Origin of the sequence: Streptomyces sp. NPDC058092 (genome assembly GCF_042884935.1) — a bacterium.
Lineage (GTDB): Bacteria > Actinomycetota > Actinomycetes > Streptomycetales > Streptomycetaceae > Streptomyces.
Window position 1 is genome coordinate 1 of record NZ_JBHVSY010000003.1, and the last position, 113,883, is coordinate 113,883.

100 protein-coding genes, 1 tRNA gene, 3 pseudogenes and 1 riboswitch are annotated in these 113,883 nt (G+C 70.2%); of the genes and pseudogenes, 36 read left to right on the plus strand and 68 right to left on the minus strand.

Translation table 11 applies throughout. The features are described 5' to 3' along the window. Positions 1-456 precede the first annotated feature (456 nt). A complete protein-coding gene (locus ACFVV1_RS06090; protein WP_389985195.1) occupies positions 457-1,464 on the minus strand; it encodes a stage II sporulation protein M in 1,008 nt (335 codons plus the stop codon). Between the two features lie 120 nt (positions 1,465-1,584). Here ACFVV1_RS06090 and ACFVV1_RS06095 point away from each other — a divergent pair, with 120 nt between their 5' ends. Continuing rightward, positions 1,585-2,523, plus strand: coding sequence for an RDD family protein (locus ACFVV1_RS06095; RefSeq protein ID WP_389985198.1), 939 nt, complete (start codon positions 1,585-1,587; stop codon positions 2,521-2,523). Here the strand turns inward: ACFVV1_RS06095 and ACFVV1_RS06100 are convergent. From ACFVV1_RS06100 to ACFVV1_RS06140, 9 genes and pseudogenes are all read right to left on the minus strand, one after another. After that, positions 2,520-3,131, minus strand: a complete 612-nt coding sequence (locus ACFVV1_RS06100) for a hypothetical protein (RefSeq protein WP_389985201.1) — start codon at positions 3,129-3,131, stop codon at positions 2,520-2,522. The genes ACFVV1_RS06095 and ACFVV1_RS06100 overlap by 4 nt on opposite strands. A gap of 201 nt (positions 3,132-3,332) precedes the next feature. Continuing rightward, positions 3,333-4,790, minus strand: a complete 1,458-nt coding sequence (ahcY, locus tag ACFVV1_RS06105; protein ID WP_389985204.1) for an adenosylhomocysteinase — start codon at positions 4,788-4,790, stop codon at positions 3,333-3,335. 345 nt (positions 4,791-5,135) lie between these two features. Next, entirely contained in the window at positions 5,136-6,122 is a 987-nt protein-coding gene (locus ACFVV1_RS06110; protein WP_389985206.1) for a cation diffusion facilitator family transporter, read from the minus strand. Between the two features lie 88 nt (positions 6,123-6,210). Further along, a complete protein-coding gene (gene manA, locus ACFVV1_RS06115) occupies positions 6,211-7,392 on the minus strand; it encodes a mannose-6-phosphate isomerase, class I (RefSeq protein WP_389985209.1) in 1,182 nt (393 codons plus the stop codon). 55 nt (positions 7,393-7,447) lie between these two features. After that, positions 7,448-8,584 carry an SIS domain-containing protein gene (locus tag ACFVV1_RS06120; protein WP_389985212.1) on the minus strand — a complete coding sequence of 379 codons (1,137 nt, stop codon included), beginning with the start codon at positions 8,582-8,584 and terminating at the stop codon, positions 7,448-7,450. A 51-nt stretch (positions 8,585-8,635) separates the two neighbouring features. Then, positions 8,636-8,818, minus strand: coding sequence for a Trm112 family protein (locus ACFVV1_RS06125; protein WP_018552946.1), 183 nt, complete (start codon positions 8,816-8,818; stop codon positions 8,636-8,638). Between the two features lie 208 nt (positions 8,819-9,026). After that, positions 9,027-10,394: a phosphomannomutase/phosphoglucomutase gene (locus tag ACFVV1_RS06130; RefSeq protein WP_389985215.1), complete on the minus strand. Its 1,368-nt coding sequence runs from the start codon at positions 10,392-10,394 to the stop codon at positions 9,027-9,029. A gap of 113 nt (positions 10,395-10,507) precedes the next feature. Beyond that, positions 10,508-11,532 (minus strand): annotated as a pseudogene (locus tag ACFVV1_RS06135) (L-lactate permease); the annotation flags it as partial. A 124-nt stretch (positions 11,533-11,656) separates the two neighbouring features. After that, the gene (locus ACFVV1_RS06140; protein ID WP_384451128.1) at positions 11,657-12,037 is read right to left on the minus strand and encodes a DUF3499 domain-containing protein; all 381 of its coding nucleotides are present in this window, start codon (positions 12,035-12,037) and stop codon (positions 11,657-11,659) included. 322 nt (positions 12,038-12,359) lie between these two features. Here ACFVV1_RS06140 and ACFVV1_RS06145 point away from each other — a divergent pair, with 322 nt between their 5' ends. Beyond that, a complete protein-coding gene (locus tag ACFVV1_RS06145) occupies positions 12,360-12,788 on the plus strand; it encodes a metallopeptidase family protein (protein WP_389986320.1) in 429 nt (142 codons plus the stop codon). A gap of 42 nt (positions 12,789-12,830) precedes the next feature. Here ACFVV1_RS06145 and ACFVV1_RS06150 read toward each other — a convergent pair whose 3' ends face one another. The 3 genes from ACFVV1_RS06150 to ACFVV1_RS06160 form a co-directional block, all read right to left on the minus strand. Next, positions 12,831-14,357 (minus strand): DUF5719 family protein, encoded by a 1,527-nt coding sequence (locus tag ACFVV1_RS06150; protein ID WP_389985218.1) that lies wholly within the window; start codon positions 14,355-14,357, stop codon positions 12,831-12,833. Beyond that, positions 14,354-18,190, minus strand: coding sequence for a glycosyltransferase (locus ACFVV1_RS06155; protein ID WP_389985222.1), 3,837 nt, complete (start codon positions 18,188-18,190; stop codon positions 14,354-14,356). Before ACFVV1_RS06155 ends, ACFVV1_RS06150 begins: the two co-directional genes overlap by 4 nt. Positions 18,191-18,559: 369 nt before the next feature. Next, positions 18,560-18,823 (minus strand): WhiB family transcriptional regulator, encoded by a 264-nt coding sequence (locus ACFVV1_RS06160; RefSeq protein WP_030927001.1) that lies wholly within the window; start codon positions 18,821-18,823, stop codon positions 18,560-18,562. Between the two features lie 719 nt (positions 18,824-19,542). Between ACFVV1_RS06160 and ACFVV1_RS06165 the strand changes: the two genes are divergently transcribed. The 3 genes from ACFVV1_RS06165 to ACFVV1_RS06175 are packed head-to-tail and all read left to right on the plus strand — an operon-like array spanning position 19,543 to position 22,371. Next, entirely contained in the window at positions 19,543-20,082 is a 540-nt protein-coding gene (locus tag ACFVV1_RS06165) for a cupin domain-containing protein (protein ID WP_389985225.1), read from the plus strand. 13 nt (positions 20,083-20,095) lie between these two features. Next, positions 20,096-21,052: a 2-phospho-L-lactate transferase gene (gene cofD, locus ACFVV1_RS06170; RefSeq protein WP_389985228.1), complete on the plus strand. Its 957-nt coding sequence runs from the start codon at positions 20,096-20,098 to the stop codon at positions 21,050-21,052. Beyond that, a complete protein-coding gene (locus ACFVV1_RS06175) occupies positions 21,049-22,371 on the plus strand; it encodes a coenzyme F420-0:L-glutamate ligase (protein ID WP_389985235.1) in 1,323 nt (440 codons plus the stop codon). The genes cofD and ACFVV1_RS06175 overlap by 4 nt, the downstream gene beginning before the upstream one ends. 24 nt (positions 22,372-22,395) lie before the next feature. Here the strand turns inward: ACFVV1_RS06175 and ACFVV1_RS06180 are convergent, their stop codons facing one another. The 3 genes from ACFVV1_RS06180 to ACFVV1_RS06190 all read right to left on the minus strand — a co-directional run bounded on the left by ACFVV1_RS06180 (position 22,396) and on the right by ACFVV1_RS06190 (position 26,168). Further along, complete coding sequence (locus ACFVV1_RS06180) at positions 22,396-23,394, minus strand: DNA-3-methyladenine glycosylase family protein (RefSeq protein WP_389985238.1); 999 nt, start codon at positions 23,392-23,394, stop codon at positions 22,396-22,398. Between the two features lie 142 nt (positions 23,395-23,536). Continuing rightward, on the minus strand, positions 23,537-24,628 hold the full coding sequence (locus tag ACFVV1_RS06185; protein ID WP_389985241.1) for a sugar phosphate nucleotidyltransferase: 1,092 nt from the start codon (positions 24,626-24,628) through the stop codon (positions 23,537-23,539). 79 nt (positions 24,629-24,707) lie between these two features. Continuing rightward, positions 24,708-26,168, minus strand: coding sequence for an N-acetylmuramoyl-L-alanine amidase (locus tag ACFVV1_RS06190; protein ID WP_389985244.1), 1,461 nt, complete (start codon positions 26,166-26,168; stop codon positions 24,708-24,710). Positions 26,169-26,306: 138 nt separating this feature from the next. Between ACFVV1_RS06190 and ACFVV1_RS06195 the strand changes: the two genes are divergently transcribed. From ACFVV1_RS06195 to ACFVV1_RS06210, 4 genes are all read left to right on the plus strand, one after another. After that, positions 26,307-27,059 carry a TIGR03089 family protein gene (locus ACFVV1_RS06195; protein ID WP_389985247.1) on the plus strand — a complete coding sequence of 251 codons (753 nt, stop codon included), beginning with the start codon at positions 26,307-26,309 and terminating at the stop codon, positions 27,057-27,059. A gap of 181 nt (positions 27,060-27,240) precedes the next feature. After that, positions 27,241-28,500, plus strand: a complete 1,260-nt coding sequence (locus ACFVV1_RS06200; protein ID WP_389985250.1) for an LCP family protein — start codon at positions 27,241-27,243, stop codon at positions 28,498-28,500. Positions 28,501-28,723: 223 nt separating this feature from the next. Next, positions 28,724-30,535, plus strand: coding sequence for an LCP family protein (locus ACFVV1_RS06205; RefSeq protein ID WP_389985253.1), 1,812 nt, complete (start codon positions 28,724-28,726; stop codon positions 30,533-30,535). 49 nt (positions 30,536-30,584) lie between these two features. After that, on the plus strand, positions 30,585-32,264 hold the full coding sequence (locus tag ACFVV1_RS06210) for an LCP family protein (RefSeq protein ID WP_389985256.1): 1,680 nt from the start codon (positions 30,585-30,587) through the stop codon (positions 32,262-32,264). 70 nt (positions 32,265-32,334) lie between these two features. Here the strand turns inward: ACFVV1_RS06210 and ACFVV1_RS06215 are convergent, their stop codons facing one another. Beyond that, complete coding sequence (locus ACFVV1_RS06215; RefSeq protein WP_389985259.1) at positions 32,335-33,348, minus strand: glycosyltransferase family 2 protein; 1,014 nt, start codon at positions 33,346-33,348, stop codon at positions 32,335-32,337. Positions 33,349-33,625: 277 nt separating this feature from the next. Here ACFVV1_RS06215 and ACFVV1_RS06220 point away from each other — a divergent pair, with 277 nt between their 5' ends. Continuing rightward, positions 33,626-34,990, plus strand: a complete 1,365-nt coding sequence (locus ACFVV1_RS06220) for an LCP family protein (RefSeq protein WP_389985262.1) — start codon at positions 33,626-33,628, stop codon at positions 34,988-34,990. Between the two features lie 121 nt (positions 34,991-35,111). Here ACFVV1_RS06220 and ACFVV1_RS06225 read toward each other — a convergent pair whose 3' ends face one another. Beyond that, on the minus strand, positions 35,112-35,660 hold the full coding sequence (locus tag ACFVV1_RS06225) for an acyl-CoA thioesterase (RefSeq protein ID WP_389985265.1): 549 nt from the start codon (positions 35,658-35,660) through the stop codon (positions 35,112-35,114). Positions 35,661-35,779: 119 nt separating this feature from the next. On the opposite strand from ACFVV1_RS06225, the gene ACFVV1_RS06230 reads away from it, so the two are divergent. After that, a complete protein-coding gene (locus tag ACFVV1_RS06230) occupies positions 35,780-37,081 on the plus strand; it encodes an LCP family protein (RefSeq protein ID WP_389985268.1) in 1,302 nt (433 codons plus the stop codon). A 297-nt stretch (positions 37,082-37,378) separates the two neighbouring features. On the opposite strand, the gene ACFVV1_RS06235 is transcribed toward ACFVV1_RS06230, so the two are convergent. Further along, positions 37,379-40,384: a carboxypeptidase regulatory-like domain-containing protein gene (locus ACFVV1_RS06235; protein ID WP_389985271.1), complete on the minus strand. Its 3,006-nt coding sequence runs from the start codon at positions 40,382-40,384 to the stop codon at positions 37,379-37,381. Positions 40,385-40,830: 446 nt separating this feature from the next. Between ACFVV1_RS06235 and ACFVV1_RS06240 the strand changes: the two are divergent. Beyond that, positions 40,831-41,031 (plus strand): annotated as a pseudogene (locus ACFVV1_RS06240) (sigma factor); the annotation flags it as partial. 118 nt (positions 41,032-41,149) lie between these two features. Here the strand turns inward: ACFVV1_RS06240 and ACFVV1_RS06245 are convergent. From ACFVV1_RS06245 to ACFVV1_RS06255, 3 genes are all read right to left on the minus strand, one after another. Then, entirely contained in the window at positions 41,150-41,611 is a 462-nt protein-coding gene (locus ACFVV1_RS06245) for a hypothetical protein (protein WP_389985274.1), read from the minus strand. 234 nt (positions 41,612-41,845) lie between these two features. Beyond that, complete coding sequence (locus tag ACFVV1_RS06250; protein ID WP_389985276.1) at positions 41,846-42,211, minus strand: DUF4440 domain-containing protein; 366 nt, start codon at positions 42,209-42,211, stop codon at positions 41,846-41,848. Between the two features lie 452 nt (positions 42,212-42,663). After that, a complete protein-coding gene (locus ACFVV1_RS06255) occupies positions 42,664-43,230 on the minus strand; it encodes a TetR/AcrR family transcriptional regulator (protein WP_389985279.1) in 567 nt (188 codons plus the stop codon). Positions 43,231-43,314: 84 nt separating this feature from the next. Between ACFVV1_RS06255 and ACFVV1_RS06260 the strand changes: the two genes are divergently transcribed. Further along, positions 43,315-43,740: a nuclear transport factor 2 family protein gene (locus ACFVV1_RS06260; protein ID WP_389985282.1), complete on the plus strand. Its 426-nt coding sequence runs from the start codon at positions 43,315-43,317 to the stop codon at positions 43,738-43,740. A 337-nt stretch (positions 43,741-44,077) separates the two neighbouring features. Then, positions 44,078-44,629: a hypothetical protein gene (locus ACFVV1_RS06265; RefSeq protein ID WP_389985285.1), complete on the plus strand. Its 552-nt coding sequence runs from the start codon at positions 44,078-44,080 to the stop codon at positions 44,627-44,629. Between the two features lie 190 nt (positions 44,630-44,819). Here ACFVV1_RS06265 and ACFVV1_RS06270 read toward each other — a convergent pair whose 3' ends face one another. After that, positions 44,820-45,029 carry a DUF397 domain-containing protein gene (locus tag ACFVV1_RS06270; RefSeq protein ID WP_389985287.1) on the minus strand — a complete coding sequence of 70 codons (210 nt, stop codon included), beginning with the start codon at positions 45,027-45,029 and terminating at the stop codon, positions 44,820-44,822. Further along, positions 45,026-45,904, minus strand: a complete 879-nt coding sequence (locus ACFVV1_RS06275) for a helix-turn-helix domain-containing protein (RefSeq protein ID WP_389985290.1) — start codon at positions 45,902-45,904, stop codon at positions 45,026-45,028. Before ACFVV1_RS06275 ends, ACFVV1_RS06270 begins: the two co-directional genes overlap by 4 nt. Before the next feature lie 163 nt (positions 45,905-46,067). Between ACFVV1_RS06275 and ACFVV1_RS06280 the strand changes: the two genes are divergently transcribed. From ACFVV1_RS06280 to ACFVV1_RS06290, 3 genes are all read left to right on the plus strand, one after another. Next, positions 46,068-46,505 carry an ATP-binding protein gene (locus ACFVV1_RS06280; RefSeq protein ID WP_389985293.1) on the plus strand — a complete coding sequence of 146 codons (438 nt, stop codon included), beginning with the start codon at positions 46,068-46,070 and terminating at the stop codon, positions 46,503-46,505. 280 nt (positions 46,506-46,785) lie between these two features. Beyond that, entirely contained in the window at positions 46,786-47,778 is a 993-nt protein-coding gene (locus ACFVV1_RS06285) for a helix-turn-helix domain-containing protein (RefSeq protein ID WP_389985296.1), read from the plus strand. 64 nt (positions 47,779-47,842) lie between these two features. Then, positions 47,843-48,070: a hypothetical protein gene (locus tag ACFVV1_RS06290; protein ID WP_389985299.1), complete on the plus strand. Its 228-nt coding sequence runs from the start codon at positions 47,843-47,845 to the stop codon at positions 48,068-48,070. Positions 48,071-48,164: 94 nt separating this feature from the next. On the opposite strand, the gene ACFVV1_RS06295 is transcribed toward ACFVV1_RS06290, so the two are convergent. Then, entirely contained in the window at positions 48,165-49,322 is a 1,158-nt protein-coding gene (locus ACFVV1_RS06295) for an acyl-CoA dehydrogenase (protein ID WP_389986323.1), read from the minus strand. Between the two features lie 198 nt (positions 49,323-49,520). Here ACFVV1_RS06295 and ACFVV1_RS06300 point away from each other — a divergent pair, with 198 nt between their 5' ends. Next, positions 49,521-50,864: a UDP-glucose dehydrogenase family protein gene (locus ACFVV1_RS06300; RefSeq protein WP_389985302.1), complete on the plus strand. Its 1,344-nt coding sequence runs from the start codon at positions 49,521-49,523 to the stop codon at positions 50,862-50,864. A 24-nt stretch (positions 50,865-50,888) separates the two neighbouring features. Here ACFVV1_RS06300 and ACFVV1_RS06305 read toward each other — a convergent pair whose 3' ends face one another. Continuing rightward, positions 50,889-51,401, minus strand: coding sequence for a CGNR zinc finger domain-containing protein (locus ACFVV1_RS06305; RefSeq protein ID WP_389985305.1), 513 nt, complete (start codon positions 51,399-51,401; stop codon positions 50,889-50,891). A 94-nt stretch (positions 51,402-51,495) separates the two neighbouring features. Here ACFVV1_RS06305 and ACFVV1_RS06310 point away from each other — a divergent pair, with 94 nt between their 5' ends. Next, a complete protein-coding gene (locus ACFVV1_RS06310; protein ID WP_389985308.1) occupies positions 51,496-51,855 on the plus strand; it encodes a VOC family protein in 360 nt (119 codons plus the stop codon). Positions 51,856-51,957: 102 nt separating this feature from the next. Here ACFVV1_RS06310 and ACFVV1_RS06315 read toward each other — a convergent pair whose 3' ends face one another. The 3 genes from ACFVV1_RS06315 to ACFVV1_RS06325 are packed head-to-tail and all read right to left on the minus strand — an operon-like array spanning position 51,958 to position 54,842. Beyond that, complete coding sequence (locus ACFVV1_RS06315; RefSeq protein ID WP_389985311.1) at positions 51,958-53,160, minus strand: dipeptidase; 1,203 nt, start codon at positions 53,158-53,160, stop codon at positions 51,958-51,960. A 6-nt stretch (positions 53,161-53,166) separates the two neighbouring features. After that, positions 53,167-53,706: a 5-(carboxyamino)imidazole ribonucleotide mutase gene (gene purE, locus ACFVV1_RS06320; protein ID WP_389985314.1), complete on the minus strand. Its 540-nt coding sequence runs from the start codon at positions 53,704-53,706 to the stop codon at positions 53,167-53,169. Then, positions 53,703-54,842, minus strand: a complete 1,140-nt coding sequence (locus ACFVV1_RS06325; RefSeq protein ID WP_389985317.1) for a 5-(carboxyamino)imidazole ribonucleotide synthase — start codon at positions 54,840-54,842, stop codon at positions 53,703-53,705. The genes purE and ACFVV1_RS06325 overlap by 4 nt, the downstream gene beginning before the upstream one ends. 175 nt (positions 54,843-55,017) lie before the next feature. Here ACFVV1_RS06325 and ACFVV1_RS06330 point away from each other — a divergent pair, with 175 nt between their 5' ends. Further along, positions 55,018-55,542 (plus strand): GtrA family protein, encoded by a 525-nt coding sequence (locus ACFVV1_RS06330; RefSeq protein WP_389985320.1) that lies wholly within the window; start codon positions 55,018-55,020, stop codon positions 55,540-55,542. A 24-nt stretch (positions 55,543-55,566) separates the two neighbouring features. Here ACFVV1_RS06330 and ACFVV1_RS06335 read toward each other — a convergent pair whose 3' ends face one another. Both ACFVV1_RS06335 and ACFVV1_RS06340 read right to left on the minus strand, forming a co-directional pair. Further along, a complete protein-coding gene (locus ACFVV1_RS06335; RefSeq protein WP_389985323.1) occupies positions 55,567-56,832 on the minus strand; it encodes an ATP-binding protein in 1,266 nt (421 codons plus the stop codon). A gap of 15 nt (positions 56,833-56,847) precedes the next feature. After that, positions 56,848-57,525, minus strand: coding sequence for a response regulator transcription factor (locus ACFVV1_RS06340; protein WP_389985326.1), 678 nt, complete (start codon positions 57,523-57,525; stop codon positions 56,848-56,850). A gap of 489 nt (positions 57,526-58,014) precedes the next feature. Here ACFVV1_RS06340 and ACFVV1_RS06345 point away from each other — a divergent pair, with 489 nt between their 5' ends. Beyond that, entirely contained in the window at positions 58,015-59,505 is a 1,491-nt protein-coding gene (locus ACFVV1_RS06345) for an oligopeptide:H+ symporter (protein ID WP_389985329.1), read from the plus strand. A 142-nt stretch (positions 59,506-59,647) separates the two neighbouring features. On the opposite strand, the gene ACFVV1_RS06350 is transcribed toward ACFVV1_RS06345, so the two are convergent. From ACFVV1_RS06350 to ACFVV1_RS06375, 6 genes are all read right to left on the minus strand, one after another. Continuing rightward, the gene (locus ACFVV1_RS06350; RefSeq protein ID WP_389986326.1) at positions 59,648-60,973 is read right to left on the minus strand and encodes a hypothetical protein; all 1,326 of its coding nucleotides are present in this window, start codon (positions 60,971-60,973) and stop codon (positions 59,648-59,650) included. Between the two features lie 35 nt (positions 60,974-61,008). After that, entirely contained in the window at positions 61,009-62,160 is a 1,152-nt protein-coding gene (locus ACFVV1_RS06355) for a hypothetical protein (RefSeq protein WP_389985332.1), read from the minus strand. After that, positions 62,157-63,182, minus strand: coding sequence for a hypothetical protein (locus tag ACFVV1_RS06360; RefSeq protein ID WP_389985334.1), 1,026 nt, complete (start codon positions 63,180-63,182; stop codon positions 62,157-62,159). The genes ACFVV1_RS06355 and ACFVV1_RS06360 overlap by 4 nt, the downstream gene beginning before the upstream one ends. Positions 63,183-63,270: 88 nt before the next feature. Next, the gene (locus ACFVV1_RS06365) at positions 63,271-63,939 is read right to left on the minus strand and encodes a peptidase (RefSeq protein ID WP_389985336.1); all 669 of its coding nucleotides are present in this window, start codon (positions 63,937-63,939) and stop codon (positions 63,271-63,273) included. Positions 63,940-64,163: 224 nt separating this feature from the next. Next, positions 64,164-64,679 carry an ATP-binding protein gene (locus tag ACFVV1_RS06370; protein WP_389985338.1) on the minus strand — a complete coding sequence of 172 codons (516 nt, stop codon included), beginning with the start codon at positions 64,677-64,679 and terminating at the stop codon, positions 64,164-64,166. A gap of 204 nt (positions 64,680-64,883) precedes the next feature. Next, a complete protein-coding gene (locus ACFVV1_RS06375; RefSeq protein WP_389985341.1) occupies positions 64,884-65,252 on the minus strand; it encodes an STAS domain-containing protein in 369 nt (122 codons plus the stop codon). Between the two features lie 292 nt (positions 65,253-65,544). Between ACFVV1_RS06375 and ACFVV1_RS06380 the strand changes: the two genes are divergently transcribed. Further along, the gene (locus ACFVV1_RS06380; RefSeq protein ID WP_389986329.1) at positions 65,545-66,549 is read left to right on the plus strand and encodes an RNA polymerase sigma factor SigF; all 1,005 of its coding nucleotides are present in this window, start codon (positions 65,545-65,547) and stop codon (positions 66,547-66,549) included. 155 nt (positions 66,550-66,704) lie between these two features. Here ACFVV1_RS06380 and hutI read toward each other — a convergent pair whose 3' ends face one another. The 4 genes from hutI to hutU form a co-directional block, all read right to left on the minus strand. Next, positions 66,705-67,877: an imidazolonepropionase gene (hutI, locus tag ACFVV1_RS06385; RefSeq protein ID WP_389985344.1), complete on the minus strand. Its 1,173-nt coding sequence runs from the start codon at positions 67,875-67,877 to the stop codon at positions 66,705-66,707. Positions 67,878-67,981: 104 nt separating this feature from the next. Further along, complete coding sequence (locus tag ACFVV1_RS06390) at positions 67,982-69,367, minus strand: formimidoylglutamate deiminase (RefSeq protein WP_389985347.1); 1,386 nt, start codon at positions 69,365-69,367, stop codon at positions 67,982-67,984. Next, positions 69,358-70,566, minus strand: coding sequence for an allantoate amidohydrolase (locus tag ACFVV1_RS06395; protein WP_389986332.1), 1,209 nt, complete (start codon positions 70,564-70,566; stop codon positions 69,358-69,360). Before ACFVV1_RS06395 ends, ACFVV1_RS06390 begins: the two co-directional genes overlap by 10 nt. A 209-nt stretch (positions 70,567-70,775) precedes the next feature. After that, positions 70,776-72,434, minus strand: a complete 1,659-nt coding sequence (hutU, locus tag ACFVV1_RS06400; protein WP_389985350.1) for a urocanate hydratase — start codon at positions 72,432-72,434, stop codon at positions 70,776-70,778. Positions 72,435-72,695: 261 nt separating this feature from the next. Here hutU and ACFVV1_RS06405 point away from each other — a divergent pair, with 261 nt between their 5' ends. From ACFVV1_RS06405 to ACFVV1_RS06420, 4 genes are all read left to right on the plus strand, one after another. After that, positions 72,696-73,118: a hypothetical protein gene (locus ACFVV1_RS06405; protein WP_389985353.1), complete on the plus strand. Its 423-nt coding sequence runs from the start codon at positions 72,696-72,698 to the stop codon at positions 73,116-73,118. After that, entirely contained in the window at positions 73,115-73,891 is a 777-nt protein-coding gene (locus ACFVV1_RS06410; protein ID WP_389985355.1) for a transcriptional regulator, read from the plus strand. Before ACFVV1_RS06405 ends, ACFVV1_RS06410 begins: the two co-directional genes overlap by 4 nt. A 38-nt stretch (positions 73,892-73,929) precedes the next feature. Continuing rightward, positions 73,930-74,394, plus strand: a complete 465-nt coding sequence (locus ACFVV1_RS06415) for a roadblock/LC7 domain-containing protein (RefSeq protein ID WP_389985358.1) — start codon at positions 73,930-73,932, stop codon at positions 74,392-74,394. 69 nt (positions 74,395-74,463) lie between these two features. Further along, on the plus strand, positions 74,464-74,838 hold the full coding sequence (locus tag ACFVV1_RS06420; protein WP_389985361.1) for a hypothetical protein: 375 nt from the start codon (positions 74,464-74,466) through the stop codon (positions 74,836-74,838). Positions 74,839-74,848: 10 nt separating this feature from the next. On the opposite strand, the gene ACFVV1_RS06425 is transcribed toward ACFVV1_RS06420, so the two are convergent. The 3 genes from ACFVV1_RS06425 to ACFVV1_RS06435 all read right to left on the minus strand — a co-directional run bounded on the left by ACFVV1_RS06425 (position 74,849) and on the right by ACFVV1_RS06435 (position 76,589). Next, on the minus strand, positions 74,849-75,385 hold the full coding sequence (locus ACFVV1_RS06425; RefSeq protein WP_389986335.1) for a hypothetical protein: 537 nt from the start codon (positions 75,383-75,385) through the stop codon (positions 74,849-74,851). A gap of 170 nt (positions 75,386-75,555) precedes the next feature. Further along, positions 75,556-76,407: a MurR/RpiR family transcriptional regulator gene (locus tag ACFVV1_RS06430; protein ID WP_389985364.1), complete on the minus strand. Its 852-nt coding sequence runs from the start codon at positions 76,405-76,407 to the stop codon at positions 75,556-75,558. Then, the gene (locus tag ACFVV1_RS06435; protein ID WP_389985367.1) at positions 76,404-76,589 is read right to left on the minus strand and encodes a hypothetical protein; all 186 of its coding nucleotides are present in this window, start codon (positions 76,587-76,589) and stop codon (positions 76,404-76,406) included. The genes ACFVV1_RS06430 and ACFVV1_RS06435 overlap by 4 nt, the downstream gene beginning before the upstream one ends. A gap of 230 nt (positions 76,590-76,819) precedes the next feature. On the opposite strand from ACFVV1_RS06435, the gene ACFVV1_RS06440 reads away from it, so the two are divergent. After that, entirely contained in the window at positions 76,820-78,265 is a 1,446-nt protein-coding gene (locus ACFVV1_RS06440; RefSeq protein WP_389985369.1) for a purine-cytosine permease family protein, read from the plus strand. A 62-nt stretch (positions 78,266-78,327) separates the two neighbouring features. After that, positions 78,328-78,747, plus strand: a complete 420-nt coding sequence (locus ACFVV1_RS06445) for a hypothetical protein (RefSeq protein WP_389985372.1) — start codon at positions 78,328-78,330, stop codon at positions 78,745-78,747. Between the two features lie 32 nt (positions 78,748-78,779). Here ACFVV1_RS06445 and ACFVV1_RS06450 read toward each other — a convergent pair. Both ACFVV1_RS06450 and ACFVV1_RS06455 read right to left on the minus strand, forming a co-directional pair. Beyond that, positions 78,780-79,072, minus strand: a pseudogene (locus ACFVV1_RS06450) (SDR family oxidoreductase); the annotation flags it as partial. 394 nt (positions 79,073-79,466) lie between these two features. After that, on the minus strand, positions 79,467-80,873 hold the full coding sequence (locus ACFVV1_RS06455) for a cystathionine beta-synthase (protein ID WP_389985375.1): 1,407 nt from the start codon (positions 80,871-80,873) through the stop codon (positions 79,467-79,469). A gap of 163 nt (positions 80,874-81,036) precedes the next feature. Here ACFVV1_RS06455 and ACFVV1_RS06460 point away from each other — a divergent pair, with 163 nt between their 5' ends. The 3 genes from ACFVV1_RS06460 to ACFVV1_RS06470 all read left to right on the plus strand — a co-directional run bounded on the left by ACFVV1_RS06460 (position 81,037) and on the right by ACFVV1_RS06470 (position 84,702). Beyond that, positions 81,037-82,131, plus strand: a complete 1,095-nt coding sequence (locus ACFVV1_RS06460) for a GDSL-type esterase/lipase family protein (RefSeq protein ID WP_389986338.1) — start codon at positions 81,037-81,039, stop codon at positions 82,129-82,131. Positions 82,132-82,261: 130 nt separating this feature from the next. Next, entirely contained in the window at positions 82,262-83,482 is a 1,221-nt protein-coding gene (locus ACFVV1_RS06465; RefSeq protein WP_389985378.1) for an acetyl-CoA C-acetyltransferase, read from the plus strand. Between the two features lie 389 nt (positions 83,483-83,871). Beyond that, positions 83,872-84,702, plus strand: coding sequence for a hypothetical protein (locus ACFVV1_RS06470; RefSeq protein ID WP_389986341.1), 831 nt, complete (start codon positions 83,872-83,874; stop codon positions 84,700-84,702). Between the two features lie 57 nt (positions 84,703-84,759). On the opposite strand, the gene ACFVV1_RS06475 is transcribed toward ACFVV1_RS06470, so the two are convergent. Continuing rightward, the gene (locus ACFVV1_RS06475) at positions 84,760-85,077 is read right to left on the minus strand and encodes a hypothetical protein (RefSeq protein ID WP_389985381.1); all 318 of its coding nucleotides are present in this window, start codon (positions 85,075-85,077) and stop codon (positions 84,760-84,762) included. A 100-nt stretch (positions 85,078-85,177) separates the two neighbouring features. Between ACFVV1_RS06475 and ACFVV1_RS06480 the strand changes: the two genes are divergently transcribed. Next, a complete protein-coding gene (locus ACFVV1_RS06480) occupies positions 85,178-85,405 on the plus strand; it encodes a DUF4287 domain-containing protein (protein WP_266361054.1) in 228 nt (75 codons plus the stop codon). Between the two features lie 96 nt (positions 85,406-85,501). Here ACFVV1_RS06480 and ACFVV1_RS06485 read toward each other — a convergent pair whose 3' ends face one another. From ACFVV1_RS06485 to ACFVV1_RS06500, 4 genes are all read right to left on the minus strand, one after another. After that, positions 85,502-86,389 carry a Bax inhibitor-1/YccA family protein gene (locus ACFVV1_RS06485; RefSeq protein WP_389985384.1) on the minus strand — a complete coding sequence of 296 codons (888 nt, stop codon included), beginning with the start codon at positions 86,387-86,389 and terminating at the stop codon, positions 85,502-85,504. 137 nt (positions 86,390-86,526) lie between these two features. Then, positions 86,527-86,868: an ArsR/SmtB family transcription factor gene (locus tag ACFVV1_RS06490; protein ID WP_389985387.1), complete on the minus strand. Its 342-nt coding sequence runs from the start codon at positions 86,866-86,868 to the stop codon at positions 86,527-86,529. Between the two features lie 211 nt (positions 86,869-87,079). Continuing rightward, positions 87,080-87,502, minus strand: a complete 423-nt coding sequence (locus ACFVV1_RS06495) for an ATP-binding protein (RefSeq protein ID WP_389985390.1) — start codon at positions 87,500-87,502, stop codon at positions 87,080-87,082. Positions 87,503-87,794: 292 nt separating this feature from the next. Further along, positions 87,795-87,880: transfer RNA gene (locus tag ACFVV1_RS06500), tRNA-Leu, on the minus strand. 481 nt (positions 87,881-88,361) lie between these two features. Here ACFVV1_RS06500 and ACFVV1_RS06505 point away from each other — a divergent pair. Together ACFVV1_RS06505 and ACFVV1_RS06510 are read left to right on the plus strand one after the other, a co-directional pair. Continuing rightward, positions 88,362-89,132, plus strand: a complete 771-nt coding sequence (locus tag ACFVV1_RS06505; protein ID WP_389985393.1) for an ABC transporter ATP-binding protein — start codon at positions 88,362-88,364, stop codon at positions 89,130-89,132. Between the two features lie 58 nt (positions 89,133-89,190). Beyond that, the gene (locus ACFVV1_RS06510) at positions 89,191-91,716 is read left to right on the plus strand and encodes an ABC transporter permease (RefSeq protein WP_389985397.1); all 2,526 of its coding nucleotides are present in this window, start codon (positions 89,191-89,193) and stop codon (positions 91,714-91,716) included. 88 nt (positions 91,717-91,804) lie between these two features. Here ACFVV1_RS06510 and ACFVV1_RS06515 read toward each other — a convergent pair whose 3' ends face one another. The 16 genes from ACFVV1_RS06515 to ACFVV1_RS06590 all read right to left on the minus strand — a co-directional run bounded on the left by ACFVV1_RS06515 (position 91,805) and on the right by ACFVV1_RS06590 (position 110,966). Continuing rightward, complete coding sequence (locus ACFVV1_RS06515; protein ID WP_389985400.1) at positions 91,805-93,109, minus strand: class I SAM-dependent methyltransferase; 1,305 nt, start codon at positions 93,107-93,109, stop codon at positions 91,805-91,807. Between the two features lie 339 nt (positions 93,110-93,448). Further along, on the minus strand, positions 93,449-94,834 hold the full coding sequence (locus ACFVV1_RS06520) for an NAD(P)/FAD-dependent oxidoreductase (RefSeq protein WP_389985403.1): 1,386 nt from the start codon (positions 94,832-94,834) through the stop codon (positions 93,449-93,451). A 471-nt stretch (positions 94,835-95,305) separates the two neighbouring features. Next, a complete protein-coding gene (locus tag ACFVV1_RS06525; protein WP_389985406.1) occupies positions 95,306-96,247 on the minus strand; it encodes an exopolyphosphatase in 942 nt (313 codons plus the stop codon). Between the two features lie 277 nt (positions 96,248-96,524). After that, the gene (locus ACFVV1_RS06530) at positions 96,525-97,058 is read right to left on the minus strand and encodes a DUF501 domain-containing protein (protein WP_072488302.1); all 534 of its coding nucleotides are present in this window, start codon (positions 97,056-97,058) and stop codon (positions 96,525-96,527) included. Positions 97,059-97,128: 70 nt separating this feature from the next. Further along, the gene (locus ACFVV1_RS06535) at positions 97,129-97,599 is read right to left on the minus strand and encodes a septum formation initiator family protein (protein WP_389985410.1); all 471 of its coding nucleotides are present in this window, start codon (positions 97,597-97,599) and stop codon (positions 97,129-97,131) included. A 188-nt stretch (positions 97,600-97,787) separates the two neighbouring features. After that, entirely contained in the window at positions 97,788-99,074 is a 1,287-nt protein-coding gene (eno, locus tag ACFVV1_RS06540) for a phosphopyruvate hydratase (RefSeq protein WP_389985413.1), read from the minus strand. Positions 99,075-99,413: 339 nt separating this feature from the next. Next, entirely contained in the window at positions 99,414-100,160 is a 747-nt protein-coding gene (locus ACFVV1_RS06545; RefSeq protein WP_389985415.1) for a transglycosylase family protein, read from the minus strand. 3 nt (positions 100,161-100,163) lie between these two features. Continuing rightward, positions 100,164-100,335: riboswitch (cyclic di-AMP (ydaO/yuaA leader) on the minus strand. 300 nt (positions 100,336-100,635) lie between these two features. Then, entirely contained in the window at positions 100,636-101,583 is a 948-nt protein-coding gene (locus tag ACFVV1_RS06550) for a transglycosylase family protein (RefSeq protein ID WP_389985417.1), read from the minus strand. 105 nt (positions 101,584-101,688) lie between these two features. Next, positions 101,689-103,074 carry a cytochrome P450 gene (locus ACFVV1_RS06555; protein ID WP_389985420.1) on the minus strand — a complete coding sequence of 462 codons (1,386 nt, stop codon included), beginning with the start codon at positions 103,072-103,074 and terminating at the stop codon, positions 101,689-101,691. A gap of 9 nt (positions 103,075-103,083) precedes the next feature. Continuing rightward, on the minus strand, positions 103,084-104,046 hold the full coding sequence (locus ACFVV1_RS06560) for a nucleoside triphosphate pyrophosphohydrolase (protein WP_389985423.1): 963 nt from the start codon (positions 104,044-104,046) through the stop codon (positions 103,084-103,086). Between the two features lie 46 nt (positions 104,047-104,092). Next, positions 104,093-104,749 (minus strand): SurA N-terminal domain-containing protein, encoded by a 657-nt coding sequence (locus ACFVV1_RS06565; RefSeq protein ID WP_389985426.1) that lies wholly within the window; start codon positions 104,747-104,749, stop codon positions 104,093-104,095. Between the two features lie 258 nt (positions 104,750-105,007). Next, positions 105,008-105,841, minus strand: a complete 834-nt coding sequence (locus ACFVV1_RS06570; protein WP_384450823.1) for a glycoside hydrolase domain-containing protein — start codon at positions 105,839-105,841, stop codon at positions 105,008-105,010. A 54-nt stretch (positions 105,842-105,895) separates the two neighbouring features. After that, complete coding sequence (locus ACFVV1_RS06575) at positions 105,896-106,459, minus strand: hypothetical protein (protein WP_389985429.1); 564 nt, start codon at positions 106,457-106,459, stop codon at positions 105,896-105,898. Positions 106,460-106,533: 74 nt separating this feature from the next. Beyond that, positions 106,534-108,066 (minus strand): protein kinase, encoded by a 1,533-nt coding sequence (locus ACFVV1_RS06580; protein WP_389985432.1) that lies wholly within the window; start codon positions 108,064-108,066, stop codon positions 106,534-106,536. After that, positions 108,063-108,749 (minus strand): hypothetical protein, encoded by a 687-nt coding sequence (locus ACFVV1_RS06585; protein WP_389985435.1) that lies wholly within the window; start codon positions 108,747-108,749, stop codon positions 108,063-108,065. The genes ACFVV1_RS06580 and ACFVV1_RS06585 overlap by 4 nt, the downstream gene beginning before the upstream one ends. Before the next feature lie 120 nt (positions 108,750-108,869). Then, positions 108,870-110,966, minus strand: coding sequence for an N-6 DNA methylase (locus ACFVV1_RS06590; RefSeq protein ID WP_389985438.1), 2,097 nt, complete (start codon positions 110,964-110,966; stop codon positions 108,870-108,872). Between the two features lie 229 nt (positions 110,967-111,195). Between ACFVV1_RS06590 and ACFVV1_RS06595 the strand changes: the two genes are divergently transcribed. Both ACFVV1_RS06595 and ACFVV1_RS06600 read left to right on the plus strand, forming a co-directional pair. Further along, positions 111,196-112,035 (plus strand): DUF4190 domain-containing protein, encoded by an 840-nt coding sequence (locus tag ACFVV1_RS06595; RefSeq protein WP_389985441.1) that lies wholly within the window; start codon positions 111,196-111,198, stop codon positions 112,033-112,035. Positions 112,036-112,063: 28 nt separating this feature from the next. Next, entirely contained in the window at positions 112,064-112,816 is a 753-nt protein-coding gene (locus ACFVV1_RS06600) for a hypothetical protein (protein ID WP_389985444.1), read from the plus strand. 165 nt (positions 112,817-112,981) lie between these two features. Here ACFVV1_RS06600 and ACFVV1_RS06605 read toward each other — a convergent pair whose 3' ends face one another. Continuing rightward, the gene (locus ACFVV1_RS06605) at positions 112,982-113,725 is read right to left on the minus strand and encodes an HNH endonuclease family protein (RefSeq protein ID WP_389985447.1); all 744 of its coding nucleotides are present in this window, start codon (positions 113,723-113,725) and stop codon (positions 112,982-112,984) included. Positions 113,726-113,883: the final 158 nt, after the last annotated feature.

Consider the following 113,883-nt stretch of genomic DNA (forward strand, 5'->3'; position numbering starts at 1 on the left):
ACTCTCTGGGGCTTTCCTCCGGGCTTTTCCCTTCGGTCTTGCGTTTCCGACTCTATCAGACTCTTTCGTGTCCGATTCCCGGTCGAAGCGGGGGTTGCTTTCCAGTTCTTCGCTTTCGCGTTTCCCTTTCCTGCGGCTCCAACCTTACCAGACTCTTTTTCGTTCCGTTTCCGGTTCGAATTTGAATTCTGATGGCCTTTGGAATGGCCTTGCCTTTCGGCTGACTCGACTTTACCAGAACCATTCAGCCGAATCGATCGGCTGCATGACCCGGAATAAGAGAATCAACGGCTCTGCGGAGATTCCATCTCCGTTGAGAGCGAGGAAGACGTTAACTGCTGGGATCGAACCTGTCCAGTTCGACTCAACCGTTAGAATCTACCTCCCCAGTTCGTCCGTGTCAACGGTCTCTTGGGGCGAAGAGGAGACTAGCAGGTCAGGGCGGGTGTACGCACATCAGGCCGCGGCGGGGAGTTCGGCGCTGCGTTCCGTGGGATCGATGTCGCCCCCGTCGCCTGCGCGGGCTGCGCGGCCGCCCAGGACGTAGACGTACGCGAGGAAGGCCAGCTCGGCCGTGATGCCGATGGTGATGCGCCCCCAGGTCGGGAGACCGGAAGGGGTGACGAAGCCTTCGATGACGCCCGAGACGAACAGGACCAGAGCGAGGCCGATGGCCATGCCCATCGCCGCTCGGCCCTGCTGCGCGAGGGCCGAGCGGCGGGTCTGCGGGCCCGGGTCGATGACCGTCCAGCCGAGGCGCAGGCCCGTACCCGCTGCGACAAAGACGGCGGTGAGTTCCAACAGACCGTGCGGGAGGACCAGTCCCAGAAAGGTGTCGAGGCGGCCGGCTGAGGACATCAGGCCGATGCCGACCCCGAGGTTGAGCACGTTGACGAAGAGGATCCAGATCACCGGGATGCCCAGGAACGCTCCCAGGACCAGGCACATGGCTGCGGCCTGGGCGTTGTTCGTCCATACCTGGGCGGCGAATGACGCGGCCGGGTGGCTGGAGTAATAGGTCTCGTACTCCCCGCCGGGGCTGGTCAGTCGGCGGAGGTCGTCCGGGGCCGCGATGGCCGACTGGACTTCCGGATGCGTACCTATCCACCAGCCGATGACTGCGGCCAGCAAAGTGGAGAGGACGGCCGTGGGTATCCACCAGTGCCTGGATCGGTAGACCGCGGCGGGGAAGCCGGTGGTCAGGAAGCGCGTGGCGTCACGCCAGGAGGCTCGGCGGGTGCCTGTCACCGTGGATCGGGCGCGGGCGACGAGCTGGGTGAGGCGCGCGGTGAGTATCGGGTCCGGGGTGCTGGACTGGAGAAGGGAGAGATGGGTGGCCGTGCGCTGGTAGAGCTCGACGAGCTCGTCGGCTTCCTCGCCTGTGAGACGGCGCCCGCGGTGCAGAAGCTGATCCAGGCGGTCCCACTCGGTGCGGTGGGTGATCACGAAGACGTCGAGGTCCATGGGCGGCTGCTGCTCCAGGCATGGGTGCGTACGGGTTCGTACTACGGCGGCGCGTTGCGGGTCAGCTTGGCAGACTGAGGTCCCGAGGGGCAGGGAAGACCGGCGAAGGATGGGGCGGCGATGAATGAGCTCGTGACCGGGGACGCGGTCGTGTTGGGGCTGCGGCCTGCGAAGTTGCCGAGCCGGGCGCTGGCGCTGGCTATCGACCTTGCCGTGGTGGGGGCGGCGTTCGTCCTGGTGTCGATCGGCTTGGCCATGGCGACGGCGACGCTGGACGAAGCGGCACTCGCGGCGGTGTCCGTGGCGGCCTTTCTGCTGGTGCTCGTGGGCGGGCCGATCGCGGTGGAGACCCTCAGCCATGGGCGTTCGCTGGGGAAGCTGGCCTGCGGGCTGCGCGTGGTACGGGACGACGGGGGGCCGATCCGTTTCCGGCATGCGCTGGTGCGCGGGGCCATGGGGGTCGTCGAGATTCTGATGACGCTCGGGACTGTCGCCTGTATCGCTTCGCTGGTGTCGGCACGGGGTCGGCGGCTCGGGGACGTGTTCGCGGGAACGCTTGTCGTACGGGAGCGGGTGCCTGCTGGGCGGGCGGCTGCTGTGCCGCCTCCGCCGCCGTGGTTGGTCGGGCGGTTCGCGGGTCTGGATCTGTCGGCGGTGCCGGACGGTCTGTGGCTGGCGATACGGCAGTACCTGACGCGGATGCATCAGCTCGACGCGCAGGTGGGCCGGTCGATGGCGGAGCGGCTGGCCGTGGAGCTGGCGACGCGGACAGGGGTTCCGGTGCCCGAGGGGGTGCCGGCCGGGGCGTATCTGGCGGCGGTGGTGAACGAACGGCAGGCGCGGGATGCGCGGCGGGTGTTCGTCGCTGCTCGGGACGGTGACCCGCAGTTCGGTGCCGCGCAGGCGGGAAGCGGGGTGCTGGAGGGGCGGGCCGTCGGGTCCTCGCAGGTGGGGTCCGTGCCGCCTGCGGGAGGTACGGGGGCAGGTGCTCCCGTCGTCCCGGTGGCAAAGGAGGGCGGGGCGGCGCCTGCTGCGACGGGGTTCGCGCCGCCCGCCTAGCGCGGTGAGGGTGGGTTTTCCAGGTCTTCGAGCTCGATCCCGGGTGCCGAGAGGACCACGTCGCCGGCGATGTGGACGGTGTGCTGTTCACCGGTGTCCAGGGCGCTGACCTGGTATTCGTCCACAGTCAGAGGGCCGTTGTCAGTGGCGTGCGCTTCACTGTTCACCAGGGCCCAGGACTGGTCGACGGTGCGGGGGGCGAGGACCGGGTCCGTGAAGGCGACCAGGCGGACGCGGGTCGCGGGGGAATCGGGGGTGAGGCGCAGAAGTCGTGAGGTCGCGATGAGGAATGCGGGGGAAGTGCCGGTGAAGGCGTGGGCGCGCACATTGCCTTCGGTGGCATGAGTACCGGTCGGATCGGTACGGACCCACGTGACGCCTTCGAGGGCGGCGCCGCGGACCTGCCAGCTCGCGGCGTGGAGTTCGAGGCGGATGGGGCGGCCCAGTTCGTCGAGGGTCAGGTCGACGGAACCGAGGTGGTCGCCGGAAGGAGCGGTGATCTGGGAGACATAGCGCCAGCCGGAAGGGCCGGGGGCGCACTGGAAGTGTTCTTCGCCGAGGAGGGTCTGATCGTGAAGATCGTGGAGCGAATATCGACCGCGGGGCATGGGGTCCTTCGAGGTTCCTCGGGCTGAGCGGGTGCGGTACGGGCGCAGGCCCCCGACACGGGGGTGCGGGGGCCTGCGCTCGTAGCTGCTGCTGAGGGTTGTTCCGTCTGTCAGCGGCCGGTGGTCACTGACCACAGTCATCACTGACCGGTGGTCCGGTGGTGACGTGTGCGGCCGCTGACGGGCGGGATCAGGAGCGGATCAGTAGCGGTAGTGGTCGGGCTTGTACGGGCCTTCGACCTCGACGCCGATGTAGGCGGCCTGCTCGGGGCGGAGCGTCGTGAGCTTCACGCCGAGCGCGTCGAGGTGGAGACGGGCGACCTTCTCGTCCAGGTGCTTGGGCAGCACGTAGACGTCGGTCGGGTACTCCTCGGGCTTGGTGTACAGCTCGATCTGGGCCAGGGTCTGGTCCGCGAACGAGTTGGACATCACGAACGACGGGTGGCCGGTCGCGTTGCCCAGGTTCAGCAGGCGGCCCTCGGACAGCAGGATGAGGACCTTGCCGTCGGGGAACGTCCAGGTGTGGACCTGCGGCTTGACCTCGTCCTTGACGATGCCGTCGATCTTCGCCAGGCCGGCCATGTCGATCTCGTTGTCGAAGTGGCCGATGTTCCCGACGATGGCCTGGTGCTTCATCTTGGCCATGTCGGCGGCCATGATGATGTCCTTGTTGCCCGTCGTGGTGACGAAGATGTCGGCCTTGTCGACGACCTCGTCGAGGGTGGTCACCTGGTAGCCGTCCATCGCTGCCTGCAGCGCGCAGATCGGGTCGATCTCGGTGATGATCACGCGGGCGCCCTGGCCGCGCAGCGACTCCGCGCAGCCCTTACCGACGTCGCCGTAGCCGCAGACGACCACGGTCTTGCCGCCGATGAGGGTGTCGGTGGCGCGGTTGATGCCGTCGATCAGGGAGTGGCGGCAGCCGTACTTGTTGTCGAACTTGGACTTGGTGACGGCGTCGTTGACGTTGATCGCCGGGAAGAGGAGGGTGCCGTCGCGGTGCATCTCGTACAGGCGGTGGACACCGGTGGTGGTCTCCTCGGTCACGCCGCGGATCTCGGAGGCGAGCTGGGTCCACTTCTGCGGGCTCTCACCGAGGGTGCGGTTGAGGAGCGTGAGGATGTGGGCGTACTCCTCACTGTCCGCCGTCGACGGGTCCGGGGCCGCGCCGGCCTTCTCGAACTCGACACCCTTGTGGACGAGGAGGGTGGCGTCACCGCCGTCGTCGAGGATCATGTTCGGGCCGCCGGTGGGGGTGTTCGGCCAGGTCAGGGCCTGCTCGGTGCACCACCAGTACTCTTCGAGCGTCTCGCCCTTCCAGGCGAAGACCGGGACGCCGGCGGGGGCGTCCGGGGTGCCGTTCGGGCCCACGGCGATGGCCGCGGCGGCGTGGTCCTGGGTGGAGAAGATGTTGCAGGAGGCCCAGCGGACCTCGGCGCCGAGGGCGACCAGGGTCTCGATCAGCACGGCGGTCTGCACGGTCATGTGCAGCGAACCGGTGATGCGGGCACCGGCCAGCGGCTGCGTGGCGGCGTACTCCTTGCGGATCGACATCAGGCCGGGCATCTCGTGCTCGGCGAGGGTGATCTCCTTGCGGCCGAAGGTCGCGAGGGAGAGGTCGGCGACCTTGAAGTCCTGTCGATTGGCGACCGTTGTCATAACGGGCTGCTCCTCGTGATGGGTGTCGAGGTGGGCACGGCTGGCTCTGCGGCGGCGGGCACACGAATGCCCGGGCGCTCGCAGCACAGTCCGTCGGAGGCCCTCTCTCCCTCGGCCGGTCCGCGCATACGGACCGATCGACCGCCATCAGCAGCGACGTCTGACACTGCCATCGAATCTACACCGACCGGCCCGGCCGCTCCCAGCCCGCCCGGGAAGGAAGGTGGCCGGGAGGGCCGCACCGGGAGAGGGCGGGAGAGGGCGGGAGAGGTTGCTGGAGGGGACACAGACGGGAGGCGGTTGGGACGGGAGGTGTGCTTGGGGCCGTAGGAGTACGTGGGTGGGTCAGTGGTCGGAGGACGTCGGGGAGTTCGGGGCTCCGCCCGGGGTCTTGCCGGGGTTGGTGCCGGCTGCAGCGGCCGCCTCGCTGTAGATGTCCGGTTCCAGATAGATGACCCGGGCGATCGGGACGGCTGCGCGGATTCGGGTCTCGGCGGCGTTGATGGCGTTGGCCACTTCGGTGGCCGTGTCGTCGTGCTGTACCGCGATCTTGGCGGCGACCAGCAGCTCTTCCGGGCCGAGGTGGAGCGTGCGCATGTGGATGACGCCGGTGACCGTGTCGCCGTCGACGAGCGCGGACTTGATCTTCTCGACCTCGTCTGTACCTGCGGCCTCGCCGAGCAGGAGGGACTTCGTCTCGGCTGCGAGGACGATCGCGATGACGATCAGCAGGACGCCGATACAGAGGGTGCCGATACCGTCCCAGACACCGTTGCCGGTCGCGAGAGCCAGACCGACGCCCGCGAGGGCGAGCACAAGACCGATCAGCGCGCCGAAGTCCTCCAGGAGGACGACGGGGAGTTCGGGTGCCTTGGCACGGCGGATGAACTCCTTCCAGGAGAGCGACCCGCGGGTCTGGTTGGACTCCTTGATGGCCATACGGAAGGAGAAGCCCTCGGCGATGATCGCGAAGACGAGCACGCCGACCGGCCAGTACCAGGCCTCGATCTCGTGCGGGTGCTTGATCTTCTCGTAGCCCTCGTACACCGCGAACATGCCGCCGACCGAGAACAGCACGATGGAGACGAGGAAGGCGTAGATGTAGCGCTCGCGGCCGTAGCCGAAGGGGTGCTGGGGGGTGGCTTCGCGCTGCGCCTTCTTGCCGCCGAGCAGCAGCAGGCCCTGGTTGCCCGAGTCGGCGACCGAGTGGACGCTCTCCGCGAGCATCGACGACGAGCCACTGAACAGGAACGCCACGAATTTGGCCACTGCGATCGCGAGGTTGGCGCTGAGTGCCGCCACGATCGCCTTGGTTCCGCCTGACGCACTCATGGGTGCCTGGTGTCCCTTCTTAGGTGCTGCGGCCCTGGCGCCGCGGTACGGCCGGACATTGTTGCAGCCAGCTGGTGCGGACGGTGCCTCAGGCCACCACTGTGGCGCGGAACAGAGTTCCCGTACCGGATACTTCGATTCTCTCGCCGGAGGGTACGAAGACCGAGGCGCCGGGTGTGAGGCCGAGCGTGCCCGCCTTCGGGGCGCCCGCGGTGCAGAGCAGGATCTGCGGGGTGTCCCTGGTCAGGTCGACGGGGTCGGCGCCGGGCGACAGGTCGAAGCGCGAGAGCCGGAATTCGTCCACGGGCGTCTCGTACAGTTCCTCGCCGGAAGGGGACGCCTCGGGGCGCAGGACGCCGGGGTCGGTCGCCTCGAAGCGGACGATGCGCAGGAGTTCCGGTACGTCGATGTGTTTGGGCGTGAGTCCGCAGCGCAGCACATTGTCGGAGTTGGCCATGATCTCGACGCCGAGGCCGTCGAGGTAGGCGTGCGGAACGCCGGCGCCGAGGAAGAGGGCCTCGCCGGGCTGGAGTTCTACGTAGTTCAGCAGCATGGCCGCGATGACACCGGGGTCGCCGGGGAAGTGGTGGGCGATGCGGGCGTACGGGGCGTGGGCGCCGCCGAGGCGTTCGGCGGCCACGGCTGCCTGGTTCACCGTTTCGGCCATCTCCGCCGGGTCGGCGCCGAGGATCGCGGTGAGGACCTCTCGCAGGGCCGCCTCTTCGGGGTGGGCGCCGAGGAGGTCGACGTACGGCTTGAGGGAATCGACGCCGAGCGCCGCCATCGTCTCGGCCGCCTCGGTGGGCCTGCGGAAGCCGCACAGGCCGGCGAAGGGGGTGAGCGCGCAGATCAGCTCGGGCTTGTGGTTGGCGTCCTTGTACGTGCGGTGGGGTGCGTCGATCGGGACGGACCGGCGCTCCTCGTCCTCGTACCCCTGCTTCGCCTGTGCGAGGTCGGGGTGGACCTGGAGGGAGAGCGGGGCGCCGGCGGCGAGCAGTTTGAGGAGGAAGGGCAGGCGGGGGCCGAACTTTTCGGCCGTAGCCCGGCCCAGTTCGCGCTCGGGGTCGGCGGCGATGACCTCGGTGAGGGGCTGCTCGGGGCCGGCCTCTCCGGCGGCGGTTGTACGGGTGAGACGGGAGGGGGCTCCGGGGTGGGCGCCCATCCACATCTCTGCCTGGGGTTCGCCGGTGGGTGCGATGCCGAGCAGCTCGGGGATGGCCGTGGTGGAACCCCAGGCGTAAGGGCGCACGGTGTTGGAGAGCCGGTCCATGGGTTGTCCTTGTCAGGTGCGTGGATCGGGGGTGGCGTACCGGTGGGCGCTCACGTCAGGCGCGGGCTGCCGACGCCAGTGCCAAGTAGACGGCGGCGAAGTCGGTGACCGCGAGGAGTTCGGCGAGGGCTTCGAGTTCGGTGCCCTCCTCCGGTTCGAGTTCGCTGATCGCCGTGTCGTGACCGAGGGCCAGTTCACGCGCGGCAAGGCCGGCGCTCAGGCCGCCGGAGGGGCGGTCGCGGAGCAGTACGACGCGGGCGTGCAGGGGTTCCGCCTCGTCGACCCGGTCGCGGAAGAAGTCGTCGGGGTCGGCCCCGGCGGCGAATGTGCCCGCCAGAAGCGCGCCGTGGGCGGGCAGCGCCTCGGGGAGCTCTGCGGCGAGGGCCGGGCGGCCGGACAGCTCGGCCAGGACTGCCGCGAATCTCCGGCCGACCGGGGCCGCCGCGTCGCCCTCCGTCCAGATGAGGGGCAGGCTGTCGGCGAGTTCAGCAGCGAGGGTCTTGGCCGGGTTGCTGTACGTGGCGATGGCCGGACCGCAGCGTTCCGCGGTGCGGTCCAGGCGGTCGGCGACGCCCTGCAGCGCCTCGGCGGGTGCGGTGACCAGGCCGACCCGGTCGAGCAGTGCGAGCAGCGGGGTGAACAGGGCCCAGAGCGTGCCGGGGCCCGCCGCCGACGTCTCGGCGTCGTACTCCCCGTGCGGGGCGGTGGCCATCGGTACGACGAGTCCGTGTACCCCGTCGGTCGCCTCGCGCAGCGGTGACCGGTGGGGGGCGACGGCGACGACGCTGCAGCCGCGGCGGTATGCCTGTTCGGCGAGGAGGGAGAGGCCCGGCTCGGAACCGTCGGCCGTGACGATCAGCAGCAGGTCGACGGAGCCGGCCCAGCCGGGCAGCGTCCAGCGCATCGCGCCCGCGGCCGGGGCGACCCCGGTGGGGCGGATGCGGGTGACGGGCGCGGAGGCGCCTGCCAGGGCGGTGATCAGGTCGGCGACGCCGGACGCGGCGGTGCCGGAACCCGCGACGAGTACGGCGCGGGGGCGGCCTTCCGGGTTCAGTGCGGCGATCCCGGCCTCCGCCGCGTGCCGGGCGGCGGAGCGGACCCGGGCCCCGGCCTCGGCGGCGCCGCGGAGCAGTCCGCGGCGGTCGGCTCGGGCCAGGGATTCCGGGGCGTCGAGCAGCGACTCGTCGAGCATGGGGACGGTCCTCCGATCACGTGCTGATCACCGTGCGGGATGCGGATGCCGTTACGCGGGACGACGGGCCTCGTCGACGAGGAGGACGGGGATGCCGTCCCGTACCGGGTAGGCCAGGCCGCAGTCCTTGCCGGTGCAGACGAGTTCGGGGCTGTCGGCCGCCGACCGGTCGTCGAGCGGAGAGTGACAGGCCGGGCAGGCGAGGATCTCCAGAAGGCCGGCTTCGAGCGGCATGGGGTGAGTCCCTTCAAGCATTCGAACAAGCGATTGGGTTCACGCGGATCAGGCGACGTCAGCCTACCGCCGGGGTACGGGGGGCGCGGCCGGGGCGGGGGTGGGGCCGGGGCGCCTGCGGCGGGCCTGTCCCCTACCCGCCCCTTCCCGAAACCGGGGCGGTGCCCCGGACCCCGGGCCTCAAACGCCGGCGAGGCTGAAAAATGTCCTACGCGGCCCGGACCAGTGCCAGTACCTCGTCCCGTACCGCCGTCATCGTCTGTTCGTCACGGGCCTCGACGTTCAGGCGGAGCAGGGGTTCCGTGTTGGAGGCGCGCAGGTTGAACCACCAGTCCGGGGCCGTGACAGTCAGACCGTCGACGTCGTCGGTCGTGACTCCGTCGCGGCTCGCGAAGGCGTCACGTACCGCTGCCGTGCGGCCCACCTGGTCGGTGACCGTGGAGTTGATCTCGCCGGATCCGGAGTAGCGGTCGTACTGCGCGACCAGTTCCGACAGCGTGCCCGGCTGGCCGCCCAGCGCGGCCAGGACGTGGAGCGCGGCGAGCATGCCCGTATCGGCGTTCCAGAAGTCGCGGAAGTAGTAGTGCGCGGAGTGTTCACCGCCGAAGATCGCGCCGTGCTCGGCCATCTCCGCCTTGATGAAGGAGTGGCCCACGCGGGTACGGACCGGGGTGCCGCCGTTCTCGCGGACGACCTCGGGGACCGTGAGGGAGGTGATCAGGTTGTGGATGACGGTGCCCTTCCCACCGTTGCGGGCGAGTTCCCGGGCCGCGACCAGGGCGGTGATCGCGGACGGGGAGACGCCCGCACCGCGTTCGTCCACGACGAAGCAGCGGTCGGCGTCGCCGTCGAAGGCGAGGCCCAGGTCGGCGCCCTCGGCCACGACGCGGGCCTGGAGGTCGACGAGGTTCTTCGGGTCGAGCGGGTTGGCCTCGTGGTTGGGGAACGTGCCGTCCAGCTCGAAGTACATCGGTACGAGGTGGACGGGAAGGTTCGCGAAGACGGTCGGGACGGTGTGGCCGCCCATGCCGTTGCCCGCGTCGATGACGACCTTCAGCGGGCGGATCGACGCGAGGTCCACCAGCGACAGCAGGTGCGCGGCGTAGTCGGTGAGCGTTTCGCGCCGGGTGACGGTGCCGGGGGCGGCCGCCGGTCGCGGCGCGCCGGTCTCGGACCACTTCTCGACCAGGGCGCGGATCTCGGAGAGACCGGTGTCCTGGCCCACGGGTGCGGCGCCCGCCCGGCAGAGCTTGATGCCGTTGTACTGCGCCGGGTTGTGCGAGGCGGTGAACATCGCGCCGGGGAGACCGAGGCTGCCGGAGGCGAAGTACAGCTGGTCGGTCGAGCAGAGGCCGATCAGTGTGACGTGCGCGCCGCGCGCCACAGCGCCGCGTGCGAAGGCTCCCGAGAGGCCGGGCGACGAGGGCCGCATGTCGTGGCCGATCACGATCGCGTCCGCGCCCGTGACCTCGACGAATGCCGCCCCGAACTGTTCGGCCAGCGATTCGTCCCACTGGTCGGGGACCACCCCGCGTACGTCGTACGCCTTGACGATCTGCGACAGATCAGCAGCCACGGGCCGGTCCTCCTGAGAATTCTGCGGTCCGCCCAAACTACCCGGCGGCGGTTCAGGCGGACCGCGGGGTCTGCGATACCGCGGTGAGGCGGGGTTGAGCGCCGTGCCGCTCGGGGCAGCATCCGGGCCGCCGCCGTGCTCTGTGCCGGCACGATCAGGCACATCACCAACAGCAGCCCCGGACTCCACGGCAGTACCTTGCACAACAGGTCGCCCTCCCATGCGGCCAGGCCGACCGCCGCGCACGCGATCGTCAGGTTCTGCGGGGAGATCATCTTGCCGAGTACCCCGCCGGAGCTGTTGGCCACGGCGAGCAGTTCCGGTGACAGGCCCGATTCGCGGGCCGCCGAGACCTGGAGCGCACCGAAGAGGGCGTTCGCGGAGGTGCCGGAGCCGGGGACGGCGACGCCGAACCAGCCGAGCACCGGGGAGACGAAGGCGGGTCCGGCGCCCGCCGCGGCCACGAACTGGCTGATCGTGGCGGCCTGCCCGGAGAGGTTCATGACGTACGCGAGTGCCAGTACGGAGGTCACGGTGAGGATCGCGTACCGCATTTCACGCACCGTGCCCGTCCACTCGCGCGCCGCGTCCCGGGGTCGTACGCCGAGCACGCCGGCGGTGACCAGGCCGGCCAGCAGCGCGAGGGTGCCGCCGGGGGCGATGGCCGGGAGGGTGAAGAGGCTGGCGCCGACGGGCTCGCCCGCGGGGTTCGCGACGTCGAGGAACGGCCGGTCGAAGACCCGGGTCGCCTCCGCCGGCAGTTCCTTGACCGGCGGGATCCGGGCGACGGAGAAGACGGCGACGATGAGGGCGTACGGGGCGTAGGTGCGCAGCACCTCGCGGTGCGGGTCCTCGTCGTCGAGCTCCGCGCTCCGTACGCCCTCAGGACCGCCGTACGTACCGGTTCCTCGGCCGGCCTGCGTGCCCCGGGGACGGCCATGAGCGCCGCCGCTCCCACCAGTGCGGCGCCGATGTCGGCGAGTCGGGCGGAGACGTAGTTGGACGCGGCGAACCGAGCCGCGGCGAAGGCGGCTCCGCAGACGAGCGCGGGCAGCCAGGTCTCGCGCAGCCCGCGCCGTCCGTCCACCAGGAAGACCAGGAAGACCAGGAAGACCAGGAGCAGCGGTACGAGGAGGGCAGATCCTCACGGGTGAGGAAATGGTTGTGTGCACGACAAGTTCAGGTCAATGACCCGTACCTGAGAACGTGAACGGGAGATCAGCGGGAACCGCAGGCGAGGCGTGCCGTCCGGCACGCCGCACTCAGGAGTCCGGTGAGCGCAGCACCCGCAGATGGCCGCGGCGCGCGACCTCCATCGGATCCGCGGTCTGCGGGCCGCCACCGCTCCTGCCGTCGCCACCGCGGTCGTGCGGCCGCGCGGCTTCCCGTACGGCATTGGCGAGCGCTTCGAGATCGTCGCCGCTGGGGCGGGTGGGGGCGGAGGGGTCGGAGAGCCTGACGACTTCCCAGCCACGTGGCGCGGTCAGCCGCTCACTGTGCTCGGCGCAGAGGTCGTAGCAGTGGGGCTCGGCGTAGGTGGCGAGCGGGCCGAGGACCGCAGTCGAGTCGGCATAGACGTACGTCAGTGTCGCGACGGCAGGGCGGCCGCACGCGGTGCGCGAACAGCGACGTACAGGGCTCACGATGTTGGACGGTACCGCACTCTTGAGCGGGCTGCGACGACTCTCCCTCAGGTCACCCCACCGTGTCGCCCTGTGGCCGCCGGCCCGGCCGCCTTCGGGGCAGCGCTCCTGACCTGCGGAGGAAGACAGAAGCACAGGTCGTACCGGCAACGATTCCGGTCACCACTCGGCACAAAAGCTGTCATTCACCAAGAGACCAACGGTCAGGAGCAGGGCCTGAAACGGGCTCCGGCTTGGCCGGATTGTTCAGGATTGGACATGCCGACGCCCTGTCAGGGAGCGGCGATCCGCCTGCCCGGCGGAGAGTTACCCTGCGTCAGTGATGGACAGTCCCGTACCGCCCCACCCGTCCGAGCCGCGCCCGCGCCGTCGTGACCGCCATGGCCGCGGCATGCGCGGGCCCGTCGCCCCGCCCCAGGTGCCGCTCTCGGCCAGCAGGGCGGAGAACTTCCGTGATCTCGTGCAGGACTCGGTGGAGCGGCTGGAGCGGCGCTGGCCGCAGCTGGCCGAGGTCGACTTCATGGTGCTCGACGTGCCGGGGACGCAGGAGGAGACCGTTCCGCTGGGGCGCGCGGTCTCCGCGAAGAAGGACCGGCCCGCGCAGATCGTCATCTACCGGCGGCCCGTCGAGATCCGTACCAAGAGCCGCGACGAGCGCGCCCTGCTGGTGCACGAGGTCGTGGTGGAGCAGGTCGCGGAGCTGCTCGGGCTGTCGCCGGAGTCGGTGGATCCGCGGTACGGGCAGGAGTAGGCCCGGCAGGGCGGCCGGCCCCCGCCCACCCGTACCGCCGGTTCAGTCGTCCAGGACCGACAGGTCCTGTTCGACCGCGGGTACCTCGACCGTTCCGCCGTCGTCCGACAGGGTCTGCACGGTGAACATCTGGACGCCGTCCCGCGGGAGGCTGAGCGTGCGTGCGGCGTGGACCGGGCCGCCCGACTCCGTCCGGACCGTCAGCGCGTAGCCGCCCTTGAGCCCGGCCGGTACGGGCGGGGTCACCGCGAGCGTCGTGCCGCCCTTGACCGTGTATGTCTTGGCGGTCTGTTCGCCGCCCTCGCTGCCCCCGGAGGCGATGACCTTCACGGTGGCGGTGGCGCCCGGCGCGGTGAGCGAGAGGGTCGATCCCTTGGCCCGGTTGTCGGCCGCGGTCGCCTGCGCGCCCACCGGACCGGTCGCCGGGATGTAGCCGACCTCCTGCCCGTCGCCCTTGCCGCGGACCACGCGCAGCGCGGCCACCACCGGGGTGCCCTTTCCGCCGTCGGCCGGGGTCAGCAGCAGGGAGCCGCCTTCGCCCCTGGTGATGTCCTTCAGGTCGACGCCCGCGGTCATCCTCGACTTGACGTGGAGCTCCTCGTGCCCGGCCGGGGAGATCGCGCCGTTCTTGCCGAGAAGTTTCACCTTCAGATCGGCGTCGCCTTCGCCGGGTGCGAAGGCCACCAGACGGACCGAGGTGGCGTCCGCCGGAATGCCGGGGAGCACCAGGGTGCCCGCCGGGTCGGCCGAGGCGGCCAGCCAGTCGCTGCCCGTCTCCTCGTCCGCGGTCCTGACGACCGCGCCGACGCGTCCGGTACGGGTGGTGACGTGGACGGTCACGTCCTCGGCCGCCTTGCTGGTCAGCGTGGAGATCAGGACCGGGACACTGGATCGGGCGGGCACCGTGATGCCCTCGCCCACATCGGACTTGAGGGTGCCGTCCGGACCGTACAGCTCGATGTCGGCGACGGCCGCGGTGTCGTCCGGGTTGGTGAGGTGGACGTAGTCCTCGCGGGACTTCGCGGTGCTCGCGGCCGGGAACCAGAAGTCCGTGTCGGGTCCGGTGCAGCTGACGCCGAGCAGGCCGCGGGCGCCGCCCGCCTCGACCGTGGTGGTCTGCTGGGTGGTCCAGCCTGGGGCCAGACGTCCGGTGGCGGTGCCGACGAGCGCGGGGGCATCGGCGCCGGACGCCTCGGCGGTGGCCGGTTTGCCGGGCTCCTTGAGGGAGACGACCGGCTTTCCGGGATCCGCCTTCTTCTTGCCCTTCTCGTCCTTCTTCCCGGCCTCGGCGGTGGTGCCGTCAGCGGTGGCGGACATGGACTGCATCAGTTCGGCGGCGCCGGCCTCGCCGCCGCTGCCGCCCGCCGGGGTGAAGGACGTGTACGTCGTCTCCGCGAGGTCCGAGAGACCGGGCGCCGGGCAGAGCAGGCTGGACCGTTCCACCGGCAGCCGGGTGGCGGCCTTCGCCGCCGTCGTACCCCCGTCGCCGGGCGCGGTGAGCGCGGCGAATCCGGTGACGGCGGCGAGGGCTGCGGCGCCCGCGATGAGGGACAGGCTGGTGGACTTCACTCGGACTCGCCTCGCGATGCGTTACCGGTCGGCCACGGGTGCTGGCCCGGGGCGGGGTTCTCGTCGGGGTTCTGCGGGTCGTACGGGCCCTGCCCGCCGTAGCCGGCCTGGGGGTCGTAGGAAGCCTGCGGGTCGTACTGCGGGACCTGCGGGTCGTACTGGGCCTGTGGGTCGTACTGGGCCTGTGGGTCGTACTGCTGCTGTTGCTGCTGGGCGTAGCCGTACGGGTCGTAGGCGTTCTGCTGGTACGGGTCTGCGGCGGCCTGGTGCTCGTGCTGCGTGCCGTACTGACCGTCCTGGTACTGCTGCTCGCCCTGGTACTGCTGGTAGTCGGCACCCTGGTACTGCTGCGCGTCCCATTGGCCGTACTGCTGCTGCGGCACCGCCGCGTACTGACCGCTGTCGGCCTGCGGAGCGAAGACGTCCTGGTCGTCGCCCTGCTGCGGATCCGGCTGCGCCTGCTGAGGGGGCTGCGGCTCGGCGGTCTGCTGGGCGGGGATGTACTGGCCCGCCGCGTCCGGGGCCTCTTCGGCGCTCACGCTCCCGGCCTGCTCCGGCTCCGCTTCCGCCTGGGCGGCCGCGCGGAGCCTGCGTGCCCGGCGCCCCTCGCCCGCGACCGGCTCCGCGGGGACCGTCACGACCTCCTCGGGCAGGTCGTCGTCGATCTCCCGGCGGCGGCCCGGCAGGGCGAGGACCAGCAGGACCACGGCCAGCGCGCTCTGGGCCCAGATCCAGGCCGTGTGGGTGAGCGGGGCGTCGTACGTGAGGTCCAGGGTGCCGCCCTCGGCGGGGAGCTCGAAGCCCTGGGCCCAGCCGTCGACCGTTTTACGGGTCAGCGTCCGGCCGTTCAGCGTGGCCTGCCAGCCGGGGTCGGCGGCATCCGCGATCCGCAGCACCCGGCCGGAACCGCCCGCGGGGATCTTGGTGTGCGCCTCGACGGGGAGGGCGCCCACGGGCAGCGGTTCGGCGTCGGCGCCGGACGGGACGATCATGACGCGGGCGACCTGCCGGTCGACCCGCCACAGCGCGCTGCCGTCCAGCTGGCTCAGCCTGCTGAGGCCCGGGGTCGCGTCGAGGACCCGGCTCATCTCCTTCGGAGCGCCGTCCCGTACCAGTACGTAGCGGATCGCGAAGCCGCTGAGCTGGCTGCCCTGGTCGGCGCCGGAGCCCGCGACCAGGTTGGCGACGACCTTGTCGAGGTGGCTGTTGCCGCTGCCCGCCTCGGCCAGTTCGGCGTCGCCGAGCCGCGCGCCGGAGCCGCGTACCAGGGTGTACGAGACGGCGGCGGGCGAGGTGCCGCCCAGGACCAGGGTGCGCGGCTGGTCGCGGGTGGCGCTCTCCTCCGCGACGAACGCCGGCACCTGCACGGGGTCGCGGCGCCCCAGCGGGCCCGCGGCGCCGCCGATCATCCAGCCGGCGGCGGCCAGCACCGGGGCGAGGCCCGCGGCGAGGGCGATCAGCGCGGCGACGGGCTGGCGCCAGCCGAAGCTGAGCTCGGCGACGCGTACCCGGGCCCCGTCCGCGCCCACCAGCGCGGCGGCGATCAGCGCGATGCCGTAGACGAGGGTGGCGGGGCCCGCCCAGCCCGAGCCATTGGCGAGCGCGGCGAAGACCAGCGCCACGAGTGCGACGGCCCACGCGGTGCGTACCGCGAACTGCCGCTCCCCGCGCAGCAGCGCGGCCAGCGCGGCGAACACGATGCCGAGCAGCAGCACGCCGCCCGCGGCCTTGGGGCCGCCGGGGCTGATGCCGAGCAGATCGAGTGCCGAGGCCGTGCCCGTACCGATGTCCGGGCCCGCCTCCTTCAGGAAGCCGGAGGGGCTGCTGAGGAGCGAGAGAGACCAGGGCGCGAGGACGAGCAGCGGCGTGCCGATCGCGGCGAGGAAGCGGAGCCCGTACGCGACGATGTCGTCGCGGCGCAGTGCGAGCACACCGATGCCGAGGATCACCGCGAGCGGCCAGACGATGGGCGTGAACGCCATCGCGAAGGTGAGGAGCAGGGCGTACGCCCAGGTGGCGCGCCAGCTGCCGCGTGCGTCGCCGCCGGCCCGCATGCCGTGCGCGGAGACGGCGGCGCGGGCGATCAGCGGGAGCAGGACGGCCAGGACCGCGGTGCCGAGGCGGCCGGTCGCCAGTGCGCCGGTCGCCGCCGGCAGGAAGGCGTACGCGATGCTCGCCCAGGCCCGCAGCAGCCTTGATTCGAGCAGCGGCCTGGACACGAAGTACGCGGTCAGTCCGGCGAGCGGGACCGAGCAGACCAGCAGCAGCGTGAGCGCGAAGCCGGTCGAGCCGAGGAACAGCGCGGACAGCGCCGAGAGGACGGCGAGATAGGGCGGCGCGGTCTGCGTGCCGCCGGTGCCGACCGGGTGCCAGCCGTCCGCGTACGTGCCCCACAGCGTGGAGACGTCGGCGGGCGCGGGCAGCAGCGCGCCGCCCGCGAGCGCTCCGCCGCCGAGCAGGCCGCGGCAGGCGACGAGCGAGACGAACAGCAGGATGGCGAAGAGCACCGGGCCCGGCTTGCGCCCGATCCGCTTCAGCCGCGCGAACTGCTCGATCTCCAGGAAGTCGGCGTCGTCACCGCCGGGACCGGACTCCACGGCGCCGTGCCGCGAGCCGCCCGCGTCGGCGTCGGAGCCGCTGCCGAAGTTTCCGGCGACCTGCTCGACGGTGGCACGGACGGTGGCACCGGGCGGCGGGAAGAGGCTGCGCAGTTCGGCCTGGTCGACGGCGCCCCTGCCGCGGCTGCGCCGGGCCGAGAGGATCCGTCCGGGGCGCAGCAGGGTGCCGAAGAGCCCGGCGACCTCGTCGACGGCCTGGCCGGGCACCTTGCCGACGAGATAGGCGAGGGTACGCAGCAGCGTCCCGACGACGAGCCGGAGCATCACCCACGGCAGTGCCTTGGCGCGTGCGTTGACCAGCATCGTGTAGACGGCGCCGGCCTTGTCGACGCGGTGCGGGGAGGCGACCGAGCGTCCCGCGCAGTCGATGGGGCGGCGCTCGCGGGCGGAGGCCTCGGCATGCCTGAGGACGGCGTCGGGGGCGACGAGCACCCGGTGTCCCGCGGTGTGGGCGCGCCAGCACAGATCGACGTCGTCACGCATCAGCGGGAGCCTGCGGTCGAACCCGCCGAGCTCCTCCCAGATGTCACGGCGGATCAGCATGCCCGCGGTGGATACGGAGAGCACGGTACGGATCTGGTCGTGCTGGCCCTGGTCCTGCTCGCGCCGGTCGAGTCCGGTCCAGCGGCGGCCGCTGTTGGCGATGGAGACGCCGACTTCGAGCAGCTGCCTGCGGTCGTACCAGCCGCGGAGTTTGGGGCCGACGATCGCGGCGTGCGGGTCGGCGTCGACGACGCGCAGCAGCTCGGCGAGCGCGTCGGGCTCGGGTGCGCAGTCGTCGTGGAGCAGCCAGAGCCACTGCACCGGTTCGCCGTGCGGCAGTTCGGGCAGGTCGTACGCGTCGTCGCGCCAGGTCCTGCTGACGGGGTCCCAGCTGCTGGGGCGCTTCAGGTACGGCAGGTCCTCGGAGGTGAGGACACCGGCCGTGCGGGTCGCCTCGTCGACGGCGGTGCCGAAGCTCGTACGACGCGCGAGGTGCAGTACACGTTCGGCGCCGAGCGCCTCGGTGACCAGCCGCGCGGAGTCGTCGGCGCTGCCGGTGTCGGCGGCGACGACGTTCTGTACGGGGCGTTCCTGCCCGAGCAGCCCGGCGAGCGCGTCGGGCAGCCAGCGTGCGCCGTCATGGGAGACGAGCACGGCGGTGACGACATGCCGGGGGAACTCTGGGGCGGCGGCGGCCGCGTACGGCGCCGTCGGTTGGCTGTGCACGGACATCGAGGTACGGGCCCTCCGGCCGGGTCCGGGGGACGTCCCCCGGGGGCTGCATCGGTGTACACGCGCGCTCCGTCGGGGCGTTGGCGCGTCTCGGACGGAGCCCCACACTAACGGTACGGATAACCACGTCGGCGCCGAGCGGTTGAACGAGGGCTGCGACGGGGCGGGGGCGGAGCGGCGGTGGACATGGCGATGGCCCGTCGCCTGCGGGCAGGATGCGGGCGACGGGCCATGGTCGGTCTCGGTCCGGTGCGCAGTAGGTGCTCGGGTCGTGCTCGGGTCGTGGTGATCCGGTGCGCGGTGTTCTGTGTGTCGCAGCGCTCGGCGGCGCCGGTTGCCGCGGCGGTCCCTCGCCGCGGCGGTCCGCTGTCAGACAGCGGCCTTCTTCAAGCGGCGTCGTTCACGTTCCGAGAGGCCGCCCCAGATTCCGAACCGTTCATCATTGGAAAGGGCGTACTCAAGGCATTCGGACCGGACTTCACAGGCGAGACAGACCTTCTTTGCCTCGCGGGTGGATCCGCCCTTCTCGGGGAAGAAGGACTCGGGATCGGTCTGCGCGCACAGTGCGCGCTCCTGCCAGCCGAGTTCCTCGTCCGCGTCCTCGACCAGCAGTTGCTGGAACAGCTCGGTCATGTGCGCCCCTCGTCTGTCTCTTGCGTCCCCGTGATGCAGCCGTTACTGATTGCGGCCGAACGACACGAGTGAAATTACAAGTGTGTAGCTCCAGGCCAGTCAAGCGAAGATCTGCTATTGGCCCCGGTATTCACTCTGCGGAACCAAGGGTATGCGGAAAGTGTGCATATCACCAAAAACCTGACATATGCCATCGGCCTCACCGCATCCCCTTCTCTCACTCAGTGAGACGACCGGGGCCACCGTCATGTTTCGATTCGATCACCGAAGCGATCAAGATCACAGTCGGGTCACAAGACCCCAACGACGTTTGCGGACACGGTTGATGCGCCACATCTCCGCCGCGATGACCGCACAAACCTTTCTCCGTCTTCAGTAACCGGATGAGGTGAAACATTACCCCCAAATCGGGCATTGGGTTGACAGTGGCGAGTCGAGCCGGTCTCCTTGACTGCATGCCAGCGACCGCAGCGATGTACGCCACCCACGTCCGTGGGTTCCGTACTGCTGTCCAGACCCGCTGTTGCTGTTCCAGCTGTCGTAGCTGTTGACGCCGTAGGGCACCGGCTCCGGTCCGGTCCGGTCCGGCTTCCAGCTCCTCTTGCGCAGAGCTTCTTCGCTGAGCGACTCCGCAGAGTTTTCTCTCCGCGTTTCCGTGGCTCTCAGGTCTCCGCGACACCCCGCACATGCACCCCCCATGCCGAGGAACCACCGCTTCCATGAACAGCGACAGCGACCTTCAGATCGCCGGCGACATCCTTGAGGTCCAGCACCTCCTCCAGCCGGCCCGCGAGCACCCTTCCACCGTGGCCGAGTTCGTCGGGCTCGCCCGCACCATCGCCGCCGACCGCGCGCAGTGGGCGCCGCTCGTCCGGTACGACACCACCAGCCGCTGGTACCACCGGCTGCGCGCAGTTCCCCACGCTCTCGGCTCCGCTCGAGCAGGGCAGACCCCACTCGGTTACGAGGTGTGGCTGCTCAGCTGGGTGCCCGGCCAGGGCAGCGGGCGCCACGGCCACGGCCCGTCCTCCGGCGTACTGACCGTCCTGGACGGCCGGTTGACCGAGCACACCGAACGCGGCACGCGGGCACTGGCCCCCGGCGCGCAGCGCGTCTTCGCACCCGGCTATGTGCACGAAGTGGTCAACGACTCCATCGAACCGGCCGTCAGTCTGCACATCTACTACCCGGGTCTGACCGAGATGCCGATGCACGCGGCGCAATGCGCCCCGGCGACCGTGGATGTCGTACCCGCCTGACAAACTGCTGTGCATGCGCATTGTGGTTCTGGCCGGCGGTATCGGTGGTGCTCGTTTTCTGCGTGGCCTCAAGCAGGCCGCGCCCGACGCGGACATCACGGTGATCGGCAATACCGGTGACGACATCCATCTGTTCGGGCTGAAGGTCTGCCCCGACCTCGACACCGTGATGTACACCCTCGGCGGTGGCATCGACGAGGAGCAGGGCTGGGGGCGTACGGACGAGAGCTTCCACGTCAAGGAGGAGCTCGCGGCGTACGGCGTGGGGCCCGAGTGGTTCGGACTCGGCGACCGCGACTTCGCGACGCACATCGTCCGTACGCAGATGCTGGGCGCGGGCTATCCGCTGAGCGCCGTCACGGAGGCGCTGTGCGCGCGTTGGAAGCCGGGGGTCCGGCTGCTGCCGATGTCCGACGACCGGATCGAGACCCATGTCGCGGTCGACATGGACGGCGAGCGCAGAGCGATCCACTTCCAGGAGTACTGGGTGAAGCTGCGTGCCTCGGTCGAGGCACAGGCGGTCGTGCCGGTCGGCGCCGAGCAGGCCAAGCCGGCGCCGGGCGTGCTGGAGGCCATCGCCGAGGCCGATGTCATCCTCTTCCCGCCGTCCAACCCCGTCGTGTCGGTGGGGACGATCCTTGCCGTGCCCGGGATCCGGGAGGCGATCGCCGAGGCCGGGGTGCCGGTCGTCGGCCTCTCCCCCATCGTCGGGGACGCGCCCGTGCGCGGGATGGCGGACAAGGTGCTCGCCGCCGTGGGCGTCGAGTCGACGGCATCGGCCGTGGCCCGGCACTACGGCTCCGGGCTGCTCGACGGGTGGCTCGTCGACACGGTGGACGCCGGGGCGGTCGGCGAGGTGGAGGCCGCGGGCATCCGGTGCCGATCCGTGCCGCTGATGATGACCGATGCCGACGCGACGGCGGAGATGGCCCGGCAGGCGTTGGCACTGGCCGAGGAGGTACAGGCGTGAGCGCCGAGGCCTCCGGTGAGGTGCCCTCGTACCGGGTCCGGGCGCTGCCCGGCATGCCCGAAGTGCGGGCCGGGGACGATCTGGCGAAGCTGATCGCCGCCACCGAACCGGGACTCGTCGACGGTGACGTCCTGCTGGTCACGTCGAAGATCGTCTCCAAGGCGGAGGGCCGGATCGTCGAGGCCACCGACCGGGAGGCGGCCATCGACGCCGAGACGGTACGGGTGGTGGCGCGGCGGGGCACGCTGCGGATCGTCGAGAACCGGCAGGGTCTCGTCATGGCCGCGGCCGGGGTCGACGCCTCGAACACCCCTGCCGGAACGGTGCTGTTGCTGCCCGAGGATCCGGACGCCTCGGCGCGCGCCATCCGGGACGGGCTGCGGGACACCCTCGGCGTCGAGGTCGGAGTCGTCGTCACGGACACCTTCGGGCGGCCGTGGCGCAACGGGCTGACCGATGTCGCGATCGGGGCGGCCGGGGTCCTGGTGCTGGACGATCTGCGGGGCGGTACGGATGCGTACGGCAATCCGCTGAGCGCGACCGTGGTCGCCACCGCCGATGAGCTGGCCTCGGCCGGTGATCTGGTCAAGGGCAAGGCTTCGGGGCTGCCGGTCGCGGTGGTGCGGGGGCTCGGCCATGTCGTGGACCCGACGGATGCCGCGGGCGGGGCCCGGGCGATGGTGCGGGTCGCTGCCGATGACATGTTCCGGCTCGGTACGTCCGAGGCGGTACGGGAGGCGGTGACCCTGCGGCGTACCGTGCGCGAGTTCACCCACGACCCGGTGGACCCGGAAGCGGTGCGGCGGGCCGTGGCCGCGGCGGTGACGGCACCGGCGCCGCATCACACGACGCCGTGGCGCTTCGTGCTCCTGGAGTCCGAGGGGGCGCGGACCCGGCTGCTCGACGCGATGCGGGATGCGTGGATCACGGATCTGCGCCGGGACGGCCGCGGCGAGGAGTCGATCGCGAAGCGGGTACGGCGGGGCGATGTACTGCGCCGGGCGCCGTATCTGGTGGTGCCGTGCCTGGTGATGGACGGCTCCCACACGTACGGGGACGAGCGGCGGGACACGGCGGAGCGCGAGATGTTCGTGGTCGCCGCGGGGGCCGGCATCCAGAACTTCCTGGTGGCGCTGGCGGGCGAGCGGCTCGGCTCGGCGTGGGTGTCGTCGACGATGTTCTGCCGCGATGTGGTGCGGGAGGTGCTGGAACTGCCGGAGTCGTGGGACCCGTTGGGGGCGGTTGCGGTGGGGCATCCGGCGGTGGCGCCCGCGGCGCGGGCCGTGCGGGGTGCGGAGGAGTTCGTCGCGGTGCGGTGAGGTGGGGGCGGGGGTGCCTCCCCGCTACAGGCGGGCGATGTCGCCTCTGGTCATGCGTGGGGCTCGGCGGGGTGGGGTGTGGCCCGAGAGCAGGATGAGGCGGGTCGCCCGGTGGCGTTGGCCCTCGTAGGGGGTGAGGAGGGCCAGCATTTCCTCGTCGTCGGCGTTTCTGTTGCCTGCCAGGGCGTGGCCGACGATGCCGGGGAGATGGAGATCGCCGACCGTGACCGCGTCCGCCGCGCCGTTCGAGCGCTGGAGGGTCTCGGCCGAGGTCCAGGGGCCGATGCCGGGGATCAGTTCCAGCCGGGCCATCGCCTCCGGGAGCTCCATGGCGGCCGCCTCCTCCAGTCGGCGGGCCACCCGTACCGCGCGCAGGATCGTGGCCGAGCGCTTGGCGTCGACGCCTGCGCGGTGCCACTCCCAGGACGGGATCAGCGACCAGGTGCGGGCGTCCGGCATGACGTGCAGGCCGAGGGCGGTGAACGCGGCATCGTCCGCGGGGCCGGGTGCCGGGGTGCCGTGGGTGCGGACCAGGTGACGCCAGGCGCGGTAGGCCTCGTCCGTGGTGACCTTCTGTTCGAGGATCGACGGGATCAGGGACTCCATGACCAGGCCGGTGCGCAGCAGGCGCAGGCCGGGGCGGCTGTGCCGGGTCAGGGCGAGCAGCCGGTGGCGCGGGCGGAAGGCGTCCGGGTCGTCCGTCGCGCCGAGCAGCGTCGGCAGTTGGTCCAGCAGCCAGGGTGCGCCCGGTCCCCAGGCCGCCGCCTCGATCCGGCCGCCCCGGGCCGTGAGGCGGAGGGTTCCGGGGCCCGCGGGTGTGCGGCCGGCCCGCCAGACCGTGCCGTCCCGGGTCATCCGGAAGGTGGGGTCGGCGGGGCCGCGGCGCAGCGGGCCGAGGACCAGGCGCAGGTCGAGCGGGCCGGGCGGGGTCCAGTCGCGGGTCAGCGCGTCCGTCGCCGGAGCCGCCGCCTGGTGCGGGACGGCCGCGCGAGGGGCGCTGCGGGGTGCGAATCGTCCTGCCACGGTGAGGTCCTCGGTCGTCGGGGGTGCCTGTCGAGGGTAAGCGCAGTGGCGGGTGCCCCGGGTGTTCGTCGGGCTGTCCGCGAGGCTGTTCGTTCCACTCGTCGGACGGGAAGAGCTGTGGCGGGTGCCCGGGTTGTTCGTCCTACTCGTCGGACGAGAAGCGCACCGACGCGTCCGGCAGGATCGCCCCGCACCAGACACGGACGCCGGCGCGCAGTTCGTTGTCGGCGCCGACCTGTGCCCCGTCCCCGACGACCGCGCCCTCGATCACCGTACGCCTGCCGATCCTGGCACCGGCTCCGACCAGCGAGTCCGTGATCACGGCTCCCGGTTCGACGACCGCGCCGTCCAGTACCGCGGAGCCGTCGATCCGGGCGCCCTCGCCGATCAGGGCGCCCTTGCCGATGACCGTACCGCCGCTGAGTTTGGCGTCGGCGGCGACCGAGGCCGTCGGCAGGACGAGCCGGTCGCCGCACCGGCCGGGGACGGCCGGGGAGGGGGCGCGGCCCAGGACCAGATCGGCGGAGCCGCGTACGAAGGCCTGCGGGGTACCGAGGTCCAGCCAGTACGTGGAGTCGACCATGCCCTGGAGGTGTGCGCCGGAGGCGAGCAGTCCGGGGAAGGTCTCGCGCTCGACGGAGACCGGGCGGCCGGCCGGGATGGTGTCGATGACCGACCGGCGGAAGATGTACGCCCCCGCGTTGATCTGGTCGGTGACGATCTCCTCGGGCGTCTCGGGCTTCTCCAGGAACGCGGTGACCCTGCCGGTGCCGTCCGTCGGTACGAGACCGAAGGCACGCGGGTCCTCCACCCGGGTGAGGTGGAGGGAGACATCCGCTCCGGAAGTGGCGTGCGAGGCGGCCAGCGCCCGGATGTCGAGGCCGGTGAGGATGTCACCGTTGAAGACGAGCACCGGTTCGTCGGGGCCCGCGGTGAGCCGGGACGCGACGTTGCGGATCGCGCCGCCGGTGCCGAGCGGTTCGCGTTCGGTGACGTACTCGATGTGGAGACCGAGCGACGAACCGTCCCCGAAGTACGGTTCGAAGACCTCTGCCAGATACGACGTCGCGAGCACGATGTGCTCGACCCCGGCGGCCCGGGCGCGCGCCAGTTGGTGGGTGAGGAACGGGACGCCCGCTGCCGGAACCATGGGCTTCGGGGTGTGCACCGTGAGCGGGCGCAGTCTGGTTCCCTTGCCGCCGACCAGGAGGATCGCTTCTCTTGCCTCTGTCACAGCGCTGACTCTGCTTCCTGGTGGGGCCTGGCCTGGTTTCGGCTGGCCAGTGTATGCAGACCGGTGCGGCCGTCCCCGGTCAGCGGCCCTGCAGCTGGGCCGAGGTGGTCCGGGCCGAGCCGAGCTTCTTGTAGAGACGCGCTCCGGGGCATTCGGTTGCGAAGCCGTCCCGGTGGCCGGAGATGACGTTGAGTTCGGCCTTCGTCCCCTTCTTGAACTTGTTCCCGCCGCCGGAGACGAGCGTGACCTTGCCCCGCGGGTCGGCACCGAACAGGCCGAGCTTCCAGGCGGTGAGCTTCGCGACGGCGTTCACCGCGGCGGCGGGCGGGTTCGAGCTGGTGAAGGTGCCGAGGACGGCGATGCCCATGCTGTTGGTGTTGAAGCCGAGCGTGTGTGCTCCGAGGACGGCCTTCGTCACGCCTCCCGCCCGCCCTTCGTAGATGTTTCCGCACGTGTCGACGGCGAAGTTGTAGCCGATGTCGCGCCAGCCGCTGCTCTGGACGTGGTAGCGGTAGATGCCGCGCAGGACCGAGGGCGCCTGGGAGCACGTGTAGTTGTTGCCCGTGGCGCTGTGGTGGATGAACGCGGCCTTGACGCTCTTGGTGTACACGAAGGCGCCCTGCCGGATCTTTTCGTCGGCACCCCAGCCCGTGCGGGTGATGATGCGCGGGCGGGGTCCGATGTACGGCTGGGCGCCGGGCGCGAGTCCGGCCTCCGCCTCGCCGAGCGCCTCGGTCTCCTGCTTGCTCAGGGCGGGGAGCACGCTCGGTTCGAGTGGGGCGGTGTGCCCGTCGGCCTCGGAGATGTCGGCGGTGCCCCGCGCGTCTCCGGTGTATCCGCTGTCCCCGGTGTCGCCGGTGTTCCCGGTCTTCCCGGTTTTCCCGGCGTCTGCCTCGGCGCCCGCTGCGGGAGGTTGCTGCGGGTCCTTTCCGGGGTCGACGAGTTCGAGGCGCAGGCCGGCGGGCAGCGGTACGGCGGGGGAGGTCCGGTCCTGCGGGTCGGAGGTCTCCGGGCGTACGCGGACCGCGACACCGTCCGATTCACCGACCCAGAGCGGGGCGGTGGAGCCGCGGACGGTGCCGGATTCGCGCTCGGCGGTCCCGGGGTCGGCGCCGTGCTCGGCGTTGTGCGTCTCCAGGTCCTGCCAGTCCGACCAGCGGGTGGTGCCGATGGCGCGGGTACGGACCTGGACGGTGCCGCGGAGTTCGGTGTCGGCGTCGTTCCAGACGACGCCGACCAGGGAGAACGGTCGGACCTCGCGCTCGAGCAGCCCCTGTTCGGCAGCCTCGGCGGTCCGGGAGGGTTCGTCGGTGGCCCGGCCGGACGCTTCCGGCAGGGGCGACATCGGCAGGGACTGCGTCGAGCCCGGCACGTCGGAGGGCTCGGTGGACCCGGTGGGATCAGCAGCACCGGAGGAGGGCTCGGCGGACTCGGCAGGGGCGGTGGAGGTGTCGGCGGCGGCGCCCGCGGGCACGGCCGACGGCAGTACGAGAACCGCCGCGCAGGTGACACCGATCGAGGATGCAATGAAGGCACGCATACGAATGATCCTGTTCATATATCGACAACTCCGGCCACCCGGATATCTCCGTGCCATTGACGGCCCGTCTGTCCAACCGGTGTACCCAGGCGCCCGTCCACCCCACCCGGCCCGGGCCCGCCGCGTACCCTTGCGCGGATGAACGCCACCGACCGCACCCCCGCCGACCTGCTGCGTTCCGCGCTCGCCACGGACCCGGCCCGCCCCTTGGTCACTTTCTACGACGACGCCACCGGAGAGCGCGTCGAACTGTCGGTGGCCACCTTCGCCAATTGGGTGGCCAAGACCGCCAACCTCCTCCAGGGCGACCTCGCCGCGGAACCCGGTGACCGGCTCGCCCTTCTGCTGCCCGCGCACTGGCAGTCCGCGGTGTGGCTGCTCGCCTGTTCCTCGGTCGGCGTGATCGCCGATGTGCAGGGCGACCCGGCCGGCGCCGACCTCGTTGTCAGCGGCCCGGACACACTGGAGGCCGCGCGCGCCTGCCGCGGCGAGCGGGTCGCCCTGGCGCTGCGCCCGCTGGGCGGCAGGTTCCCGCAGACGCCCGAGGGTTTCGCGGACTACGCGGTCGAGGTGCCGAGCCAGGGCGACCGGTTCGCCCCGTTCGCCCCGGTGGACCCGGACGCTCCCGCACTGGCGGTGGGCGGCGGCGAGCTGACCGCGGCGCAACTGGTGGCGCGGGCCCGCGAGGATGCGGCCGCCCTCGGCCTGACCGCCGGGTCGCGGCTGCTGACAGGGCGTACGTACGACACCTGGGACGGCCTGAGCGCGGGGCTGTTCGCGCCGCTGGCCGCCGGGGCTTCCGTGGTCCTGTGCCGGCACCTGGGACAGCTGGACGAGGGCGGTCTCGCCAAGCGCGTCGAGAGTGAACGGGTCACCAACAGCACGGTATGACAAGCGCCCTGAGGATCACTCGTCCGGCCCACAGCGGGCCGAGTCCTCGGGGCTGCGCATCAACTCCGGTACATCATCGGCGGTACAGACCACTCGGGACACAACCAAGCGTGAGGTTCAGCCGTCTACTCCTGCGACCGGCGGCCCAACGCGCCGCCGAACGTGAAGGATGGACGCAGACGTGAGCGAAAGCGCCGGACCGCCGGACGACTCCGACGACTCGGCTGCGGGCCAGGGCACGTCGCAGGCCGGGGACGCCTCCGGCGCCGGCCCGGAGCCCCTCACCGGACACAGGCACCACTGGCTTCGCTGGACCGCGCTCGGCGTCTCGCTCGTCGTCCTGGTCGCGGCGGGCGGCGGCTGGTGGCTGTACCGGAAGCTCGACGGCAACATCAGGACCGACACGTCCGCGGCGGCCGAACTCAAGGCGTACGAGCGGGAGCGGCCCGCCACCGTGGTGCACAACGCGGAGAACATCCTGCTCATCGGCTCCGACAGCCGGGCGGGTGACAACCGCGAGTACGGGCGTGATGACGGCGGCAGCCAGCGCTCCGACACCACGATCCTGCTGCACCTCGCCGCGGACCGCAAGAGCGTCACCGCGATGTCCCTGCCGCGCGATCTGATGGTGCAGATCCCGGTCTGCCACACAGCGGACGGCAAGGCCACGAAGAAGCAATTCGCCCAGTTCAACTGGGCCTTCGAGTTCGGTGGCACCGCCTGCACGGTCCGTACGGTCGAGAAGCTGACCGGCGTCCGGATCGACCACCAGATGGTCGTCGACTTCAACGGCTTCAAGGACATGGTCGACGCCGTGCACGGTGTCGAGGTCTGTCTCAAGAAGCCGGTCGACGACCCCGACGCCCATCTGAAGCTCCCCGCCGGACGCCAGAAGCTCGACGGCGAGCAGGCGCTGGGGTACGTACGGGCCCGCAAGTCCATCGGCAACGGCAGCGACACCGAACGGATGGACCGCCAGCAGCAGTTCCTGGGCGCGCTGGTCAACAAGGTGCAGAGCAACGGCGTGCTGCTCAACCCGACCCGTCTCTACCCGGTGCTGGACGCGGCCACCAAGGCGCTGACCACGGACCCGGGTCTGGACACCCTCAAGGACCTGTACGAGCTGGTGCGCGGTCTGCGCGACGTACCGACCGACAAGGTGCAGTTCCTGACCGTGCCCCGGCAGCCGTACACCGCCGACCCGAACCGGGACGAACTCGTACAGCCCGACGCGGACCGGCTCTTCAAGCGGCTGCGTGAGGACGCCCCGGTCGCCGTCGTCCCTGCGGACCGGCTCAAGGACGGCAAGGGCGGCGCAGATGACAACGGGAAGAACAACGGGAAGAACAATGCCCCGGCCGGCACACCGGGCGCCGCGGACCCGAGTCCCACACCGACCTATTCGGGCAACAACGCGGCGGCGGACCTGTGTAAGCAGTAAAGCAATTCCCAAGCAGAAGCCGGTGATCGGCGTGTAATGAGCAGAATGACCAGTTGTAAGGACCGTGGAATTTGTCACGCTCGTCGCTCGACGCCGAACTGGGCCGATAGTGTGACGCGATCCGGTGCTTCCGGCCGCCAGGCCGCGCACTTCCGGAGCGAAAGATCGAGCGCCTGATCGGGGGAGGCGCCTCGCGTGGCACCGACGGAGGACTCAAGCAACCGTGGATGCGCAAAGCCGTGGGCGGTCGGACGATATCGACCCCGCAGACCAGTGGGTTCTCAATCCGCATACCGGTGATTACGAACTGCGACTGAATAATTCCGGAGGGGATTCGGCCGGTGCTTCCCAGGCGCCGGGACCACGCATCCCGCGTCGCAGAGAGCCGGGCCGCGACGGCGACGGCGGGCGCAGAAACACGTCCCGTGACGGCAGTGGCGAGCGCCGGGGGCAGTCCCGACGCGACGGGCAGGGGTCCGGTCCGCGCCGCGAGGTGCCGGGGCAGCGCGGGCGCCGTTCGGCCAATGCCCCGCGCGGTCAGGAGGGTTCCGGCCGCGGCGATACGGCGGGCCGCCGCAGCCGCAAGGCCCCCAAGGCGCGCCGCAAGAAGGCGCTGCTGTGGACGGGCGGCACGATGGCCTTCGTACTGGTCGGCCTGTCGGTGGGCGGATACGCGCTCTACCAGCACTTCAACGGCAACCTGAGCACCGTCGACGTCGGCAGCGCCGGCAACAAGAACGTCGTCGACGCCAACGCCCCGGTCAACATATTGATCATCGGGACCGACAAGCGCACCGGTAAGGGCAACGAGGGATACGGCGACAAGGGGAGTGTGGGCCACGCCGACACCAACATCCTCTTCCACGTCTCCCAGGACCGCACCAACGCGACGGCGCTCAGCATCCCCCGCGACATGATCACCAACATCCCGGACTGCACCACCAAGCAGCCGGACGGCTCGGAAAAGGTCATTCCGGGGACACAGAACGTCCGCTTCAACGTCAGCCTCGGCCAGGACGGCCGCGACCCGGGCTGCACCATGCGTACGGTCGAGGAGATCACCGGCCTGAAGCCCGACCACTTCATGATGGTCGACTTCAACGCGGTGAAGGAGCTGTCCACCGCGGTCGGCGGAGTCAAGATCTGTCTGGCCAAGCCGGTCAAGGACAAGGACTCGCACCTGGACCTGCCGGAGGGTGAGCACAAGATCCAGGGCGAGGACGCCCTGGCGTTCGTACGGACCCGGCACAGCTTCGGCAACGAGAGCGACCTGGACCGGATCAAGGTCCAGCAGCAGTTCCTCGCCTCGATGATGCGGCAGATGCAGTCGGACGCCACCCTGACCAGCCCGACCAAGCTGTACAAGCTGGCGGACGCGGCGACCAGCGCGCTGACCGTGGACACCGGCATCGGTTCGCCGAAGAAGCTGGCCTCGCTGGCCCAGGAACTCGGCAAGGTCAACACCAAGAACATCACCTTTACGACGGTGCCGGTGCTGGACAACCCGGCCGAGAAGGTCCGTGCCACCGTCGTGCTGAACACGGCCAAGGCCGACCCGCTGTTCGCGATGATGCGCGAGGACACCTCGCTCACCGAGGTGAAGGCGCAGAAGAAGGCCGCGAAGAGCAAGCAGGACGCGCTCCTCAAGGGCTCCAAGGCCGCCGCGGCCGACGTACGTGTCGATGTGTACAACGGCGGCAAGGTCGACGGTGGCGCCCAGAAGACCGTCACCTGGCTGCAGACCGAGCAGGGCGTGCTCAAGTCCACGAACAAGGCCAACGCCCCGGCGAAGACCGACAAGACGACGCTGGAGTACGCACCGAACCAGGCGGACCAGGCCCGTGCGCTGGCCGCGATGATGGGCCTGCCCGGCTCGGCCCTGAAGCAGGGCACCACGGACGCCGAAGGGCTCCAGGCGATGGTGCTGACCCTGGGCGCCGACTTCAAGGGAGCGGGCATCCCCATAGCGGGACCGGCAAAGGTGCCGGACGGCATTCAGCAGGCAAACGCCGACAAGGCAGAGTGCGCCAAGTGACACCGGGTCACTGCGCCAAACCACGAGTCTGAGCAACAGGGGGGTCCTGGTGGGACGGAGCAGTACGCCCGGGGAGGGGACGCGACCACGCGTCCGGCACGCCGGCCAACTCGGCTGGGACGACGCGCTCTACGAGGACGCCCCGGAGAAGGGGCCGGACTCCGGCGCGTCCGGCGGACGGTCCGCCCCGGCGGACAGCGGCCATCGGCGCGGCGGCCCCAAGCGGCACGGCAAGAAGGGCAAGCGCCGCGTGCTGCGCTGGGTCGCCTCGGTCCTCTCGCTCGTCATAATCGGCGGCGCCGTCGCCGGATACCTCTATATCGAGCACCTCAACGGGAACCTCAAGAAAGAGGACCTGAACATCGGCGACAAGCAGATGGCCGAACACAAAGCCAATGCCGCCGGTCAGACCCCGCTGAACATCCTGCTCATCGGCTCGGACGCGCGGGACTCCAAGGAGAACCAGAAGCTCGGCGGGGCCAAGAACACCTTCGGGGCGCCGCCGCTGGCCGATGTGCAGATGCTGCTCCATCTCTCCGCCGACCGCAGCAACATGTCGGTGATCAGCATGCCGCGCGACACACTGCTGAAGATCCCGAAGTGCACCGACCCGAAGACGAAGCACGTCTACCCCGCGACCACCGGCCTGGCGATGACCAACGAGACGCTCGGCCGCGGCGGTCCCGGATGCACCGTGGCCGCCTGGTACGAGCTCACCGGCATCACCATCGACCACTTCATGATGATCGACTTCGCCGGTGTGGTCTCGATGGCCGACGCGATCGGCGGCGTCCCGGTCTGCGTCAAGGGCAATGTCTACTCCCACACGCGCGAGGGCAAGGGCTCGGGGCTGAAGCTGGAGGAGGGCACCACCAAGATCAAGGGCAAGCAGGCCCTCCAGTGGCTGCGGACCCGCTACGGCTTCGAGGACGGCACCGACCTCGGCCGCACCCACGCCCAGCACATGTACATGAACTCGATGGTCCGTGAGCTGCGCAAGGGCACCAAGCTCACCGACCCGGGCAAGCTGATGGGGCTCGCCGATGCGGCGACGAACGCGCTGACGGTCGACAAGGGCGACAAGGGCCTCGGCAGTGTCAAGAAGCTGTACGACCTCGCGGAAGAGCTCAAGAAGGCCCCCACCGAGCGCATCACGATGACGACGATGCCGAACGTCTACGGGACGGGCGTGAACCGGGAACGAGTCCTCCCGAAGCCCGTCGACGCCGATCAGCTGTTCCAGATGGTCCGCGACGACGTCCCGCTCGACGGCAAGGCGTCCAAGCGCAAGGCCCCGGTCGCCAAGAAGCCCACGGCACCCGCCGCCGAGATCCCGGTCAGCGTCCGCAACGGAACCCGCACCGACACCGAGTACCCGGTCAAGGGCCGCGCCTCGACGGTCAAGGGACTGCTCGCCGGGAAGGGCTTCACCCAGACCGCGGTCGACACGCAGAACACCGACGCGGCGGCACGGACCGGGGTGCTCTTCCCCAGCGTGGACATGGAGGGCAATGCCCAGGCCGTGGCCAAGGCGCTCGGAATTCCGCTGACGGCGGTGAAGAAGTCGACCGCGGTCTCCGGCATCACGCTGACCGTGGGTGCCGACTGGCGCGAGGACGGGGACTACTCCGCGCCGAGCGCCGCGGAGAAGACTCCGGAGAGCGCCCGCGCCCTGAACGGCGACGACGAGGGGGCCTGCATGGACATCCAGCCGGGCTTCGGCTGGTAGCGCAGGACCGGGCACAACGCACGGTGGGGGCCTTCCGACGCATCGGAAGGCCCCCACACCGTGTCGGCGGCTATACGGTGACGGCCGGGCGCCGGCTGGCGATGACCTTCTTCGCCAGCGAGCGCGGGCTGGTCAGGAAGCCGTACCCCCATGACATGTGCATCGTCGCGAGGGCCACCGGGATCTGCGCCCGCGCCCTCAGCGACAGGCCCTTGCCCGCCGGGAGGGACCCGGCGACGATCGCCGCGACGTACCCGGCGGGGACGACGAACGCCCACGGGGTGACGGCCGCACCGGCCACGATGCCCGCCGCGATCGCGCAGACGGCGGTCGGCGGCGCCAGGTAGCGCAGGTTGATCGAGCCGGAGTGGTAGCGGGCGACGACGTGCCGCCAGCGGCCGTAGTCCTTGTACTGCATGGCGAGCGCCCTGACCGAGGGCCGCGGCCGGTACTGCACCTTCAGCTCGGGCGAGAACCAGATCAGACCGCCCGCCTCGCGGATGCGGAAGTTCAGCTCCCAGTCCTGGGCGCGGATGAACTCCACGTTGTAGCCGTCCGCCTTCTCCAGTGCCTCACGGCGGAAGACACCGAGATACACGGTCTCCGCCGGACCCGCCTGGCCGCCGGTGTGGAAGGCCGCGTTACCGACGCCGATCTTCGACGTCATGGCCGCGGCCACGGCGTCCTCCCAGGCGTTCTCGCCCTCGGCGTGCATGATGCCGCCGACGTTTTGCGCGCCCGTCTCCTCCAGGAGGCGGACGGCCGTCGCGATGTAGTCGGGCGAGAGCATGCCGTGGCCGTCGACCCGCACGACTATGGGGTGGCGGGAGGCCTTGATCGCGGCGTTGAGCGCTGCGGGGGTGCGGCCGGTCGGGTTCGGGACGGTGTGCACCCGGGGGTCCTCGCGCACCAGCTCCGCGGCGATCTCGTCCGTACGGTCCGTGGAGGGGCCCAGCGCGATCACCACCTCCATCTCACCTGCGTACTCCTGCTCCAGGATGTGCTGGACGGAGTTCCTGAGATGGCGTTCCTCATTGAGCACCGGCATGATCACGGAGACGGCGGAGTGCTGCGCGGCAGACATGGTGGTCCTCGGGTGGTCCTCGGGGGCGCCAGGGGTTCGCACCCCACCAGGCGTCGATATTCGGCCGCCACGTTACCGCGAATGGGGGACCCCGGCGCGCGCCACCGGGTCGCGTCCCGGAGTGCAGATCGTATGGGCCTACTGTGCGAACGGTCCCCTTTGCACCGCGGAGGTTCCCCCCGTGCCCAGGCCGCACCCCTCCCCCCGTTCGCCGCGCTCCCGCGCAGTTCCGCCGCAGCGCAGGTCCAGAAGGCAGGACGAACGGCCCCGCTGGGGCATGCGTGTGGTGACCGGTATCTCCGTGCTGGTGCTCGGGGCCGGCGGGATCGGCCACGCGGTGGTGACCAGCCTGGAGACCGGGATCAACCGGGTCGACCCGTTCAAGGACATGAAGAACCGCCCCCGGGGCGGTTCTGGCATGAATCTGCTGCTGGTGGGCACCGACGGCCGCGACCGGATCACCCCGCAGGAGAAGGCGAAGTACCGGCTGGGCGGTACGCCGTGCAACTGCACCGACACGGTCGTGCTGGTGCATCTGTCGGCGGACAAGGAGCGCGCGAGCATCGTCTCGCTGCCCCGCGACAGCTACGCCGAGGTCCCCGAGTACAAGGACCGCAACACCGGCGAGACGCACGCCGTCCACGCGCTGAAGCTGAACGCCGCGTATGCCGAGGGCGGGCCCGGTCTGACCGTGCGGACCGTCGAGCACCTGACGGGCATCAAGATCGACCACTACCTGGAGGTCGACTTCACCAGCTTCATGAAGACGGTGGACACCCTGGGCGGGGTGCAGATCTGCGCGACCGGGCCGCTGAAGGACTCGTACACCGGTCTCGACCTCGCCGCGGGTACCCATGAGCTGAACGGCGGGCAGGCGCTCCAGTACGTACGCTCCCGGCACGTCGACGGGGCCGCCGACCTGGGCCGGATGCAGCGCCAGCAGAAGTTCCTCGCCGCACTGATCCAGCAGGCGACCGGCAGCGGTGTGCTGCTGAACCCGGTGAAGTTCCGGGACGTCGCCTCGACGATGCTGAGCTCGGTCCGGGCCGACAAGGGATTCGGTACGGAGCAGATGCTGGAGCTCGGCCAGGCGATGCGCGGCTTCTCCCCCGCCTCGTCCGAGTTCACCTCCGTGCCGCTGGGGAACGTCGCGTACCCGGTCAAGGGCATCGGTTCCACGGTCAAGTGGGACGAGGCGAAGTCGAAGAAGCTCTTCCAGGCGCTGCGCGACGACAGGCGGCTCTCCCCGGAGCGGCCCAGCGGGCCGAAGGCCGTGCAGGTCGATGTCGCCCCGCAGCAGATCCGGGTCCAGGTCTACAACGGGACCCCGAAGGACGGCCTCGGCAAGACGGTCGACGACGGACTGCACGCCACCGGTTTCGACACCACGCGCGCCCCGCTGAACGGGGAGCCGCGCAATCTCGCGCACACGCTGATCACGTACGACCCCCGCTGGGACCGGTCCGCGAAGTCCCTGGCGGGCGCGTTGCCCGGGGCCGGGCTGCGCGCGGTGCGGGGGCAGGGCCCCATGATGAAGGTGACGGCGGGCGCGGACTTCGAGAAGGTGCGGCGGGTGCGGGGCAAGGAGACGAGCCGGGGCGAATTCGACGCGGTCACGGGCGACCAGGTGGCCTGCCCGTGACCGCGGGCGAATTCGGCTCGATCCGGCCCGGCAGTGTGTCCGGGTTTCCCAAGGCCTCTCGTTCGGCTCATGCCGGACTCGCGTGTCCCGGCATGATCCGGCCTGATCCAAACGGAAGACCCTAGGCGTCGATGCCGTCCGCCACGCGCTTCTCGCGCAGTTCCTTGATCGCGCGGCGTCGGGCGAGGCGGTGGGTGCGCCGGATCTGCGCCTCCTGGTAGCGCCGCTTGTCGCGCTCCGTCTCCGGGATCACCGGCGGTACGCGGCGCGGCTTGCCGTCCGCGTCGACCGCGGCGAACACCAGGTACGCGCTGCCGACCTGCTGGGCGGGGGTGGATTCGTTCCACCGCTCGGCCATGACGCGGACGCCGACCTCCATCGATGAGCGGCCGGTCCAGTTCACCTGGGCGCGGACGTGAACGAGGTCACCCACGCGGACCGGCTCCAGGAAGACCATCTCGTCCATCGAGGCCGTCACCGCGGGTCCGCCGGAGTGCCGGCCGGCCACGGCGCCCGCCGCGTCGTCGACCAGCTTCATGATCACGCCGCCGTGCACCGTGCCCAGCAGATTGGTGTCGCTGCCGGTCATGATGTGGCTGAGGGTGGTCCGGGAAGCAGCGGTCGACTTGCCCGGAATGTCGCCCTCCGGGCGCGGGGCCTGATCTGTCATACCGTCCACCTTATGCGGGGGCTTCCGGACGGCCGCAATGCATCAGCTTCGCAACAGCCGTGATGCGATTTCCCGCACCCCCTGTAAGAGCGGTGCGCCCGGCCTGCACACTGGATCGCATGAACGATTGGCCCGAGGGCTGGACCGACGACGACCGCAGCGGCAACCGCTACGGGCAGGGCAGCGACAGCGACCGGCCCGAGAGCCCCCGCGTGATGCGGCATGTCCAACGGCGCCCCGCGCCGCCGCAGCAGCGCCCCGCACCGCCCCGCCAACGGCAGCCGGAGCCGCCGCAGTATTCCGGCGGCTACAACGACAGCGCCGAGTACAACAGCGGTTACAACACGGGCCAGGTCTACGGCGGCGGTGGCAACGGTGGCGACCGGGGCAACGGTCACGGCGGCGGCCGGGGCGACGGCGGTTACATCCAGGGGCGCCCGGCACCCAACTGGGGCCGCCGCATAAAGATAGGCACGCTGTCCCTGGTCGTCGTGGTGCTCGCGGTCTCCATCGGCACGTACTTCTGGGCCGACTCCAAGCTCAAGCGCGAGGTGGACCTCTCCAAGGTCATCGAGCGGCCGAAGGCAGGCGACGGCACCAACTACCTGATCGTCGGTTCCGACAGCCGCGCGGGTATGACGGCCGAGGACAAGAAGAAGCTCCACACCGGCTCCGCCGCGGGCAAGCGGACCGACTCGATGATGATCCTGCACGACGGGTCGAACGGGCCGACGCTCGTCTCCCTGCCCCGTGACTCGAACGTCGAGATCCCCTCGTTCAAGGGCTCCGACTCCGGCAAGCTCTACCCGGGCCGCGGCCGCTTCACCAAGCTGAACGCCGCGTACGCCATGGACGGTCCCGAACTCCTCGTCCGTACCGTCGAGTTCAACACCGGGCTGCACATCGACCACTACGTCGAGATCGGCTTCGGCGGCTTCGCCAAGATCGTGGACGCGATCGGCGGGGTGGAACTGGACATCCCCAAGGGCTTCAAGGACAAGAAGTCCGGCGCCGACTTCAAGGCGGGCAAGCAGACGCTGAACGGCGAGCAGTCGCTGGCCTTCGTCCGCACCCGGTACGCGTTCACCGAGTCGGACCTGGCCCGTACGAAGAACCAGCAGAAGTTCCTCGCGGCGCTGGCGAGTCAGACGGCGACGCCGTCCACGATCCTCAACCCGTTCAAGCTGTACCCGACGATGGGCGCCGGCCTGGACACCCTGATCGTGGACAAGGACATGTCGCTCTGGTCCCTGGGACAGATGTTCTTCGCCATGAAGGGCGTCACCGGCGGTGACGGCACGTCGATGAACATGCCGATCTCGGGCTCCACCGGCGGCAATCTGGTCTGGGACAAGGCCAAGGTCAAGCAGTTGGTGGACCAGCTCAACAACGACGAGAAGGTCACCGTCACCGGCAACTGACGGCAGGCGGCGGCAGACACGAGCAGGGCTCGGACGGTCCGCCGTCCGAGCCCTGCTCCATGTCGGGCGCGGGTCCGGGAGACCCGGCCCGTCCGACCGCGCCACGCCCTCGGCCCGCCCTTCCCGGATCCGCCACTCGCCGAGCGCTCGGTGAGCTTGTCGACGTCGGTCATGGACGTGGAAGGTACGCCACAGGGCTGCTTACGCGACCGGTAGCCGGAGTCCGTCGGTCGGGGCCGAGCGTGGCGCGCGGGCCGGCCCCGAGGGGTCGGCCCGCGCTGTTTCACGGAAACAGGGTCACGAGGTCTTCTTCAGCGTGAAGTTGCCGGTCGTCGTCTCCCCCTTCTTGAGCTTCACAGTGGTGACCACCGGCTGGTAGCCGTCCTTGGCCACGACCACGGTGACCGGGTTGTTGCGGCTGTCGAACCACAGACCGAAGGTGCCGTCCTTGGCGGTCCGCAGGGTGTAGCTCGTCGTCGAGGCGTTGATCTGGATGGTCGCCCCGGCCAGTGGCGCGGTGCCGCCCTTGCCGTCGGCGCCGAGCACGGTGCCGGCGTACTTGCCCCAGTCCTTCGGCGGGTTGACGTGCATCTTCACGTCGACCGGGACACCGGCGTACGGGGTGTCGGTCTGGACGGTCAGCGCCGCGGTGTAGTCGCCGGGCTGGGTGACCTCGGGGACCGTGGCGTCCAGGCCGACGGTGATCGTGGTGCTCTCCCCGGGCTGGAGTGTCACCTTGTCCTTGCTCGTGGACAGCCAGCTGACATCCGAGGACTCGCCGCCCTGGTCGTAGCCGGGCAGCACCTCGACGGTGGACACCGGCGGCGTCGAGCTGCCGCCGGGGTTGCCGCCGACCTTGTAGAAGCCGGAGGAAGCACCCACACGGTAGACGCTGGTGTTGGCGTTGGGCAGGGCGGTCCAGCTGCCGGTGCCCGGGTCGAAGGCGTAGCCCTGGTTGGTGATGTCGGCGCTGTTGTTGGCGACACCGCTGGAGACCAGCAGCTTGCCGTTGCCCACGCTGTACGCCGAACCCCACAGGTCGGCGGGCATGTCGGCGACGGGCGACCAGCTGTCGGCGCCCGGGTCGTAGACGTAGGCGTGCTTGGTCGAACTGGTGCCGCTGTTGCCACCGGCGCAGTAGAGCTTGCCGTCGATGCCGCCGCAGGACTGCCAGGAGATCGGCTCCGGGTAGGAGGCGATCTGGGACCAGCTGTCCGACGACGGGTCGTAGACCGTGGCGTCCGTGGTGCCACAGCTGCTGGTGCAGCCGCCGACGACGTACAGCTTGCCGCCGAGCACCGCGCTGCCCGAACCGGCGTACGGCTTGGGCGAGGACGCCTTGGTGGACCAGCTGTTCGACGCCGGGTCGTAGACCTCCAGCTTGGCGTCGGGGTCGCCGCTGGCACCCCAGCCGCCGACCACGTACAGCTTGCCGCCGATGAAGCCGTGGGCCGGGTTGCCCTCGCGGGTGTCGGCCGCGGAGGCCAGCTCGGTCCAGGAGCCACTGTCGGGGTCGTAGGCGTACAGCGCGTTGGTGTCCTCGCTGCCCGTGTAGCCGAAGGCGGAGTAGACCTTGCCGTCGTAGACGGCGACCGCGTTGTCCTGCACAGCGGTCGGCAGGTTGGCCACCGGCTGCCAGGCGTCACCGGCCGCGTTGGCCGCCGGAGCCGCATCCGAGGTCTTGCCCTTGCTGAGGGCCAGCGGGGAGTAGTTGCCCTTCACCAGGTTGAGCGGCGCGCCGCCCTTGACCTGCTGGGTGAAGCCGCCCGGCTGCTCGCCCAGGGTGAGGCTGGCAGGCGCACCGCCGGTGTTCTTCACCGTCAGGTCCTGGGTGGCCTTCTTGCCCCACTCGACCGTCTTGTCGATCGAGCCGGGGGTGAACGCCAGCTTGCCGGCCTTCAGGCTGAAGTTCGCCTTGTTGGTGCTGTCCGCCGCCACGTCCACCGACTTGTCCAGGTCGGCGTAGTGCGACTTGGAGGCAGTGAAGGTGTGGCTGCCGGTCTTGGAGGTGAACATCCAGTAGAAGCCGCCGCCGAGCGCCGGGTCGTCCGGGGTGGCCGCGGTGATGGCCTTGTCCTGCGGGGCGTCGGTGTTGACGACAGTGGCGCCGACGACGGCGTCGTCGGTGTTGGCGTCCTTCACGGCACCGGCCACCAGGCCACCGTTGACAGGCTCGTAGGACCGCTTGCCCACGAACACGTTGTCGAGCTCCCACCAGTAGCCGTAGCTGCCCGTGAAGTGGAACCGCAGCTGCACGCCGGGCTTCCCGGCGTAGTCGGTCAGCGGAAGCTCGACATGGGCAGGGCCGGTCAGGGTGGTGGTGCGGTCCCAGATGTTGGTCCAGGTCACACCGCCGTCAGTGCTGACGTCGATGTTGCCGGTCTGGTTGGTGTAGCTCTTGTAGTCGGTGTCGAACTCCAGTTGGGGGCTGTCGTTGCCGGTCAGGTCGATGACCGGCGTGATCAGCGAGCTGTCCTGCTTCTTGCCGCTGCCGATCTTGTCACTGTCGACCATGGCGAAGGCGCCGGAACCACCGGTCTTGTTACCCCGCTTACCGAAGTCGTCGAAGGACCAGCCGCCGGTGGTGCCGTCGGCGTTGACCACGCTCCAGCCCTCGGGGGCGCCGACGGTGGAGTCGAAGGGCTCGGTCGGGCCGGACCGCTTGACCTGGTAACCGGGCGCCGTGGCCGCCTGGGCATCCACCGGGACCGCCGCGTTCACGGTCTGCGCCGCGTCATCCACGGTCACCTGCTTGGTGACCGCCTTGTAGCCGGGGTACACGGAGGTGAAGCGCAGGGTGTAGTCGGCGCCCTGCGGCAGGTCGACGCTGTACGCGCCGGTGTACGGGTCGGTGAAGACCGGGGCGCCGGGCACGTCATCGATGGTGATCTTCGTATAGAGCGGCCAGCCGTGGCCGGAGCCGTCGGTCACCTTACCGGTCACGGTCTGGTGGGCCACCGCGTCCAGCGCGAAGTCGGTCGTGACGGTTCCATCGTCGACGACGACGCTGTAGGCCTTCTTGGGCGCGTACCCGTAGGCGTACGCGGCCATTTTGTAGGTGCCGGGCGGCACCGTCAGGCTGTAGTGCCCCTGGGCGTCGGTGGTCGACCGGTAGATACCGGCTACGACGGAGGCGCCGGAAAGCGCCTTGCCGGAGCTGTCGGTGACGGCGCCGGAGATCTCGCCGTGCGAGCCGACTTGGAAGGCGGCGAGACTGCCCCCGGGATGCGTCGCGGTGGCGGCGGTGCCCGAAGCGGCCGCGGTGCCGGTGTCAGCCTGGGCTGCGGGCAATCCCGCCGCCATGACGACGACGGCCGCCGCGGTGAAAGCGGCCAGTCGCGCGGAGATCGTCCGCGCGGTCGGTCTGGAATACCTCGAAGTGCGCAATGTGTGACTCCCATGTTGCTGAGCTGGGGTCGACCCGTGCGCTGGTTCTCGGTCGACAGCAGATGGATTCATCCGCCGCGACAACTAAACATCGTTGCCATGTTCTCGACAAGACGGCCTCCGGGGTGGGCGGATACACGACATAATGTGACTCTTCCCCAACGCGTGGCTCCCCTGCTACCGCCTGCTCCTGAGCGTCGCCGCCGTCATCCCGGGCATCGCGCCTCCGACCCCCGCGGAACACTGCCGGCGCGGCAGCGGTGGAAAAGAAGGTGCTCCTGCCGCGCGCGACATCCTGCCGTCTCACGTAGCCAAGAGGGGTATGCGCGGGGATAACGGAACAAGAGAACAGGCGGGGCCGAGTGAAATCAGCACAGGAGGATCAGTACCTGGAGTTCGTGGCCGCGAGGGCGAAGGCGCTGTACCGCTCGGCATACGTCCTCACGGCCGGCGACACACATCTTGCCGAGGACCTGGTCCAGGAAACCCTCAGCCGGGTGTACGTGCACTGGAAGCGGGTGGCCAGAGCGGACAGCCCGGCGGCCTACGCCCAGACGGTTCTGTTCCACTGACAGCCCGTCCGGGACTGGTGCAGGATCACGAGAACGGCGGGCTCGTCACGGGAGGGACGCCCGCCGGCGAGGCTGTCCAGGATCTGGCTGGAAACGGACCGCACCCCGTTCATGGCTTCCTGCCAATCTCGCAGCTCGGCCTCGGCCCTGGGGCCGGTTGGCCGAGAGACTCGGACACCGGCTTCTTGTCCCAGAAACAGGGAGAAGTGACGCCGACGCTCAGCTGACCGCCCAGCCCCATTGCCACCTGCATGCGGAAGTCATCCGGCTTGCTTCTCAAATTGGCCGCAACCACTCGACGTTCATACTCTGGCGCAGCATCAACGGCATGTCCGGCCTCCTTCCAATTCTCGAAGACCTTCCGGACCACGTTCTTTGCATCGTCTCGCGGAATCCCCTTGAGCCAGTAGTTCCGCGTTAGGGTGACACGGTCCTCGGACCCGCCGTCACTGGGTTCCTGGCAGGATTTCACACCTCCACCGAATGACTCCAGACGTGGCTCGGGACTCACTCCACGGATCGCTTCTTGAATCAAGTCTTCAGCCGCTTGCTCGGCCTTACTCATGTCCATTCTTGCGCCTCCACGTTCAGCAGTGGGGCTTCTCGACGCATCAGGCCCTACCGACTCACCCTCACTGCCTGCCGACATGGACATCCTGACCCGCTGGCTCCTCCATGCCCCCACTGCCTCATGCGTCGATGAGCTCTTCGACGAGCAACACCCGGCGCTGTGACTCCGCTCCGGGTTCGTGCCCGTCCGGAAGCCCCCGGACCCATGTAAAGAGACCCGGCGGCCACTGATCGCTCAGCTCGCCAAAGTGCCCTGGTGGAAGTACATGCGCCAGCCCACTTCCGTCAGACGCCACACGGAGCTCCGCCATGCTCGGCGCCCGCTGTGGTCGGCGAAGTACGTCAGGTGAACGATGCCGGGAGCGAGTACGACCCCTGACATATCGCTGACCTTGACCGGAGCTTCGGGGGCCACCGAACCGTCACTTGTCACCGCGAGAATCGACGTCGCGTCCCAGCGCCGTCCCGACGCTCCGATCTCGAGGAAGTCCGGGTCCAGGAGCTCCGTGACCAGGGCCCGCGAAGCACGCAGGTCAGGGTCGAGAAGCCGCATCTCCGCCTCAATGGCCGCTTGAACGGCCCGCTCACTCTCGTCTGCCATGCACAGACCCTACGGACGTTCCTCGTCACGTCACAGCGAATAATTCACGCAACGCAAGCAGCGACACCGGCGATGACGTCGTCTCCCGTCAACATTTATGGCTGGGTTGATCACCAACTCCCTCCGGTGTCCTGACCGTTCTCACCGAAGCCAGTCGCCATCTCATCCAATCCAGTCCGGGTGGAGGCCCGAGGGGCATCCCCGCCCGGCCGTCACGCGGGCCGCTATCCGGCCGGCCATTGGCGCCCGACCGCTGCCGAGGTCGCCCCCGTTCCGGCACCGGTGACGATCCACTTCGGGATGGGGTGTGGCTCCCTGCTCGAGCGACTACCCGCTTCAAACGCTTTTGTCGTGTGAGAACGAACCTTGGCCGATTGCCGTCGAAGTCTCACCGACTCGCCGCTCAAGACGGGATCGCATGAGCGCACAGAGCATCGGCAGCGCCGCCGTTTTCAGCCCGGAGGTCCTGCCAAGGCCTTGAACGCCGGGCGCAGTAGGGCGGCGATGCGGTCGGCTGGGGCGCCACGAAGAGCGGCCAGGCGGAGGAACTGGTGGCCGATGGTGACGCCCAGCAAGGCGGTGACGAACAGTGCGGCGCGCAGCTCGGGGTCCTCGGCTGCGGGCAGGGCAGCGCTGACGCTGTCGATCTGCCGATCGAGGGTGACGCGGACGTGATCGGCTGCTGCCGGGTCGGTGAGCATGGAGCGCATCATCGCCAACGTGCCCTCGGGAAGGCCGCCGAGCTTGAGGTCGAGCGTGGCCAGCAGCTGATCGACGAGTGCGTCGGTGTCAGTGGTTGCCGACAGTACGGGAATCGCCTGCACGGCTTGGGTGAAAAGCTCGCGCTTCGAGCCGAAGTACTGCATGACCAGAGCCGGGTCGACGCTCGCCGCAGTCGCCACGGCACGGATGGTGGTGCGATCGAATCCCTTCTCGGCGAACAGCTCCCGGGCGCTGTCGAGGATGCGCGCCTCGGTCGCTCGGCGGCGGTCGGCGCGGGACTGGCGAGGAGTGGACACCTATTCACTCTACAGCCGTTGACCGAACTTCCAGCCGACCCTACGGTAAGTGGGTCAACAAGTGTTGAGCGGATGGAGGCCTCAGTGCCGCATGTGGATACACCTGCTGTTCGCACCCCTGGCGAGGTGCTGAACCGCTACTACCAGGCCATGCTCGACAAGTCCCCGGACGATCTCGCCGATCTCTATGCCTTGGACGCGGTGCACGAGTTCCCGTTCACCTCTCCCGGTTTCCCTCCGCGCTACGAGGGACGCGAGGCCGTGCGCGCGGGATACCGGGCGGCCTGGGGCACAAGCCCCGTCCAGGTGCAGGAGGTCAGGAAGATCGCGGCCTACGAGACCGCCGATCCGGAAGTGATCATCGCCGAGCACGTCGTGGTAGGAACGCTGCCGACCAGACGCACCAACTTCACCGTCCCCGGTCTCTTGATACTCCACATCCACAGCGGACTGATCACGCGGGCCCGCGACTACATGGACAGCTCGGGAGTCGCCGGCGCCAGAGGATGAAAGCCAGACTGACAGGGGCGGACCAGCTCACCTGAGACCCAAGGTGAATCGGACCAGATCCCTTGAGACGGGACCAGTTCCTTGGAGACGGGACAGATGAGACGGCGACTGGCTTCGGTGGGAACTGTCATGTCCGTTGCCAATGAATCCGGCCCGCTTGTCGCTGAACCCAGTCGTCGGCGGATCTCAGCAAGCACGGACGGACTTGCTGCGCACATCGTCTCGAAGTCTGACGGTCGGTCCGCCTTGTGGCGCGTCACGCAGGCCAGGCGTCGGCCCAGCGGACCACCTGGAGCAGGCGCGGAGGCTGATGGAACGCGAGGGGTGGGGCGGCAGGATGAGTCGCATGAGCACTCTGGATGCCGCCACGGCCGCAGACTCCGTTGCAGCGCCGCCTCGTTGGGCGGTCTGGGCCGCGCACCTGACCGCGTTGGTTGTCCTGCCGAGCGGGCTGTGGCGGATCATCCTGGTGCTCGGCTATCCGGCCGGCTACCTGGACGAGAGCTTCGCGGACTTCGAGACGCTCGGCGCGAAGGTCTGGATGCTGACGCTGAGCGTGGTCTGCGAGCTTCTCGCCTTCCTGACGATCGGTCTGGTGCGGCCCTGGGGCGAGGTCGTGCCGCGCTGGATGCCGCTGATCGGAGGGCGCGCCGTGCGCCCGATGGCCGCCGTCGTCCCAGCCGCCCTCGGCGCAGTGGCACTGACCGTGATGTGGGCCAATGTTCCCTGGTGGTGGACGTACGCGCACGATGACATGACGGACACCGGCGACCTCGTGGTCGGCATCCTCTACCAACCGCTGGTCCTGTGGGGCCCTCTACTCGCCGCCGTCACCGTCTCCTACTACCGCCGCCACCGCTCCCCGCGCAGCCGGGGCACAGCGTCTTGAAACAGCGCCCTGTTCGAGAACCTTGCCCCCGTGTCGGTCGACTGGGTTTGATGACAAGCGGGCTGGATTCATTGGCACCGGAAATCCGGAAACCCGTGCACAAGTGCTGTCGCTGGACGTGACCGAATCCAGCCTCGGCCGCCCGCAGCAGCCTGCACGCCAAGGTGATAGCCACCGAGTGCGTGTGGGATCAGTGTTCGGCGGCGTACGAGACGAAGCCCGCCCAAGCACCCAGCGTGAAGACCAGCCGGGGTCCGGGGGCTTTCTTGGAGTCGCGCACGTGGACCGTGCCGGGTGCGGACGCCACCTCAACGCAGTCGTTACCGTCGCCACTGCTGCTGTAACTGCTCTTGAACCACTCCAGCTCCGAGGCGTCCCTGGCAAAGGGCGTGTGGATCATGTCTCTCCCAGAACTTGCTCGATGAAGGCCAGCGACTCCCGTGGCGTAAGAGCCTGGGCCCGGATCATCCCATAGCGCAACCCAAGGATCCTGAGCTGCTTCGGGTCGGAGACCGGGCGTCCGCTGAACGCCCCCTCGGAACGCCCCACCGCACTGCCGTCGGGGAACTTCAGAACCTCGATCAGCCCACCCGTCCCGGGATGCTCCTCGCGATGGGTCGGCATCACCTGGATCGCCACATTCCGCAACCGCCCTACTTCCAAGAGGCGTTCGAGTTGTCGGCGCAACACCATTGTGCCTCCGACCGGACGGCGAAGCGTCACCTCTTCCTGGACAAAACTCAGCGTTGGAAGGGGATCTCGATCGAAGATGGATCGTCGGGCCATACGAGCGGCCACTACGCGGTCCATCTCGTCCAGCGTGTAGGCGGGCAGCCACGACGCAAACAGGGCACGCATGTGCTCCTCGGTCTGCAACAGGCCGTTGATGTTGTGGTGGTGATATGCCTCCAGCTCAACGACCTTGGCCTCCAGCTTCGCCAGATCCCGAACTTTCTTCGGGTAACGGACCTCCGCCACATCCCGCTTCATCGCGGCCAGCTTCCCGCCCGCGCCCAGCACCTCGTCCGCCTTGTCCAGGAACTCCGGCCGAGGGATGCGCCGTCCGCCCTCCACCTTGTAGACGAGGTCCTCCCCGTACCCGATCGCGGCCCCGAACTCGCCGGCCCGCAGCCCCGCCGACTCCCGCCAGGCCTTGATCTGGCGGCCCACCGCAGCGACCACCGCCACCCCGGACTCGTCATCGGGGTCGACGTCCCAGCCCGGCTCGTCCTCCCTGCCGTCGCCGCGCTCCGTACCGGTCTCATCCACGCTCATCCGTGCCCCACTTCCAACGTGCATGCGGTCTTTGCTCAACCCCTGGTGTCCCCGGCACGTCACCCCGGACAGCCGGGACAGCACTGGACAAGCACGGGACAATCACCGTACGTAAGCGGCTCGTCGCTATTCACGATACGCAGGCGCGGCCACGCTGAGTGACGTGACCCAAGAAATCACTCGAACCGAACATTCCACTCCCACCCGGCAGTTCACGGTGCTGCTCTCCTCCACCCGCCGGGGCGCGCGGCTTGCCCGTCTGTTCGCCACAGCTCATCTCGGGGATTGGGGGCTTCCCTCGGAGTCGGCCGCGCACATCGTCGCCGAACTGGCCACGAACGCCACCGTCCATGGCCGCGTGCCGGGCCGGGACTTCCAACTGAGCCTCACCGTCCACCGCGACGCACTCCTGCGGATCGAGGTGACCGACACCCGGGGCGAGCAACTACCGCCCACGCCCGGCACCACGTCCGCACCCGCCGACGACGCGGAATCAGGACGCGGCCTGCTCATCGTCGAAGCACTCGCCGACCGCTGGGGCATCGACCTCGGGCCCGTCCCGCGCAAGACCATCTGGGCCGAACTCGACCTCGTACCGTGACCGCTCCACCGGGTCGCGGAGACCCACGACCCGGTGAGCCACGACGCCGCGCCCCACGACACAAAAAGCTTTAAAGAACTTAGGGAAATCACCCTCCCCACCCAAACCCGACCCCATCCCGGCCCCGTCACTCGCCCGGGTGACATATGGCAACTGGGCTGGATTTCATACGGGTTGACTGGCATATGCTCACCGCGACAACTACAGACATGCGACGGCCCCCGGCGAGACGCCAATCTCAACCGAGGGCCTGACCACCGAGGAAGTTAGGCCCTTCCCGATGGATACCCAGCAGATTACCGCGCCCCCGTGCGCCCCGTCCCTCGTACCCGGGAACGCCACACCGTCATCCGGTGTCATCCACATCAACATCCGGCACGCCGCAGGCTTCACCGTCATCGGCAACCACCTCGCCCAGCACCGCGGGCTCTCCCTCACCGCGATCGGGCTCGCCGCCCACATCCAGTCGCTGCCGGCCGGAGCCAAGATCGGCATCAAGCGGCTCGCCGAACGTTTCCCGGAAAGCGAAACCCGGATCGCCGCCGCCCTACGCGAACTCGAAGCCCACGGTTACCTCCACCGCAGCCGCGTACGTCTCCCCGACGGCCGCATCGTGACGCGCACGGTCTCGTACAACCAGCCGAGCACCGACGCGTCCACCACCGCAGCGCCACAGCCGCGGACCAGGCGCACCAAACCGGCAGCCCCGCGGCCCACACCGCAGCCCCCGCCAGGCGAGCCCGCCGCCGAACCGCTCCCCGCCTCCTCCGAGGCGCCGCCACCGCCAGCACCGCAGCGGACGCCCGAACCGCACCCCGCCCCCGTCTTCGTACCGGCTCCCACCACCCCCAGGGCACTGCCCCCGCTGCTCCCCCAACCCCGGGAACTCACCCCGGAACTGCACCGCGCAGCCTCCGCGCTCCTCGCCGACCTGCGCCGCCACGCACCCCAACTCGTCCTCTCCGAGAACGACATCCACACCCTCACACCGGGCATCGCCACCTGGCTCGAACGCGATGCCCACCCCGACACCATCCGCCACACCCTCACCAACGATCTCCCCGTCCCGCTGAAGCACCCGGCGAAACTCCTCCGGCACCGGATCACGACGCTCCTGCCACCGCCGCTGCCAGGAGCCAAGGGACTCGTACCCGCACGCCCCGGCATCATCGTCATCCCGCTCCAGAACTGCGACGGCTGCGACCGCGCCTTCCGCTCCCGCCACCCCGGCCACTGCGGCGACTGCCGCACCGAACTGCACACGGCCGCCTGACGGAAATGTCACGCAACGCCCGGACAACCGCCCCGCCGCACAACAGCAGAGGAATCCGGTAGCCATGAACCCCTCTTTCTACAAGTCCTTCATGTCGGAGGAAATCCGAAACGAAGGCCGAGCCGAGGGCCTTGCCGAAGTGCTCCTGGTCGTCCTCGAAGCACGCGGGATCATCATCACCGACGGGATCCGCGAGCAAATCGACACCTGCTACGACCTCCCGCTCCTACGCCAATTGCTCACCCGCGCCGCCACCGCCGCCACCGTCGAGGACGTCTTCGCCGAAAAGTAGCCCCCGCGCCGGTGACTACACCCCTCTTGGCCGCATACACACGTCCGGCCCCCGATGTGCCCATCGGGGGCCGGACGCCAAGGCGATAACCGTCCTACGGCAGGTTCCGCGCCATCACAATGCGCTGGACCTGGTTCGTACCCTCGTAGATCTGCGTGATCTTCGCGTCGCGCATCATCCGCTCCACCGGGTAGTCCCGCGTGTAGCCGTAGCCGCCGAGCAGCTGGACCGCATCCGTGGTGATCTCCATCGCGGCGTCGGAGGCGAAGCACTTGGCCGCGGCGCCGAAGAACGTGAGGTCGCCGTCCAGGCGCTCGGACTTGGCGGCGGCCGCGTAGGTGAGCTGGCGGGCCGCCTCCAGCTTCATGGCCATGTCGGCGAGCATGAACTGGACGCCCTGGAAGTCGCCGATCGGCTTGCCGAACTGCTTGCGCTCCTGGACATAGCCCTTGGCGTAGTCGAGGGCGCCCTGGGCGATGCCGAGGGCCTGGGCCGCGATGGTGATGCGGGTGTGGTCCAGGGTCTTCATCGCGGTGGCGAAGCCGGTGCCCTCCTCGCCGATGATCCGGTCGGCGGGGATGCGGACGTTGTCGAAGTAGACCTCGCGGGTCGGGGAGCCCTTGATGCCGAGCTTCTTCTCCGGGGCGCCGAAGGAGACGCCCTCGTCCGACTTCTCGACGACGAAGGCCGAGATGCCCTTGGAGCGCTTGGCCGGGTCGGTGACGGCCATGACCGTGTAGTACTCGGAGACGCCCGCGTTGGTGATCCAGCGCTTCACGCCGTTGAGCACCCAGAAGTCGCCGTCGCGCACGGCCCGGGTCTTCATGCCGGCCGCGTCGGAACCCGCGTCGGGCTCGGAGAGGCAGTACGAGAACATGCCGTCGCCCTTGGCGAGCGGGCCCAGGTACTTCTTCTTCAGGTCCTCGGAGCCGGACAGGATCACCGGGAGCGAGCCGAGCTTGTTCACGGCCGGGATGAGGGAGGAGGAGGCGCAGACGCGGGCCACCTCCTCGATCACGATGACCGTGGCGAGGGCGTCGGCGCCCGCGCCGCCGTACTCCTCCGGTACGTGCACCGCGTGCAGGTCCGCGGCGGTCAGGGCGTCCAGCGCCTCCTGCGGGAAGCGCGCCTCCTCGTCGACCGCTGCCGCGTGCGGGGCGATCTTCGCCTCGGCCAGCGCGCGCACCGTCTCCCGGAGCATCTCGTGCTCCTCGGCCGGACGGTACAGGTCGAAATCGGTCGAACCCGCCAAGACGCTCACTCCCCAAGATGCTAACTACCGTTAAGTAACCCAATTTTAGGGCCCGGTCCCCGAAATGGCCTATGCCATGCGCGCGTGAGCTTGGCGACAGGGGTGGGAGAAGCTGCTCAGGCAGCCGGAAACCGGGCCTTCGGGGGCACGACTATGCTCGTTGACCGCACGTCTGTCCGCATCTCTCAGGAGCATTACATGGCCCTCAGGATCACTGTGATCGGTACCGGCTACCTCGGCGCCACCCACGCCGCGGCCATGGCGGAACTGGGCTTCGAAGTGCTCGGCCTCGATGTCGTGCCCGAGAAGATCGAGATGCTGAGCAGTGGCAGGGTCCCGATGTACGAGCCGGGCCTGGAGGAGCTGCTGCGCAAGCATGTCGAGGGCATCGAGGGGTCCACGGGACGGCTGCGGTTCACCACCTCCCCGGAAGAGGTGGCGGCCTTCGGCGACGTCCACTTCGTCTGCGTGAACACTCCGCAGAAGCACGGTGAGTACGCCTGCGACATGAGTTACGTCGACGCCGCCTTCGAGTCGCTGGCACCGCATCTGACCCGGCCCACCCTGGTCGTCGGGAAGTCGACCGTGCCGGTCGGTTCGGCGGCCCGGCTCGCGGCGCGGCTGGCGGAGCTGGCACCGGCGGGCGCGGACGCGGAGCTGGCCTGGAACCCGGAGTTCCTGCGCGAGGGCTTCGCCGTCAAGGACACCCTGCGCCCGGACCGGATCGTCGTCGGGGTGGCGAGCGAGCGGGCCGAGAAGCTGCTGCGCGAGGTGTACGCGGTGCCGGTCGCCGAGGGGTCGCCGTTCGTGGTGACGGACTTCCCGACCGCCGAGCTGGTGAAGACCGCGGCCAATTCCTTCCTGGCCACGAAGATCTCGTTCATCAACGCCATGGCGGAGGTGTGCGAGGCCGCCGACGGCGATGTGAAGAAGCTGGCCGAGGCGATCGGGCACGACGAGCGGATCGGGTCCAAGTTCCTGCGGGCCGGGATCGGTTTCGGCGGCGGCTGTCTGCCGAAGGACATCCGGGCCTTCATGGCGCGCGCCGGTGAACTGGGCGCGGACCAGGCGCTGACCTTCCTCCGCGAGGTCGACTCGATCAACATGCGGCGCCGCGGCCACATGGTGGAGCTGGCCCGGGAGGCCGTGGGCGGCGATTCGTTCCTCGGCAAGCGCGTGGCGGTCCTGGGTGCGACGTTCAAGCCGGACTCGGACGACGTACGGGACTCGCCCGCGCTGAACGTGGCCGGGCAGATCCATCTGCAGGGCGGCCAGGTCACGGTCTTCGACCCGAAGGGCATGAACAACGCCCGGCGGCTCTTCCCGACCCTCGGTTACGCGGACTCGGCGCTGGACGCGGTGCGCGGGGCGGATGTGGTGCTGCATCTGACGGAGTGGCGCGAGTTCCGCGAGCTGGACCCGGCGGCGCTCGGCGAGGTCGCGTCCCGCCGGATAATCCTGGATGGCCGCAACGCGCTCGACAGCGAGCAGTGGCGTGAGGCCGGCTGGACGTACCGGGCGATGGGGCGCCCGAAGGCCTGACGCATCTGGGTCTTCGGACCGGCCTCAGCCGCGCTTCGCGCGGTAGGTGCGCATCTTCGCGCGGGCGCCGCACACCGACATGGAGCACCAGCGGCGGCGCCCCGCCGGGCTGCGGTCGTAGTACGCCCATCGGCAGTCCTCGGCCTCGCACGCCTTGAGCCGGGCCCAGGTGCCCTCGGCCGCCGCGGTGGCGATGGCCGCCGCGACGCGGGCGGTCAGCCCGGCCGGTTCGGTGGCGGGCCGCAGTGAGGCGGCGCCCGCCGCGTCCACGGTGACGCGCAGGGGCGCCTCGGCGAGGAGCCGGTCGAGTGGGGGCGCCGCGGCGCCGTCCGGCGGGCGGTGGCCGGCATGGGCGAGGCAGGCGGTGCGGAGCGCCTCGCGCAGCACGCGGGCGTCCGGGACGTCCGGCTCGGCGAGAGAGAAGGCGGCGCGCCCGTCCGCCGTATCGAGAGTGTCCGCACCGGTCTCGATGTCCAGTGTGTTGACCAGGGCCTCGATCAGCGCGAGTCCACCGGGCGCGGAATCCTTCTCATTCATGGTTGCGACGTTACCTCCAGTGCGGCAGCATGCAGTAACGGTTACCCGTTGGGACGCCCTAGGGGTAACCACCCTGCCTGAAGGAGGAAGTGTCATGGCTGTCGCCACTCTGGGTGCCGTCGTTCTGGACTGCCCCGACCCCGTCGCGCTCGCCGGGTTCTACGCCGGGCTGCTCGGCGGAAAGATCGAGGACCACGAGGGCTGGGTGGAGCTGACCGGTGGCGCGGCCGTGCCGCTCGCGTTCCAGGCCGCGCCCGGCTTCGTACCGCCGCGGTGGCCGCGCCCGGACGGCTCGCAGCAGTTCCACCTGGATCTGACCGTGCCGGACCTGGACGCAGCGGAGCGGGAGGTGCTCGCACTGGGCGCGACCGTGCTGGACGCGGAGGACCGGGAGCGGAGTTTCCGGGTCTACGCGGATCCTGCGGGGCACCCGTTCTGTCTGTGTGCGTGCTGAAGAAGTCTGCGCGTGAAAGAGTGCGGGGCGCCCCGAGGGGCGCCCCGCACTCTTTCAGTTCCGGCCGCTCGGACGGTTTGGCCGCTCAGACGGTTTGGCCGCTCAGACGGTTTGGCCGTCCAGCTGCTCGATCGTGGCGTGGGACGGGGCCCTGCGCGCGCTCAGTTCGCGCGCGACGGCCTCGGCGTCGCGCAGGACCCGTACCGCGTTCTGCCAGGTGAGCTTGGCGAGGTCGGCGCCGGACCAGCCGCGGCCGAACAGCTCCGCGATCAGGTTCGGATAGCCGGCGACGTCCTGGAGACCCTCCGGGAGGAAGGCCGTGCCGTCGTAGTCGCCGCCGATGCCGATGTGGTCGATCCCGGCGACCTCGCGCATGTGGTCGAGGTGGTCGGCGATCGTGGCCACGGTGGCCATCGGGCGCGGGTTGGCCGCCTCGAAGGCTGCGTGGATCTTCATGGCCTGCGCGGTCGTGTCGAGGTGGTGCAGGCCGTGGGCGCGCATGTTCTCGTCCGCGGCATGGGTCCAGGCGACGGCCGCCGGGAGGACGAACTTCGGGACGAAGGTCGCCATGGCGATGCCGCCGTTGGCCGGGAGCCGGCCGAGGACGTCGTCGGGGATGTTGCGCGGGTGGTCGCAGATCGCGCGCGACGAGGAGTGCGAGAAGATCACCGGCGCGGTGGAGGTGTCGAGCGCGTCGCGCATCGTGGTGGCCGCCACGTGGGAGAGGTCGACCAGCATGCCGGTGCGGTTCATCTCCCGTACGACCTCGTGGCCGAAGGGCGACAGACCACCGACGCCCGGCTCGTCCGTCGCCGAGTCGGCCCACGCGATGTTGTCGTTGTGGGTGAGCGTCATGTAGCGGACGCCGAGGGTGTGCAGGGCGCGCAGGGTGCCCAGCGAGTTGTTGATGGAGTGGCCGCCCTCGGCGCCCATCAGGGAGGCGATACGGCCCTCGGTGCGGGCCGCCTCCATGTCGTCGGCACTCAGGGCGCGCCGCAGGTCGGCGGGGTGGCGCTCCAGCAGCTCGGCGACCACGTCGATCTGTTCGAGGGTGGCACTGACGGCTTCGTCGCCCGCCATGTCGGACCGTACGTAGACGGACCAGAACTGGGCGCCGACACCGCCGGCGCGCAGCCTCGGGATGTCGGTGTGCAGGTGGGCGGACTGATCGGTGGCGATGTCGCGGGCGTCCAGGTCGTAGCCGACCTGTTCGCGCAGCGCCCACGGCAGATCGTTGTGGCCGTCGACGACGGGGTACTCGGCGAGGAGCTCCGCGGCCCGCTCCAGCTGCTGCGCCTTGTCCATCGGGGCCTACTTCCCGAAGCCGAAGGAGTCGGCGCCCTCGACCTTGGCGCGCAGTCGCTTGCCCTTCTCCGTCGCCTGGTCGTTCAGCTCCTGCAGGAACTCCTGCATCCGGGCCAGCAGCTCACTGTCGTGCGCGGCGAGGATGCGGGCGGCGAGCAGGCCCGCGTTGCGTGCGCCGCCGACCGAGACGGTCGCGACGGGGACACCGGCGGGCATCTGCACGATGGAGAGCAGGCTGTCCATGCCGTCCAGGTACTTCAGCGGGACCGGCACGCCGATGACCGGCAGCGGGGTGACGGAGGCGAGCATGCCGGGCAGATGGGCGGCGCCGCCCGCGCCCGCGATGATCGCCTTGAGACCACGGTCCGCCGCCTGCTCGCCGTACGCGATCATCTCGCGCGGCATGCGGTGGGCGGAGACGACGTCGACCTCGTAGGGGATCTCGAACTCGTCGAGGGCCTTGGCGGCCGCTTCCATGACGGGCCAGTCGGAGTCCGAGCCCATGACGATGCCGACGACCGGCGCGGCGGTGGCGGGGGAAGTCATTCGGTGATCGTTCCTCGCAGGTAGTCGGCCGCATGCCGGGCGCGCTCGCGCACATCCGCCAGGTCGTCGCCGTAGGTGTTGACGTGTCCGACCTTGCGGCCGGGCTTCACGTCCTTGCCGTACATGTGGATCTTGAGCTGCGGGTCGCGGGCCATGCAGTGCAGGTACGCCTGGTACATGTCCGGGTAGTCGCCGCCGAGGACGTTGGACATGACCGTCCAGGTGGCGCGCGGGCGCGGGTCGCCGAGCGGCAGGTCGAGGACGGCCCGGACGTGGTTGGCGAACTGCGAGGTGATCGCGCCGTCCTGGGTCCAGTGCCCGGAGTTGTGCGGGCGCATGGCCAGCTCGTTGACCAGGATGCGTCCGTCAGGGGTCTCGAAGAGTTCGACGGCGAGGTGGCCGACGACGCCGAGTTCGGCGGCGATACGCAGGGCGAGCTGCTGGGCCTCGCCCGCGAGCCGCTCGTCCAGCTCCGGGGCCGGGGCGATCACCGTGTCGCAGACGCCGTCGACCTGGATCGACTCGACGACCGGGTAGGCGACGGCCTGGCCGTGCGGCGAGCGGACGATGTTGGCCGCCAGCTCCCGTACGAAGTCGACCTTCTCCTCGGCGAGGACCGCGACACCGGCCAGGAAGGGGTCGGCCGCGTCCGCCTCGGAGCGGACCACCCACACGCCCTTGCCGTCGTAGCCACCGCGGACCGTCTTGAGGACGACGGGGAAGCCCCCGACCTCCGCCGCGAAGGCCGCGACGTCGGCCGGGTCCTTCACGAGGCGGTGGCGGGGGCAGGGCGCGCCGATCTCGGTGAGCTTCGCGCGCATCACCCCCTTGTCCTGGGCGTGCACCAGTGCGTCGGGTCCCGGGCGCACGGGTATGCCGTCCGCCTCCAGGGCCCGCAGGTGTTCGGTCGGAACGTGTTCGTGATCGAAGGTGATCACGTCACAGCCGCGCGCGAAGGCGCGCAGGGTGTCCAGGTCGCGATAGTCGCCGACGACGACTTCGTTCACCACCTGGGCCGCCGAGTCCTGGGGAGTGTCACTGAGGAGCTTGAACTTGATGCCGAGGGGGATGCCCGCCTCGTGGGTCATACGGGCGAGCTGACCGCCGCCGACCATGCCGACTACCGGGAACGTCACTCCTCCAGGGTATCGGGCGCCCCGGGGGTCACCCGACGACGCCCTCCCCGCCGCCCCCGCGCGGCGGCCACGTCACAGCATCGCCACACCTGTCCGCCGACCCACAGGCATCCCCCGGGCGGGCTGGTTAGCATGACGGGTCCGACGTAACCGACAGACAGGCTGAGCGATCACCATGAGCGAACGGGGCGCACTGCGGACCCGGCTGGATCTGCTGGCCCGGGAGGTCGCCAAGTTCGGTGCGGTCGGCGCACTCGGCCTGGTCGTCAATATCGCCGTGTCCAACCTCCTCTGGCGCACCACGGATCTCCAGGTGGTGCGGGCGGGTCTGCTGGCCACGTTCGTCGCCATCCTCTTCAACTACGTCGGCTTCCGCTACTGGACGTACCGGGACCGTGACAAGACCGGGCGGACCCGGGAGCTGACGCTGTTCCTGCTGTTCAGCGCGGTGGGTGCGGTCATCGAGACCGGTGTGCTGTACGCGGCGACGTACGGGTTCGGGTGGAACAGCCCGGTCCAGAGCAATGTCTTCAAGATCCTCGGGATCGGCATCGCGACGCTGTTCCGCTTCTGGTCCTACCGGACCTGGGTGTTCAAGGCGCTGCCCGCGAAGGAGACCGTGCTGAGCGCGGAGAGGTTCCTGAAGCAGGGGCGTACGGAGCAGGTGCCGCGGGCCGAGGCGGATTCGGTGCGCCGGTAGCGGATCCGGTACGGCGCCGGCCGCTCACCGCACCGGGCGTTCCGGTTCCTGTCGCGTCAGGGCCACCCGGCTGAGGAACAGGGCGAAGACCGGCGGCTGCTGCTGGAGCAGTTCGAGGCGGCCGCCGTCCGCCTCCGCGAGGTCCCTGGCCACCGCGAGGCCGATGCCGGTGGAGTTGCGGCCGCTGATCGTCCGCTCGAAGATCCTGGCGCCGAGATCGGGGGGCACGCCCGGGCCCTCGTCCGTGACCTCGATGACCGCCTGATTTCCGGTGACGCGGGTGCGCAGCGCGACGGTGCCGCCGCCGTGCATCAGTGAGTTCTCGATCAGTGCGGCCAGCACCTGGGCGACCGCGCCGGGCGTGCCGACGGCCCGCAGTCCCTGCTTTCCGGAGCGGACGATGGCGCGGCCCTCGCCCCGGTAGGCCGGGCGCCACTCCTCGATCTGCTGCTTGACGACCTCGTCGAGGTCGAAGACGACGGCGGAGCCGGTACGCGGGTCGCGGGCGTTGGTGAGCAGCCGCTCCACCACGTCGGTGAGCCGCTCGACCTGGGTGAGGGCGATGTTCGCCTCCTCCTTCACCGTGTCCGGGTCGTCGGTGACCGAGATCTCCTCGATCCGCATGGAGAGCGCGGTCAGCGGCGTCCGGAGCTGGTGCGAGGCGTCGGCGGCCAGCCGGCGTTCCGCGGTCAGCATCCGGGCGATCCGTTCGGCGGAGGAGTCCAGGACGTCGGCGACCCGGTCCAGCTCCGGTACTCCGTACCGCTTGTGGCGCGGGCGCGGGTCGCCGGAGCCCAGGCGTTCGGCGGTCTCGGCCAGGTCCGTCAGCGGCGAGGCGAGTTTGTTGGCCTGGCGTACGGCGAGGAGCACGGCGGAGATGATGGCCAGCAGCGCCACCGCGCCGATGATCATCAGGGTGCGGCCGACCTCACGGGTGACGGAGGAGCTGGACTCCTCAACGGTGACCCGCTCGCCCTGTTCCCCCTCGGCGGTACTTCTGATCACGCTGCCGCTGGGGCGGTCGCCGATTTCGAGGGGGGCCCGTCCGGGGATCTCGACGCGTGCGTAGCGCTTGCCGGAGATCTGCTCGGACAGCAGAGCGGGGTTGATCCGCTCGTCCCCCAGGAGCCGGCTGTCGACGACGCTGATCAGCCGCAGCGCCTCGGAGTCGACGCTCTCCTGGGCGCTGTTGCTGATGGTGCGGCTCTCGACGATGACGAGGGAGACGCCGAAGACGGCGATCACCACGAGCACCACGGCGAGCGTGGAGTTGATCAGTCTGCGGCGCATGAGTGCTTCTGTACGTCAGCTCTTCTCGAAGCGGAAGCCGACGCCCCGTACGGTCGCGATGTACCGGGGGTTGGCCGCGTCGTCACCGAGCTTCTTGCGGAGCCAGGAGATGTGCATGTCGAGGGTCTTGGTGGAGGACCACCAGGTGGTGTCCCAGACCTCGCGCATCAGCTGGTCGCGGGTGACGACCCGGCCCGCGTCGCGGACCAGGACCCGTAGCAGGTCGAACTCCTTGGCGGTGAGCTGGAGTTCCTCGTCGCCCATCCAGGCCCGGTGCGACTCGACGTCGATCCTGACGCCATGGGTGGCGGGCTGCGGAGCGGGCTCGGCGGCGCCGCGGCGCAGCAGGGCCCGAACGCGGGCGAGCAGTTCGGCCAGACGGAAGGGTTTGGTGACGTAGTCGTCGGCGCCCGCGTCGAGGCCGACGACGGTGTCCACCTCGTCGGCGCGGGCGGTCAGCACCAGGATCGGCACGGTGTGGCCGTCGGCACGGAGCCTGCGGGCGACTTCGAGGCCGTCCATCCCGGGCAGGCCCAGGTCGAGTACGACCAGGTCGACTCCGCCCTGGAGGCCGGCGTCGAGAGCGGTCGGACCGTCTTCGCGGACCTCGACCTCGTAACCCTCCCGACGCAGGGCGCGGGCCAGCGGCTCCGAGATGGATGCGTCGTCCTCTGCGAGCAGTACACGGGTCATGGAGTGATGGTAGTCCGCGCGGGGCGGGTGAAGTGGGGTGATCCAAAAGCCCTGCGGCTCCGCAAGGAAAATGGAGGGACGCCTTCGAATATGGGAGTTCGGTTCCATTCTTACCTGTGATCCATATCTCAAGTCCTTCCATATCCGGCACTGTCATGTCGTATGGTTGCTCGACGCCTGTTGCACTACTCAAGGACCCTTGGGCAGCTTTTAGCGCCGAGGGTCTCTTTTGTTCTGCCGGCTGGTTCCCGCCAGTCGTGAATCAAGTGAATGACCTGTGGCCGGGCCCGGAGCGCGAGATGCGCACCGGGCGTGGATCCCGATGCGGTCGCTTCCCGTCTCCTCGGCCGGCTCCTCCATGAGCCCGGCGGTCGGGACGAATCCCCTGTCAGGCGTGGGGGTGGGACGTGGCCGTGCCGGTGCCGGCCTCCCCCCACCGGGCGCGTCACGCTCACGAGGCGTCGCGTCCCGAGCAAGCAAGGATCGACCATGGCGTCCAGCCTGACGAAGGACCCGGCCAGTACTTCTGGATCCGAGAAGACCTTCTTCGGCCACCCCCGCGGCCTGGCCACTCTCTTCATGACCGAGATGTGGGAGCGCTTCAGCTACTACGGCATGAGGGCCCTGCTTCCCCTCTACTTGATCGCGCCCAACGGGCTTCACATGAACCCGGCCACGGCCACGGCGATCTACTCGGTCTACGTGTCGCTGGTCTACCTGCTCGCCATGCCCGGCGGCTGGTTCGGCGACCGTGTCTGGGGTCCGCGCAAGACCGTCGCCATCGCCGGTGCCGTCATCATGATCGGCCACCTGACGCTGGCGCTGCCCGCGCAGGGCACCTTCTTCGCCGGTCTCGGACTGGTCGCCATCGGCTCCGGTCTGCTGAAGTCCAACATCTCGACGATGGTCGGCCACCTCTACAACGGCCCGGACGACCCGCGCCGCGACGGTGGCTTCACGATCTTCTACATGGGCATCAACGCGGGTGCCTTCGCAGCGCCGCTGATCATCGGCACCGTCGGTGAGAACGTCAACTGGCACCTGGGCTTCGCGCTCGCCGCGGTCGGCATGGGACTCGGCCTCGCCCAGTTCCTGATGGGCACCCGCAACCTGAACGAGCGCAGCCTCGTCGTCCCGAAGCCGCTGTCCGCCGCCGAGCGGACGAGCACGCTGCGCAAGGGCATGATCTGGCTGGCCGTCGCGGCCGTCTTCTACATCGTCACGGTCGTCACCGGCGTCTACACGCTCAACTGGCTTCTGGTCCCCATCACCATCGCGGGCCTGGTCATTCCGGTCGTCGTCCTGACGCGCATCAAGCGCGACAAGGAGCTCAGCGCCGCCGAGCAGTCGAAGATGTCCGGCTACATCTGGTTCTTCGTCGCCGCCGCCATCTTCTGGATGATCTACGACCAGGGCGGTTCCACGGTCGCGATCTTCGCCGACTCCTCGGCCGACAACAGCGTCTTCGGCTGGGACTTCCCGGTCTCCTGGTACCAGTCGGTCAACCCGGTCCTGATCATGGCGCTGGCCCCGCTCTTCGCCGCTTTCTGGCTGGCGCTGAACCGCCGCGGCAAGGAACCCAGCACGATCGTGAAGTTCAGCTCCGGCCTGGTGCTGGTCGGTGCGTCGTTCTTCCTCTTCCTGATGCCGCTGACGATCGCGACCGACGGCCACAAGGCCGCCGCGATGTGGCTGGTCGCGATCTACTTCGTCCAGACGGTCGCCGAGCTGACGCTCTCCCCGGTGGGGCTCTCCGTCACCACCAAGATGGCTCCGGCCAAGTACGCCAGCCAGATGATGGGTGTCTGGTTCCTGGCCGTCACTGCCGGTGACTGCACCACGGGTCTGCTCTCCACCGCGGGCGTGGAGCTCAACGGCACCGGCGTGGTCACTCTGCAGGCCTTCCTCGCCGTTGCCGCGGGTGTCGCGGTCTTCATGTACCGCGGCAAGGTCAAGAAGCTCATGGGCAGCGTGCGCTGACGCACCCGGCCCGGCTGCGCGAAGGGCCGCCGCACACCGATGCTTCGGTGTGCGGCGGCCCTTCGCGTACGTCGGGCCGTTCGCGTACGTCGGGCCGTTCGCGTACGTCCGGCCCTTCCCGTGCGTCCGTACGGCGCTCAGCTCACCTGGTGCCGCGCAGCCTGCGCCACGGGGTGAAGGTGAACACGGCGCCGCCCAGCAGGATCGCCGTCCCCGCGACCAGGCCGAGTGCGCGCAGGGTGCCGGTTCCCCCGGCCCCGGTGGCGGCCAGTCCACCGCCGGAGTCCGTGCCGCCGGCGGAGGAGCCGGTGGTGCCCGTGGAGCCCGAGGTCGTGGAGCCGGAGGCACCGCCCTGCTGGGCGGTGGTGTCGAGTTCCAGCGACGGGGTCACCGAGCCCTTGACCTTGCACGGGATGTTGATCTTCGAGGCGCCCAGGGTGACATCGATCGTCAGGGTGCCGGGGCTGAGCGTGGACTTCCCGGACGCGCCCGGCTTGTAGGTGCCGGTCATGTCGGAGAGGTCGACGGGCTTGCCCTGCTCCAGCGGTTCGGCGTTGGCGGGTCCGGTGACCTTCACCGAGCCCTTGTCGGCGCCTTTGATGACGATGTCCATGGACGGCTTGAGCGCACCGGCGGGCAGCGCGGCCGGGCTGTCCATCACGCCCTTGGCCGTCTTGACCGTGAGCGCGTAACTCCCGCCGCTCTTCTTGGCGTTGATCGTCACCTTGGAGGATATGTCGGCCGGTCCGGGGGACGTACAGGTGAAGTGGACGGCGACCTCCTTCCCGGGAAAGTCGGTCTGGCCGCCGCCGGAGCCGGAGGTCGTGCCGCCCGCGGTGGTGGATCCGGAGGTGGTGGAACCGGAGGTCGTACCGCCCGCGGTGGTGGAACCACCCGTGGAGCCGCTTGTCGTACCACCCGCCGTGGCCCCGGAGGTCGTACCGCCGGTCGTGGATCCGCCGCCGGCCGTGACCTTGATGGTCGCGCCGGTCTTCACCGTCTCCTTCGGGCTGCACTTGGTGTCCGTGGAGATCGGCTTGGAGACGTTGATGTTGTACGCGTCCGGCGTCAGCGTGATCTCACCGGCCTTCTCCAGCTTGAGCGTGCCCTTCATGTCGGGCAGCACCATGGCGCTGTTCTTCGGGATCGGCGGGTTCTGCCGCGGCCCTTCCATCTGGAGGGTGCCCGTGGCCGCGCCGCCCACCTTGATGGTGCCGGTCGGCTTGACCGTGTCCTTGTCCAGATCGAGTACGTCGGGGTTCTTGGAAGCGGCCTCGACCGTCTTCCAGACCACCTCGACGGTGTCCCCGACCTTGGCCTCGGCGGGCGCGGTCAACTGCACCACGGTGGTGCCCTCCACGGGCGGCAGTCCGGAGATGGCCGGGGGTATGCACTCCGTCCTGTACGAGGTGTCGGCGGCCTGGGCCGGACTCGCGGCCAGCAGCATGCCCGCGCCGCCGAGCATCATCGCGACTCCCGCCGCGACCGTCCTCCGTTGCGTACTCACGAATGTCCCTTCGTCGTCGGTCTGTTCTCTGACGGTGCGGAATCCGGTGTGAACCACGGCAGGGCGGCCGTGGTGGTGGGCGGGGGCGCGGCCGCAGGGCTCCCGGCGGGCCCCGGTGCGCGGCGCAGCTTCGGGAGCCGGGCCGTCGCCCCGGCCGGTGGCGGGTGGCGGTGGCGCCTGGTGCGGGCCGGGGTGCGCGAGGTGCGGGGCCGAACCCTGTCGACGATCGCCATGCCGATCCGGAACACGGCGGCCGGCACGACGACGCACAGCAGGATCCAGAAGAGGGTGACGCCCCAGGGGCGGCCGACCCCCCACGGCTGCTCGGCCAGCACCTTGCTGCCGTACTTCAGCGAGACCTGGTAGTCGCCGTGAGCGCCCGCGGCCAGTTCGACCGGCAGCTTGATCTGCGCCTTGCGGCCGGACTCGATGGTGCCGCGCCACTGCCGTTCCTCCCATTGCGGGGCGAGGACGCCGTGCGCGGTGCCGATCCGGAAGACCGGGTCCTTGACGGGAGCTGACCCCACGTTGCCTACGGTGAAGACCAGTTGGCGGGAGGGCGGGGCGCCGAACCAGGTGAGGATTCCGCTGTCGCCCTCCAGCCGGGTGGTGGCCAGCACCGCGAGCCTGCCGCCCTCGGTCTCCTTCGGCAGCGCGGCGACCGGGTGGCCCGCGACGACGAACACGGCGTCGGCGGTGGCCTGTTCCCCGGTGACGGTGGCGACATGCACCACGCAGGGGCAGGGTGCGGGCGGCTCGGCGACGGGCATCTTCTTGCCGAAGTCGCCCTTGGTGCCGGTCGTGACGGCACGGCCCTCGGCGTTGGCGCAGGAGTTGGTGCCGCCGATCACTCCGCGGTCCGGGGTGGCCTGTCCGCAGATCAGCATCATCAGGAGCGTGTTGGGGCGCCAGCCGCTGCCCTTGACGGTGATCTCGCCGCCCTTGCCCGCCTGCTGCTCGGAGAGGGTGACCACGGGCTTGGCGTCCGCGGCTGTCGGCCCCGCCGCGTCGGCGCCGGTCGCGGAGAGCATCAGCAGGGCGGGCAGCAGTGCACCGAGCAACGCGGCGAGCAGCGGCACGCCGCGCGGCGCGGCGGCCCGCCGGTGGCTGCCGCTGCGTAGTGTTGCCGGTCCGGCCTGTCCAGTCACGATTCCGCTCCCGCCCTCACCACGTGCCTGCTCTCGGAATGCTGTTGATCTGCCGGGGACTGTCCGGGCGAGCTGCTGCCGCCGTCGCCGTCGTCCGGTGGTCGGATGCGTGCGCGCCGGCGCCGGTAGGCGTACGCGGCGACGGCTGCCAGGAGCAGCAGCGCGCCGCCGGTCATCGGAACCCACGGGACGAAGACCGCGCGGGCCGTCGCCTCGCCGTGCGCGCCGCCCGCCGCCGTGACGCGCAGCCGTACGGTCACCGAGTCGAGCGCCGGGGCGCCCCGCCATGGTTCGCCGAGCCTGACGCGCTGTCCGGGCAGCAGCTCCACCGGCAGTGCGCGGGCCTCGCGCCACAGCAGCCGCCGCCCGAACACCCCGTCGGCGCCGACGGCGATCCGCGGGGCCAGGACCGTGTTGCCGCGGTTGACCAGCGTGTAGTGGATGGTCCGCCCGGACACGGTGACGTCCTCCACGGTGAGCGCGCCCAGCGTCGGCCCGCCGACCCGTAGCTGGATGCGCACACCGACCGAGCGGTCGCCGCTCCGCACGACGAGGGCACCGGGGTGGTCGCCGGGCGTCGCACCCGTCGGCACCGTGACGGAGAACGGCACCTCGGCACGGGTCCGGGCCGGCACGGTCACCTCGGCGGCGGCGGTCCGCAGCCAGGCTCCGGTCCCGGTGGAGCCCTTGCCCTCGCGTACCGCGAAGCCGCCGTCCTCCGCGTTGTACGCGTCCGCCCCGCGCAGCCGTACGGTGACCGGGGCCGTACCGGGGTTGGTGACGGACAGCCGGTCCTGGAGAACGGTGCCGGGCGGGCCCTCCAGATAGAAGTACGGTCTGCCGCCGCCCGTACCGGAACCGCTCACCGCGGGCTGCGCCGTCCACGACGCGGTACTCGCGGGCGTCGGCGTCCGGGCCTCGGCACCGGCCACGAGGGTCGGGGCGAAGGTGAACAGCAGTACGGCGAGGGCGAGTCGGCCGACGAGGACGAGTCGGGCGGCGTGACCGGGCGGCGACGGCATGGGCGGCTCCCTGGTGCGTGACGGCGGCCGGCTCGTGGACCGGGGCATCTTCCGGATCCGGCCGGTCCGGAAGAAGCACCCTGACGCCCTATCGGCCCACGGCCCCCTGCCCGCGCCTGGTCAGCCAGAGCACCCCGGCCGCACCGGCCAGCAGCACCGTGCCGCCGAGCGTGCCGAGCGCCACCGCCGAGTCGAGCGGGCCGGTCTTCGGCAGCTGCCCGCCGTTGTCCGGGGCGCTCTGCCCGTTGCCCGCGGCCGTCACGTCGAGCTGGAGCGACGGCCCCGGGTTGTTGGAGGGGGTGCAGGTCGTGGTCGTACCGAGCGCCTTGATGGTGAGCACACCGGCGGTGAACTCGGTCTTGCCGCTCTTCTTCGGGGTGTACGTACCCGACAGGTCACTGATCTTGATGGGGGTGTTGGCGGGTATGGCCGCGGAGTTCGGCGCACCGGAGACCTGGACCTGGCCCTGGTCGGCGCCTCCCACCTTGATGACCGCGCTGGGGCTCATCGCGCCCTTGCCGAGTTCGACGGGGCTGGACGAGACACCCTTCTGGAAGGACATCGTGAGCTTGTAGCCGCTGCCGCTCTTGACGCTCTTGATGTCGATGGGAGAAACGGCCCCCTTGTCACCGATCGGGGTCTTGCACTGGTAGTTGACATCCACGACCGTGGCGTGGGCGGCGGGCGCGGCCATCAGCACCACCGCGCCCGCCAGCGCGGACGCCAGCGCGAGAGCTGTTCGCTTCTGGTAGGACACCTTGAGTTCCCCTCACCACTTAACTGACGACACATCAGATCGGGCGCTCAAGGTACGCCCGAGGCCTTGTGGAGGGAAGACAAAGAGCGCGCCGATCCGGCGCGCTCTTCCGTGGTGCACATACGGGGCCGTACGCCCCGGGACCGGACGTGGAACGACGCGGGGCGCGGACGAAGGGGGCGCGCGGGGCGGGACCAGGAACCCCGCGGGGCCCGGACGCGGAACTACGCCGGGGCCGCCAGCTCCGCCCAGACGGTCTTGCCGGCCCGGCCCGTCACCCGCAGGACGCCCCAGTCCAGGCAGAGCCGCTGCACGATGAACATGCCGTGCCCGCCGGGCCGGCCGGCCCGGTGCGGGGTGCGCGGCGCGGGCTGCCCCGCACCCGAGTCGACGACCTCCACCCGCAGCACCTTCGCCGTGCAGGCGATACGCAACTCCTCGGGGCCGTCCGCGTGCAGACAGGCGTTGGTGACCAGCTCGGAGACGACCAGCAGGACGTCCTCGGCCGCGGCCCGTCCGTCGGCGCCCGTCGCGGGAAGCCAGCCCCAGTCGTGAAGCGCCTGACGGGCGAAGTCACGGGCCGTCGGCACGATGCCGGCGGCCCCCCGCAGCGACAACGTGCGCCACTGCCGCTCGACCGGCTCGGGGGAGGCCGCACCGGCACCCGCGTCCGCGCCCGTGCCGGCGCCCTCCGGCTCGCGGCCGAGGTCGCCCGGCGGATGCTGCCGGGTGGTGCTCATCAGCGCTTCACCTCACCGATTCACCATGTCGCCATTGAACAGTTACAAGTACAGATACACGTACAGATACGGAGTGAGCGGCTCTTTCACGGTTCCGCCCGGTGTCTTCTGCCCGGCCGAATCGCGACAACACCCACTTCGCCTACGCGGCTCGCGTGACACGGGCAACACATGAGGCCCCCGGGGTCGCGAAACGCGCCTCGATCAGATGTCCAGGGCCGCTTCGAGGGAGTCGTGGACGGTGAAGACCGCCTCGGCCCCGGTGATCTCGAAGACCCGCGCCACCACCGGCAGCATTCCGGCCAAATGGACCCCTCCCCCGGCCGCCTCCGCCTTGAGGCGGGCACCGAGCAGCACGTTCAGCCCGGTGGAATCACAGAATTCGAGTCGCGAGCAGTCGACCACCAGGCGTACTCGCCCTTGCTCGACCGCGCTCTCCAGGGGTTCCCGCAGCAGATCCGCCGTGTGGTGATCCAGCTCACCCACCGGCGTCACGACCTCGCTGCGCCCCTCGGTTCGGGCCTCGACATGAAGCCGACCCCGGTTCGCACTGCCGACCGTCCCGCGGTCCATGCCCGTCCCTCTTCGTCGTCACTGCCTGCGTCACTGCCTGCATCTCCGCGTGCGCAGATTCGTTGTAGCCGTCGCTGACGTTCTTGAAACAGTACGCGTTCCGTACGCCACGTGGGTAGCCGAAGACCTCAACAAACCGGACATACAGCAACATTTGGCGCTTGTAACTGCCTGTCCGGACCGGGTAAGGGTAGGGGGACACCCAAAACACGGCCGGCTTCGGAGGCGCCGCTTCACCGCAGGAACACGTATGGGCATCGGCAGCCATATGCCGAGAACGATGGAGGAGACCATGTCACCCCGGCTCGACGAACCGCGTACCCACGACGCGACGTCAGCATGTCCTCAGGGACCGACCCACTCAGACTCCCCTGCCGCGAACGCCGGAAACGGCACGCGCACCAGCGCTGGCACCACGACCAGCACCACCCCCACCAGCACGATCAGCAGCACCGCTGTCGGCACGGTCGACGGCCACGGCGTCACCGACGGTCTCGAAGGACTGCCCGAGATCCCGCCCTACGACGAAGTGGGGGCCCTGGACGCCAGGGCTCTGTCGAAGACGCTCTTCGAGCGGCTCGAGTCCCTCGAAGAGGGCACCCACGAGTACTCGTACGTACGCAATACGCTCGTCGAACTGAACCTGGCCCTGGTCAAGTTCGCCGCTTCCCGGTTCCGCTCCCGCAGCGAGCCGATGGAGGACATCATCCAGGTCGGCACCATCGGCCTGATCAAGGCGATCGACCGCTTCGAGCTCAGCCGGGGCGTGGAGTTCCCGACGTTCGCGATGCCGACCATCGTCGGCGAGATCAAGCGCTTCTTCCGCGACACCAGTTGGTCCGTGCGCGTCCCGCGCCGACTGCAGGAGTTGCGGCTCGACCTGGCCAAGGCGGGCGACGAGCTCGCCCAGCAGCTGGATCGTTCACCCACCGTGGGCGAGCTCGCCGACCGCCTCGGCATCACCAACGACGAGGTCGTCGAGGGCATGGCCGCGAGCAACGCGTACACCGCGAGTTCGCTGGACGCCAAGCCCGAGGCGGACGACCACGAAGGCGCGCTGGCGGACCGGATCGGCTACGAGGACCACGGGCTCGAAGGCATCGAGTACGTCGAGTCCCTGAAGCCGCTGATCGCCTCGCTGCCGGGCCGGGACCGCACGATCCTCTCGCTCCGGTTCGTCGCCAACATGACGCAGTCGGAGATCGGTGAGGAACTGGGCATCTCCCAGATGCATGTGTCGCGGCTGCTCTCCCGCACGCTGGTCAAGCTCCGGAAGGGCCTGACGCTGGAGGAGTGAACGGGCACCTCGCACGCCCGCGGAACACCCGCGCGCCGCGTCGCGAGCCCCTTGGGCGCATCGCGAGCCCTTTGCGGAAGGACCTGCCCGGAACAACGGGCGGGTCCTTCCGCATGTGTGACGGCGTGTCACGGGCCTTCGGAAGCCGTACCGGTTCAGGCGACGCGTTCGCCGCGCCGCCAGACCGCGTGGACCAGCGGGACGCCCGGCCGGTAGGCGAGGTGGACATGGCTGGGTGCGTCGAGGAGGACGAGGTCGGCGCGGGCGCCGGGGGCGATGCGGCCGATGTCCGTACGGCGCAGGGCCGCGGCGCCGCCCGCGGTGGCGGACCAGAGGGCCTCGTCCGGGGTCATGCCCATGTCGCGTACGGCGAGGGCGATGCAGAAGGGCATGGAGGACGTGAACGACGAGCCCGGGTTGCAGTCGGTGGAGAGCGCGACGGTGGCGCCCGCGTCGAGGATGCGGCGGGCGTCCGGCCAGGCGGCGCGGGTGGAGAACTCGGCACCGGGGAGCAGGGTGGCGACGGTGTTGCCCTGGGCCAGGGCGTCGACGTCCGCGTCGGTGAGGTGGGTGCAGTGGTCGGCGGACGCGGCGTCGAGTTCGACCGCGAGCTGGACGCCCGGGCCGTGGCCGAGCTGGTTGGCGTGGACGCGGGGGTGCAGGCCCTTGGCGCGGCCGGCGGTGAGGACGGCGCGGGCCTGGTCGCCGTCGAAGGCGCCCTTCTCGCAGAAGACGTCGACCCAACGGGCGTACGGGGCACAAGCGTCGAGCATCGCTCCGGTGACCAGGTCGACGTAGCCGGCCGGGTCGTCGGCGTAGTCCGGGGAGACGATGTGGGCGCCGAGGTAGGTGACCTCTTCGGTGTGCTGAGCCGCGATGCGCAGGGCGCGGGCCTCGTCCTCGACGGTGAGGCCGTAGCCGGACTTGGTCTCGAAGGTGGTGGTGCCCTGGCGCAGTCCCTCGGCGAGGTAGCGGGCGACGTTGGCGGAGAGTTCGTCGTCGGTGGCGGCGCGGGTGGCGGCGACCGTGGTCCTGATGCCGCCCGCGCTGTAGGCGCGGCCGGACATCCGGGCGTTGAACTCCTCGGTGCGGTCGCCCGCGAACAGGAGGTGGGAGTGGGAGTCGACGAAGCCGGGGATCGCTGCCCGGCCGCCCGCGTCGACGGCGTTGTCAGTGGCGGGTGCTTTGCTTGATTCACCGGTCCAGACGACCCGGTCGCCCTCGATGACGACGGCCGCGTCCTGGATCAGGCCCAGGGGGGAATCCGCGCGCAGGGAGGGGTCGTTGGTGACCAGGCCGGCGATGTTGGTGATGGCGGTCGTCGTCATCGGGAGACTGCTCTCCTTGTGTATCGGCTTGCGGGGCGGCGGTCTGCCGGTGGGCCGTCTCCGGGGCGGCGGTCCGTCGATGGGCCTCCGGGGCGGCGGGGTGGTCAGCGGTGAAGTGCGGCGACGGCCGAGGCGAGCGCTGCGGGGACGTCCCCGACCAGGGTGTGCTGCCCGTCGCGGACGATGTGCCGGCCTGCTACGACCGTGTGCCGCACATCGGCTGCGGAGGCGGCGAATACGGCTGTTTCGGCAGCGAGCCTGGGCACCGGTCCCGCTGTTCTGACGGAGTCCAGGGCGACGGTCGCCAGATCGGCGGGCGCGCCGGGTTCGAGGATGCCCGCCTCCGGCCGGCCGAGTGCGGCATGTCCGTCGGCCGTCGCGGCGCGCAGCAGGGCGGCCGCTGTCCAGTGACCGCGCGCCCGGGTGCGCAGGCGCTCGTTGAGCTCCATCGCCCGGGCCTCTTCGAAGAGGTCGATCACGGCGTGGCTGTCGCTGCCGAGGGAGAGCGGCGAGCCGGCGCGCTGGAGGGCGGGGGCGGGGCCGATTCCGTCGGCGAGGTCGCGTTCCGTGGTGGGGCACATGCAGGTGCCGGTCGCCGAGGAGCCGAGAAGCGTGATGTCCTCGCCGGTGAGGTGGGTGTTGTGGATGCCGGTGGTGCGCGGGCCGAGGACCCCGTGGTCGGCGAGGAGCCGGGTGGGGGTGCAGCCGTGGGCGACGAGGCAGGCGTCGTTCTCCGCGGTCTGTTCGGAGAGGTGGACATGGAGCGGTGCCTGCCGTTCCTCGGCCCACGCGGCCACGGTGGCGAGCTGCGCGGCGGGGACGGCGCGCACGGAGTGGATGGCCGCGCCGATCAGCGCGTGGTCGCTGCCCTTGAGGAGGGAGGCGCGTTCGGCCCAGGCGTCCGCGGTGGTGTCGGAGAAACGCAGCTGGTGCTGGTCGGGCTGCTGGTACTGGGTGGGGCGCCGGCCGAATCCGGCGGAGAGGTAGGCGGTGTCCAGCAGCGTGATCCGGATACCGGCCTCGCCCGCAGCCGCGATCAGTGCCTCGCCCATCGCGTTGGGGTTGCTGTACGGGGTGCCGCCCGGCGCGTGGTGCAGATAGTGGAATTCGCCGACCGCGGTGATGCCGGCCAGGGCCATCTCGGCATACACGGCACGGGCGAGGTCGTAGTACGAGTCGGGGGTGAGCCGGGAGGCGACCTGGTACATGGTCTCGCGCCAGGTCCAGAAGGTGCCGGAGCCGACCTGCACGGTGGAGCGCAGGGCTCGGTGGAAGGCGTGCGAGTGGGTGTTGGCGAGCCCGGGAAGGGTGAGCCCGCGCAGCACGGTGGCGCCCGGCGGCGGCGTGCCGACGCCGGTGCGGACGCCCGCGATGATCCCGCCGGACACGTCCAGGGCGACGCCCGGCTCGACATGGGTGCCGAGCCAGGCGTGGGACAACCAGTACGTCACGGTGACGGGCCGGCCCGTCGACTCCGTTGTCAGCTGCACGCGAGACCTTCCAGTACGTCGGCGAGTGCGGTCACCCCGGCCACGCAGTCGTCCTCGGCGGCGTGCTCGGCCGGCGAGTGCGAGATCCCGGTGGGGTTCCGTACGAACAGCATGGCGGTCGGGACCGAAGCGGACAAAATACCCGCATCGTGTCCGGCGCCGGTGCCGAGGACGGGTACGGCGCGCTCGACGTCGCCCCGGCCCGTCAGGATCTTGCCGAGTTCGTCGCGCAGGGCGTGCTCGAACTCCACGACGGGCGTGAAGGACTCCCGTACGACATCGAGGTCGATCCCGGCCCGCTCGGCGTGTTCCCGGGCGGCCCGCTCGATGCCGCCGACCACGGCGTCGAGGCGGTCCTGGTCGGCGGCGCGGGAGTCGAGCCAGCCACGGACGAGGGAGGGGATCGCATTGACCCCGTTCGGCTCGACGGCGATCTTGCCGAAGGTGGCGAGGGCGCCGGCGAGCTCCGCCTCGCGGCGGGCGGCCAGCACGGTCTCGGCGTACGTGAGCATCGGGTCGCGCCGGTCGGCCAGCCGGGTGGTGCCCGCGTGGTTGGCCTCGCCCCGGAAGTCGAACCTCCAGCGCCCGTGCGGCCAGATCGCGGAGGCGATGCCGACCGGGTCGCCGGTGAGGTCGAGGGCACGCCCCTGCTCGACGTGGAGTTCCACGAACGCGCCGATACGGGCGAGGCGTTCGGGGTCGGGGCCGATGGCGTCGGGGTCGTATCCGGCCGCTTCCATGGCCTGCGGCAGCGTGATGCCGTCGGCGTCGGTGAGCCGGTGCGCCGCCTCGACGGTCAGCTGCCCGGCGGCGAGCCGGGAGCCCACACAGGCGAGCCCGAAGCGGGCCCCCTCCTCGTCGCCGAAGTTGCTGATGGCCAGCGGCCGGGTGAACCGCGCTTCCCTGCGCCGGAGTTCATCGAGGGCGGCGAAGGAGGAGACCACACCGAGCGGCCCGTCGAAGGCGCCGCCGTCCGGTACGGAGTCGAGGTGCGATCCGGTGACGACGGCGTCCCCCGCGCGGGGGTCGCCGAGCCAGGCCCACTGATTGCCGTTCCGGTCGACCTCGTAGGTGAGCCCGCGCGCCTCGGCCTGCGCCCGGAACCAGGCACGGCAGTCGGCGTCGGCCCCGGTCCAGGCGTAGCGGCGATATCCGCCGCTGTCCTGATGCCGGCCGATGGGCGCGAGCTCCCGCCACATGGCCTGGAACGACGGTGTCCTGTCCCCGCCCCCGGACGGCAAGGTACCGGCCCCGGTCGCGGCGCCGCGTCCGGCAGTCCCGGCGGCCCCGGCGTGGTTCGCGGCACCGGCGGTCCCGGCCTGGTTCGCGGCACCGGCGGCCCCGGCCTGGTTCGCGGCACCGGCGGCCCCGGCCTGGTCGGCGGTCCCGGTCCCGTTCCCTTCCCCGGTCACTGACCCTCCGTCATCGGCACGCGGACGCCCTTGTCCGCGGCGACCGACTCCGCGATGTCGTACCCGGCGTCGACGTGCCGGATGACGCCCATGCCCGGGTCGTTGGTGAGCACCCGGCGGATCTTCTCGCCCGCCAGCTTCGTACCGTCGGCGACGGTCACCTGCCCGGCGTGGATGGAGCGCCCCATGCCGACGCCGCCGCCGTGGTGGATGGAGACCCAGGAGGCCCCGGACGCCACATTGACCATGGCGTTCAGCAGCGGCCAGTCGGCGATCGCGTCGGAGCCGTCGAGCATGGCCTCGGTCTCCCGGTACGGGGAGGCCACGGAGCCGCAGTCCAGGTGGTCGCGCCCGATGGCCAGCGGGGCGGCCAGCTCGCCGGAGGCCACCATGTCGTTGAACCGCTCGCCGGCCCGGTCGCGCTCGCCGTAGCCGAGCCAGCAGATCCGGGCGGGCAGTCCCTGGAAGTGGACGCGTTCACCGGCCATCTTGATCCAGCGGTGCAGTGACTCGTTCTCCGGGAAGAGTTCGAGCATCGCCCGGTCGGTCTTGTGGATGTCGGACGCCTCGCCGGAGAGCGCCGCCCAGCGGAACGGCCCCTTGCCCTCGCAGAAGAGCGGCCGGATGTACGCGGGCACGAACCCGGGGAAGTCGAACGCCCGGTCGTAGCCGACGAGTTGCGCCTCGCCGCGGATGGAGTTGCCGTAGTCGAAGACCTCGGCCCCGGCGTCCATGAAGCCGACCATCGCCTCGACGTGCTTGGCCATCGACTCGCGTGCGCGCTGCGTGAAGTCGGCGGGCTTCTCGGCGGCGTACGAGGCCATGTCGTCGAAGTCGATGCCGAGCGGAAGGTACGAGAGCGGGTCGTGCGCGCTGGTCTGGTCGGTGACGATGTCGATCGGCGCACCCTCGGCGAGCATCCGCGGCAGCAGCTCCGCCGCGTTGCCCAGCAGGCCGATGGAGAGCGGCTTGCGGGCGTCCCGGGCCTCGGTGGCGAGCTGGAGCGCGTGCTCCAGGGAGTCGGCGCGCACGTCCAGGTAGCGGTGCTCGATCCGGCGCTCGATGGCGCGCGGATCGCAGTCGATACAGATCGCGACACCGTCGTTCATGGTCACGGCGAGCGGCTGGGCGCCGCCCATGCCGCCGAGTCCGGCGGTCAGGGTGATCGTGCCGGCCAGCGTCCCGTTGAACTTCTTGGCCGCGACGGCGGCGAACGTCTCGTAGGTGCCCTGCAGGATGCCCTGCGTGCCGATGTAGATCCACGATCCGGCGGTCATCTGGCCGTACATGGTGAGCCCGAGCGCCTCCAGGCGGCGGAACTCCTCCCAGTTCGCCCAGTCGCCCACCAGGTTGGAGTTGGCGATCAGGACGCGCGGCGCCCACTCGTGCGTCTGCATGACGCCGACCGGACGGCCGGACTGGACGAGCATCGTCTCGTCCTGCTTGAGCGTCCGCAGCGTACGCACCATGGCATCGAACGAGCGCCAGTCGCGGGCCGCCTTCCCGGTGCCGCCGTAGACGACGAGCTTGTCGGGGTGTTCGGCGACCTCGGGATCGAGGTTGTTCTGCAGCATGCGCAGGGCGGCCTCCTGCTGCCATCCCAGGGCGCTCAGTTCCGTACCGCGCGGTGCCCGTACGGGGCGGGGTCCTGACATGGCGATGCCTCCTCGCGAATTGTAAATCTTCTATTCACATCCTGATGGCCTGAATACTCGTAGTCAACAGTTCCGCGCGGATGCCGGGAGGACGCAGCACCCGGCCGCCCCACGCACAGGGCGCCCCGGCGCACCTCCAGCCCGCGCTCCGAAGATCCCTTGCGCATGTACCCATGGAAAATGCCAGAACCGCCACCTGGGGCAAGCACGTTGCGTAGCCTCTGGGTCACAGCCGTACGCCACGTCGGGAGGGGATTGCGCGTGCCCGGAATCGACGAGTGCCTGCTCGAAGTCATGAGGCTGCCCGGCGCCCGCGGCGCCGCGGTGGTCGACTGGACGAGCGGCCTCGCCCTCGGCACCATCGGCGAATCACCCAACGGCGACCACGAGGCGACCGCCGCGGAGACGGCCGAGGTCGCGCGGATGGCGGCCGAGCAGCCCGCCTTCGCACGGGAGGCCACCGGACCGTCCACCGCGTTACCCGAAGGGGCGGTCGGGGGAGCGCCGCCCCCGGTCGAAGACGTCATCGTCACCACCCGGGCCGGGTACCACATCCTCCGTTTCGTCGAGACGGCCTTCGACAGCAGCGTCTTCGTCCATCTCTGGCTCGACCGCGCGGAGGGCAATCTGGCCCTCGCCCGGATACGGCTGGGCGAGATGGCCCAGCGTCTGGTCCTGGCATGAGAACCGCTCCCGCCCCGGTCGCGCCCCTCTCCCCCATGCTGCAGCGCCTCGCCGCCGAGCGTGCCACCGGCGCCCTGATGCGCGACCGCGGCACCCTGTACCTCGCCGAGGGCCAGGTGGTGCACGCCGAGAGCCCCGCGACACCCGGTATCGACGTCCTGCTCACCACGGGCGGCGCCCTGCACCGCGACGGCTGGTGGGAGGCGGTCGCCAGGGCGGGCGCCGGGCAACGGGTCGGCCGCTATCTGGTGGACAGCGGGCGGGTGCCGGGCGGGGCGCTGGAGCTGTGCCACCTGGGCGCGCTGTACGACGCGGCGTTCTTCGCGCTCGCCCCCACCCGCACCCCGGCCCGCTTCCGCTACGGGGTCTCCCACTGGATCGGCCCCGTCCGCCCCGTCCCCGTCGATGCCGTGCAGCGCGAGACGCTCCGGCGCCGGGAGCTGCTGGAGCGGATCTGGCCCGACGCGGTGGCCGACAGCGCACCGCTCGTACGGACGGGCCGCTCCGTCGACGCACCCGTTCCGCCGGGCCGGCGCCGCGTGCTCGATCTCGTGGACGGGGCACGTACCGCATCGGACATCGCCCAGGAGCTGGGCAGGCCGGCGTTCCATGTCCTGGTCGATCTGCACCGCCTGGCCGCGGCCGGACTGGTCGAAGCGGTACGGGAGCTGCCGGCCGCGGCCGCCCCCGGCCGGATCGCGCTTCCGGAGGTCACGGCCGACCCCGACGTCGCGCTGCTGCGCCGGCTCCGAGACGCATTGGAGGCCCTGTGATACGCGCGCTCAGACAGCGTGCCGGGAGGAGACAGCTGATGGTGCCCGAGGCCGAAGCGCAGGATGTGCTGGCCGAACTCCAGCGATTACGGGCCCGGGTCCCGCTCCTCTCCGGCGCCCTGGCGGCCAGCACCGACGGTCTCGTCCTGGCCCATGACACCCCGGGCGTGGAGGCGGAGGGCGTCGCCGCACTGACCGCGGCCGCGCTCGGCGTCGCGATCCGGATGACGGACGCGACCGGCCGGGGCGGCTTCCGCGAACTTCTCGTACGGGGCGGGACCGGCTACATCGCGACGTACGCCGCAGGCTCCTCGGCCGTCCTCACGCTGCTGGCCGAGGACCGGATCAACGTCGGCAGGCTCCATCTGGAGGGCCGCCGGGCAGGCTCCCGCATCGGCGAACTGATCGACACCGCGCTGGAACGCGCCGCCCACCCGGCACCCCCGGCCCGCGCCCCCGAGCAGCCCACCCCGCGGCCCGGCCCGCTGCCGCGCCGCACGTAACACCACATGCCCCGGAGACAACCCAAGGATCCGGTCGACCCGGCCGGCCAGGAAAGGAAACGAGCACGCATGTCGAACACCGAAGCGTCACTCAAGGAAGCGATGACGTCGATCGAGGGCACCCTCGGTGTCGCCCTTGTCGACTACACCAGCGGAATGGCGCTGGGCACCCTCGGCGGCGGCAAGGACTTCAACCTGGAGGTCGCGGCCGCGGGCAACACCGATGTCGTACGCGCCAAGCTCCGCACGATGGAGCACCTCGGCCTCCAGGACGAGATCGAGGACATCCTGATCACGCTCGGCACCCAGTACCACCTGATCCGGCTGCTCAAGGCCCGCGGCAGCAACGGCCTTTTCCTGTACCTGGTGCTGGACAAGGGCCGCGCCAACCTGGCGATGGCCCGCCACCAGCTGAAGCGGATCGAGGCCGAACTGGAGGTCTGACCCGGCGGCCTCAGCGCCGACGCCGCGCCCCGCCGGGCGCGGCGTCACCCGCCATCGGCCCGGTCGTCCGATACCCCTTCACCCGCTTGCCCGCGGGCCGGCCGCGCTCCACCCAGTCGGTCCGCACCCAGTACAGGGCGTCGTCCCGGCGCTCGCGCTGCCCGATCCGGATGGCCTTGATCCAGAGTCCGGCCCCCGCACCCGCGAGCACCAGCCCGCCGGCCCCGGGCAGCAGGAACGCGCTCGCCACAGCTACGAGGAACGCCCCGAACAGCCACCACCGGTGCCCGCGCCGCCAGTTGCGTACGGTCACGGCCCGGTCCTGGAGGAAGTCGGACCGCCCGGCGCGGGTGGCGCCCCCGGCCAGTTCCGCGTACCGCCGCCCGCGTACGAGCGCCACCGCGGCCGCCGTGATCAAGAACAGCGCCGCCCCGGCCAGCAGCCCGATCCGGCGCCCGGTGAGTCCCGGCACCAGTGCGCCGATCGCCGCGGCGAGCAGCCCCGGCCACCACAACGGTGCGGCTCCGGCCCGTACGATCACGGCCACCCTCGCCAACGACTGCGCTCCGCGCCCCACGTCCGTACCCCTCTCCACAGCTCCTTCTGATCCTTCTTGGCCGGGAGATTAATAGCCGCAAATGAGCGGTGTCTGAGAATCGTCGAGGTTGGTGGGGCCGCCCTCAGTACCTGATCCCCGTCGGGCCGTCGCCACCGCCGTCACTCGGCGAACAGCCCTCGCGCCGCGGCCCTCGCGTCGAACTCCTCCAGCCGGGCCTGCGCATCGGGCAGGTCGTCGCACATCGCCTCCAGCAGCACCCGCCCCAGCAGCATCGGCGCACACGCAGTGTCGAAGGCGAGCCCGGTGCCGACGGCGGCCGGGATCAGCAGATCGCTGTGCCCGGCCACCGGAGCGAACGCCGAATCGGCGACCGCCACCACGGTCAGGCCCTGCTCCCGGGAGTACGCGAGGGCGTCCACGACCTCCTTCGGGTACCGGGGCAGCGCGAAGCAGATCAGCGCGGTGGCGCCCGCCCGCCGCGCGGCGTCGATCCGGTCGTGCAGCATGCTGCCGCCCTCGTCGAGCACCCGGACATCGGGGTGGACCTTGGCCGCGAAGTACCCGAACCCGCGCGCCTGCGAGGAGGCGGCCCGCAGTCCGAGCACCGGCAGCGGCCGGGAGGCCGCCAGCAGCCTGCCCGCACGTTCGACGGGCCCGGGGTCGGCGAGCAGCTCGGCCAGATGCCGCAGATTCTCGATCTCGCCGAGGACGGCCTGCTGGTACTCGTTGTACGCGTCGGCTTCGCCGCCGCCCCCCGGTACGGACTCGGCGGGGGCGACCTCCCGCAGGTGTTTGCGGAGCGCCGGATAGCCGTCGAACCCGAGTGCCACGGCGAACCGGGTGACGGACGGCTGGCTGACCCCGGCGAGTTCGGCCAGCTCCACACTCGACAGAAACGGCACGTCCCCGGCCCTGCGCACCATCGAGTGCGCGATGCGCCGTTGTGTCGGTGTCAGCCGGCGCCCCTCGAAGAGCTGCTGCAGTCGTGCGGCAGGGCTGCTCTCGCTCATACCGTCCCCCTCCAAAGTCCCGTGTACTGGTCGAGCAGCTCCCCGGCCGCGACCTCTCCATCATCGGTGAGCGGCCGGTCCCGGCCCACGGGGCCGACGGAGCCGGAAGTCCCGGAAGAGCCTGCGATCCCGGACGCGGAGTCCCCGAAGTCCTCGGAGTCCAAGAAGTGGGACGACATCATGCGCAAACTCCTCCTATCCGGGCGCTTCATCTCGCTTTTCGGGCCTCTGCAGCCAGTGTTTTACTCCAAAGCATTGACAATCTATTCAACGAGGAAGAACTCTGCATGACTATATGCAGCCGGGGCAAGCAACGACCGTTGATCGGTTCGGCGCGGTGGACAAGCGCTTCCCGAACGGCACTACGGCAGTTCACGACCTCGGCCTCAGCCTCAAGGAGGGAAGCCGACCCATGGCAGGCCTGCTCGAACAGCGCTCCATCGATGTCGTGCCGGACGACGAACGTCACGGCACCGCGTTCAGCCAGTTCACGCTCTGGCTCGGCGCGAATCTCCAGATCACCGCCGTCGTCACCGGCGCGCTCGCGGTCGTCTTCGGCGGCGGCGCGTTCTGGTCGGTCATCGGCCTGGCGCTGGGCAATCTGCTCGGCGGAGCCGTGATGGCCCTGCACTCCGCGCAGGGCCCGCGCCTGGGACTGCCGCAGATGATCCAGTCCCGCGCGCAGTTCGGGGTCAAGGGCGCAGTGATCCCGCTGGCCCTGGTGATCGTGATGTACATCGGCTTCTTCGCCAGCGGCAGCGTGCTGGCCGGTCAGGCCGTCGGGGAGCTCACCCACCTCGGCGAGACGCCGGGCATCGTCATCTTCGCGCTGGTCACCGCCCTGATGGCGGCGATCGGCTACCGCGTCATCCATATGCTGGGCCGGGTCGCCGGCGTGATCTGCGCGGTCGCCTTCGTCTATCTCGGCATCCGGCTGCTCGACCGCATCGATCTCGGAGCCGTCCTCGCCGACCGCTCCTTCGATCTGCCGATGTTCCTGCTCGCGGTCTCGCTCGCCGCGTCCTGGCAGCTGGCGTTCGGCCCGTACGTCGCCGACTACTCCCGCTATCTGCCGCGTACGACCAGCGCCCGTGCCACTTTCTGGTGGACGCTCTCCGGCTCGGCGCTCGGCTCCCAGTGGTCCATGGTCTTCGGCGTGCTGGTCGCGGCCACCGCCGGGGACGCCTTCCTTGCGAGCCAGGTCGGCTATGTCGTCGCCCTGGGCGGAACCGGCCTGATCGCCTCGTTCCTGTACTTCGTGATCGCGCTCGGCAAGCTGACCATCAACGTCCTCAACACCTACGGCGGTTTCATGTCGTTGGTGACCAGCATCAGCGGCTTCCGCGGCCAGAAGACCCTCTCCCCGCGCGGCCGGGCTCTCTACATCACGGGCATCATGCTCGCCGGCACCGTCGTGGCCCTGCTCGGCAAGGACAGCTTCCTCGCCTCCTTCAAGGACTTCCTCCTCTTCCTGCTGACCTTCTTCACCCCGTGGTCGGCGATCAACCTGGTCGACTACTACCTGATCTCACGGGAGCGGTACGACATCCCCGCCCTCGCCGATCCGCACGGACGGTACGGCGCTTGGCGCCGGGACGCGCTGGTGGTGTACGGAATCGGGCTTCTCGCCCAGCTGCCGTTCCTGGTGACTCACTTCTACACCGGCCCGCTGGTCGCTCCGCTGGGCGGCGCCGACATCTCGTGGGTGGTCGGCCTGGCCGTACCCGCACTGCTGTACTGGCTGCTCGCCCGCCGCGACACCACGCACATTCCGGAGCACACGATCCTCCCCGCCCAGGCGTCCGCGGGCGAGGACAGCGGGGCCGGGACCACCGGTACGGCGGCCGCCCGCGCGTAGCCGGAAAAGAGGGGGGGTAGCCCCACTGCCCCCCGACGCCCCCGATTCGTACGGTAAAGGACATGGATACCCGTGACCCTGAGCTCAAGAACGAGCTCGATGCCACCCTGCATGCCCGTAGTGAGCTGGGTTCGGATTACGAGTCCGCGCTCGTCGAGTCCTTCCTGGAGAAGGTCGAGCAGCGCCTCGACACCACGCTCGACCGCCGCGTCCGGCGTCATCTCGCCGAGCAGCAGGTGAGCGTCGCCAGGGGTGCGCGTACACCGCAGCCCATGGGGAACTTCGGCGAGCGCTACGGCTTCGGGATCATCTCGCTGGTCCTGGCCATCCCGCTGTCGGCGATCGGCGCCGCGGCCGCCCATACCGGGGGCCTGGTCGTCGTCTGGCTCGGGATCGTCGGCGTCAACGCCGTCCACGCCGCCCGCAACTGGCCCTGGTTCCAGCGCCGTTCCTCGCACGCGGGGTCCGACTGGGAGGACTGAGGGCCGCGGGCCGGGCCCGAGAACACGGGGCGTTACACCTGACGGGTGGGCAGCACGATCAGCCGGCGCAGGTTGATGTGGCGCGCGGCTGGTGGCGTAGGCCACGAGGTCGGCGATCTCGTCGCCCGACAGCCCCCCCGAGCGCGTCGAACATGCCGTCGAGCTGCCCGCTCAGCTCGGCGTTGTCGATGTGGCCGCCCAGTTCCGTGTCGGTGAGAACGGGCTGAATGTTCGTGACGCGGACGTCGCGCGGTCCCAGCTCCGTGCGCAGGGACGCCGACAGGTACGTGAGCGCGGCCTTCGTCGCCCCGTACACCGCGTGGGGCCGGCCCTGAGCCCGGCAGCGAGAGCGCGGAGCGCGTCGCGCTGCCGGGGAGCTGCACGGCCGCACCGGCCGGATGAGGCGCCGTGCGGGTGTGTGTCGCGGGGACCGCCGCACCCCCGGTTTCCCAGGGGGCGGGACGACGGCGGTCCCCGCGGGGGACACGGTCCGGGTCAGGGCCGGTCGCGTGTCCGGGCGACGGTGGAGGTCCGGGAGCCGCTCCGTAGTCCGTGTCGCCGTATCGGGTGTCGGCGGGTTTCCCTGCCGACACCCCTCAATGTGCCGGACTCGTGTTAAGCCGGTGCTGCGTGTACGTGTCACGCTCGTACCGTTTCGGCGAAGCCCGGCACCGCGCACCGCTACGGCCTGCGGACCGTCACATACGGCCTGCGGGCCGTCACGGCTTGCCGGACGCCGCGTCCTTGGCGAGGAACGCCAGCAGGTCCTGCCTGCTGACCACACCCTTCGGCTTGCCCTCCACCAGCACGATCGCCGCGTCCGCCGCGTTCGTGCCGCCGAGCACCGCCATCAGGTCCTCGACCGGTTCACCGGAGCCGACCTGCGGCAGCGGCGGCGACATGTGCTTCTCCAGCGGGTCGGAGAGCGAGGCGCGCTGGGCGAACAGCGCGTTCAGCAGCTCCCGCTCCACCACCGAGCCGATGACCTCGGCGGCCATCACGTCCGGGTGACCCGCGCCCGGCTTCACGATCGGCATCTGCGAGACGCCGTACTCGCGCAGCACGTCGATCGCCTCGCCGACGGTCTCCTCGGGGTGCATGTGGACGAGCGTCGGGATCGGGCCGTCCTTGTGGTCGAGTACGTCCCCGACGCGTGCGGACGGACCGGTGTCCTCCAGAAAGCCGTAGTCGGCCATCCACTCGTCGTTGAAGATCTTGCTCAGATAGCCGCGGCCACTGTCGGGCAGCAGGACGACGACCACGTCGTCCGGGCCCAGTCGCTTCGCGACCTCCAGGGCGGCGACGACGGCCATGCCGCAGGAGCCGCCGACCAGCAGGCCCTCCTCCTTGGCGAGGCGGCGGGTCATCTGGAAGGAGTCCTTGTCGGACACGGCGACGATCTCGTCCGTGACCGTACGGTCGTAGGCGCTCGGCCAGAAGTCCTCGCCGACGCCCTCGACGAGGTACGGACGCCCGGAGCCACCGGAGTAGACCGAGCCCTCCGGGTCCGCGCCGACGACCGTGACCGAGCCGCCGCTGACCTCCTTCAGATAGCGGCCGGTGCCGCTGATCGTGCCGCCCGTGCCGACGCCCGCGACGAAGTGGGTGATCTTCCCGTCCGTCTGCTCCCACAGCTCCGGACCGGTGGTCTCGTAGTGGGAGCGCGGGTTGTTCGGGTTGGAGTACTGGTCGGGCTTCCAGGCTCCGGGGGTCTCGCGGACCAGCCGGTCCGAGACGTTGTAGTACGAGTCGGGGTGCTCGGGGTCAACAGCCGTCGGGCAGACGACGACCTCGGCACCGTAGGCGCGCAGCACATTGATCTTGTCCGTGGACACCTTGTCCGGGCAGACGAAGATGCACTTGTACCCCTTCTGCTGGGCGACGATCGCCAGGCCGACGCCCGTGTTGCCGCTGGTCGGTTCGACGATCGTGCCGCCGGGCTGCAGCTCGCCGCTCTGTTCGGCGGCCTCGATCATCCGCAGGGCGATGCGGTCCTTGACCGAACCGCCGGGGTTGAAGTACTCGACCTTGGCCAGGACCGTCGCCTGGATGCCGGCCGTGACACTGCGCAGCCTCACCAGCGGGGTATTGCCTACGAGGCTGATCATCGAATCGTGGTATCGCACCGTGTACTCCGGGGTCTCCGAGATGGTGCGGCAAGGGTATGCGTACGGACGCGGAATTGGGTGAAGCGATTGAGCGACGGTCACCACGGGGCAGTTAGCTGTAGGTACGGCGGTACGGCAGTACGGCAACGAGGAGGTGGACCGGACTGTGTCGAGAGCAAGGGTGGCACGGCGGATCGCGGCGGGTGCGGCCTACGGCGGCGGCAGCATCGGGCTGCTCGGCGCGGCGGCGGTGGGCGTACTGCTGGCGGAGGTCCAGCTGGCGAAACGGCACGTGGGCAGCGGTATCACACCGGTTCCGCCGAACGCGGACGGGCGGTACGGGGTGGCGTTCACCGGCCCCGCCGAGCCGTTGCGGCTGGGACTGCTGGGTGACTCGACGGCGGCCGGGCAGGGGGTGCGCCGGGCCGGACAGACACCGGGGGCGCTGCTCGCCTCGGGGCTGGCGGCGGTGTCCGAGCGGCCGGTGGATCTGCGCAATGTGGCGCAGCCGGGTGCCCGGTCGGACGACCTGGAAAGGCAGGTCTCGCTGCTGCTCGCCGATCCGTCCCATACGCCCGACGTCTGCGTGATCATGATCGGGGCGAACGATGTCACGCACCGGATGCCCGCCACCCAGTCCGTGCGCTGTCTGACCACCGCGGTGCGCAGGCTGCGCACGGCGGGCGCGGAGGTGGTGGTCGGCACGTGCCCGGATCTCGGCACGATCGAGCCGGTCTACCAGCCGCTGCGCTGGATGGCCCGGCGGGTGAGCCGGCAGCTGGCGGCGGCCCAGACGATCGGCTCGGTGGAGCAGGGCGGGCGCACGGTGTCGCTGGGCGACCTGCTGGGGCCGGAGTTCGAGGCGAATCCGCGGGAGCTGTTCGGGCCGGACAACTACCACCCGTCGGCGGAGGGGTACGCCACGGCGGCGATGGCTCTCCTGCCCACGCTCTGTGCGGTGCTGGGGCTGTGGCCGGAGACCGACCGGTTGGACGGGGCGCGGCGCGAGGACATGCTGCCGGTGGCCAAGGCGGCCTCCCAGGCGGCCAGGGAGGCCGGTACGGAGGTCACGGGGGCCCGGGCGCCCTGGGCGCTCCTCAAGCACCGCAGGCGGCGGCGCCTGCCCGCGACCACGGAGCCTCAGCAGCCCCCGAAGACGGAGCCGGCGACCCCCTCCGAACCGCACGCGGAGCCGCGCCAGGAGCCGCGCGAGGAGCCGTCCGGAGAGTCGCACGGCGAGCCGCACGGGGAGTCGCGCAACCTCCCCGCCAATTGACCGGCTGAGCGGTCGCTTAGAAAAGAGGTCGGTGTCACATGCGCTGCCCGGTGACCCAGCAGCTACGTACAGGTAACTTCCAAGTCAGCACCTGCCAGAACCCGCCTTCCAGCCCTCATGGAGCCGCGTGATGCCCGAAGCCGTGATCGTCTCTGCTGCCCGTTCCCCCATCGGCCGGGCCTTCAAGGGTTCGCTGAAGGATCTGCGTGCGGACGACCTGACCACCACGATCATCCGGACCGCGCTGGCCAAGGTTCCTGAGCTGGACCCGGAGGACATCGACGACCTGATGCTCGGCTGCGGCCTCCCCGGCGGCGAGCAGGGCAACAACCTGGGCCGCATCATCGCCGTACAGATGGGAATGGACCACCTTCCCGGCTGTACGGTCACCCGCTACTGCTCGTCCTCCCTCCAGACCAGCCGGATGGCGCTGCACGCCATCAAGGCCGGCGAGGGCGACGTCTTCATCTCGGCCGGTGTCGAGATGGTGTCCCGTTTCGTGAAGGGCAACTCCGACAGCCTGCCGGACACGCACAACCCGCTGTTCGCCGACGCCGAGGCCCGCACCGCGGCCCGCGCCGGGCAGGAGGGCGCCGACTGGCACGACCCGCGCGAGGACGGTCTCGTTCCGGACGCGTACATCGCGATGGGGCAGACCGCGGAGAACCTGGCCCGGCTCAAGGGCGTCACCCGCCAGGACATGGACGAGTTCGGCGTCCGCTCGCAGAACCTCGCCGAGGAAGCCATCAAGAACGGCTTCTGGGAGCGTGAGATCACCCCGGTCACCACCCCGGACGGCACGGTCGTCTCGAAGGACGACGGCCCGCGCGCGGGCGTCACCCTGGAGGGCGTGCAGGGCCTGAAGCCGGTCTTCCGCCCGGACGGCCTGGTCACCGCGGGCAACTGCTGCCCGCTCAACGACGGCGCCGCCGCGCTCGTGATCATGTCCGACACCAAGGCGCGCGAGCTGGGCCTGACCCCGCTGGCCCGGATCGTCTCGACCGGTGTCTGCGGCCTCTCCCCCGAGATCATGGGGTACGGACCGGTGGAGGCCAGCAAGCAGGCGCTGAAGCGGGCCGGGCTGACCATCGACGACATCGACCTGGCCGAGATCAACGAGGCGTTCGCCGCCCAGGTGATCCCCTCCTACCGCGATCTCGGCCTGCCACTGGAGAAGGTGAACGTCAACGGTGGCGCCATCGCCGTCGGCCACCCCTTCGGCATGACCGGCGCCCGGATCACCGGCACGCTGATCAACAGCCTGCAGTTCCACGACAAGCAGTTCGGTCTGGAGACCATGTGCGTGGGCGGCGGCCAGGGCATGGCGATGGTCATCGAGCGGCTGAGCTGAGCCGGAGCGGAGGGTAGGGGTTGCCTGAGGTACGAAGGCGGCACCTGCCCGCAGCGGAAGCGAAGCGAACGCGACCACAAGCTCGAGCGGCTGAGCTGAGCACCGAGGCAGCCGGCGCCGGACGCCCTGCCCGGGAGCCGGCCCGGGAACTGGCCGGTTCCGAGCCCCGACCGTGACCGAATCTCCCCCAGGATGTGACCTACGTCCTGGGGGAGAGTCATTCCCGCAGGTCACACCGGCACCAGGGTTAAACACCGGGCCCAAAGACCTGTCCAATTCGTGACGTAATGCACTGACACCAGGCACAGGTAGAGGACAAGCTGAGGTAGGAAGTCGGGAGATCGATTGAAACCGGGAGTATGTCAGTGAGCGTCACGCCTCTTGCCCTGTTGCTGACCACCGCCGCCGCCACGGCCGTGGGCGTCGCCGCTCTGTACGCTGCTCACGGGCTGCGCAAGCAGATCACGGCCCTTCGTACGGAACTGGCAGCGGCCCGCGTCCACAACACCGCCGTGCCCGCGCAGAGCCGCAACGAAGCCACCCCGGCCGACGAGATACGCGCGGCCGTCGCCGAAGCACTCGCCGAGGAACGGGAGCGCGAGCTCGCCGAGGCCCGTGCCTTCTGGGCCACCCAGGAAGCGCGCGATGCCGCCGACGCCCCGTCCCTGCTGGGCGGTCTGACCGGGATCGGCGAGGAGGCACCGTTCTTCCTGCCGCGCCAGGCCGACTTCGCGGGTCTGGAGGCGATGGACTTCGACGCCGCCGAGGCGCTCGAAGAGCTGACGGAACTGGTCGAACTGGCGGACGTGACCGAGCTGCCCGAGACGGCGGAGTTCGCCGAGGACTCCCCCGAGCTGGCCGCGGCCCGTCGCCGCCACCCTTCGCACCCCGACTTCGTACCTGTGCACACCCCGGTCGTCACCGATCACGAGCACACCCTGAACCGCCTCGAAGAGCTCGCCGACAGCCGTACGGAACTCGCCGACGTGCGTCCCGGCCCGCTCGGCACCCTCGATGTGTATGTCTTCGCCGACGGCACCACGCTCTGTATGACCCCCGGTCACCGCGAGACGGCCGAGCGCCTGGCCGAGGCGCTGCTCGCGGGTGAGCACCCGGTGCTGCTGGGCGGTTCCGGCGTCTCCGGTGCGTACGCCCTGACCTTCTCCTGCGGCAAGGAGAACGTCTACATCCTCGCCGACCGCGTCATCGCCTCGTTCTAGCCCCGCGTTCCGGCCCCCGGGGCATCCGGGCGGAGCGGCTCTCGCCGACCGCCACCGCTACGCGAACGCCCGCGCAGCCGCCTCCGTCACGAATTGCACGGCCTCGTCCAGCTCAGCCGACGGGGCCGTTTCCAGTGCCACCGCCACGTCACGCCCTGCTACGGCGAGTTGGTCGCCGATCGCGAAGATCCCGGCGTCCGGCATGATCCGCGGCTCCCGGTCCGGCGCCTCGATTCGCTGGGCGCGCAGCGCCAATTCCCTGGCCGTGGCCAGTCCTTCGGCAGCCGCTCCATGCTGCAGACGGCTCTGCGGGGCGGCGCGCAGCCGGTCGGCGAATCGGTCCACGGCGATGATCAGCGGGGTCGTATCGAGCACTCCGCGACCCTACGCGCCCTCCCGGGATGGTTGCCAACGGGCCGATGCTCGGGCACGGTGTCGGGAAGGACCAGCAACGCGCAATGCGTCGGAGGCGCCGATGTCCCAAGTCTTCTCCGAAGAAACCCATCGCAATCTGCTCTCCCGAATCCCCCGCTGCACCGGTCGTGAAGTCTCCGACTGGCTCCGCACCGTCGAGGAAGGCCCCGCTCTCCGCTTCGAGGAGAAGGTCAGCTGGCTGCGGAGCGAACACGACCTCGCCTACGGACACGCGAAGGCGCTCATTCACGAGTACGACCTCAGAAGGGCCGCGCGCAAGTTGCTCTAGGCGCACGTGAGTGAGAAGGGAAACGGAACGGCCCGCAGGCACATGTGCCTGCGGGCCGTTCCGTTTCCCGCTCCGTTCCCGGCGCGGGGCCGCGCGTCAGTCGTCGCCGCTGAGGATGGAGAGCAGACGCAGCATCTCCAGGTAGATCCAGACCAGGGTCATGGTCAGGCCGAAGGCCGCCAGCCAGGACTCCTCGCGGGGGGCGCCGTAGGCGACGCCGTCCTCGACCTGCTTGAAGTCCAGGGCCAGGAAGCATGCGCCGAGGATGATCCCGATGACGCCGAAGAGGATGCCGAGGCCGCCGCTGCGGAAGCCCAGGCCGTCGCCGCCGCCGAAGACGGCGAACAGCAGGTTGACCACCATCAGGAGCATGAAGCCCATGGCGGCGGCCATCACGAAGCCGTAGAAGCGGCGGGTGACGCGGATCCAGCGCATCTTGTACGCGAGGAGCACACCGGCGAAGACACACATGGTGCCCATCACCGCCTGCATCACGACGCCCGGCCCGATGTACGTACTGACCGCGCTGGAGATCACTCCGAGGAAGACACCCTCGAAGGCCGCGTACGACACGATCAGCGCCGGGGACGGCCTGCGCTTGAAGGACTGGACGAGCGACAGGACGAACGCCACCAGGGCGGCGCCGATCGCGATGCCGTAGGACTTGCCGAGGTTGGCCCCGTCGACCGGCAGCAGGGCCCAGGCGAGCGCGGCGCCGAGCACCACGGTGCCCAGCGTGATCGCGGTGCGCGTGACGACGTCGTCGATCGTCATCGCACCGGAGCGCGCCGGTGCCTGCGGAACGCCGTACTGGGTGTCCTGCTGGGCGTAGGGGTTGGTGGCGTACGGGTTGGCGGCGGTGCCCTGCGCGTACGGGTTGGCGCCCGCTGCGGGGGCCCCGGCCTGCGGCGCCGCATTGAAGCCCGCGTATCCGTTGTCGCGGCTGAAGCCCCGTCGCGAGAAGACCGGGTTGCTGCTCCTCATCTCACTCCTCCATGGCCACCCTGCGCGGCCTTCCCATAAGAGTAATGGGTAGGCAAAAGAATCAGACTAGTGCTTGGGGAGGATCTTTGGGGAACCGGCGAACGGGTGACCGCCCTCCCCTGCCGACGGCCACCCTCTCAGGGCCTGTCCGGGTCGGTGGCGCGCAGGTCGGCCAGCAGTTCGGCCTGGCCGGCCAGGACCCCGGACAGAATGGTCCTGGCGACCTTGAGAAGCTCCGCCACCTGCGCATTGGCCAGGGAGTAGTACACGCCGGAGCCCTCCCGGCGCGCGACGACCAGATTCGCCCGCCGCAACACGGCCAGCTGCTGCGAGAGGTGCGCGGGCTCGACGCCGGTCTCGGGCAGCATCTCGGAGACCGCGCGCTCCCGCTCGCTGAGCAGTTCCAGCACCCGGATGCGCACGGGGTGCCCGAGCGTCTTGAAGAACTCCGCCTTCAGTTGGTACAGGGGCGCGCTCACTGAACCGGCCTCTTGCCCTCTGCCCCGGCCGTCCGGCCGGGGCGTCGCAGCTGCGCGTGTGCCGTGCATCGCGTCCCCCCAAAACTCTTCGCCATGGGGCCATCCTCGCGCGTTCGCTCAAACGTACTGACCTCGTTAATTGCCGAGATTAGCAATCCGTGACATCGGGAGCGGTGCCGCTCAGGCCTTCTTGAGGAACTCGGCCCGCTTCCTACAGCGGGACGGTGATCCAGATGCTCTTGCCGCGGCCGTCCGCGTCCTTGCGCACGACCGTGGTGCCGCCCAGCCCCAGGGTGAGTTCGGCGACCGTCGCCAGGCCGCCGCCCGCGCCGGTGGCCGGTCCGTGCAGGGCCGGCTCGTACGGGTGGCGGTCGTGGACGCCGAACGCGAAGGTGTCCCGGCCCGCCGCGTAGAACACGGTCACGGTCGGGGACAGCACAGCGGCGTGCCGGACGCTGTTGGTGACCAGTTCACTGAGGATCAGCAACACCGGATCGACGCTGGGGTGGCGCAGGCTGACGCCCCATTCGACCAGTACCTGCTCGGTCGTCTCGCGCGCGGTCCTGACGGCGGCGCCCATGGCGGGCAGGGTCAGGACGTGGCGCAGTGGCAGCGCCTCGTGCCGGCCGGTCATGGGGCTTCGTCGGCGGCGGTCATCGGGAAGCCTCCCCGGGCGTGACGGTGACGGGGCCGACGGCATCGGGCGTCCAGCGACGGGCGCACCACGCCTGCGGTCACTTGCGGACACAGCAAACACATAATGTAGCGAATTGCAGAAATTTGCAATTCACAGAATGCGAGCAGCGCTGCTGATGACGGTTCGTCCATACGGGTCCCCACGGGATCGGCCCCTGCGCCGCGACGACCTCGGCCGGCCGGCAGGGCCGCCGTACGGCACTCTGCCCGATCGGCCGCCATGCGCGCGGTGGTGCCCGGAACCGGACTCGAACCGGTACGCCCCCGAGGGGCAGCGAGGTTTAAGCTCGCCGTGTCTGCATTCCACCATCCGGGCCTGGCGCGCGGCTCCGCGTTGGCACATGACCCTATCCGGGGACTTCCTCCGATCAGCGGATCAGTGGCGCGATGTTGTCTTATTTTATTGACCGTTTGAGGGGTCGTCAGCACTCGCGAGGGGGCATCGTCACATGCCTGGGCGGGGTAGCGGGTGCGGCGGCCGGCAATCCGGATTGACGTAAAGTCGCCGCACCCGGACGGCGCATTCACCTGGCGCATTCGCCAGTCGTGCGCCAGTGAGCGCCATGGGCGCGCCACCCGGTCGGGCGAACGCCCTCAGGGTCGGTGTCATACCGGAGGAGGACGCAAGGGCCCCTCGGTGCGACTCAAGACGGCCCCGGGAACGGGCATGGGGGCTGACGAACCGCGGCGGTACAGCGGTGACGATAGAGAGGTTCCCAGGCAACCGGGCCCCACCGGTCGCGCCGAAACGCACCCCGGACGAAGCCTCGGCCGGAGCCCCGAATCAGGAGATTCCCGTGACCACCACTTCCACCGCACACCGCGTCACCACGGTGGCTGCCCGCGCCACGGATCTGTCGAAGGTCTACGGAGAGGGCGAGACCAGGGTCACGGCCCTGGACCGGGTCTCCGTGGACTTCCCGCAGGGCGAGTTCACCGCGATCATGGGCCCGTCCGGCTCCGGCAAGTCCACGCTGATGCACTGCGTGGCCGGCCTCGACAGCTTCAGCAGCGGATCGGTGCGGATCGGTGAGACGGAGCTGGGCTCCCTCAAGGACAAGCAGCTCACCCAGCTCCGCCGGGACAAGATCGGCTTCATCTTCCAGGCGTTCAACCTGCTGCCGACTCTGACGGCGCTGGAGAACATCACGCTCCCCATGGACATCGCGGGCCGCAAGCCCGACGCCGAGTGGGTGCGCCGGGTCATCGACATGGTGGGCCTCTCCGACCGGCTGACACACCGGCCGACCGAACTCTCCGGCGGCCAGCAGCAACGCGTCGCGGTGGCCCGCGCCCTGGCCTCGCAGCCGGAGATCATCTTCGGTGACGAGCCGACCGGGAACCTGGACTCCCGCTCCGGCGCCGAGGTCCTCGGCTTCCTGCGCAACTCGGTGCGCGAGCTGGGGCAGACCGTGGTGATGGTGACCCACGACCCGGCGGCTGCCTCCTACGCGGACCGAGTCGTCTTCCTCGCGGACGGCCGGATCGTCGACCAGATGATGCACCCCACCGCGGACGGGGTCCTCGACCGGATGAAGGCGTTCGACGCCAAGGGCCGCACCAGCTGAAGCCCGCCCTGCCCCGCGCCCTCCTCCGGAACCCCTCCCCATCCCAGGACTGACAGACATGTTCCGTACCGCCCTGCGCAATGTGCTCGCGCACAAGGCCAGGCTGCTGATGACCGTGCTCGCCGTGATGCTCGGCGTGGCCTTCGTATCCGGCACCCTGGTCTTCACCGACACCCTCGGCAACGCCTTCCGCAACCAGTCGGCGAAGAGCTACGACAACGTCGCCGTCGCCGTCACCACCCGGGCCGACCAGCGCGACGCCAAGACGCCCGGCATCACCGCCGCCACCCTGAAGAAGATCCAGGGCCTGGACGGTGTGGACTCCGCCACCGGCCGGGTCTCCGGCTTCGCCGGGGTCGCCGACCCCGACGGCAAGCTGATCGGCAACGGCTGGTCGAACACCGGAGGGAACTACTCCCCCGGCAGTAACGGCAAGGACTCCGCTTACACCTTGGTCGACGGCAAGGGCCCGGACGCGGCCGACCGGATCGCGCTCGACCAGGAGACCGCGAAGAAGGGCGAGTACCACGTCGGTGACCGGGTCCGGGTCGCCACGAACGGGCCGGTGAAGGAGTACACCCTCGCCGGCGTCTTCACCACCGAGGACGGCGCGGTCAACGCGGGCGGCAGCCTGGTCCTCTTCGACACCCCGGTCGCCCAGCAGCTGTACCTCAGGTCCGGCGAGTTCAGGGACGTCAACATCGCCGCCGCGGCCGGTGCCTCCGCCGAGAAGCTGCTGGCCGGCGTGGAGCCGCTGCTGCCCAAGGACGCCGAGGCCAAGACCGGCAAGGCCCTCGCCGACGAGCAGGCCAAGCAGATCGAGAGCGGTCTGAGCAGCCTCAACACCATGCTGCTCGCCTTCGCAGCCATCGCGCTCTTCGTCGGCGTCTTCCTGATCACCAACACCTTCACCATGCTGGTGGCCCAGCGCACCAAGGAACTGGCACTGATGCGTGCCGTCGGTGCCTCCCGCCGCCAGGTCAAGCGCTCCGTGCTCCTGGAAGCGGCGGTGGTCGGCGCGATCGCTTCGGTCATCGGATTCGTGCTCGGCCTCGGACTCGCCACCGGCCTGCGCTCCGTGATGAGTCAGTTCGGCGGGAAGATCCCGGCCGGACCACTGATCGTCTCGCCCACCGCGGTCGCCGCAGCGTTCGGCGTCGGCGTACTGATCACCGTGCTGGCCGCCTGGCTGCCCGCCCGCCGAGCCGCGAAGATCCCGCCGGTGGCCGCGATGAACAGCGTGCACGCAACGGCGACGGTCAAGTCCCTGGTGCTGCGCAACTCGATCGGCGGGGTGCTCACCCTGCTCGGCGCCGCGGGCATCGTGGCGGGTGCGGCGGCCGGTTCGGACGGCCGGACGCTCATCGGGATCGGTGCGTTCTTCGCGCTGGTCGGCGTCATCGTGCTGATCCCGCTGCTGTCGCGGCCGGTCATCGCGCTGGTCCGCCCGCTGCTGAAGCGGCTGTTCGGGGTCTCCGGCAAGCTGGCCGCGCAGAACGCGGTCCGTAACCCGCGACGTACCGGAGCCACCGCCTCCGCGCTGGCGATCGGCCTCACCCTGGTCACCGGCATCTCCGTGCTCGGCGTCACCCTCGGCCAGGCGATCGACCGGATGACGACGGACAACATCAAGGCCGACTACCTGGTGTCGATGGCGAGCGGCAATTCGCTCGACGAGTCGGCGCTCAAGGCCCTGGAGAAGGCCGACGGAGTCTCGGCCGTCTCACCCCGGCAGGACGCCTGGATGAAGTTCGGCAACCAGGAAATCGGTGCCAACGGGGTCGCCCCCGGCGACGTGGCAAAGCTCTTCGCCATCAAGACGGTCTCCGGCTCGGTCGACTCGCTCGGTGACGGCAAGATCGCCGTGTCCGAGGACACCGCGAAGTCGCACCACTGGAAGACCGGTGACACGGTCCCGGTCGTCTACGACGACGGCAAGAAGGCGAACCTGAAGGTCGGCGCGGTCTACGAGGACAACGAGTTCCTCTCCCGGATCCTGATCCCGAAGAACCTCCTGGACCCGCACGTCACCCACGCCGACATCCTCGAGGTCTGGCTGAAGATGGACGGCGGCGAGTCCGCGGCCAACGAGAAGGCCCTGGTCAAGGCGCTGGGCGACAACCCGGCGATAAGCATCATGGACCGTCAGGACATCCGGGACACGTTCGGCGGCTTCATCAACACCGCCCTGAACATCATGTACGGACTGCTCGCGATGGCCCTGATCATCGCGGTGCTCGGGGTCGTCAACACCCTGGCCATGTCGGTCTTCGAACGCCAGCAGGAGATCGGCATGCTGCGGGCGATCGGCCTGGACCGGCGCAGGGTGAAGCGCATGATCCGGCTGGAGGCCGTGGTCATCTCGCTCTTCGGCGCGGTGATCGGTGTCGGGCTCGGTACGTTCCTCGGCTGGGCGATCGGGCAGACCCTGAAGTCCGACATCCCGGGCTACGCCCTGGTCATTCCGTGGGACCGGATCGGACTCTTCCTGGTGCTCGCCGCGCTGGTGGGTGTGCTGGCCTCGCTCTGGCCGGCCCGCAGCGCCGCGAAGCTGAACATGCTGACGGCGATCAAGACCGAGTAGCGGCGTCCCGGCGAGCCGGGACGGTACGGCCGGGGGCCGGTACGCGCAGTGCGGAGCTGCGCGTACCGGCCCCCGCTCCGTCCCGGTGTCAGCCGGTCGCCGACGCCGTCCAGTCGCGGGCCCGCAGCGGCATGCGGGCGGCCCCGCCCTGCGCCGGGCGCACCACGAGGATCTGGTTGACGCCGATCTTGTTGTGCTCGAAGGACAGGGCGGAGGCGGCCATGTAGAGGCGCCAGACCCTGGCCCGTCCGGGCGAGGTCATCCGGACGGCTCGCTCCCAGTGCTTCTCCAGGTTGGTGACCCAGCTGCGCAGGGTCAGTGCGTAGTGTTCGCGGATCGACTCGACGTCACGGGCCTCGAAGCCGGCTTCTTCGAGGGTGGTCACGGTCCGTCCCACCGGGGCCAGTTCGCCGTCCGGGAAGACGTAGGCGTCGATGAACTCGTCCACGTGGTACGCGGACTCGTTCTTCTCGGGGCGGCGGGCGATCTGGTGGTTGAGCAGCCGGCCGCCGGGCTTGAGGAGTGCGTAGAGGTCGTCTGCGTACTCGCGGAAGCTGACCGAGCCGACGTGTTCCGCCATGCCGATGGACGAGATGGCGTCGTACGGGCCGTCCCTGACGTCCCGGTAGTCCTGGACCCGGATCTCGATCCGGTCGGTCAGGCCCTCTGCCGCGATGCGCTTCCTGGCGTAGGCGGCCTGTTCGGCGGAGAGGGTCACTCCGGTGACCCGGGCGCCGTATTCGCGGGCCGCGTGGAGGGCCATGGAGCCCCAGCCGCAGCCGACGTCGAGAAGCCGGTCGCCCTCCTTCAGTGCGAGCTTGCGGCAGACCAGGTCGAGCTTGTCGCGCTGGGCGTCCTCGAGGTTTCCGTCGTCCTCCCAGTAGGCGCAGGAGTAGACCATGGAGGGGCCGAGGACCAGTTCGTAGAAGTCATTGCCCACGTCGTAGTGGTGACTGATGGCCTCCTTGTCGCGCCGCTTGGTGTGGAGGGCGCCGGTGCGGCGCCGTACCTCCTCGGGCGGCGGGGGCGGCGGGAGCCAGGGGCCGCCGAGCTGCAACAGCCCTTTGGCGAAGGCCCGCACCTTCGGGTCGCGGACCGGGTGGACGCTGTCCTTGGCCTCCACGCCGCGGTCCCAGATCAGCGAGGCCATCAGATCCAGGGCCTCGTACAGATCGCCTTCGATATCGAGTTCGCCCGCCACCCAGGCGCGGGCCAGGCCCAGTTCACCCGGCTTCCAGAGCAGCCTGCGCAGCGCGCGGCGGTTCCGGATGACGAGGACGGGGGCACCGGGCGGTCCTGATTCGCTGCCGTCCCAGGCCCGGATACGGACCGGCAGCTTCTCTCCCAGCAACTCCTCGGCGAGAGCGGTCAGCCGCAATGCGGCGTCTGCCATGGCGCACACCTCCATGATGGTGTTCCCAATGTGCCCAAACATGCCCAAACATGCCTGCAACCACGCCGAGTACGCACGACGCCACGGCGAGGTACATCCCCGTCAACAGCCTGCGGAGCACGCGCCATCCCACTACAGCGCAACGGAAAGGCAAAATGCCTGTACGGCACACTTATCCGTGGGCGCATCTCGGCCGGGCGCGTGGCTACGCCGAAGGGGCCGCCCGCACCACGGCCGGGGTGCGTGGTTACGCCGAAGGGGCCGCCCGCACCACGGATGGCGGACGGCCCCTTCGGGCGTTGTGCACGTACTGCGCGGGCGAGTGGACCCGCGGGCGGGCTAGGAGGCCTTGGCCTTCTCGCCCACGGCCTTGGCGGCGGCCGGTGCCGGGGCCGGCTTGGCGGCCTCGTAGAACTCCTCGCGCGGCGTCTCCATGGCACCGAGCGAGACGACCTCGCGCTTGAGGAACATACCGAGAGTCCAGTCGGCGAAGATCCGGATCTTGCGGTTCCAGGTCGGCATCGCCATGCCGTGGTAGCCACGGTGCATGTACCAGGCGAGACGTCCCTTGAGCTTGATCTTCATCTTGCCCATGACGATCATCGCGACGCCCTTGTGCAGCCCCAGACCGGCGACCGCACCCTTGTTGGCGTGGCTGTACTCCTTCTGCGGGAAGCCCCGCATCCCGGAGATCACGTTGTCACCGAGGACCTTGGCCTGACGCAGCGCGTGCTGGGCGTTCGGCGGGCACCAGGCGTTCGGGTTGCCGGCCCGGCGGCCGACCATGTCCGGGACCTGGGCGTTGTCGCCCGCGGCCCAGATGTAGTCGGTGCCCTGCACCTGGAGCTTCTCGGAGGTGTCCACGTGACCGCGCGGACCGAGCGGCAGACCGAAGCGGGCCAGCGCCGGGTTCGGCTTCACACCGGCCGTCCACACGATCGTGTTGGAGTCGACCTCGAGGCCGTTCTTCAGCACGACATGACCGTCGACGCAGGAGTCCATGGAGGTCGAGAGGAAGACCTCGACACCGCGGGACTCCAGGTGCTCCCGGCCCCAGGTGCCCAGCTTCGGGCCGACCTCGGGAAGGATCTTGTCGGCGGCGTCGACGAGGATGAAGCGCATGTCCTCGCGCTTCACGTTCGTGTAGTACTTCGCCGCGTCGCGGGCCATGTCCTCGACCTCGCCGATGGTCTCCGCACCGGCGAACCCGCCGCCCACGAAGACGAACGTCAACGCCCTGCGGCGGACGTCCTCATCGGTCGTCGAGTCGGCCTTGTCCAGCTGCTCGAGGACGTGGTTGCGCAGGCCGATGGCCTCCTCGATGCCCTTCATGCCGATGCCCTGCTCGGCGAGGCCGGGGATCGGGAAGGTACGGGAGACCGCGCCCATCGCGATGACCAGGTAGTCGAAGGGCAGCTCGTAGGCCTCGCCGACGAGCGGCGCGACCGTGGCGACCTTGCGGTCCTGATCGATGGTCGTGACACGGCCGGTGAGAACCTCGGCCTTCGGCAGTACGCGTCGCAGCGGGACGACGACATGCCGAGGCGAGATGCTGCCGGCGGCGGCTTCCGGGAGGAAGGGCTGGTAGGTCATGTACGACCGGGGGTCGACGACCGTGACGGTCGCCTCGCCGAAGCGCATCTTCTTCAGAATGCGCCGAGCTGCGTACAGGCCTACGTACCCACCGCCTACTACGAGGATCCTGGGACGCTCCGTGGTGCTCATGCCATCGAGTATCCACCCCCCTCGGGGGGCGGGCTCGTGAGCCCCTTCACAAGGTATCCCCCACCCTCTGCTACACTTCGCCGCCCACGTGACCGAGGTCATGATCCCCGAGGGGAACCACGGCGCGGCGGCGAACGTTACTCACCGCCTGTGAGCTGGTCCTTGAGCCTCCGGACCGGGCGAACCAGCACCCCGATCCACCCGCCGGCAACGCGCCCGGAACATTCTTGTATCGGCACGGAACGACCCCGCGAGCGGCCCTGGATGCCCGTACGGACCAGAACTGCCCTCCGCGGGGCCGAATTCCTTGTGAAGAAGTTCACGAACTTCGTCGCGACGTGTCTCGCGGAGCGCCCCTCGGGTGGCCCACACCAGCTCGAAGGTGCAGGCCGGAATGCGTATGAGCGCCGTTTCGGCACCCTGCGGAAGGCCGGTGCGCACCGCCGCTCACGGTCGCCGCGGAGGCGGGCCCTACGCGACCGACCAGCCGATTCCGTCGAGGATGTCGTGCTCGCTGACGACGACTTCCCGGGCCCCGGTCCGCTTCATCACGGCGAGCAGGATCAGCGCCCCGGAGGTGATCACGTCGACCCGCCCCGGATGCATGGCGCCGATCGCGGCACGCTCGGCGTGGGTGGAGGCGAGGAGCCGTCCGGTGATCTCCTGGACCTGTTCGATGGTGATCCGGGAGTGGTGGATCGCCTCGGAGTCGTACGCGTCCAGCCCCAGGGCGATCGCGGCGACCGTGGTGACCGTCCCGGCGAGGCCGACGAGGGTGGCGGCCCCGGTCAGCGGGACGCTCTCCTCGGCGAGGTCGAGGGCCACGTCGATGTCGGCGCGGATCGCGGCGATCTCATCGGGGGTCGGCGGATCGCTCACGACGCCGTCGTGCACGAGGTGCCGCTCGGTCATCCGGACGCACCCTATGTCCACGGAGCGCGCGGCCCGCACATGGTCGTCGCCGACGACGAACTCGGTGGAGCCGCCGCCGATGTCCACGACGAGATACGGCTTCTCGAAGTGGTCGCGGCCCGCGAGCTCCTTGGTGGCGCCGATGAAGGAGAACTCCGCCTCCTCGTCACCGCTGATCACCTCGGGCTCGACGCCCAGAATGTCCAGCACACCGCGGACGAACTCGTCCCTGTTCTCCGCGTCGCGGGAGGCGGAGGTGGCGACGAAGCGGATCTTCCGCGCGCCGTGCTCCTTGATCGCCTCCGCGTACTGGCGGCAGGCGGCGAAGGTCCGCTCCAGGGCCTCGGGCGCGAGCCGGCCGGTGCGGTCGACGCCCTGCCCGAGGCGGACGATCTCCATCCGCCGGTCGAGCTCGACGAGCTCACCGGTGGACGGGTCCGCGTCTGCGACGAGCAGACGGATGGAGTTGGTACCGCAGTCGATGGCGGCCACGCGGGTCATGGGTGCTCCTAGAAATTCAAGCCCCTCCGGCGATCGAGGAGCGGGGGTCCGGGGGCGGAGCCCCCATTCAAGCCCCTCCGGCGATCGAGGAGCGGGAGTCCGGGGGCAGAGCCCCAAATCAAGCCCCCCGGCGATCGAGGAGCGGGAGTCCGGGGGCAGAGCCCCAAATCAAGCCCCCCGGCGATCGAGGAACGGGAGTCCGGGGGCAGAGCCCCAAATCAAGCCCCCCGGCGATCGAGGAACGGGAGTCCGGGGGCAGAGCCCCCGGTGGGAACGGTCAGCCCTCGTCCGGCGCGCCGCACGGCGAAACGCACGGCCCCTTGCGCCACCACTCCGGCAGCATCGCGATCGCCTCGTCGCCCAGCGGGTTCACCCCGGGCCCCGCGGCCAGCGAGTGCCCGACCAGCACGTGCAGGCACTTCACCCGGTCCGGCATGCCCCCCGCGCTCGGAAAGCCCTCCAGCACCTCGATGGCGTCGCGCCGGGCGATGTAGTCCTCGTGCGCGGCCCGGTACGCGGCGGCCAGCTCGGGGTCCGTACCGAGGCGCTCGGTCATCTCCTTCATGACGCCGTTCGCCTCCAGCGTGCCGATCGCGGACGCGGCGCGCGGGCACGTCAGGTAATACGTCGTCGGGAACGGCGTACCGTCCTCCAGCCGGGGCTGCGTCTCGACCACGTCCGGGTTGCCGCACGGGCAGCGGTGCGCGATCGCGCGCAGCCCGCGCGGCGGGCGGCCCAGCTGCTGCTGGAACGCGGCGATGTCCGCCTCGGTGGGCGCGGTGGGCTCGGTCTGCGGAGGGGGGGTTTCCATGCCTGCCTAGGTTCTGATCGGGCTGCTCGAACTGCGGTTCTGCAGAGGGATGAAGGAGGGACGAAGAGAGTCAGTCGCGGTCGGCGCTGTCGACGCCGTCCCAGAGGTTGGAGTGCCACGGCTGGTCGGAATCGTCCGTCGTGCCGTTGCGCTCCTTGACCGCGTCGGGGTCGATCACCGTATAACCGGTCTCCCCGGGAAGAAGGTAGTGCAGGTGCTTGCGGGCCAGCTGCCTGACGTACGCGTCGTCCTGGAGGCGCGCCTTCTCGTCGCGCAGCTCCTCGGTGCGGTCGCGGGCCTCCTGCGCCAGGCGCTCCTGGTCGGCGATCTCGTCCCGCTGCGAGACGTACTGCCGCATCGGGTACGCGAGCGCCACCACCAGGGAGCAGACGACGAGGGCGAGGAAGGCCGCCCGGCCGGTGAGCCGGGAGCGGTGGGCCTGACGGCGGTTCTGCGACCGGTAGACACGGGCGGCGGTCTGCTCGCCGAGCAGCCGCAGCCGGGTCGCGGTGGAGAACCGGTCCCGGTCCTTCGCGGCCATGTCTCCGCCTCCCCATTACGCACGTCCGTCCCCGCACACGGTACGGGACCGAGTGCGGGGACGGACGGAAGCCGGGTGCTTCGGCCCGCGACGGGCCGGTGCTCAGCCCTTGGGCCGGTGCTCAGCCCTTGCTGTGCTTATCGGTTCGCAGAGCGCTGTGCTCATTGGTTCGCAGAGCGCTGTGCCTATTAGTTCGCAGAGCGAAACCGGGGGAACGCGGAGCGGCCCGCGTACACCGCGGCGTCGTCGAGGATCTCCTCGATGCGCAGCAGCTGGTTGTACTTGGCGACGCGGTCCGAGCGGGCCGGGGCGCCGGTCTTGATCTGGCCGCAGTTCACCGCGACGGCGAGGTCCGCGATGGTGACGTCCTCGGTCTCGCCCGAGCGGTGGGACATCATGCACTTGAAGCCGTTGCGCTGGGCGAGCTCGACGGCGTCCAGGGTCTCGGTCAGCGAACCGATCTGGTTGACCTTGACGAGCAGGGCGTTGGCGGAGCCCTCCTCGATGCCGCGGGCCAGGCGCTCCGGGTTGGTGACGAAGAGGTCGTCGCCGACGATCTGCACCTTGGCGCCGAGCCTGTCGGTGATGACCTTCCAGCCGGCCCAGTCGTCCTCGTACAGCGGGTCCTCGATGGAGACCAGCGGGTACGCGGCGACGAGCTCCTCGTAGTACTCCGTCATCTCGGCGGCCGAGCGGGACTTGCCCTCGAACTCGTACGTGCCGTCCTTGTAGAACTCGGACGCGGCGACGTCGAGCGCGAGCGCGATGTCCTTGCCCGGGACGTAGCCGGCTTCCTTGATGGCCTCGACGATGAGGTCGAGGGCGGCGCGGTTCGACTCCAGGTTCGGCGCGAAGCCGCCCTCGTCACCGAGACCGGTCGAAAGTCCCTTGGTCTTCAGGACCTTCTTCAGCGTGTGGTAGACCTCGGCACCCCAGCGCAGGGCCTCGGAGAAGGACTCCGCGCCGATCGGGGCGATCATGAACTCCTGGATGTCCACGTTGGAGTCGGCGTGCGACCCACCGTTGAGGATGTTCATCATCGGAACGGGCAGCAGGTGCGCGTTCGGGCCGCCGAGGTAGCGGAAGAGCGGCAGGTCCGAGGCCTCGGAGGCGGCGTGGGCGACGGCCAGCGAGACGCCGAGGATGGCGTTGGCGCCGAGCGAGCCCTTGTTCTCGGTGGCGTCCAGGTCGAACATCGCCTGGTCGATCAGCCGCTGCTCGGTCGCGTCGTAACCGACGAGCTCCGGGCCGATCTGCTCGATCACGGCGAGGACGGCCTTCTCCACGCCCTTGCCGTGGTAGCGGTTGGGGTCACCGTCGCGAAGCTCAATGGCCTCGAACGCACCGGTGGAGGCGCCGGACGGCACGGCAGCACGGCCCGTGCTGCCGTCGTCGAGGCCAACCTCGACCTCGACCGTGGGGTTCCCCCGGGAGTCGAGGATTTCCCGGGCTACGACGACGTCGATGGACGGCACGAGGCATCTCCTTCTGGGATATGACACTGGTTGTGCAGGGTCACTTTGGCCTTGCGACAAGAGCCTAACCGGCCCGGCCCGCTCAGTCGGACGACCGCCCGACCCCTGGGACGAAAAAGGGCCCAAGGGTGCGCACCACCGGACAAACCGTCAGAATTTTACTGGTCAGTAACCACAACAGTTGAACGATCACACAGAGGTGAAGCGCCGCGCAGAGGTGGAACTTCACGCAGAGGTAGCGCGTCACGCAGAGGTGGCGCGCGACACAGGAAACCCCGGCCCGGCGCGTACGGGGGAATGCGCGCCGGGCCGGGGTGCTCGGGGAGGAGAGGGCCTGGACTACTTGGTCAGGTGCAGCTGCTGACCCGGGTAGATCAGGTCCGCGTCCTTGACGATGTCCTTGTTCAGCTCGAACAACCGCTGCCAGCCACCCTTGACCTGGTGGTCGGCGGCGATCCTGCTCAGGGAATCGCCGGAGACGACCTCGTACTCGCCGTCACCCTTCTTGACCTTCTGGCCGGTCGGGGTGGTGACGGTCTTCTTGGACTCGGCCTGCGGGGCGGCGGAGCGGTCCGAGCGGGTGGCGGCGGGGACCTCGGTGCGCTCGGCCTTCTTCGGCTGCGCCTGCTGCGTCGGCGCGGCCGGGGCGCTCTGCTGCTTGGTGGCGCCGGAGTTCGAGGAGGAGCCGGTGTCGACGCCCGGGTCGACACCGTCGTTGCTCAGGTTGCCGGCACCGGCGCAGCCCCAGGCGCCCGGACCCTGCATGGCGAGGAGCTTCTCGGCGGTGGCGATCTGCTGGGCCTTGGTGGCCAGGTCGGCACGGGGGGCGTACTGCGTACCGCCGGCGGCGGCCCAGCTGGACTGCGAGAACTGCAGACCGCCGTAGTAGCCGTTACCGGTGTTGATGGACCAGTTGCCACCCGACTCGCACCGGGCGACGGCGTCCCAGGTGGCGACGGAGGCGGCGGAGGCGCCGGTCGCACCCATCAGCGGAACGGCGACGGCGGCACCGGCGACACCGGCGAGCGTGGCGACACGGACGGCCTTGGACGGGCGGCGGTGCTTGCCCTTGCTGGAAAACAGCATGGAACTTCTCCTCACCGACGCCTACGAGGTGAGCTGTCGGGTTCGGGCCAAGTGAGTTGCCCGGTCGCACGTCCTAGCACGCGACTTCACCCCAAGCCGGTCCTGATGCGTCTTTCGACGATCGGGCCCGGCGCTTACCTGGGTCCCCCGCTCCTGCCTACGGCGCTTTACGCGTCTGTTCCCTTCGACCGACGGCAGGATTCGGCGTGACGGTCGACGGGGCCCGCGGTGCGAGCGGTTCCGACCGTAAACATACGCAACCCCCACTTTCAAAGGAGGACACATCGGACAATCAGCCCTTACTTGCATGTGAGGAACCGTCGTTTTCGCAGGTGGGAGGCGATACGGCAGGACTCCGTGGGCGCGACACGCCAGTTGACGCAAAGAGACCCATGTCTCACTTACGCATAAGCGGACATAGGCCTCTGAACTACCCCGGTTTTTGGGGCTCTTTTAGCCGATTTTCAGACCGCCCTCACTCGGCCTTCACGCCGAGATCGAGACTCCGGCCAGGGAGGATGAGGTCCGGGTCGGAACCGACGGCGCTCTTGTTGGCCTCGTAGAGCGCGGGCCAGCCACCAGGAACCTTCTGTGCGTCAGCAATCGCCCAGAGGTTGTCGCCGGGGCGGACGGTGTACGTGCCGTCGGCGGCCGACGCGCCCGCATCGCGTGCGTCACCGTCGCCGCGGGAGGCGTGGCGGCCCGACTCGCGGTCGAGGCCGCTGTCCGCGCCCCGACTCCCCTCGGGGGCCGGTGCGCCGCGGTGCTTGCCACCCGTACGGCCGGAGGAATCGGATGAATCCCGCGCATCGGACACTTCGGGCGCGTCGGAGGACGCGGCGGCCGACTCGGTGGCCGAAGGCTGCGCGGAGGTTCCGGCCTTGTCCTTCTTGTCCTTCTTGCCCTTCGAACCGTCTACGCCGTCCGAGGCGCTGTCCGGCGGTGTGGCGTCATCGGACGCGGCCGCCGACGTGCCGTCAGCCGGCTCCGTGCTCCGCGTCGGCTCGGGGGAGGGTGCGACCCCCGGATCGACGCCCGGCAGCACCCCGTCCTCCGCAAGGCCGGAGATGACCGCACAGCTGGGCCAGGCCCGCGGGCCCCGGTCCTCCAGGACCTTCTCGGCCACGGCTATCTGCTGCGCGCGGCTGGCGAGGTCGGCGCGCTCGGCGTACGACTCGCCGCCGTACGCCTTCCAGGTCTCCTGCGAGAACTGCAGGCCGCCGTAGAAGCCGTTGCCGAGGTCGGCGCTCCACATGCCGCCGCTCTCGCACTCGGCCACCCGGTCCCAGGTCGTGGCTTCGGCCGCGTGCGCGCCGGCCGCGCCGAGCAGCGGGATGGCGATGGCCGATCCGGTCACGCCCGCGGCGACGACGATGGCGGGTGCCTGACGAGGGCGACGGTGTCTGCCGTTCGCGGAGCCCATGGGGATGCCTTCCGTGTGACTGACGAGTGACTGGTGAGTCGAACGGTGAACCTAGCGGGACTCGAACGCGCGTCACAAGTCGATGCAGCGCAGATCACGTGAAAGTCACAGACTTGACAGAGTGTCACCTTGCGTGGAGGCGGACCCCGGTGCGAACTCCACGGGCAGCGTGCGCAGCCCACGCATGATGAGCCCGCCACGCCACCGCAAATCGGCAGGTTCCACCGCAAGCCGCAGGTCAGGAAGGCGCCTCAGAAGCGTGGCGAGCGCGGTCTGCCCCTCCAGCCGGGCGAGCGGTGCTCCCAGGCAGTAGTGGATGCCGTGCCCGTATCCGAGGTGCTGATTGTCACTCCGTGCGAGGTCGAGCGTGTCGGGGTCCTCGAAGCGTTCCGGGTCGCGGTCGGCGGCGGCGAGCACGACGAGTACGGGGTCGCCGGCCGCGATCTCCTGTCCGCCGAGCGTCAGCGGCTCGGTGGCGAACCGCCAGGTCGCCAGCTCCACCGGACCGTCGTATCGCAGCAGTTCCTCGATCCCGGTCTCCAGCAGCCGGCTCTCCCCCGCGTCGAGGGAGAGTTGCAGCCGCTCGCGCTGTGCGGGGTTGCGCAGCAGGGCGTACACCCCGTTGCCGATGAGATTGACCGTTGTCTCGAATCCGGCGAAGAGGAGGATGAAGGCCATGGCCGCGGCCTCGTTCTCGGTGAGGTGCTCGCCGTGGTCACTGGCCCGGATCAGCCCCGAGATCAGATCGTCCCCCGGGTTCTCCCTTTTACGGTGGATCAGTTCGGCGAGATAGCCGCGCATCTTCTTCACCGACCTGGCCACCCCGCCGCGCGGGCCGCCGCCGTGCCGGATCATCATGCCCGCCCAGTCCCGGAAGTCGTCCTGGTCCTCGGGCGGGACACCGAGCAGATCGCAGATCGCGTAGATGGGGAGCGGGAACGCGAAGTCGTGGATGAGGTCCGCCTTCCCTTCCGCGATGAAGCGGTCGATGAGGCGGTCCGTCAGTTCCTGCACGCGCGGGGCGAACTCGGCGACCCGGCGCGGAGTGAACGCCTTGGAGACGAGGCGGCGCAGCCGGGTGTGGTCGGGCGGGTCGATGTTCAGCAGATGCGTCATCAGCTCCGCCTTGCGCTCGCCCGGGATGCCCGTCTTCCCCTTGGCGTGCGCCGGCTCGGCGTGGTGCGCCGGGTTCTTGGAGAGCCGGGTGTCGGCGAGGGCCTGCCGGGCATCCGCGTACCGGGTCACGAGCCAGGCCTCGACGCCGCTGGGCAGCGCGGTACGGTGCACGGGGCTGTGCTCGCGCAGCCAGGCGTAGGCCGGGTACGGGTCGGTGGCGAACTCCCACGTGAAGAGTTCGGGTGCGTCGGCGGGGCGGGCGGCGGGCTGACCGGCGGGGCAGGCGGCGAGGCCGTCCGTCGGCTGATCGGCCGGACGGTCGTCGCGGTCGTCCGCGGGCTGACCGGCGGGGCGGGCGGCGGGGCTGTGGTTCACCCCCCGACGTTATCCGTTGCCCTCCGCCGCCCGGATGGCGTCCCGGTAGGCGCGGCCCGCGGCTCGCAGTGCGGCCTCGGGGTCGATGCCGTCGCGTTCGGCGCGTACGGCGAGGGCGAGGAGCTCGTAACCGATGCCGTCGCCCGTGGGGAGCGCCACGTCGAGCCCCGCGGTGCGGACCCGGCCGGCCAGTTTCGCCGCCAGGGCCAGCCCGGGCTGGCCGAGCGGCACGCCGTCGGTGACCGAGTCGCGCTGCTTCTCGACGGCCTTGGTCCGCAGCCAGTGCGCGTGGACGTCCTCCGGGGTCTCGGCGGTCTCGTCGCCGAAGACGTGCGGGTGGCGGTGGATCAGCTTCTCGACGAGGGTCGCGGCCACGTCGTCGACGGAGAACGGTTCCTCTTCATCCTCCTCCGCGATCCGCGCGTGGAAGACGACCTGGAGCAGTACGTCCCCGAGCTCCTCGCGCAGCTCGTCGCGGTCGCCGTCCTCGATCGCCTCGACGAGTTCGTACGCCTCCTCGATGGCGTACTTGGCGAGGCCCTTGTGGGTCTTCTGCGAGGTCCAGGGGCATTCGAGCCGGATCCGGTCCATGACCTGGACCAGATCGAGGAGCCTGGCACCCGGCAGATCGTACGAACCGGGCAGCAGCTCCAGGTCCGGCATCTGCACCCGCCCCGAACCGGCCAGCCGCGCGAGCCCGTCGGTCAGCGGCTGATTGCCTTCGCCGCCCGTGAGGACGACGACGCTCCGGCCGCCCGCGCAGGCGTCGACGAGTTCCTGCGCGGAGGGCGCGGACTGCTCGACGGCGACGCCCGCCTCGCGCAGATACGGCAGCTGCGGATTGCCCTGCTCGGCGCAGAGCACCCGGTCGGCGCCGTGCAGCGCCTGCCAGGCGGGCCAGGACAGGAGCCCGGGCGCGACGCGGTGACTGGCGGTGAGCAGGACGATGCGGCCGGGATCTTCAGCGTTCACCGTTCGAATCTACTCCGGTCGGTCCGGTGGCCGTTTCCCCGGTCTTCTAGGCGCCGGACTCGGCGCCCGCCCCGGCGGGCTTGGTGACCTGCTTGATCCAGGGGGCCTTGTAGTTGGCGAGCTGGGTCTGCTTGTCGTCCCAGGCGCCGTAGCGCGGATTGACGTCGACCTTCAGTTCTTTCGACGCCTTGCTGAGCGCGTCGCCGACGGCCTTCTGCCCCTCGGGCTGCTGCAGGTCGGCGCCGAGCGCCTGGGCCAGCTTCGTCAGCTGGACCTGCTCGCGCAGGACGGCATCGATCTGGTCGGGGGCCACCCAGCTCTGCTGGAGCATCGCCGTCCGCAGCTGTGCCTCTCCCCCGGACTGGGCGGCCGCCGCCTTCCGCATCTGCTGGATCTCGTTACGGTTGACGGTCACGCCCGCGTCCCGCGCGGCCCGGTCCAGGACCCGGTCGAAGATCATGCCGTGCAGCTTGGCCCGGCTGAGCTGCCCGGACTTGTCGATGAGCTGCGAGGCGCCCTTCGAGTCGCGCTGGGCCTCCCGTACCGCCGCCACCTGGCCCTGCAGCGTGGACACCTCGATCCGGTCCCCGCCGACGAGGGCCGCGGCGCCCGGGTGGGCCTGGCTGCCGCAGGCGGTCAGGAGTGGGGCTCCGGCCAGCAGGGCGGCGGAGACGGTGAGCGCGGTGCGACGGCGGCGGTGCAAAGGAACCTCCCGGGGAGAGTTTGTGCATCAGTGCACAAGACCTTGCGGTGATCGATGTTAGGCAGTGGATGTGGTTGAGGCCACTGGTTCGACCAACGATTCGGAAGGAGTTGGGGTTGTGGGAGCCCTCGCGGGGCTCCGCGGCGTTCAGGAAACGCGCTCGGCTGCCTGGACCGGACCCGGCCGGCCTCGGCGGTCACCGGCCTGAAGCGCACCGGAGCGACCGCCGTCCACGTCACCGCCCCCGGTCTCCGGGAACTAGCCCACGATCGCGACCGGCGCGTCCCAGGCGTTCCGGTCGATCGTGAGCGTGCCGCCGGTGTGCGTCACCTTCTTGTTGACGGCGTACTGGTGGCCGCGGCGGTGCCCCGTGTACAGCGTCGAGGCGTACGGGAAGCCCTTGGTGGTGGAGTACACGTCGTCGTAGCGGGCGTACCAGAGGATCTCCGGCAGGTCCGTACGGTTCGTGGCGTTGGCCACGACGGCGGCGCTGGAGTTGCTGAAGCCGTAGAAGCCGGACCAGTACCCCTTGGCCTTGACCGTCTTGTCGAACGACCGGATGTAGGCGAGCACCGTGTTCACACAGGAGGTGTTCTTCGGGTCGAAGTACTCCATGTCGAGGTAGACCGGACTGCCCGGCTTCATGCCGAGCGCGGCTTCCTTCGCCACGGCGTCGTTGGCGTCGGTGACGGCCAGTGAGGTGGCGTTGGCGGCGGTCATCTTCTCCGGGTTGGCGCTGGTCTGGCACGGCGGCTGCGCGCCGACATACAGCGGGACCAGCTTCCAGCCGACGGCGCTGACGGACTTCACCCAGGAGGCGGTGAGGTTGGGCTGCGCGCAGCCGCGGTTCTTCCCGCCGACGTACACGGCGGCACCGTGGTAGACGGAGGAGCTGTACCAGCCCTTCATGGTGGTCAGCGACGGTGCGGTGCAGGTGTCGAAGACATGCCCGGTGTAGATCTTCGGGGCGGGCCTGGAGACCGTGGTGGCGGTGGCGGCCTCGGCGGCGAACGCGCCACCGGCGAGAACGGCGACGCCTGCCACGGCCAGGGAGATACGGCGGCGCTTCTTGGATATGCGGTGAGAAGGCACAGAGACCTCGACAGTGCTCGAGCGAAGTGTGAGGCCGACGGGGCAGGCGAGTCGTCAGCCGCCCCGGCGGCAGATCACGGTCTCACACCGTGATCGCCGACTCGCCGACAATTGGGGCGTTCTGTCCAGCCATTGCGGAAACTTGACGTGCTCATTGCCTTCACCGCCTACGTCGGGGCCCGTCGGCCTCTCCAGGCGAGCGCCAGACCTCGGCACTGCCGGTTCCTGTGCCGACGCCACAGCGATCCGCCGTGCCACCTCGTCCAGTTCCTTTCGGCTGACCAGCGGGAAGAAGAGGCGCAGAGCCCTCCCCAGCGACTCGTCGACCAGGATGAACGAATGCTTCAACAGCCCCCGCTCGACCTCGGTCCGCTTCACGTCCTTGATCTGGAACGTGGCCACGTGCCGGTCCGGCTTCACAAAGAACTGGTTCGCCTGGAATATGAACAGCCGCTTCCCGGTCACCGCAAGGTACATCGGCTGCGGAGCCGCAGCCACAGTCATCGCACCGCCGCTCAAGACCGCCGCGGCAATCCCCATCACTATGTTCTTCTTGGACGAGACCTCGCTCAGATTCACCAGCGCGGTCACCTCGGCCTGCTCACCGGGCTCCGGCATCGCCGCAACGGCAGCCGACAGCGCCCGGGACCGACTGGAGATCTCCCCCTCTGCCGGTCCCCGGCAGGACCCCGTCAGCCGCCGTGCACTTCCACCTGGCGGTCGAGGAGGCGGCGCAGCTCCACCGGCAGTGGATGGTGCGGTCCGTAGGCCCGCTCCGTGTCGTACAGCAGCCCCTGCAGCTGTACGCGCGCCGCCACGTGGTCGCCGACCGCGAGCAGCAGGTGCCCGATGCGGTTGCGGATCTCGAAGGAGCGGGCCGGATCGTTGCCCGTGGCGTGGTGGTTCTCGTAGTACGGGAGAACGGCGCGGTACTCCGCGAGCGCGGCGGCCGGTTCGCCGAGCTGTTCCAGGCACTGGGCCGCGTCGTAGCGGAACTGGAGTGTCCGGGCGTCGGCCGGGCCGGCCTCCGCGGCGCGGTCGTCGGCGAGGCGGCGCAGTTCGGGCAGGGCGCGGCGGTACTGGCCGTCGTCCATCAGCGTCGCCGCGTACTGCTTGCGCAGGATGCGGACCACGGCGGAGTCCTCGCCGTGCTGTTCGGCCGCGACCGGGAGGATCGAGCCGAGGATGTCCACGGCCTGGGTGATACGGCCCTCTCCGAGCAGTTTCTTGACGTCGTCGACGGCGGCTGCGACATCGGGCCGGGCGGACGTCGGTGCGGCCGGGGCCGGGGGCGGTGTGGTGGCGCGGTCGGGCCAGGGGGCGTGCGGGCGCAGGAACGGACGGGTCGGGTCGAGCGGCCCGGTGGGCAGCCCGTTACCCCGGGAGGGGAGCAGCGGGGCGAGGTGTTCGTACACCTCCTGCGCGCCGGCCGGGCGGTGCTGCGGGTCCTTGGCCAGCAGCCGCAGCACCAGCGCTTCGAGCGGCTCGGGGATGTCGGGCCGGATCCCGCGGACCGGGAGCGGCTGCTCGTAGAGGTGGCGGTGCAGCACGCCGAGGGCGGTCGATCCCGCGAACGGCACGTCGCCGCTGAGGAGTTCGTGGAGGAGCACGCCGAGTGCGTACAGATCGGTGTACGGGCCGACGGCACCGCCCATCGCCTGCTCGGGCGCCATGTAGGCCGGGGAGCCGATCGGTGAACCGGTGTGGGTGAGGCGGGTGGTGTCGGTGTCCAGGACGGAGGCGACGCCCAGGTCGAGGACGGTGACGGTGCCGTCCGGACGCACCATCACATTGCGGGGCTTGAGGTCGCGGTGGACGATCGGCACCGCGTGCACGGCGGCGAGGACGGCGCAGATCTGGGCGGCGACCGCGACGGACCACTGCCAGGGGTACGGGTCGTGCTCGGCGAGGTGGTCGGCGAGGTCGGCGCCCTCGACGTACTGCATGACGAGGAACAGGTCGTCGCCGTCGCTCCCCGCGTCGTGCACCGTGACCAGGCCCGGGTGGTCGACCTGGGCGGTGACCCGGCACTCGCGGACGAAGCGGCGGCGCAGCTCGTCCGCCGCCTCGCTGCCGACTGTGCCGGTGACCCGGTCGGGGCGGAGCAGCTTCACCGCGACCCGGCGGTCCAGGCGCTGGTCGTACGCCGTCCAGACCTGGCCCATACCGCCCTGGCCGAGGACGGTCGCCAGCTGGTACCGCCCGCCGATGACGCGTCCGCTCACCGGTTCTCCTCGTTACGGAGGTCGTCGCCCTTACGGAGCTGGTCGCCGCGGAGGTAGTCGCTCAACTCGTCGAGCTCGGCGCGGACCTGGTCGATGCGCTGGGGCTGCGTGTGGGGGTGGGGGCTCCGGGGGTGCGGTCGGGAGTGAGCCTCGGGGCGAGGCTGGGGCTGCTGGTACGGCTGTGGTGGTGCGGCGGGCGGCTGTTGTACGCGCGCGGCGGCCGGTATGGGAGTGGGGAGCGGCGCGGCGGGTGCCGGTGCCGGTGCGGGCGCGGGCACCGTGGCGGCGTATCCGTACCCCGGTGCCAAGGGCGCGTACCCGCCCATGACGCTCCGCTTCGTGAGCTGTTCGTAGTGGCGGATGTCCCCGACCAGGTAGTACGCGGGAGCGGCCACCATCATCACCAGCAGCAGCGGTATGAGGACGTTGTCGATGCCGCTGGGGTCGTCGCTGCCGTCCCTGCCGAGGATCGGCAGCAGCGCACAGACGAACACGAAACCGGCCCCGGTCAGCCACCAGTCGGACGCCCGGCGGCGCACGATCGCGAGGCGGAGGAGCGGGCTCCACAGCAGCAGTCCGAGCGAGCACACCGGGAGCACGACGAACAGCACACGCATCGAGACGATCCAGGCCCGGCTGGGAACCCGGCGCGGCGGCGTCGGCGGATGACCCGGGGCGTACATGGCTGCTCCTGGAGACCTGGTCGTTGATCGTCCACGCGCACGCTCGATGCACGCATGTCCGAGCGTAAAGGGCGACACCGACAACCCGCCCCGGGTTGTACGGAACCGTTGTGGTTCAGCTCACTGCGGTGTGACCGTGCCGTCCGTCAACCCGTCGTACATCCCCTGGACCAGCTGCCCGCCGAGTCGCCCGGCCAGCCGGAGCGCGTCCTCGAACTCGGCGAGGGCGCGGAACCGTTGTCCGTACCTCCGCTGTTCCGCGAGCGGCAGCCGGGGCAGCTGGAGGCGGCGGGCGTCCAGCCGGGTGGCGGTGGAGGCGTAGCTGCTGGCTTGGCGGTTGTTGGCGGTGCCGCGCAGGAAGCCGGCGAGGAACCAGGGGTCGAGGGCGGCCGGATCGGGGCGCAGCAGCTGGAGGTTGCGGCCCAGTGCGGCACCCGCGGTGGCCTCGTCGATGACGCGGGTGACGGAGCCGCCGCCGAGCACGGGGACGACGACATCGCCCGGTTCGACGAGGACGGGCTCCTCGGGGGGCCCGTCGGCGGGGAGGCTTCCCGAAGGGGCGGTGGAGCCGAGGACGTCGTGTTCCGTGAGGACGGGGGCCAGGCCGGTGCCGGAGCCGCCGGTGCGGAGCTGGAGTGCGCCGGCGCGGGCGAGTTCACCGACGGTGGTGAGCGGCCAGCGGGCCGGCTCGGAGGGGGTCACGGCCGGCGGGGTGAGGGTGCCGGTGAGTCCGAGCGTCTCGGTGAGCCGTTCCCTTACGCGGATCAGCTCGGCCGGCCCGCCCGCGGCGGCCGGGGGCGGCAGATGGCGCGCGGGGGCCAGGTCCACGTCGTCGTCGAGGAGTTCGATGACGGGGACGGCGCTCGCGCCTACACCGTTGGCCACGCCTTCGCGCTCGCCCTCGAACCACCGCCAGGCGTCGAGCACGGCGCTGCGCACCGCCTGCCAGTCGAGCCGGTCGCGCCCACCGGACGGAGCGGCGGCCGCCGGGCCCGCCGAGGGGGATTCGGCGGGTTCGGCGGTGTCGACGAGCAGCAGTTCGGGCGAGGGGTGCGGGCCGCTGCCCGGCTTGCGCAGCACCCAGAGGTGGAGCGGAACGCCGTACGGGGGTGCGGCACCGGCCGGGAGCGCGATGACGGCGCGCAGGGCGCCGCGGCGCAGCAGATCCGCGCGGATCCGGCGACCGGAGCGGCGCGAAGCGGCGGCCGGGGGCATCAGGAGTACGGCGGTGCCGCCCTCGCGCAGATGGGCCAGGGCGTGCTGGACCCAGGCGAGTTCGGACTCGGTGCGGGCCGGGAACCCGTACTCCCAGCGGGGGTCGTAGGCGAGCTCGTCGTGGCCCCAGTTGCGTTCGTTGAACGGCGGGTGGCAGAGCACGGCGTCGGCGGCCAGCTGCGGGAAGGCGTCGGCACGCAGGGTGTCGCCGGCCCGCGCCGCGAGGGCGCAGCTGTTGTCGGGGTCGGTGTGCAGGGCGAGCCGCAGTGCGGTGAGCGCGGCGAGGTCCGGGTCGGCCTCCTGCGCGTACAGAGCGGTCGGACGATCGACGGCGCGCAGCAGGGCGCCGGTGCCCGCGGCGGGGTCGAGGACGGTGCGGGCGGGCTGCTTCCCGGTCTCCACCAGGGCGGCCATGAGTTCGGCGAGTCCGGGCGGGGTGAGTGTGTACTGGCGTGGGTTGGCGTCCAGTTGGCGGCCGAGCAGGAACTCGAAGGTCTCCCGGGCCCCGTTCTCCGCGGCGAGCTCCGCGGCGCCGCGGAGCAGCGGAATGGACGGAAGCAGTTCGGCGCGGCCGGGAGTGTGAACAGCCCGTCCGGATACCGTGGCGGGCCCGAAGCGGTCGGCGAGCATGTCGTCGAGCGCGAGGGACAGCACACCGGCCATCGCCTCGTCCGACACGGCGTTGATCTCCCGCCACGCGGTGGAACTGTTCCGCCGGAGCAGCAGGGCGCAGCCCGTGTGGACCAGGGCGCAGACCGCGCCGGCCGAGTGTCCGGCGAGCTGCTGCCAGACCCGTTCACGGAGGGGCACCTCGGCGAGTTTCCCCTGGTCACGCAGCCACTGCTCGACCTCGGGCAGGGCGAAGGACGGGCTCGTCTCAGTGCCGCCGACGGGCTTCGGGAAGTCGGCGTGGCGGCGGCGCCAGTTGCTGACGGCGGCCCGCCCCACGCCTGCGAGCCGGGCGATCCCGGCCGCGGTCACCTCTGTCGAGTTCTCCGGCACTGACTGTCTCCCTGGTCCTGGCACTGGCTGTCCCGGCAGTGGCCTTCGTGCGGTGTGGGCGAGCATACCGATCCCAGTTACGCACCGCCGATTCACAGCGTGCATCAACCCCTCCAGCGTGAACGATGTTGACTCGGTTCACAAGCTCTGCTGTTATTGCCCCATCGCTACAGGAGCGATGCACGGAACCGCTCACCACCCATCTCTGCATTTGCCGGAGGGCACAGCCATGTCCCAGTTCACGCAGCCGCCGCAGTCCCCGCAGCCCCAGCAGCCGTACGCTCCCGCCGAGATGCCGGGCGCGCGCCCGGCGCGTAACGGACTGGGCATCTCCGCCCTCGTCCTGGGTGTCATCGGCGCCGTGTCGGGGCTGATCCCGTTCTTCTTCTGGCTGGCGGGCATTCTCGGCGTCATCGCCCTGATCCTGGGTCTGGTGGGCCGGGGCCGGGCCAAGCGCGGCGAGGCCACCAACAAGGGCATGGCCACCTTCGGCGCCGTCCTCGGCCTGATCTCGCTGATCCTCGCGGTGGTCGGCGCGGTGATCACGTTCAAGGCGGTGGACGATGCGGTGAACGACCTCAACAAGGCGGTGTCGGACACGACGGCCTCCGCGAAGCCGAAGCCCGGCGGCGACGGTTCCGCCAAGGACGGCGCCGCCGACAAGAAGAAGGACACCGGAAAGGCGCTGGAGGCCGGCGACTCGGCCGTGTACGACGACGATCTGACGGTCACGGTCGGCGACGCCACCTCGTACACCCCGGACGCGTACGCCGCCGGGCACACCAAGGGCAACAAGGCCTACCGGGTCGCCGTCGTCATCGAGAACGCGGGCAAGGAGAAGTTCGACTCCGCGCTCGTCAACGTGACGGCCCGCGACGGCCAGGAGGGCGCGGACGCCGAGCAGATCTTCGACGGCAAGGTCGGCGAGGGCTTCAGCGGAACGATCCTGCCGGGCAAGAAGATCACGGTCCAGTTCGCCTTCGACGCCCCCGCGGACGCCAAGAACCTGACGGTCGAGGTCAACCCCGGGTTTACGTACGACGCCACTCAGTGGGACCTGAAGCTCTGACCTTCTCTCCCGACCGGAGCCGACCGCCATGCGTCCACTCGCCCGCACCGCGGCAGCCGCTCTCTGCACCGTGCCAGTCCTTGCGCTCACGGCGGCCTGCGGCACACTTTTCGACGATGAGCGGACCGCCGCTCCCTATGCACGGCTGACCGGCCCCGAGGTCGTCAACAAGGCCCTCGCGGCGACCCGGAGTGCCAAGTCGGTGCGCATGACGGTGGAGACGACCTCCGCCGAGGGCCGGGTCAGTGCGTACGTCGCCACGGACGTCAGGGGCGCGTGCACGGTCACGCTCTCCATGGGCGCGGCAGGCACCCTGGAGCTGGTGCGGACGGAGGGCACGGTCTACACCCGGTCCGATGCCGCGATGCTGAAGGAGGCCGCCGCCCAGGACGGCCCGCGCAAGAACACCGCCGCCGACATCAAGAAGCTCACCGGCCGCTGGGTGAAGGCCCCCACCGGCGACCGGCACGCAAAGCTGGCCGAGCGCTACTGCGACCGGGAGACGTTCCTCGGCCTCCTCGCCCCGAAGAGCGGGACGGCCCGCAAGGGGAAGACGACGACGCCCGGGCCCCACTCCACCTCCGACGTCCCTGCCCTGACCGTCACCGGCAGGACGGAAGAGGGGACATGGACGGCAAGCATCGCCTCCGAGGGCAGGCCCTACCTGCTGAGAGCTCACCTGACGGACGGCGCCGACGGCAACGGCCGCCCCCTCACCGTCGAGTTCTCCGGGTTCAACCAGCCGTTCCCGGTGAAGAAACCGCAGATCTCACCTTCTTGAACCGCCCGACATCACGGAACCCTTGGCCAGTCAGACACCACGGAACCCGCCCCCACCCGGGCGGGTTCCGGCAGCGCGTTCACAGCCGATGCCGCACCCACACATGGGGCTCCACGTACAGCGCGTACTCCCGTTGCACCGCCGGGTGGGGCCTCGGGCGGGGGATCACCCCCCGCACTGCTCCAGCATGGCCTGCTTGTCGGCGACGGTGACCGGCAGTTCGTACTTCAGCGACACCTGCGCGAACCGCACCGCGTACGAGCAGCGGACCGGCTTGTACGGCGGCAGCCAGGACGCCGGCCCCGAGTCGCGCTTGGCGTTGTTGGCCGGGCCGTCGACCGGGATGAGATTGAGCGGATCGTTGGCGATCTGCTGCCGCTTGGCCTCGTTCCAGCGGGCGGCGCCCATCTGCCAGTCGTACGAGAGCGGCATGACGTGGTCGATCTGGACCTCGGTGGCCTGCTGCTTGCGCCAGTCGATGGTCGAGCCGGTGTACGGGTCCTTGAGGGTCATCGACACGACGACACAGTCCGAACCGGACCGGAACTTCACGTCCTTGCCATCCCTGGCGAGGAGGTCGTTGCGGGTGTCGCAGCCGTTCCGGGCAAGCGGTATCCCGTCGATCGAGTCCTTCCACGCGTAACCGAACTTGTCGCGCGCGTACCCGGTCTTCGGCCCCCGCCCCTTCGTCGCCACCTTCTCGATGATCTTCCGGCCGGCCACCCGGTCCGCCTCGAAGGTGAGCGGTGCGAGCCCCGGCTTCGTACCGTCGGCGTTGTCGAGCGGACTCGCCCCGAACCCGGTGACGGCAGCCTGTCCACCGCCCTGCTGCCCGGTCCCGGAGGACGTCTGCTCGGGGTCGCAGCCGGCCAGGGCCAGCACCGCCGCCGCGCCGATGGCGGGCAGCATCACTCGGTACGTGCGGGGAGGTATCACTCGAAGCCGTCCTGACAGGGAGAAAGCCGAACCCGGGAATCGTACGGATGTCTTCCCCTGTGAGGCATGTTCATGGCTGCGGTTCGGGCCGGATGCGGCCGGAATCACACTTCCAGGCATGCCGACGAGTC

What these genes read in the sequence shown, in the direction of transcription:
- ACFVV1_RS06410 (WP_389985355.1), top strand. Translation starts at nt 73,115, where the DNA reads ATGAGAACCGCTCCCGCCCCGGTCGCGCCCCTCTCCCCCATGCTGCAG.
- hutU (WP_389985350.1), bottom strand. Translation starts at nt 72,434, where the DNA reads ATGTCAGGACCCCGCCCCGTACGGGCACCGCGCGGTACGGAACTGAGC.
- ACFVV1_RS06575 (WP_389985429.1), bottom strand. Translation starts at nt 106,459, where the DNA reads ATGCCGGAGCCCGGTGAGCAGGCCGAGGTGACCGCGCTGGTGAATCTG.
- ACFVV1_RS06445 (WP_389985372.1), top strand. Translation starts at nt 78,328, where the DNA reads ATGGATACCCGTGACCCTGAGCTCAAGAACGAGCTCGATGCCACCCTG.
- ACFVV1_RS06220 (WP_389985262.1), top strand. Translation starts at nt 33,626, where the DNA reads ATGCGTGTGGTGACCGGTATCTCCGTGCTGGTGCTCGGGGCCGGCGGG.
- ACFVV1_RS06275 (WP_389985290.1), bottom strand. Translation starts at nt 45,904, where the DNA reads ATGAGCGTGGATGAGACCGGTACGGAGCGCGGCGACGGCAGGGAGGAC.
- ACFVV1_RS06520 (WP_389985403.1), bottom strand. Translation starts at nt 94,834, where the DNA reads ATGAGCACCACGGAGCGTCCCAGGATCCTCGTAGTAGGCGGTGGGTAC.
- ACFVV1_RS06360 (WP_389985334.1), bottom strand. Translation starts at nt 63,182, where the DNA reads ATGCCGTCGCCGCCCGGTCACGCCGCCCGACTCGTCCTCGTCGGCCGA.
- hutI (WP_389985344.1), bottom strand. Translation starts at nt 67,877, where the DNA reads ATGACGACGACCGCCATCACCAACATCGCCGGCCTGGTCACCAACGAC.
- ACFVV1_RS06165 (WP_389985225.1), top strand. Translation starts at nt 19,543, where the DNA reads ATGAACAGCGACAGCGACCTTCAGATCGCCGGCGACATCCTTGAGGTC.
- ACFVV1_RS06525 (WP_389985406.1), bottom strand. Translation starts at nt 96,247, where the DNA reads ATGACCCGCGTGGCCGCCATCGACTGCGGTACCAACTCCATCCGTCTG.
- ACFVV1_RS06585 (WP_389985435.1), bottom strand. Translation starts at nt 108,749, where the DNA reads ATGTACGCCCCGGGTCATCCGCCGACGCCGCCGCGCCGGGTTCCCAGC.
- ACFVV1_RS06415 (WP_389985358.1), top strand. Translation starts at nt 73,930, where the DNA reads ATGGTGCCCGAGGCCGAAGCGCAGGATGTGCTGGCCGAACTCCAGCGA.
- ACFVV1_RS06550 (WP_389985417.1), bottom strand. Translation starts at nt 101,583, where the DNA reads ATGGGCTCCGCGAACGGCAGACACCGTCGCCCTCGTCAGGCACCCGCC.
- ACFVV1_RS06510 (WP_389985397.1), top strand. Translation starts at nt 89,191, where the DNA reads ATGTTCCGTACCGCCCTGCGCAATGTGCTCGCGCACAAGGCCAGGCTG.
- ACFVV1_RS06270 (WP_389985287.1), bottom strand. Translation starts at nt 45,029, where the DNA reads ATGATCCACACGCCCTTTGCCAGGGACGCCTCGGAGCTGGAGTGGTTC.
- ACFVV1_RS06485 (WP_389985384.1), bottom strand. Translation starts at nt 86,389, where the DNA reads ATGAGGAGCAGCAACCCGGTCTTCTCGCGACGGGGCTTCAGCCGCGAC.
- ACFVV1_RS06340 (WP_389985326.1), bottom strand. Translation starts at nt 57,525, where the DNA reads ATGACCCGTGTACTGCTCGCAGAGGACGACGCATCCATCTCGGAGCCG.
- ACFVV1_RS06195 (WP_389985247.1), top strand. Translation starts at nt 26,307, where the DNA reads ATGAACGCCACCGACCGCACCCCCGCCGACCTGCTGCGTTCCGCGCTC.
- ACFVV1_RS06380 (WP_389986329.1), top strand. Translation starts at nt 65,545, where the DNA reads ATGTCACCCCGGCTCGACGAACCGCGTACCCACGACGCGACGTCAGCA.
- ACFVV1_RS06600 (WP_389985444.1), top strand. Translation starts at nt 112,064, where the DNA reads ATGCGTCCACTCGCCCGCACCGCGGCAGCCGCTCTCTGCACCGTGCCA.
- ACFVV1_RS06160 (WP_030927001.1), bottom strand. Translation starts at nt 18,823, where the DNA reads ATGACCGAGCTGTTCCAGCAACTGCTGGTCGAGGACGCGGACGAGGAA.
- ACFVV1_RS06430 (WP_389985364.1), bottom strand. Translation starts at nt 76,407, where the DNA reads ATGAGCGAGAGCAGCCCTGCCGCACGACTGCAGCAGCTCTTCGAGGGG.
- ACFVV1_RS06230 (WP_389985268.1), top strand. Translation starts at nt 35,780, where the DNA reads ATGAACGATTGGCCCGAGGGCTGGACCGACGACGACCGCAGCGGCAAC.
- ACFVV1_RS06110 (WP_389985206.1), bottom strand. Translation starts at nt 6,122, where the DNA reads ATGAGTGCGTCAGGCGGAACCAAGGCGATCGTGGCGGCACTCAGCGCC.
- ACFVV1_RS06285 (WP_389985296.1), top strand. Translation starts at nt 46,786, where the DNA reads ATGGATACCCAGCAGATTACCGCGCCCCCGTGCGCCCCGTCCCTCGTA.
- ACFVV1_RS06305 (WP_389985305.1), bottom strand. Translation starts at nt 51,401, where the DNA reads ATGAATGAGAAGGATTCCGCGCCCGGTGGACTCGCGCTGATCGAGGCC.
- ACFVV1_RS06315 (WP_389985311.1), bottom strand. Translation starts at nt 53,160, where the DNA reads ATGGACAAGGCGCAGCAGCTGGAGCGGGCCGCGGAGCTCCTCGCCGAG.
- ACFVV1_RS06595 (WP_389985441.1), top strand. Translation starts at nt 111,196, where the DNA reads ATGTCCCAGTTCACGCAGCCGCCGCAGTCCCCGCAGCCCCAGCAGCCG.
- ACFVV1_RS06345 (WP_389985329.1), top strand. Translation starts at nt 58,015, where the DNA reads ATGGCGTCCAGCCTGACGAAGGACCCGGCCAGTACTTCTGGATCCGAG.
- ACFVV1_RS06310 (WP_389985308.1), top strand. Translation starts at nt 51,496, where the DNA reads ATGGCTGTCGCCACTCTGGGTGCCGTCGTTCTGGACTGCCCCGACCCC.
- ACFVV1_RS06155 (WP_389985222.1), bottom strand. Translation starts at nt 18,190, where the DNA reads ATGTCCGTGCACAGCCAACCGACGGCGCCGTACGCGGCCGCCGCCGCC.
- ACFVV1_RS06435 (WP_389985367.1), bottom strand. Translation starts at nt 76,589, where the DNA reads ATGATGTCGTCCCACTTCTTGGACTCCGAGGACTTCGGGGACTCCGCG.
- ACFVV1_RS06465 (WP_389985378.1), top strand. Translation starts at nt 82,262, where the DNA reads ATGCCCGAAGCCGTGATCGTCTCTGCTGCCCGTTCCCCCATCGGCCGG.
- ACFVV1_RS06440 (WP_389985369.1), top strand. Translation starts at nt 76,820, where the DNA reads ATGGCAGGCCTGCTCGAACAGCGCTCCATCGATGTCGTGCCGGACGAC.
- ACFVV1_RS06395 (WP_389986332.1), bottom strand. Translation starts at nt 70,566, where the DNA reads ATGTGGCGGGAGCTCGCGCCCATCGGCCGGCATCAGGACAGCGGCGGA.
- ACFVV1_RS06375 (WP_389985341.1), bottom strand. Translation starts at nt 65,252, where the DNA reads ATGGACCGCGGGACGGTCGGCAGTGCGAACCGGGGTCGGCTTCATGTC.
- ACFVV1_RS06495 (WP_389985390.1), bottom strand. Translation starts at nt 87,502, where the DNA reads ATGACCGGCCGGCACGAGGCGCTGCCACTGCGCCACGTCCTGACCCTG.
- ACFVV1_RS06190 (WP_389985244.1), bottom strand. Translation starts at nt 26,168, where the DNA reads ATGCGTGCCTTCATTGCATCCTCGATCGGTGTCACCTGCGCGGCGGTT.
- purE (WP_389985314.1), bottom strand. Translation starts at nt 53,706, where the DNA reads ATGACTTCCCCCGCCACCGCCGCGCCGGTCGTCGGCATCGTCATGGGC.
- ACFVV1_RS06095 (WP_389985198.1), top strand. Translation starts at nt 1,585, where the DNA reads ATGAATGAGCTCGTGACCGGGGACGCGGTCGTGTTGGGGCTGCGGCCT.
- ACFVV1_RS06545 (WP_389985415.1), bottom strand. Translation starts at nt 100,160, where the DNA reads ATGCTGTTTTCCAGCAAGGGCAAGCACCGCCGCCCGTCCAAGGCCGTC.
- manA (WP_389985209.1), bottom strand. Translation starts at nt 7,392, where the DNA reads ATGGACCGGCTCTCCAACACCGTGCGCCCTTACGCCTGGGGTTCCACC.
- ACFVV1_RS06250 (WP_389985276.1), bottom strand. Translation starts at nt 42,211, where the DNA reads ATGGCAGACGAGAGTGAGCGGGCCGTTCAAGCGGCCATTGAGGCGGAG.
- ACFVV1_RS06335 (WP_389985323.1), bottom strand. Translation starts at nt 56,832, where the DNA reads ATGCGCCGCAGACTGATCAACTCCACGCTCGCCGTGGTGCTCGTGGTG.
- ACFVV1_RS06605 (WP_389985447.1), bottom strand. Translation starts at nt 113,725, where the DNA reads ATGCTGCCCGCCATCGGCGCGGCGGCGGTGCTGGCCCTGGCCGGCTGC.
- ACFVV1_RS06100 (WP_389985201.1), bottom strand. Translation starts at nt 3,131, where the DNA reads ATGCCCCGCGGTCGATATTCGCTCCACGATCTTCACGATCAGACCCTC.
- ACFVV1_RS06290 (WP_389985299.1), top strand. Translation starts at nt 47,843, where the DNA reads ATGAACCCCTCTTTCTACAAGTCCTTCATGTCGGAGGAAATCCGAAAC.
- ACFVV1_RS06535 (WP_389985410.1), bottom strand. Translation starts at nt 97,599, where the DNA reads ATGGCCGCGAAGGACCGGGACCGGTTCTCCACCGCGACCCGGCTGCGG.
- ACFVV1_RS06125 (WP_018552946.1), bottom strand. Translation starts at nt 8,818, where the DNA reads ATGCCGCTCGAAGCCGGCCTTCTGGAGATCCTCGCCTGCCCGGCCTGT.
- ahcY (WP_389985204.1), bottom strand. Translation starts at nt 4,790, where the DNA reads ATGACAACGGTCGCCAATCGACAGGACTTCAAGGTCGCCGACCTCTCC.
- ACFVV1_RS06225 (WP_389985265.1), bottom strand. Translation starts at nt 35,660, where the DNA reads ATGACAGATCAGGCCCCGCGCCCGGAGGGCGACATTCCGGGCAAGTCG.
- ACFVV1_RS06215 (WP_389985259.1), bottom strand. Translation starts at nt 33,348, where the DNA reads ATGTCTGCCGCGCAGCACTCCGCCGTCTCCGTGATCATGCCGGTGCTC.
- ACFVV1_RS06515 (WP_389985400.1), bottom strand. Translation starts at nt 93,109, where the DNA reads ATGGCAGACGCCGCATTGCGGCTGACCGCTCTCGCCGAGGAGTTGCTG.
- ACFVV1_RS06330 (WP_389985320.1), top strand. Translation starts at nt 55,018, where the DNA reads ATGAGCGAACGGGGCGCACTGCGGACCCGGCTGGATCTGCTGGCCCGG.
- ACFVV1_RS06420 (WP_389985361.1), top strand. Translation starts at nt 74,464, where the DNA reads ATGTCGAACACCGAAGCGTCACTCAAGGAAGCGATGACGTCGATCGAG.
- ACFVV1_RS06300 (WP_389985302.1), top strand. Translation starts at nt 49,521, where the DNA reads ATGGCCCTCAGGATCACTGTGATCGGTACCGGCTACCTCGGCGCCACC.
- ACFVV1_RS06265 (WP_389985285.1), top strand. Translation starts at nt 44,078, where the DNA reads ATGAGTCGCATGAGCACTCTGGATGCCGCCACGGCCGCAGACTCCGTT.
- ACFVV1_RS06480 (WP_266361054.1), top strand. Translation starts at nt 85,178, where the DNA reads ATGTCCCAAGTCTTCTCCGAAGAAACCCATCGCAATCTGCTCTCCCGA.
- ACFVV1_RS06530 (WP_072488302.1), bottom strand. Translation starts at nt 97,058, where the DNA reads ATGGAAACCCCCCCTCCGCAGACCGAGCCCACCGCGCCCACCGAGGCG.
- ACFVV1_RS06120 (WP_389985212.1), bottom strand. Translation starts at nt 8,584, where the DNA reads ATGCTCGACGAGTCGCTGCTCGACGCCCCGGAATCCCTGGCCCGAGCC.
- ACFVV1_RS06245 (WP_389985274.1), bottom strand. Translation starts at nt 41,611, where the DNA reads ATGGACATGAGTAAGGCCGAGCAAGCGGCTGAAGACTTGATTCAAGAA.
- ACFVV1_RS06235 (WP_389985271.1), bottom strand. Translation starts at nt 40,384, where the DNA reads ATGGCGGCGGGATTGCCCGCAGCCCAGGCTGACACCGGCACCGCGGCC.
- ACFVV1_RS06350 (WP_389986326.1), bottom strand. Translation starts at nt 60,973, where the DNA reads ATGATGCTCGGCGGCGCGGGCATGCTGCTGGCCGCGAGTCCGGCCCAG.
- cofD (WP_389985228.1), top strand. Translation starts at nt 20,096, where the DNA reads ATGCGCATTGTGGTTCTGGCCGGCGGTATCGGTGGTGCTCGTTTTCTG.
- ACFVV1_RS06145 (WP_389986320.1), top strand. Translation starts at nt 12,360, where the DNA reads ATGGACAGTCCCGTACCGCCCCACCCGTCCGAGCCGCGCCCGCGCCGT.
- ACFVV1_RS06090 (WP_389985195.1), bottom strand. Translation starts at nt 1,464, where the DNA reads ATGGACCTCGACGTCTTCGTGATCACCCACCGCACCGAGTGGGACCGC.
- ACFVV1_RS06370 (WP_389985338.1), bottom strand. Translation starts at nt 64,679, where the DNA reads ATGAGCACCACCCGGCAGCATCCGCCGGGCGACCTCGGCCGCGAGCCG.